118 protein-coding genes, 1 pseudogene and 2 riboswitches (1 of these 121 cut by a window edge) are annotated in these 111,469 nt (G+C 55.7%); of the genes and pseudogenes, 69 read left to right on the top strand and 50 right to left on the bottom strand.

Annotated features, from left to right (window positions below; genetic code table 11):
- A protein-coding gene (locus tag V7Z75_RS06945) for an NAD(P)/FAD-dependent oxidoreductase (protein WP_334107904.1) crosses the window boundary here: on the top strand, positions 1-887 show its 3' portion. It extends 373 nt beyond the left edge of the window; the window shows 887 of its 1,260 coding nt (coding positions 374-1,260); its start codon lies beyond the left edge, outside the window; it ends in the stop codon at positions 885-887.
- A 114-nt stretch (positions 888-1,001) separates the two neighbouring features.
- Here V7Z75_RS06945 and V7Z75_RS06940 read toward each other — a convergent pair whose 3' ends face one another.
- Complete coding sequence (locus V7Z75_RS06940) at positions 1,002-1,976, bottom strand: DMT family transporter (RefSeq protein WP_334107903.1); 975 nt, start codon at positions 1,974-1,976, stop codon at positions 1,002-1,004.
- The gene (locus tag V7Z75_RS06935) at positions 1,973-2,863 is read right to left on the bottom strand and encodes a LysR family transcriptional regulator (RefSeq protein WP_334107902.1); all 891 of its coding nucleotides are present in this window, start codon (positions 2,861-2,863) and stop codon (positions 1,973-1,975) included. Before V7Z75_RS06935 ends, V7Z75_RS06940 begins: the two co-directional genes overlap by 4 nt.
- A gap of 139 nt (positions 2,864-3,002) precedes the next feature.
- On the opposite strand from V7Z75_RS06935, the gene V7Z75_RS06930 reads away from it, so the two are divergent.
- A complete protein-coding gene (locus V7Z75_RS06930; protein WP_334107901.1) occupies positions 3,003-3,869 on the top strand; it encodes a pirin family protein in 867 nt (288 codons plus the stop codon).
- A 77-nt stretch (positions 3,870-3,946) separates the two neighbouring features.
- A pseudogene (locus V7Z75_RS06925) lies at positions 3,947-4,051 on the top strand (hydrolase); the annotation flags it as partial.
- 111 nt (positions 4,052-4,162) lie between these two features.
- Here the strand turns inward: V7Z75_RS06925 and V7Z75_RS06920 are convergent.
- The 4 genes from V7Z75_RS06920 to rpiA form a co-directional block, all read right to left on the bottom strand.
- Complete coding sequence (locus V7Z75_RS06920; protein WP_334107900.1) at positions 4,163-4,483, bottom strand: hypothetical protein; 321 nt, start codon at positions 4,481-4,483, stop codon at positions 4,163-4,165.
- Positions 4,484-4,614: 131 nt separating this feature from the next.
- The gene (ppx, locus tag V7Z75_RS06915; RefSeq protein WP_334107899.1) at positions 4,615-6,114 is read right to left on the bottom strand and encodes an exopolyphosphatase; all 1,500 of its coding nucleotides are present in this window, start codon (positions 6,112-6,114) and stop codon (positions 4,615-4,617) included.
- 49 nt (positions 6,115-6,163) lie between these two features.
- Positions 6,164-6,871 carry a phosphate signaling complex protein PhoU gene (gene phoU / locus V7Z75_RS06910; protein ID WP_334107898.1) on the bottom strand — a complete coding sequence of 236 codons (708 nt, stop codon included), beginning with the start codon at positions 6,869-6,871 and terminating at the stop codon, positions 6,164-6,166.
- Positions 6,872-6,990: 119 nt separating this feature from the next.
- On the bottom strand, positions 6,991-7,650 hold the full coding sequence (rpiA, locus tag V7Z75_RS06905; RefSeq protein ID WP_334107897.1) for a ribose-5-phosphate isomerase RpiA: 660 nt from the start codon (positions 7,648-7,650) through the stop codon (positions 6,991-6,993).
- Between the two features lie 165 nt (positions 7,651-7,815).
- On the opposite strand from rpiA, the gene ilvA reads away from it, so the two are divergent.
- Entirely contained in the window at positions 7,816-9,327 is a 1,512-nt protein-coding gene (ilvA, locus tag V7Z75_RS06900; protein WP_334107896.1) for a threonine ammonia-lyase, biosynthetic, read from the top strand.
- Between the two features lie 52 nt (positions 9,328-9,379).
- On the opposite strand, the gene V7Z75_RS06895 is transcribed toward ilvA, so the two are convergent.
- Together V7Z75_RS06895 and V7Z75_RS06890 are read right to left on the bottom strand one after the other, a co-directional pair.
- Positions 9,380-9,829, bottom strand: coding sequence for a transcriptional repressor (locus V7Z75_RS06895; protein ID WP_442919892.1), 450 nt, complete (start codon positions 9,827-9,829; stop codon positions 9,380-9,382).
- Between the two features lie 70 nt (positions 9,830-9,899).
- Positions 9,900-10,358: an EVE domain-containing protein gene (locus V7Z75_RS06890; RefSeq protein WP_334107894.1), complete on the bottom strand. Its 459-nt coding sequence runs from the start codon at positions 10,356-10,358 to the stop codon at positions 9,900-9,902.
- 66 nt (positions 10,359-10,424) lie between these two features.
- Here V7Z75_RS06890 and V7Z75_RS06885 point away from each other — a divergent pair, with 66 nt between their 5' ends.
- Positions 10,425-10,784, top strand: a complete 360-nt coding sequence (locus tag V7Z75_RS06885; protein WP_334107893.1) for a DUF2237 family protein — start codon at positions 10,425-10,427, stop codon at positions 10,782-10,784.
- A 249-nt stretch (positions 10,785-11,033) separates the two neighbouring features.
- Here V7Z75_RS06885 and V7Z75_RS06880 read toward each other — a convergent pair whose 3' ends face one another.
- Positions 11,034-11,342 (bottom strand): cell division protein ZapA, encoded by a 309-nt coding sequence (locus V7Z75_RS06880; RefSeq protein ID WP_334107892.1) that lies wholly within the window; start codon positions 11,340-11,342, stop codon positions 11,034-11,036.
- Positions 11,339-11,539 carry a hypothetical protein gene (locus tag V7Z75_RS06875; protein WP_334107891.1) on the bottom strand — a complete coding sequence of 67 codons (201 nt, stop codon included), beginning with the start codon at positions 11,537-11,539 and terminating at the stop codon, positions 11,339-11,341. The genes V7Z75_RS06880 and V7Z75_RS06875 overlap by 4 nt, the downstream gene beginning before the upstream one ends.
- Positions 11,540-11,692: 153 nt before the next feature.
- Between V7Z75_RS06875 and cobO the strand changes: the two genes are divergently transcribed.
- The 6 genes from cobO to V7Z75_RS06845 all read left to right on the top strand — a co-directional run bounded on the left by cobO (position 11,693) and on the right by V7Z75_RS06845 (position 17,038).
- On the top strand, positions 11,693-12,307 hold the full coding sequence (gene cobO, locus V7Z75_RS06870; protein ID WP_334107890.1) for a cob(I)yrinic acid a,c-diamide adenosyltransferase: 615 nt from the start codon (positions 11,693-11,695) through the stop codon (positions 12,305-12,307).
- A 95-nt stretch (positions 12,308-12,402) separates the two neighbouring features.
- A riboswitch (cobalamin riboswitch) is annotated at positions 12,403-12,637 on the top strand.
- Positions 12,638-12,887: 250 nt separating this feature from the next.
- A complete protein-coding gene (locus V7Z75_RS06865) occupies positions 12,888-14,621 on the top strand; it encodes a TonB-dependent receptor domain-containing protein (protein ID WP_334107889.1) in 1,734 nt (577 codons plus the stop codon).
- A 139-nt stretch (positions 14,622-14,760) separates the two neighbouring features.
- The gene (locus V7Z75_RS06860; protein WP_334107888.1) at positions 14,761-15,339 is read left to right on the top strand and encodes a hypothetical protein; all 579 of its coding nucleotides are present in this window, start codon (positions 14,761-14,763) and stop codon (positions 15,337-15,339) included.
- Between the two features lie 10 nt (positions 15,340-15,349).
- Positions 15,350-16,165, top strand: a complete 816-nt coding sequence (locus tag V7Z75_RS06855) for a cobalamin-binding protein (RefSeq protein WP_334107887.1) — start codon at positions 15,350-15,352, stop codon at positions 16,163-16,165.
- 2 nt (positions 16,166-16,167) lie between these two features.
- Positions 16,168-16,704 (top strand): bifunctional adenosylcobinamide kinase/adenosylcobinamide-phosphate guanylyltransferase, encoded by a 537-nt coding sequence (cobU, locus tag V7Z75_RS06850; RefSeq protein WP_334107886.1) that lies wholly within the window; start codon positions 16,168-16,170, stop codon positions 16,702-16,704.
- Positions 16,705-16,708: 4 nt separating this feature from the next.
- Entirely contained in the window at positions 16,709-17,038 is a 330-nt protein-coding gene (locus V7Z75_RS06845) for an antibiotic biosynthesis monooxygenase (RefSeq protein WP_334107885.1), read from the top strand.
- Position 17,039: 1 nt separating this feature from the next.
- On the opposite strand, the gene V7Z75_RS06840 is transcribed toward V7Z75_RS06845, so the two are convergent.
- A complete protein-coding gene (locus V7Z75_RS06840) occupies positions 17,040-17,672 on the bottom strand; it encodes a DUF4202 domain-containing protein (RefSeq protein ID WP_334107884.1) in 633 nt (210 codons plus the stop codon).
- Between the two features lie 123 nt (positions 17,673-17,795).
- Here V7Z75_RS06840 and V7Z75_RS06835 point away from each other — a divergent pair, with 123 nt between their 5' ends.
- The gene (locus tag V7Z75_RS06835) at positions 17,796-18,008 is read left to right on the top strand and encodes an RNA-binding S4 domain-containing protein (RefSeq protein WP_334107883.1); all 213 of its coding nucleotides are present in this window, start codon (positions 17,796-17,798) and stop codon (positions 18,006-18,008) included.
- Between the two features lie 72 nt (positions 18,009-18,080).
- Here the strand turns inward: V7Z75_RS06835 and V7Z75_RS06830 are convergent, their stop codons facing one another.
- Positions 18,081-18,971, bottom strand: coding sequence for a dienelactone hydrolase family protein (locus V7Z75_RS06830; RefSeq protein WP_334107882.1), 891 nt, complete (start codon positions 18,969-18,971; stop codon positions 18,081-18,083).
- 32 nt (positions 18,972-19,003) lie between these two features.
- Positions 19,004-19,612: a hypothetical protein gene (locus V7Z75_RS06825; protein WP_334107881.1), complete on the bottom strand. Its 609-nt coding sequence runs from the start codon at positions 19,610-19,612 to the stop codon at positions 19,004-19,006.
- Positions 19,613-19,904: 292 nt separating this feature from the next.
- On the opposite strand from V7Z75_RS06825, the gene V7Z75_RS06820 reads away from it, so the two are divergent.
- Entirely contained in the window at positions 19,905-20,441 is a 537-nt protein-coding gene (locus V7Z75_RS06820; protein ID WP_334107880.1) for a YaeQ family protein, read from the top strand.
- Between the two features lie 50 nt (positions 20,442-20,491).
- Here V7Z75_RS06820 and V7Z75_RS06815 read toward each other — a convergent pair whose 3' ends face one another.
- Positions 20,492-20,953 carry a group II truncated hemoglobin gene (locus tag V7Z75_RS06815; protein ID WP_334107879.1) on the bottom strand — a complete coding sequence of 154 codons (462 nt, stop codon included), beginning with the start codon at positions 20,951-20,953 and terminating at the stop codon, positions 20,492-20,494.
- On the opposite strand from V7Z75_RS06815, the gene V7Z75_RS06810 reads away from it, so the two are divergent.
- Positions 20,952-21,164: a hypothetical protein gene (locus V7Z75_RS06810; protein WP_334107878.1), complete on the top strand. Its 213-nt coding sequence runs from the start codon at positions 20,952-20,954 to the stop codon at positions 21,162-21,164. The genes V7Z75_RS06815 and V7Z75_RS06810 overlap by 2 nt on opposite strands.
- A 93-nt stretch (positions 21,165-21,257) precedes the next feature.
- Here the strand turns inward: V7Z75_RS06810 and V7Z75_RS06805 are convergent, their stop codons facing one another.
- Positions 21,258-21,749 carry an aminoacyl-tRNA deacylase gene (locus V7Z75_RS06805; protein WP_334107877.1) on the bottom strand — a complete coding sequence of 164 codons (492 nt, stop codon included), beginning with the start codon at positions 21,747-21,749 and terminating at the stop codon, positions 21,258-21,260.
- Positions 21,750-21,964: 215 nt separating this feature from the next.
- On the opposite strand from V7Z75_RS06805, the gene V7Z75_RS06800 reads away from it, so the two are divergent.
- From V7Z75_RS06800 to rlmF, 4 genes are read left to right on the top strand one after another with little or no spacing between them, the layout of a single operon-like run.
- Entirely contained in the window at positions 21,965-22,879 is a 915-nt protein-coding gene (locus tag V7Z75_RS06800; RefSeq protein WP_334107876.1) for an alpha/beta hydrolase, read from the top strand.
- 22 nt (positions 22,880-22,901) lie between these two features.
- The gene (locus tag V7Z75_RS06795) at positions 22,902-23,519 is read left to right on the top strand and encodes an SAM-dependent methyltransferase (RefSeq protein ID WP_334107875.1); all 618 of its coding nucleotides are present in this window, start codon (positions 22,902-22,904) and stop codon (positions 23,517-23,519) included.
- The gene (locus V7Z75_RS06790; RefSeq protein ID WP_334107874.1) at positions 23,513-23,803 is read left to right on the top strand and encodes a putative quinol monooxygenase; all 291 of its coding nucleotides are present in this window, start codon (positions 23,513-23,515) and stop codon (positions 23,801-23,803) included. Before V7Z75_RS06795 ends, V7Z75_RS06790 begins: the two co-directional genes overlap by 7 nt.
- Positions 23,804-23,822: 19 nt before the next feature.
- Positions 23,823-24,836, top strand: a complete 1,014-nt coding sequence (gene rlmF / locus V7Z75_RS06785; protein WP_334108077.1) for a 23S rRNA (adenine(1618)-N(6))-methyltransferase RlmF — start codon at positions 23,823-23,825, stop codon at positions 24,834-24,836.
- Positions 24,837-24,969: 133 nt separating this feature from the next.
- Here rlmF and V7Z75_RS06780 read toward each other — a convergent pair whose 3' ends face one another.
- The 4 genes from V7Z75_RS06780 to V7Z75_RS06765 are packed head-to-tail and all read right to left on the bottom strand — an operon-like array spanning position 24,970 to position 31,444.
- A complete protein-coding gene (locus V7Z75_RS06780) occupies positions 24,970-26,094 on the bottom strand; it encodes an ABC transporter permease (protein WP_334107873.1) in 1,125 nt (374 codons plus the stop codon).
- 39 nt (positions 26,095-26,133) lie between these two features.
- Positions 26,134-28,899, bottom strand: a complete 2,766-nt coding sequence (gene rbbA / locus V7Z75_RS06775; protein ID WP_442919891.1) for a ribosome-associated ATPase/putative transporter RbbA — start codon at positions 28,897-28,899, stop codon at positions 26,134-26,136.
- Entirely contained in the window at positions 28,896-29,966 is a 1,071-nt protein-coding gene (locus V7Z75_RS06770) for an HlyD family secretion protein (protein WP_334107872.1), read from the bottom strand. The genes rbbA and V7Z75_RS06770 overlap by 4 nt, the downstream gene beginning before the upstream one ends.
- A 14-nt stretch (positions 29,967-29,980) precedes the next feature.
- Entirely contained in the window at positions 29,981-31,444 is a 1,464-nt protein-coding gene (locus V7Z75_RS06765; protein WP_334107871.1) for an efflux transporter outer membrane subunit, read from the bottom strand.
- A 186-nt stretch (positions 31,445-31,630) separates the two neighbouring features.
- On the opposite strand from V7Z75_RS06765, the gene V7Z75_RS06760 reads away from it, so the two are divergent.
- The 9 genes from V7Z75_RS06760 (at position 31,631) to V7Z75_RS06720 (ending at position 39,179) form a co-directional block, all read left to right on the top strand.
- Positions 31,631-32,290 carry a CerR family C-terminal domain-containing protein gene (locus V7Z75_RS06760; protein ID WP_334107870.1) on the top strand — a complete coding sequence of 220 codons (660 nt, stop codon included), beginning with the start codon at positions 31,631-31,633 and terminating at the stop codon, positions 32,288-32,290.
- A gap of 10 nt (positions 32,291-32,300) precedes the next feature.
- Positions 32,301-33,305 carry an Lnb N-terminal periplasmic domain-containing protein gene (locus tag V7Z75_RS06755; protein WP_334107869.1) on the top strand — a complete coding sequence of 335 codons (1,005 nt, stop codon included), beginning with the start codon at positions 32,301-32,303 and terminating at the stop codon, positions 33,303-33,305.
- Positions 33,306-33,434: 129 nt separating this feature from the next.
- The gene (gene xth, locus V7Z75_RS06750; protein ID WP_334107868.1) at positions 33,435-34,199 is read left to right on the top strand and encodes an exodeoxyribonuclease III; all 765 of its coding nucleotides are present in this window, start codon (positions 33,435-33,437) and stop codon (positions 34,197-34,199) included.
- 111 nt (positions 34,200-34,310) lie between these two features.
- A complete protein-coding gene (locus V7Z75_RS06745; protein ID WP_334107867.1) occupies positions 34,311-35,042 on the top strand; it encodes a PEP-CTERM sorting domain-containing protein in 732 nt (243 codons plus the stop codon).
- A gap of 77 nt (positions 35,043-35,119) precedes the next feature.
- A complete protein-coding gene (locus V7Z75_RS06740) occupies positions 35,120-35,707 on the top strand; it encodes a nitroreductase family protein (protein ID WP_334107866.1) in 588 nt (195 codons plus the stop codon).
- A 75-nt stretch (positions 35,708-35,782) separates the two neighbouring features.
- Positions 35,783-36,244: a hypothetical protein gene (locus V7Z75_RS06735; RefSeq protein WP_334107865.1), complete on the top strand. Its 462-nt coding sequence runs from the start codon at positions 35,783-35,785 to the stop codon at positions 36,242-36,244.
- Between the two features lie 48 nt (positions 36,245-36,292).
- Positions 36,293-37,642: an anti-phage deoxyguanosine triphosphatase gene (locus V7Z75_RS06730; protein ID WP_334107864.1), complete on the top strand. Its 1,350-nt coding sequence runs from the start codon at positions 36,293-36,295 to the stop codon at positions 37,640-37,642.
- Between the two features lie 102 nt (positions 37,643-37,744).
- Positions 37,745-38,434, top strand: a complete 690-nt coding sequence (aqpZ, locus tag V7Z75_RS06725; protein WP_334107863.1) for an aquaporin Z — start codon at positions 37,745-37,747, stop codon at positions 38,432-38,434.
- A gap of 190 nt (positions 38,435-38,624) precedes the next feature.
- Entirely contained in the window at positions 38,625-39,179 is a 555-nt protein-coding gene (locus V7Z75_RS06720; RefSeq protein ID WP_334107862.1) for an FxDxF family PEP-CTERM protein, read from the top strand.
- A 100-nt stretch (positions 39,180-39,279) separates the two neighbouring features.
- Here the strand turns inward: V7Z75_RS06720 and V7Z75_RS06715 are convergent, their stop codons facing one another.
- The 7 genes from V7Z75_RS06715 to def all read right to left on the bottom strand — a co-directional run bounded on the left by V7Z75_RS06715 (position 39,280) and on the right by def (position 46,930).
- Positions 39,280-40,551 carry a sigma-54-dependent transcriptional regulator gene (locus V7Z75_RS06715; RefSeq protein ID WP_334107861.1) on the bottom strand — a complete coding sequence of 424 codons (1,272 nt, stop codon included), beginning with the start codon at positions 40,549-40,551 and terminating at the stop codon, positions 39,280-39,282.
- Complete coding sequence (locus V7Z75_RS06710; RefSeq protein ID WP_334107860.1) at positions 40,548-42,674, bottom strand: sensor histidine kinase; 2,127 nt, start codon at positions 42,672-42,674, stop codon at positions 40,548-40,550. Before V7Z75_RS06710 ends, V7Z75_RS06715 begins: the two co-directional genes overlap by 4 nt.
- 5 nt (positions 42,675-42,679) lie before the next feature.
- The gene (locus V7Z75_RS06705) at positions 42,680-43,267 is read right to left on the bottom strand and encodes a DUF4390 domain-containing protein (protein ID WP_334107859.1); all 588 of its coding nucleotides are present in this window, start codon (positions 43,265-43,267) and stop codon (positions 42,680-42,682) included.
- Positions 43,230-44,507 carry a 16S rRNA (cytosine(967)-C(5))-methyltransferase RsmB gene (gene rsmB, locus V7Z75_RS06700; RefSeq protein ID WP_334107858.1) on the bottom strand — a complete coding sequence of 426 codons (1,278 nt, stop codon included), beginning with the start codon at positions 44,505-44,507 and terminating at the stop codon, positions 43,230-43,232. Before rsmB ends, V7Z75_RS06705 begins: the two co-directional genes overlap by 38 nt.
- A 3-nt stretch (positions 44,508-44,510) precedes the next feature.
- On the bottom strand, positions 44,511-45,350 hold the full coding sequence (htpX, locus tag V7Z75_RS06695) for a zinc metalloprotease HtpX (protein ID WP_334107857.1): 840 nt from the start codon (positions 45,348-45,350) through the stop codon (positions 44,511-44,513).
- A gap of 134 nt (positions 45,351-45,484) precedes the next feature.
- On the bottom strand, positions 45,485-46,411 hold the full coding sequence (fmt, locus tag V7Z75_RS06690; protein WP_334107856.1) for a methionyl-tRNA formyltransferase: 927 nt from the start codon (positions 46,409-46,411) through the stop codon (positions 45,485-45,487).
- A 15-nt stretch (positions 46,412-46,426) separates the two neighbouring features.
- Positions 46,427-46,930 carry a peptide deformylase gene (gene def / locus V7Z75_RS06685; RefSeq protein ID WP_334107855.1) on the bottom strand — a complete coding sequence of 168 codons (504 nt, stop codon included), beginning with the start codon at positions 46,928-46,930 and terminating at the stop codon, positions 46,427-46,429.
- Between the two features lie 90 nt (positions 46,931-47,020).
- Between def and V7Z75_RS06680 the strand changes: the two genes are divergently transcribed.
- From V7Z75_RS06680 to V7Z75_RS06670, 3 genes are all read left to right on the top strand, one after another.
- Positions 47,021-48,079: a LysM peptidoglycan-binding domain-containing protein gene (locus V7Z75_RS06680; RefSeq protein ID WP_442919890.1), complete on the top strand. Its 1,059-nt coding sequence runs from the start codon at positions 47,021-47,023 to the stop codon at positions 48,077-48,079.
- Positions 48,076-49,173 (top strand): DNA-processing protein DprA, encoded by a 1,098-nt coding sequence (gene dprA, locus V7Z75_RS06675; protein ID WP_334108075.1) that lies wholly within the window; start codon positions 48,076-48,078, stop codon positions 49,171-49,173. The genes V7Z75_RS06680 and dprA overlap by 4 nt, the downstream gene beginning before the upstream one ends.
- Positions 49,174-49,241: 68 nt before the next feature.
- A complete protein-coding gene (locus V7Z75_RS06670; protein ID WP_334107853.1) occupies positions 49,242-49,694 on the top strand; it encodes a DUF494 family protein in 453 nt (150 codons plus the stop codon).
- Positions 49,695-49,742: 48 nt separating this feature from the next.
- Here V7Z75_RS06670 and metF read toward each other — a convergent pair whose 3' ends face one another.
- From metF to metK, 5 genes are all read right to left on the bottom strand, one after another.
- Positions 49,743-50,585 (bottom strand): methylenetetrahydrofolate reductase [NAD(P)H], encoded by an 843-nt coding sequence (gene metF, locus V7Z75_RS06665; RefSeq protein WP_334107852.1) that lies wholly within the window; start codon positions 50,583-50,585, stop codon positions 49,743-49,745.
- A gap of 28 nt (positions 50,586-50,613) precedes the next feature.
- Complete coding sequence (locus tag V7Z75_RS06660; protein ID WP_334107851.1) at positions 50,614-50,961, bottom strand: phage holin family protein; 348 nt, start codon at positions 50,959-50,961, stop codon at positions 50,614-50,616.
- Positions 50,962-51,006: 45 nt separating this feature from the next.
- Positions 51,007-52,407 carry an adenosylhomocysteinase gene (ahcY, locus tag V7Z75_RS06655; protein WP_334107850.1) on the bottom strand — a complete coding sequence of 467 codons (1,401 nt, stop codon included), beginning with the start codon at positions 52,405-52,407 and terminating at the stop codon, positions 51,007-51,009.
- 128 nt (positions 52,408-52,535) lie between these two features.
- Positions 52,536-52,618: riboswitch (S-adenosyl-L-homocysteine riboswitch) on the bottom strand.
- A 43-nt stretch (positions 52,619-52,661) separates the two neighbouring features.
- The gene (locus V7Z75_RS06650; protein ID WP_334107849.1) at positions 52,662-53,873 is read right to left on the bottom strand and encodes an HD-GYP domain-containing protein; all 1,212 of its coding nucleotides are present in this window, start codon (positions 53,871-53,873) and stop codon (positions 52,662-52,664) included.
- 58 nt (positions 53,874-53,931) lie between these two features.
- A complete protein-coding gene (gene metK / locus V7Z75_RS06645; RefSeq protein ID WP_334107848.1) occupies positions 53,932-55,095 on the bottom strand; it encodes a methionine adenosyltransferase in 1,164 nt (387 codons plus the stop codon).
- A 20-nt stretch (positions 55,096-55,115) separates the two neighbouring features.
- Here metK and V7Z75_RS06640 point away from each other — a divergent pair, with 20 nt between their 5' ends.
- From V7Z75_RS06640 to xerC, 4 genes are all read left to right on the top strand, one after another.
- Positions 55,116-56,027: a lysophospholipid acyltransferase family protein gene (locus tag V7Z75_RS06640; RefSeq protein ID WP_334107847.1), complete on the top strand. Its 912-nt coding sequence runs from the start codon at positions 55,116-55,118 to the stop codon at positions 56,025-56,027.
- 77 nt (positions 56,028-56,104) lie between these two features.
- The gene (gene dapF, locus V7Z75_RS06635; protein WP_334107846.1) at positions 56,105-56,935 is read left to right on the top strand and encodes a diaminopimelate epimerase; all 831 of its coding nucleotides are present in this window, start codon (positions 56,105-56,107) and stop codon (positions 56,933-56,935) included.
- 30 nt (positions 56,936-56,965) lie between these two features.
- A complete protein-coding gene (locus tag V7Z75_RS06630; protein ID WP_334107845.1) occupies positions 56,966-57,655 on the top strand; it encodes a DUF484 family protein in 690 nt (229 codons plus the stop codon).
- A 3-nt stretch (positions 57,656-57,658) separates the two neighbouring features.
- On the top strand, positions 57,659-58,537 hold the full coding sequence (gene xerC / locus V7Z75_RS06625) for a tyrosine recombinase XerC (protein ID WP_334107844.1): 879 nt from the start codon (positions 57,659-57,661) through the stop codon (positions 58,535-58,537).
- 47 nt (positions 58,538-58,584) lie between these two features.
- Here the strand turns inward: xerC and moaC are convergent, their stop codons facing one another.
- Positions 58,585-59,070: a cyclic pyranopterin monophosphate synthase MoaC gene (gene moaC, locus V7Z75_RS06620; RefSeq protein WP_334107843.1), complete on the bottom strand. Its 486-nt coding sequence runs from the start codon at positions 59,068-59,070 to the stop codon at positions 58,585-58,587.
- Between the two features lie 99 nt (positions 59,071-59,169).
- Between moaC and V7Z75_RS06615 the strand changes: the two genes are divergently transcribed.
- The 3 genes from V7Z75_RS06615 to soxZ are packed head-to-tail and all read left to right on the top strand — an operon-like array spanning position 59,170 to position 61,363.
- Positions 59,170-60,597 carry a beta-barrel assembly-enhancing protease gene (locus V7Z75_RS06615; protein WP_334107842.1) on the top strand — a complete coding sequence of 476 codons (1,428 nt, stop codon included), beginning with the start codon at positions 59,170-59,172 and terminating at the stop codon, positions 60,595-60,597.
- Complete coding sequence (locus V7Z75_RS06610) at positions 60,594-61,040, top strand: thiosulfate oxidation carrier protein SoxY (RefSeq protein ID WP_334107841.1); 447 nt, start codon at positions 60,594-60,596, stop codon at positions 61,038-61,040. Before V7Z75_RS06615 ends, V7Z75_RS06610 begins: the two co-directional genes overlap by 4 nt.
- Positions 61,037-61,363 carry a thiosulfate oxidation carrier complex protein SoxZ gene (soxZ, locus tag V7Z75_RS06605; RefSeq protein ID WP_334107840.1) on the top strand — a complete coding sequence of 109 codons (327 nt, stop codon included), beginning with the start codon at positions 61,037-61,039 and terminating at the stop codon, positions 61,361-61,363. Before V7Z75_RS06610 ends, soxZ begins: the two co-directional genes overlap by 4 nt.
- Positions 61,364-61,365: 2 nt before the next feature.
- Here the strand turns inward: soxZ and V7Z75_RS06600 are convergent, their stop codons facing one another.
- From V7Z75_RS06600 to V7Z75_RS06590, 3 genes are all read right to left on the bottom strand, one after another.
- The gene (locus V7Z75_RS06600; RefSeq protein WP_334107839.1) at positions 61,366-62,439 is read right to left on the bottom strand and encodes an NAD(P)-dependent alcohol dehydrogenase; all 1,074 of its coding nucleotides are present in this window, start codon (positions 62,437-62,439) and stop codon (positions 61,366-61,368) included.
- Between the two features lie 74 nt (positions 62,440-62,513).
- Complete coding sequence (locus V7Z75_RS06595) at positions 62,514-63,491, bottom strand: hypothetical protein (RefSeq protein ID WP_334107838.1); 978 nt, start codon at positions 63,489-63,491, stop codon at positions 62,514-62,516.
- A gap of 21 nt (positions 63,492-63,512) precedes the next feature.
- Entirely contained in the window at positions 63,513-64,136 is a 624-nt protein-coding gene (locus tag V7Z75_RS06590; RefSeq protein ID WP_334107837.1) for an HdaA/DnaA family protein, read from the bottom strand.
- Positions 64,137-64,259: 123 nt separating this feature from the next.
- Here V7Z75_RS06590 and purM point away from each other — a divergent pair, with 123 nt between their 5' ends.
- The 6 genes from purM (at position 64,260) to azu (ending at position 70,427) form a co-directional block, all read left to right on the top strand.
- A complete protein-coding gene (purM, locus tag V7Z75_RS06585; RefSeq protein WP_334107836.1) occupies positions 64,260-65,300 on the top strand; it encodes a phosphoribosylformylglycinamidine cyclo-ligase in 1,041 nt (346 codons plus the stop codon).
- Positions 65,301-65,412: 112 nt separating this feature from the next.
- The gene (locus tag V7Z75_RS06580) at positions 65,413-66,102 is read left to right on the top strand and encodes a DUF3108 domain-containing protein (RefSeq protein ID WP_334107835.1); all 690 of its coding nucleotides are present in this window, start codon (positions 65,413-65,415) and stop codon (positions 66,100-66,102) included.
- Complete coding sequence (locus tag V7Z75_RS06575; RefSeq protein ID WP_334107834.1) at positions 66,092-67,198, top strand: DUF3108 domain-containing protein; 1,107 nt, start codon at positions 66,092-66,094, stop codon at positions 67,196-67,198. The genes V7Z75_RS06580 and V7Z75_RS06575 overlap by 11 nt, the downstream gene beginning before the upstream one ends.
- 4 nt (positions 67,199-67,202) lie before the next feature.
- The gene (locus tag V7Z75_RS06570) at positions 67,203-68,456 is read left to right on the top strand and encodes an RsmB/NOP family class I SAM-dependent RNA methyltransferase (protein ID WP_334107833.1); all 1,254 of its coding nucleotides are present in this window, start codon (positions 67,203-67,205) and stop codon (positions 68,454-68,456) included.
- Between the two features lie 9 nt (positions 68,457-68,465).
- Positions 68,466-69,725, top strand: a complete 1,260-nt coding sequence (locus tag V7Z75_RS06565) for a dicarboxylate/amino acid:cation symporter (protein ID WP_334107832.1) — start codon at positions 68,466-68,468, stop codon at positions 69,723-69,725.
- A 252-nt stretch (positions 69,726-69,977) separates the two neighbouring features.
- Positions 69,978-70,427 (top strand): azurin, encoded by a 450-nt coding sequence (gene azu, locus V7Z75_RS06560; protein ID WP_334107831.1) that lies wholly within the window; start codon positions 69,978-69,980, stop codon positions 70,425-70,427.
- 160 nt (positions 70,428-70,587) lie between these two features.
- Here the strand turns inward: azu and V7Z75_RS06555 are convergent, their stop codons facing one another.
- From V7Z75_RS06555 to V7Z75_RS06525, 7 genes are all read right to left on the bottom strand, one after another.
- A complete protein-coding gene (locus V7Z75_RS06555) occupies positions 70,588-71,985 on the bottom strand; it encodes a putative porin (RefSeq protein ID WP_334107830.1) in 1,398 nt (465 codons plus the stop codon).
- 158 nt (positions 71,986-72,143) lie between these two features.
- Positions 72,144-75,224 (bottom strand): efflux RND transporter permease subunit, encoded by a 3,081-nt coding sequence (locus V7Z75_RS06550; RefSeq protein WP_334107829.1) that lies wholly within the window; start codon positions 75,222-75,224, stop codon positions 72,144-72,146.
- Positions 75,221-76,321, bottom strand: a complete 1,101-nt coding sequence (locus V7Z75_RS06545; RefSeq protein WP_334107828.1) for an efflux RND transporter periplasmic adaptor subunit — start codon at positions 76,319-76,321, stop codon at positions 75,221-75,223. Before V7Z75_RS06545 ends, V7Z75_RS06550 begins: the two co-directional genes overlap by 4 nt.
- Before the next feature lie 85 nt (positions 76,322-76,406).
- Entirely contained in the window at positions 76,407-76,991 is a 585-nt protein-coding gene (gene ampD / locus V7Z75_RS06540; RefSeq protein ID WP_334108074.1) for a 1,6-anhydro-N-acetylmuramyl-L-alanine amidase AmpD, read from the bottom strand.
- 7 nt (positions 76,992-76,998) lie between these two features.
- Entirely contained in the window at positions 76,999-78,363 is a 1,365-nt protein-coding gene (locus V7Z75_RS06535; RefSeq protein ID WP_334107827.1) for a sigma-54-dependent transcriptional regulator, read from the bottom strand.
- Entirely contained in the window at positions 78,360-79,952 is a 1,593-nt protein-coding gene (locus tag V7Z75_RS06530) for a sensor histidine kinase (RefSeq protein ID WP_334107826.1), read from the bottom strand. Before V7Z75_RS06530 ends, V7Z75_RS06535 begins: the two co-directional genes overlap by 4 nt.
- Positions 79,949-80,281, bottom strand: a complete 333-nt coding sequence (locus tag V7Z75_RS06525; protein ID WP_334108073.1) for a PP0621 family protein — start codon at positions 80,279-80,281, stop codon at positions 79,949-79,951. Before V7Z75_RS06525 ends, V7Z75_RS06530 begins: the two co-directional genes overlap by 4 nt.
- Positions 80,282-80,312: 31 nt before the next feature.
- Between V7Z75_RS06525 and V7Z75_RS06520 the strand changes: the two genes are divergently transcribed.
- The 3 genes from V7Z75_RS06520 to V7Z75_RS06510 are packed head-to-tail and all read left to right on the top strand — an operon-like array spanning position 80,313 to position 81,696.
- Positions 80,313-80,903, top strand: a complete 591-nt coding sequence (locus tag V7Z75_RS06520; RefSeq protein ID WP_334107825.1) for an RNA polymerase sigma factor — start codon at positions 80,313-80,315, stop codon at positions 80,901-80,903.
- Positions 80,900-81,274 carry a DUF3619 family protein gene (locus tag V7Z75_RS06515; protein ID WP_334107824.1) on the top strand — a complete coding sequence of 125 codons (375 nt, stop codon included), beginning with the start codon at positions 80,900-80,902 and terminating at the stop codon, positions 81,272-81,274. The genes V7Z75_RS06520 and V7Z75_RS06515 overlap by 4 nt, the downstream gene beginning before the upstream one ends.
- Positions 81,256-81,696, top strand: coding sequence for a DUF3106 domain-containing protein (locus V7Z75_RS06510; protein ID WP_334107823.1), 441 nt, complete (start codon positions 81,256-81,258; stop codon positions 81,694-81,696). Before V7Z75_RS06515 ends, V7Z75_RS06510 begins: the two co-directional genes overlap by 19 nt.
- Positions 81,697-81,750: 54 nt before the next feature.
- On the opposite strand, the gene lptG is transcribed toward V7Z75_RS06510, so the two are convergent.
- Positions 81,751-82,821 carry an LPS export ABC transporter permease LptG gene (lptG, locus tag V7Z75_RS06505; protein WP_334107822.1) on the bottom strand — a complete coding sequence of 357 codons (1,071 nt, stop codon included), beginning with the start codon at positions 82,819-82,821 and terminating at the stop codon, positions 81,751-81,753.
- Between the two features lie 6 nt (positions 82,822-82,827).
- Positions 82,828-83,913 carry an LPS export ABC transporter permease LptF gene (gene lptF, locus V7Z75_RS06500; RefSeq protein ID WP_334107821.1) on the bottom strand — a complete coding sequence of 362 codons (1,086 nt, stop codon included), beginning with the start codon at positions 83,911-83,913 and terminating at the stop codon, positions 82,828-82,830.
- Between the two features lie 93 nt (positions 83,914-84,006).
- Here lptF and V7Z75_RS06495 point away from each other — a divergent pair, with 93 nt between their 5' ends.
- Genes V7Z75_RS06495 through V7Z75_RS06485 form a run of 3 tightly spaced genes read left to right on the top strand, consistent with a single transcriptional unit; the run spans position 84,007 to position 86,499 of the window.
- On the top strand, positions 84,007-85,497 hold the full coding sequence (locus V7Z75_RS06495; RefSeq protein WP_334107820.1) for a leucyl aminopeptidase: 1,491 nt from the start codon (positions 84,007-84,009) through the stop codon (positions 85,495-85,497).
- A gap of 6 nt (positions 85,498-85,503) precedes the next feature.
- Positions 85,504-85,932: a DNA polymerase III subunit chi gene (locus tag V7Z75_RS06490; RefSeq protein ID WP_334107819.1), complete on the top strand. Its 429-nt coding sequence runs from the start codon at positions 85,504-85,506 to the stop codon at positions 85,930-85,932.
- Between the two features lie 15 nt (positions 85,933-85,947).
- Entirely contained in the window at positions 85,948-86,499 is a 552-nt protein-coding gene (locus V7Z75_RS06485) for a hypothetical protein (protein ID WP_334107818.1), read from the top strand.
- On the opposite strand, the gene gcvH is transcribed toward V7Z75_RS06485, so the two are convergent.
- On the bottom strand, positions 86,496-86,867 hold the full coding sequence (gene gcvH / locus V7Z75_RS06480) for a glycine cleavage system protein GcvH (protein WP_334107817.1): 372 nt from the start codon (positions 86,865-86,867) through the stop codon (positions 86,496-86,498). The genes V7Z75_RS06485 and gcvH overlap by 4 nt on opposite strands.
- A gap of 179 nt (positions 86,868-87,046) precedes the next feature.
- Here gcvH and pbpG point away from each other — a divergent pair, with 179 nt between their 5' ends.
- Entirely contained in the window at positions 87,047-88,072 is a 1,026-nt protein-coding gene (gene pbpG / locus V7Z75_RS06475) for a D-alanyl-D-alanine endopeptidase (protein ID WP_334107816.1), read from the top strand.
- 69 nt (positions 88,073-88,141) lie between these two features.
- Here the strand turns inward: pbpG and topA are convergent, their stop codons facing one another.
- The 3 genes from topA to V7Z75_RS06460 form a co-directional block, all read right to left on the bottom strand.
- The gene (gene topA, locus V7Z75_RS06470; protein ID WP_334107815.1) at positions 88,142-90,688 is read right to left on the bottom strand and encodes a type I DNA topoisomerase; all 2,547 of its coding nucleotides are present in this window, start codon (positions 90,686-90,688) and stop codon (positions 88,142-88,144) included.
- A gap of 119 nt (positions 90,689-90,807) precedes the next feature.
- Positions 90,808-91,719, bottom strand: a complete 912-nt coding sequence (gene ttcA, locus V7Z75_RS06465) for a tRNA 2-thiocytidine(32) synthetase TtcA (RefSeq protein WP_334107814.1) — start codon at positions 91,717-91,719, stop codon at positions 90,808-90,810.
- Between the two features lie 16 nt (positions 91,720-91,735).
- Complete coding sequence (locus V7Z75_RS06460) at positions 91,736-92,488, bottom strand: pteridine reductase (protein WP_334107813.1); 753 nt, start codon at positions 92,486-92,488, stop codon at positions 91,736-91,738.
- A gap of 57 nt (positions 92,489-92,545) precedes the next feature.
- On the opposite strand from V7Z75_RS06460, the gene V7Z75_RS06455 reads away from it, so the two are divergent.
- Together V7Z75_RS06455 and trmB are read left to right on the top strand one after the other, a co-directional pair.
- Positions 92,546-93,706: a class I SAM-dependent methyltransferase gene (locus V7Z75_RS06455; protein WP_334107812.1), complete on the top strand. Its 1,161-nt coding sequence runs from the start codon at positions 92,546-92,548 to the stop codon at positions 93,704-93,706.
- 28 nt (positions 93,707-93,734) lie between these two features.
- On the top strand, positions 93,735-94,451 hold the full coding sequence (gene trmB / locus V7Z75_RS06450; RefSeq protein ID WP_334107811.1) for a tRNA (guanosine(46)-N7)-methyltransferase TrmB: 717 nt from the start codon (positions 93,735-93,737) through the stop codon (positions 94,449-94,451).
- On the opposite strand, the gene yihA is transcribed toward trmB, so the two are convergent.
- Positions 94,410-95,033, bottom strand: coding sequence for a ribosome biogenesis GTP-binding protein YihA/YsxC (gene yihA, locus V7Z75_RS06445; protein ID WP_334107810.1), 624 nt, complete (start codon positions 95,031-95,033; stop codon positions 94,410-94,412). The two genes, trmB and yihA, sit on opposite strands and share 42 nt — an antisense overlap.
- A 335-nt stretch (positions 95,034-95,368) precedes the next feature.
- Here yihA and V7Z75_RS06440 point away from each other — a divergent pair, with 335 nt between their 5' ends.
- Positions 95,369-97,309, top strand: coding sequence for a cytochrome c biogenesis protein ResB (locus V7Z75_RS06440; protein ID WP_334107809.1), 1,941 nt, complete (start codon positions 95,369-95,371; stop codon positions 97,307-97,309).
- Between the two features lie 12 nt (positions 97,310-97,321).
- On the top strand, positions 97,322-98,470 hold the full coding sequence (gene ccsB, locus V7Z75_RS06435; RefSeq protein ID WP_334107808.1) for a c-type cytochrome biogenesis protein CcsB: 1,149 nt from the start codon (positions 97,322-97,324) through the stop codon (positions 98,468-98,470).
- Between the two features lie 116 nt (positions 98,471-98,586).
- Here the strand turns inward: ccsB and V7Z75_RS06430 are convergent, their stop codons facing one another.
- Positions 98,587-100,305, bottom strand: a complete 1,719-nt coding sequence (locus V7Z75_RS06430; RefSeq protein ID WP_334107807.1) for a sensor histidine kinase — start codon at positions 100,303-100,305, stop codon at positions 98,587-98,589.
- A 235-nt stretch (positions 100,306-100,540) separates the two neighbouring features.
- Between V7Z75_RS06430 and V7Z75_RS06425 the strand changes: the two genes are divergently transcribed.
- The 15 genes from V7Z75_RS06425 to V7Z75_RS06355 all read left to right on the top strand — a co-directional run.
- On the top strand, positions 100,541-101,203 hold the full coding sequence (locus tag V7Z75_RS06425; RefSeq protein ID WP_334107806.1) for a prepilin-type N-terminal cleavage/methylation domain-containing protein: 663 nt from the start codon (positions 100,541-100,543) through the stop codon (positions 101,201-101,203).
- Between the two features lie 112 nt (positions 101,204-101,315).
- A complete protein-coding gene (locus tag V7Z75_RS06420) occupies positions 101,316-102,122 on the top strand; it encodes an ABC transporter ATP-binding protein (protein WP_334107805.1) in 807 nt (268 codons plus the stop codon).
- Complete coding sequence (gene mlaE / locus V7Z75_RS06415) at positions 102,115-102,906, top strand: lipid asymmetry maintenance ABC transporter permease subunit MlaE (protein ID WP_334107804.1); 792 nt, start codon at positions 102,115-102,117, stop codon at positions 102,904-102,906. The genes V7Z75_RS06420 and mlaE overlap by 8 nt, the downstream gene beginning before the upstream one ends.
- Before the next feature lie 21 nt (positions 102,907-102,927).
- Positions 102,928-103,407: an outer membrane lipid asymmetry maintenance protein MlaD gene (gene mlaD / locus V7Z75_RS06410; protein WP_334107803.1), complete on the top strand. Its 480-nt coding sequence runs from the start codon at positions 102,928-102,930 to the stop codon at positions 103,405-103,407.
- Between the two features lie 11 nt (positions 103,408-103,418).
- Positions 103,419-104,018: an MlaC/ttg2D family ABC transporter substrate-binding protein gene (locus V7Z75_RS06405; protein WP_442919899.1), complete on the top strand. Its 600-nt coding sequence runs from the start codon at positions 103,419-103,421 to the stop codon at positions 104,016-104,018.
- A 15-nt stretch (positions 104,019-104,033) separates the two neighbouring features.
- Entirely contained in the window at positions 104,034-104,330 is a 297-nt protein-coding gene (locus tag V7Z75_RS06400; protein ID WP_334107801.1) for an STAS domain-containing protein, read from the top strand.
- A gap of 32 nt (positions 104,331-104,362) precedes the next feature.
- Positions 104,363-105,256, top strand: coding sequence for an ABC transporter ATP-binding protein (locus V7Z75_RS06395; RefSeq protein ID WP_334107800.1), 894 nt, complete (start codon positions 104,363-104,365; stop codon positions 105,254-105,256).
- Positions 105,256-106,026 carry an ABC transporter permease gene (locus V7Z75_RS06390; RefSeq protein ID WP_334107799.1) on the top strand — a complete coding sequence of 257 codons (771 nt, stop codon included), beginning with the start codon at positions 105,256-105,258 and terminating at the stop codon, positions 106,024-106,026. The genes V7Z75_RS06395 and V7Z75_RS06390 overlap by 1 nt, the downstream gene beginning before the upstream one ends.
- 3 nt (positions 106,027-106,029) lie before the next feature.
- The gene (locus V7Z75_RS06385) at positions 106,030-106,281 is read left to right on the top strand and encodes a BolA family protein (RefSeq protein ID WP_334107798.1); all 252 of its coding nucleotides are present in this window, start codon (positions 106,030-106,032) and stop codon (positions 106,279-106,281) included.
- Positions 106,282-106,312: 31 nt separating this feature from the next.
- Entirely contained in the window at positions 106,313-106,630 is a 318-nt protein-coding gene (gene grxD / locus V7Z75_RS06380; protein ID WP_334107797.1) for a Grx4 family monothiol glutaredoxin, read from the top strand.
- 3 nt (positions 106,631-106,633) lie between these two features.
- A complete protein-coding gene (gene murA / locus V7Z75_RS06375) occupies positions 106,634-107,887 on the top strand; it encodes a UDP-N-acetylglucosamine 1-carboxyvinyltransferase (protein WP_334107796.1) in 1,254 nt (417 codons plus the stop codon).
- Positions 107,888-107,922: 35 nt separating this feature from the next.
- Positions 107,923-108,567: an ATP phosphoribosyltransferase gene (gene hisG, locus V7Z75_RS06370; protein WP_334107795.1), complete on the top strand. Its 645-nt coding sequence runs from the start codon at positions 107,923-107,925 to the stop codon at positions 108,565-108,567.
- A gap of 12 nt (positions 108,568-108,579) precedes the next feature.
- Positions 108,580-109,878 (top strand): histidinol dehydrogenase, encoded by a 1,299-nt coding sequence (hisD, locus tag V7Z75_RS06365; RefSeq protein WP_334107794.1) that lies wholly within the window; start codon positions 108,580-108,582, stop codon positions 109,876-109,878.
- A gap of 2 nt (positions 109,879-109,880) precedes the next feature.
- Positions 109,881-110,945 carry a histidinol-phosphate transaminase gene (gene hisC / locus V7Z75_RS06360; protein ID WP_334107793.1) on the top strand — a complete coding sequence of 355 codons (1,065 nt, stop codon included), beginning with the start codon at positions 109,881-109,883 and terminating at the stop codon, positions 110,943-110,945.
- 160 nt (positions 110,946-111,105) lie between these two features.
- On the top strand, positions 111,106-111,469 hold a 364-nt coding region (locus tag V7Z75_RS06355), incomplete at its 3' end, for an orotidine 5'-phosphate decarboxylase / HUMPS family protein (RefSeq protein WP_334108072.1).

Below are 111,469 nucleotides of genomic sequence, written 5' to 3'. Positions count from 1 at the left end.
ACTATGACAAGCTGGTGCTGGCGCCTGGCGTGAGTTTTGACTATAGCCACCTGAACGCCATGGCCGGAGTGGATTTGCAGCAGCATTATGTGCATGCCATGAAGGCGGGCGCGCAGACGGAAACCCTCAGGCGGCAGCTGCTGGATATGCCGGATGGCGGCGTGTTTGCCATGACGGTGCCCGCCCTGCCGTACCGTTGTCCGCCCGGGCCATATGAACGCGCATGCCAGGTGGCGTATTACTTCAAGCAGCATAAGCCACGTTCTAAGGTGCTGATACTGGACGCCAACCCGGCCATCACTTCCAAGCGTGGCCTGTTCGAGCGGGCGTGGGCCGACCTGTATTCCGGCATGATCGAATACCAGCCGCTCAGTGAGCTGCGGCAGCTTGACCCGGCCAAGCGTATGTTGGAAACCACATTTGATCGTCACAGATTCGATGTACTCAACCTGATTCCACCCCAGACGGCGGGCCGTATCGCGCTGGATAATGGATTGGCCAACGATGGTGGGCGCTGGTGCGACGTGGATTACCGCAGCTATGAATCCACACGGGCGCGGCATATCCACATTCTCGGCGATGCGCTGGATTCCGCCTTGCCCAAATCCGCACATATCGCCACCTCGGAAGCCAAGGTGTGTGCCAGCGCTCTCATTGATATTCTCGCCGGGCAGGCTCCCGACCCTGCCCCAGTCTTTGCCAATACTTGTTATAGCTATGTCAGTGCTGATGAGGCCATGCATGTCGCCAATGTCTACCGCTATGATGACAAAAGCGGCGAAATGAAACCCGCAGCCGGCGGCGGGGTGTCGAAGCAGCGCTCGGCCAGCGAGGCGAGTGAGGCGAGATCATGGGCAGCCAATATCTGGTATGACGTGCTGGGATAATTAAGAAGTTAACAATATTCACCAGACGTCGTTACTCTGTGCCGTACTCATTGTACTGTCTACGGCATTGCATCTGGTCAGAAGAATGTTGTTGGCCGCTCTAAGCCGTTTTGTTCAGCGTGCTGGGTGGTTGGACAGGAACAAGCCTCCCAGAATTGCCGCAATACCGACTGCATGAAACAAATGCAGGCTTTCTCCCAGCAACATCACCGATAACAGGCTGCCAAATACCGGCATGAGGTGAATGAACAATCCCGCACGTGCCGCACCGGCATAGGCCACGCCTAGTGTATAAAGTGTGTAAGCAATCACTGATGGAAAAATCCCCACATAGGCCAGCGCCAGCCAGACATCCCGATTCCATTGCGGCGTGAGGCCATGCATCGCTTCCCACAAGTACAGCGGAAACAGCAGCACAAGGGCGATAATGATCTGTAAGCCCATCAATCCCAGGCGATTAATGCTGGCAGGAATATCGCGCAGCCAGAGCGTATAAAACGCCCAGCACACCATGGCCAGGAAAATGATCAGGTCGCCAATGGAAAATTCCAGCCTGAGCAGGCGCGCCCATTCGCCATGCAGAATAATGGTGAGCACGCCGCACAGCGACAAAGCCAGACCGATAACCTGCCAAAGCTGCAGTCGCAAGCGATAGAACAAGCTGCCAAACAGCAGGATCAGGATGGGAATGCAGGAATTGAGCAAGGTGCCGTTGGTAGCGGTGGTGAAGTGCAAGCCGCTATAGACCAGAGTATTGAAGGCAGCGACGCCGATCAGGGAAACTGCCAGCAAGCGCCAGCGATACTGCCAGTATAGCAAGCAGTCGCGCCGCATTGCCGGATAGGCAAAAGGCAGGATGCAGAGCAAGGCGATCACCCAGCGGCCAAAGGACAGGGTGAATGGCGGAATCTCGCTGTGAATTGCCCTGCCAACGACAAAATTGCCTGCCCAGAATAGCGGCGGCAATATCAGGATCAGATATAGCAGGAATGGAGACGGCTTCGATGACTGGTTGGGTGGTGTTTGCATGCGGCTAGTATAAGTGAGTTGCAGATCGTGCAGCGCTGGGTTTTCATGGGAAGGGTTCAAGAAACAAACCAGGGTTTTAGCGCATGTTGCGCAACCTCGATGAAGGCCCGTAATTTGGGTGGCATGAAGCGCTGGCGTGGATAGACCAAGTGTATTGGGTCGGCCTGCGCTGTCCATTCCGGTAATACGCGTTTCAGTTCACCAACCACCATGCCCGCTTTGCAGATATAGGTGGGTAACAAGGCCACGCCCTGCCCGTTCAGCGCCATCTGACGCACCAAGTTGATGCTGTTCGCGATAGTGGCGCTGTGCAGAGGAATAGTCATGCGGCTGTTACCGCGCTGCAATGTCCAGACATCACGACCCATGGGGCTGAATTGCAGGCAGCGATGCTGGTGCAGGTCTTGTGGCTCATTCAGTGCCGGGGCTTTTGCCAGATAGTCTGGGCTGGAGAAAGTAGCCCAGCAGGCCATCCCCGATGGCCTGGCAATCAGGCTGGAATCATCCAGCTTACCGGTGCGGATAGCTACATCAATGCCTTCGGCAATCAGGTCTATATAGCGCTCGGTCAATATCAACTCCAGCTCTACGTCCGGATATTGGCTGTGCATGGCTTGCACCAGCTCTGCCAGCATGCTGTCTCCCAGATCGGCGGGCGCAGTGACTCTGAGCCTGCCTTGTGGCTGTTGTTTAGCGGCATTCAGGGTGGCTTCGGCTTCCAGCAGGTAGTTGAGCCCGGTCGAAGCCAGCTCGAAATATAGCGTTCCTGCTTCTGTCAGATTCAGGCGGCGTGTTGTTCTTTGCAGCAAGGTCACACCCAGCCGCCGTTCCAGCCGCGCCACGCGGGTGCTCACTGTGGAAGTCGGAATCTGCAGTTGCCTGGCGGCAGCGCTGAAACCGCCAGCCTGCACCACCCGGACAAAAACAGCGACTTCATTGATATCCATGATTGTTCAATAAAATGAAAAATGATTTCACATTTAACCATCTGGTGCTGTGAAAGTCTTGTCTCTATGATGGAACCATCAAAAGCGGAGTTATCAGAAAGTAGATCCAGCAATATCGCAAGCACAAAAGGAGCACAGTATGAAAAAACTTGCATTCATCAAGCGCAGCAATGGACGCCATTGGGTAGGCGATGGGTTCCCCGTGCAGAACGTTTTTTCCTATCGCGATATTCACGAGGAAATGTCACCGTTCCTGCTTATGGATTACGCGGGGCCGGCGCAGTTCGAGCCAACGGAAAAACGCCGTGGCGTCGGGCAGCATCCGCACCGCGGGTTTGAAACCGTGACCATCGTCTACGATGGACAAGTTTCGCATCATGATTCCACCGATGCTGGCGGCACCATTGGGCCGGGCGATGTGCAGTGGATGACGGCAGGCTCCGGCATCGTGCATGAGGAATATCACGGTGATGACTTTGCCAGGGCTGGAGGTGTCTTTGAGATGGTGCAACTTTGGGTAAACCTGCCTGCGCGGCACAAAATGACGCGGCCGGGCTATCAGGGTATTACCCGTGAGCAGATTCCTGAAGCCGCGCTGCCGGATGGCGCAGGCGTGGTGCGCATCATCGCAGGAGAGTATCAAGGTGTGCGCGGGCCAGCCCGAACTTTTAGCCCCATGAATGTATGGGATGTGCGGCTTGGTGCTGGTAGTACGGCAAGGTTCACCCTGCCCGCAGGCCATACCACTGCCGTGTTTGTATTGCATGGTGCTGTCAGCCTGGGGGATACGCATACCGTACGTGCTGCCGAACTGGCTGTAATGCAGCGGGAAGGAGATGAACTGGTGCTGGCGGCGCAGCAGGATACCGTCCTGCTTTTGCTGAACGGGGAACCGCTGCATGAACCTGTGGTGGGCCATGGCCCTTTTGTCATGAATAGCTGGGAAGAAATCGACCAGGCGATTGATGACTATAACAATGGCCGGTTTGTCTCAGCCAGAGTGTAGAGCCCGCCCATGAAAACATCATGAGCGGTCATTTGTAGATGCAGTGGATGTAACCAATTAACCCAAAGGAGAAACCGATGACCAAACCTTATATACGTCTTGACCATGATAATGCTGCGGTATTGCTGGTAGATCACCAGGTTGAATTACTGTCGCTGGTGCGGGATATTGAACCAGACAAGTTAATGAAGATTTTCTCAAGGCAGTTAAGGATACCGGCAAGAAGCAATTGATATTGGTATCCTGCATTACGATATAGGAATGGTATCAGTTTTGAGTCGAAAGGCAGCCTGTCAGGCTGCCTTTTCCTTGAGAGGCAATATCTTGCCGTTGGTATATGACTGATACAGGGCAATCGCGGCTTCACGCAGCTGTTCGGCATCCGCGGCCAACGCTGGATGTTCGAAAGATTCCCCATTGATTTTGTAGATAGGGCGCATTTCGAGGTTATTGAGAGATGATAGCGATTCAAACTTCAGATGACCTACTTCGGTACCGTCCAGGTAGAAATTCACTAGAAAAATCTGCTCGACCGAGATGTTCAGCACAACGCCACTATCCAGAGTGATGCGCTGGTCGCGTTTATTGATGGCGTGGAGTTCCACTATGGGCATATTGTGTTCTTTCACTAGGACTGGAGGGATAGCTGAGAATTCAGTATTACCCAAAGCCAATCATCAGTACAGATGCAGACCAGGGAAATAAAGAAGGATCAGTTGGGAAGCAACAGCCTGGCTAAGCACACTCAAGTGCTCAGGCTGAGGCTAAGGCCGATTTCCTTCCAATAGGCGATTTCGTTGACCAATTCTGCTTCTGTCAGCGGATTGTCCTTGAGCCAGTCAGCCGTGATATTGAGTTGGTAGCCGGATTTGAGGATAAATAGCTCCAATTCCGGATGATGGTCAGGCTGGCGGTTGCGATGGAATAGCACCGCAAGCCGCAGGATCAGGATCAGCAGCAAACGGTCAGTCTGACCGTTCAGGCTGAATTCCAGCTTGCTCAGCGAACGCCGATGCGCTTTGACCAACAGGCCCAGGGTTTCCTGCTCCATATTGGAGAAGCCTGGCATGTCGGCATTTTCGACAATATAGGCAGAGTGCTTGTGATAGCCGGAATGCGCAATCGACACGCCGATTTCGTGCAGTCGCGCTGCCCAGGTCAGGTATTGCGCGGCAGTTTCTTCATCTATGTGTTGTAAACGGGAGCTGCATTGTGACAACAGGCGTAATGCCAGTTCCTGCACGCGTTCTGCCTGGTCGGGTTCCACATGGTAGCGGCGCATGAAGCTGGAAACGGTGGTTTCGCGAATATCCTGGTCATGCAAACGCCCGAGCAATTCGTACAGCACTCCTTCGCGCAGGGCGCTGCTGGCAGTGGTCATGCGTTTGATATCCAATGCATCAAACGCCGCCATCATGACTGCCAGGCCGCCCGGTAATACCGCTGCGCGATCTGTACTCACACCGGGCAAATCGATTTTCTTGATATTGCCTGCCTGCAATAGTTGTTCCTGGATAAATGCCAGACCCTCACGCGTGATTTCGCCATCGCTTAACCCGCTGAGCCGGATAATTTCTCCTAGGGCCTTGGCAGTGCCTGATGAGCCGACTGCCTCGTTCCAACCCTCGGCGATAAAATATTTACGCATGCCTTGCAATTCTGCGGCAGCGGCAATCTGCGCACGTTTCATGGCAGCCTCGGAGATCTTGCCGTCCGGGAAATAGCGCATGCTGTAGCTGACGCAGCCCATATATAGGCTTTCCATGGCAGTCGGTTCCAGGTGCTGGCCGATAATGAATTCGGTGGAGCCGCCGCCGATATCAATTACCAGCCGCTTATGGTCAGCCGGTGGAAGACTGTGGCTGACGCCGACGAAAATCATGCGGGCCTCTTCGCGCCCGGCAATGATTTCTATGGGAAATCCCAGAGCTGCCTGGGCTTCCTGCAACAGGTTAGGCGCGTTGCGGGCTACGCGGAAGGTATTGGTGGCAACAGCGCGCACCGCTTGCGGCGGCAAGCCGCGCAATCGTTCGCCAAAGCGTTTCAGGCAGTCGATGGCACGTTGTTGCGCATCAGCGCTCAGGTTATTTTTTTCGTCCAGCCCGGCGCCCAGGCGCACGGCCTCGCGCAGGGAATCATGGAAAATGAGATGTCCGTCTGCCACTCTGGCGAGTTGCAGACGGAAACTGTTGGAACCCAGGTCGACCGCGGCGATTTCCGGGAAATCCGAAGGTTTGATAGGCAAGATTGACCTTTTTCTGAAACATGGAGTGCGGCAATCATCCCAAGGGCGATCAAGGTTCTTGCGCTTCGCGCTCCATTTCCTGCACCGTGGTATGACGAACGTCCTTACCTTTTACCATGTAGATGACGTATTCGGCAATATTCTTGGCGTGGTCGCCGATACGCTCGATGGCCTTGGCTATGAACAGTACTTCCAGCGACATGGAAATGGTGCGCGGGTCTTCCAGCATGAAAGTGATCAATTGGCGCATGGTCGCGCGGAACAATTCATCCACTTGCTCATCCTGGCGCGCCACGTCTACTGTCTTGGTGACATCCAGACGCGCAAATGCATCCAGGGAGGTGCGCAGCATTTCACGTACGTTGGCCACCATGTTCTTGATTTCGTTGAAGCGTGGCGTATATAAACGGCCAGATTCGGAAACTTTCTGCGCGACGCGGGCGATCTTGGTGGCTTCATCGCCGATACGTTCCAGGTCGGTAATGGTCTTGACCACCATCATGATCATGCGCAAATCGCCGGCAGCGGGCTGGCGGCGCACGATGATATGGCTGCAGTCTTCGTCGATCTGGACTTCCAGCGCGTTGACCTTGTGATCGTTGGCAATCACCTTGTCCGCCAGGGTGAGGTTGACGGTAATAAGTGCTTCCAGCGCATTGACGATCTGTTGCTCTACCAAACCGCCCATTTCCAGCACTTTGGCACGGACTGATTCCAGTTCGGCATCATACTGCTTGGAGGTATGTTCTAATTGCATAACGTGATCCCTTCCGTGAATAAACTTGGCCGGGTTTTGCATACCCGGCCAAAGTGATTGAGTCAACGTTGTAGTCTAATTGCCGATTATGACAATTTCATGTTGAACTGAAGCGCTGTTTATTTCGCTGTCATGGTCTTGACGCCGTCAGCGGTCGCCAGCAGCAAGACATTGGCTGGACGGGCCGCAAACAGGCCATTGGTAACTACGCCGACGATGGCGTTAATCTTGGCTTCCATCGCTACAGGATCGGTGATGGTCAAGCCATGCACATCCAAGATAACGTTGCCGTTATCGGTGGTGAAGTCGCGCAGCTTGGGCTGACCGCCCAGCTTGACCAGTTCGCGCGCCACATAGGCCTGTGCCATGGGGATGACTTCCACGGGCAGCGGGAATTTACCTATCACGGATACCAGCTTGCTCTGGTCGCAGATACAGATGAAATCCTTGGCGCAGGCCGCCACGATCTTTTCACGGGTCAAAGCGCCGCCGCCGCCCTTGAGCATGTGCATGTGCTCGGTGATTTCATCCGCGCCGTCGACATAGATATCCATGCCGTCCACGTCATTGAGGTCAAATACCTTGATGCCATGTCCGCGCAGGCGCTGGGCAGTGGCTTCGGAGCTGGCAACCGTGCCTTCGATGCGATCCTTGACCTTGGCCAGCTCATCAATGAAAAAATTGGCGGTGGAGCCAGTGCCCACCCCAATGATGCCGCCCTTTACATATTCCACGGCTGCCTTGGCAACCTGTTGCTTTAATTCGTCTTGTGTAGCCATTATTAAAACCTTTATTTACTGGTGACCTGATCGGGGTAGAAGCCGCATGAAGCAACCCAGCATTTTGCAGACCCCATGTTTTCTTTATAATTCAGATTCTTTCGAATCAAGCCCCTTAATCATACACTGCCGTATCTCATAGTGCAGCCTTGGACAGCGTCCCTCATGAAAATCGACTATCTGCAGAAAATCAAATCCGCCCATGTTTATGACGTGGCGAGCAAAACCCCGCTGGACCTCCTGTCCAATATTTCCCGCCGCATCCAGAATCAGGTATTGCTCAAGCGCGAGGATATGCAGCCGGTGTTTTCATTCAAGCTGCGCGGCGCTTACAACAAGATGGCGCAGCTTTCAACGGAAGCGCTGTCACATGGTGTGATTACGGCTTCTGCGGGCAACCATGCGCAAGGGGTGGCGCTGGCTGCCAAGAACGCAGGCTGCCGCGCGGTGATCGTCATGCCAGTCACCACGCCTGACATCAAAGTGGATGCGGTGCGCAACCGCGGCGGCGAGGTAGTGCTGGCCGGAGAGTCCTATACCGATTCCTACAACCATGCATTGCAATTGATGGAAGAGCAGCAGTTGACGTTCGTGCATCCGTTTGACGACCCTGACGTGATCGCAGGGCAAGGCACCGTGGCGGTAGAAATCCTGCAGGATAACCCGGGCCCGATCGAGGCTATTTTCTGCCCTGTCGGCGGCGGCGGGCTGATCGCTGGCGTAGCTGCTTATGTCAAGGCGGTAAGGCCTGAAATCAAGGTGATCGGTGTTGAGGTGAACGATGCCAACGCCATGACGGTCTCCTTGCAGAAAGGCGAACGTATTACTCTTGACCAGGTGGGCTTGTTTGCCGATGGCAAGGCGGTCAAGCTGGTGGGGGAGGAAACTTTCCGCCTGTGCCAACAATATGTCGATGAAATGATTTTGGTGGACAATGATGCCATCTGCGCCGCGATCAAGGATGTGTTCGAGGATACCCGTGCGATCCTGGAGCCGACCGGCGCGCTGGCGCTGGCTGGGCTTAAGGCTTATGCGCAGCAGCATGGTTTGCAGGACAAAACCCTGGTTGCCATTGCTTCCGGGGCTAACATGAGTTTCGATCGCCTGCGTTTCGTGGTAGAGCGTGCCGAGATCGGTGAAAAGCGCGAAGCGGTGTTGGCAGTCACTATCCCCGAAACGCCTGGTTCATTCAAGAAATTCTGTCGCTTGATCGGCAATCGCAACATCACCGAGTTCAATTACCGCTATGCCGATGCGCAATCTGCCCATATCTATGTCGGTATCGCCATTCACGACCCCAGCGAATCCAGCAAGCTGGTCGCGCAATTGCAGGAGCATGGCTTGCCCGCGCTGGACCTGAGCGACAACGAAGTGGCGAAGCTGCACCTGCGCCATCTGGTGGGTGGACATGCGCCGCAGGCGGAGCATGAACAGGTCTATCGCTTCGAGTTTCCCGAACGGCCAGGCGCATTGATGAATTTCCTTGATAACATGCGACAGGACTGGAATATCAGCCTGTTTCATTACCGCAACCATGGCGCGGATTATGGACGAGTGCTGGCGGGTATGCAGGTGCCGCCAAGAGAGGAAAAGGAATTTGCTGAATTCCTGCAGAACCTGGGGTATCCGTATTGGGCAGAAAACGATAATCCTGCCTACAAGTTATTTTTGGGATAGAAACCAAAAAGCCCGCTGAAAGCGGGCTTTTTTATTGGCCAAACGGGAGGGATTACCTCTTGTCGACAAGCGGAGTGCCGTAGGCGGTGATGTCGTAATCGGTCAGCTCATAACCCAGTTCACGCACAATTACCTTGAGGCGCTCCTCGATGCCTAGATCATAGAATTCCCGTACTTCGCCGGTGCTGGTGCTGACCAAGTGGCCATGGTGTTCTTCGCCATCGTTCAGCTCATACACGGCTTTGTTGTTGCCCAATTGGCTTTTCTTCAGCAAACCGGTCTGCTCGAATTGTGCCAGCACACGGTAAACCGTTGCCAGGCCGAATTCAGAATGCTCGGTGATCAAGATACGGTATACATCTTCAGCAGCCAAGTGACGCTGTTCGCTGTTGCGGAAGATATCCAGCACCTTAAGCCGCGGTAAGGTGATTTTCAGGCCACTGTTTCTCAAATCCTGATGCGGATCTGCTATTCCGTCATCTCTTTTTGTAACCACTATCATCTCTCCTTGTAATTGAAACCTGACGCTGCGATAGCATATCATGCATCGCGCTGCTGTCGCGGAATGAACGTCAGGCAAGCAGTTTTATAATAAATTCCCAATCCTTGGGATCCACCGGCGTGATTGAGAGCCGGTTACCACGCTGCAGGATACGCAGATTCTGCAATTCAGGAATTTCACGCATCTGTTTCAGGCTCAATAACCGGGTCTTGCGCACCAGCTTGATATCCACATTGAACCAGCGCGGAGTCTCGGGCGTGGCCTTGGGGTCATAATACTTGTGTCCTTCGATGAATTGCAGGCGGTCAGGATAAGCCAGCTTGCACACCTCGGCGATACCGACGATACCAGGTTCCGCGCAGTTGGAATGATAAAACAGGATTCCATCGCCAAGCTGCATCTGGTCACGCATGAAGTTGCGCGCCTGGTAATTGCGCACGCCATACCAATCCACTGATTGGTCGGGGAATGATGCCAGGTCATCAATCGATACATCCGAAGGCTCTGATTTCATCAGCCAGTAACGCATGAAATTCTCAAATCAACACAGATTCCGTATCATAACCCGAGTCAATTGAATTTCAGAATCCACAGCATGGCCCGCAACGTCCTTGGTACCACATTACAACCTTGCAGCATGGACCCCGTTACCGGCTTCACCCGCAGCGGCAGCTGCGTCACCGGCCCGGAAGACATCGGCAGTCATACGGTTTGCGCAATGATGACAGAAGAGTTTCTGGCCTTCGCGTTTTCCAAAGGCAACGACCTCAGTACCCCAAGGCCTGAATATGGTTTTCCTGGACTGGAGGCAGGTGACCGCTGGTGTTTATGCGCTTCGCGTTGGTATGAGGCAGCTGAGGCTGGTTATGCCCCGCCGGTGATCCTTGAGGCAACCCATGAGCGGGCGCTGGAAGTAGTCAGCCTTGCTGACCTGGAATATCACGCCCTGAGATAGGGCTTGGAAGGAGTTCCCCGCAAATGTCATCCGGACCGGCATCCTGAACCTGTACGGTTCAAGTGGTAGCGACCTAAAGCTGCGTCAGGTACACCCGCATCGGAGCGCGCACATAGCTGCTTAACAGACCGAAACCTAAGCCAAATTTATGGTTCAAGGAATCTATGGCCCGGACAACACCGCAGGGAACAAGGGGAAGAAGCCGGAGTCATCCAGCTTCTTGTAACTTATGGCAGAGGCAATGCCTAATTAAAACAGTTGGTTTTGTTCCTCGCCAACCACGGCATCAATCTGTTCCTGCATGGAAGTGATTCTACGCTTGAAATCACCAATGTCAAAACCGCCGATGTTGGCGGTCAGCAATTCATGGGCAATATTGAGCGCCGCCATGATGGCAATCTTCTCGGCGCCCACCACCTTGCCGGTATCGCGGATTTCACGCATCTTCTTGTCGAGATAATCGACGGAGCGTAACAATGCTTCCCGCTCCTCGTCGGAACAGGCAATTGTCAGCTCGCGCCCCATGATGCTGACATCGACGCCACGCACATTGCTCATACACTATCCTCCGGCAGGCGTTCGATCAGGGTTTGCAGCTTGCGGCTGGCAAGCTCGATATTGTCCTGCAATTGTTTATTGTCATCCTGGGAGCGTGTAAGCTCTTGACGGAGTTCAAGATTTTCGGCTCGCAGCATTTGGCATAATGAAATGAGCTGCGCGAGCTTTTCTTCCAACGTGATCAAATCAGCATTCATGGCGCCACTATAATTGCAAAATCAATCCATGGTCAACTGCGCATAAGAATTTATGACGTGATTACAACACCTTATATCAAAAACCTGTTTTGCCATGTTAAGGTGCGCAACCTTGGAAATTTATCTATACAACCCTCACCCTAGACTAAGTCCATGACAGAACAGAACCCTTCGGACCGCAACCAGCGCCACGCCGAAAGAATGACGCGTCAGAAAGCCATTATCGATGCCAAGATTGCGGCTGCGCAGATCGAGCGTGGTTTGCTTCTGGTCAACACCGGTAACGGCAAGGGAAAGTCCACTGCAGCTTTCGGACTACTCGCCCGCGCGCTTGGGCATGGCATGAAGGCCGTGGTGGTGCAGTTCGTCAAAGGACGGTCGGATACTGGAGAAGAAGCCTTTTTCCGTCAACAGCCTAATGTGGCCTGGCATGTGATGGGTGAAGGCTTCACCTGGGAAACCCAGAACCGTGATCGCGACATTGCCGCTGCCAAGCAAGGCTGGCGCGAGGTCCAGGCAGCTCTACGGGATGCCAGTGTGGGCGTGGTCATTCTCGATGAGCTCAATATCGTCCTCAAATATCATTATCTGGATCTGCAGGAAGTGCTTGCCGACATTGCAGCGCGTCCTGCGATGCAGCATGTAGTGGTTACCGGACGCGGCGCACTGCCTGAGCTGATTGCCCAGGCTGATACCGTGAGCGAAATGACATTGGTCAAGCACGCGTTCAATAGTGGAGTGCAGGCCATGCCTGGTGTGGAATGGTAGGGCCGTCTTAGTCAGAATTTTCCTGCTGGTGAATGGCTGCTGATGAGGCAGCCCGCCTCTATCGCTCACGTTCATTCCTGGGCCAATTCAAGTATAATGCGCGCCAGTTGTCAGGTGCCTGACCATCTGCTGCAAGGCGGGTGCAAGGGTGAAACTGGGAAGCAGGTGCGTTTTTTGATGCAAAACAATGCCTGCGCTGCCCCCGCAACGGTAAGCGAGTCATGTCTGCCACGATGCCACTGTGACAAAACACAAGTCATGGGAAGGCGGGAGACATCTGAGTGATCTTAACTCGCAAGCCCGGAGACCGGCCTGATACAAACATTGGAAAACCGCGGGGTGACGGTCTGTAATTCCTGGCAATTCCATTGCCCGGCATCATTGCCATTTTTCTTTGGTTTTCCTGAATTTTGTCCTGCATGCGGGGCCGCATGCACTTCAAGGAAGCCACATGAAAAAACTTACTATTGCGAGCCTGGTCAGTCTCGCTTTTCCCGCTGTTGTCTGGGCGGAGCCTGTCGTGACGCTGGATGAGGATGTCGTCGTCACTGCCAGCCGAATTCCGCAAGAACGCAAAGCCGTGATCGGCGATGTCAGCGTCATCGAAACCGCCGATATTGCGCGCGCGGGTCAGAGCACGTTGCTGGAATTGCTGCAAACCCAGCCTGGCATTGAAATTTCCCATAATGGTGGCGCTGGCAAGAGTGGCTTCTTATTTATGCGTGGCACCAATTCCAACCATGTCATTGTGTTAGTCGATGGTATACGTATCAATTCCGGGACAGATGGCACAACCGCTTTAGAGAATATTCCTGCTGCCCAAATTGAGCGTGTTGAAATCCTGCGCGGCCCGGCTTCCAGCCTATACGGTCAAGATGCCATTGGCGGTGTAATCCAGATTTTCACTAAACAGGGCAAAGGTGCGCCGCGCTTCTATGCTTCTGCTGGTTATGGTTCCTATAACACCAAAACTGCAGATGCTGGTTTCAGTGGTCGCGTAGGCGATACTAGCTTTGCACTGAATGTTTCTAGCTATGATACTGATGGTTTTTCCGCACTGAGAACCCATAGCTCTTGGCGTAAAGATCATGACGGCTATCGTAACCTTGCTGTGAATGGTTCACTGAGCTATCAGATTGTTTCTGGCCACAGTGTGGGTATCCAGTTTTTTTCCAGCGAAGGCCATAACCGCTATGACAACCTATTCAGCTCGGTACCTTTTTCCAATCACAATATGACAAGACAACTTGGCTATTCCATTTTCAGTCGCAACCAGTTTACCGAGAGCTGGCATTCGACCATCCGCATAGGTGAGGGCCGTAACGATGCTACAGACTATGATGCGGATTATGGCAAAACCTACTTTGATACCAAGCAACGTCAGATCTCTTGGCAGAATGATATTACTTTGCCTATGGGCACTCTGACCTTGTTATATGACAGGCTGGAACAGCGACTGGATTCCACCACTCAATATGACAAAACCAGCCGCGATAATGATGGTTATGCCGCGATTTACTCGCTGAGCCAAGGCGCGCATTCCGCACAACTCAGTTATCGCGTTGATCATAACTCGCAATACGGTACTAACGATACCGGCAATATTGGGTATGGCTACCAGATCAGCGATGCATGGCAAGTGACTGCCAATTATGGCAGTGCTTTCCGCGCTCCATCCTTCAACCAGCTATACTGGCCTGCGCATCCCATTTTTGGAAGAAGCAGCAATCCCAATCTTGAGCCAGAAAAGTCGGATAGTGTGGAAGCCAGTGTGCGTTACAACGACAAACAGACCAGTTTTTCTGCCACGGTTTATGAAAACAGGGTACGTAATCTGATTGTCTATGACTCAGCTATATTTGCCTCCAACAATATTGATCGCGCCAAAATTCAAGGCCTGACATTAGCGGGTAGTCATCAGTGGAATGCCTGGACATTACGCGGTAATGTAGATATTCAATCTCCACGTAATGATGAAAACGATAAGTTGTTGCAATTGCGCGCCAACCGTCATGGCAGCCTGAACCTGTCTTATCAGTTGGACAAACTGCGCATAGGCGGTGAAGTGGTGAGTTCTTCCGCAAGATATAACGATGTGGCGAATACTGTTCGACTGGGGGGATACACCTTATTCAATATGGTGGCCGAGTATCAGGTCAACCCTGAATGGAGACTGCTAGCACGAGCTAACAACATCTTCGATAAGAATTATGCATTAGCCAAGATTGTTGATACGATGAATAACATTGCTGAATACTACAATACCCCCGGCTCCAACGTATTCTTCAGCGTCAGTTACACGCCTCAACCATAAGCCGTTACCGGCATTTGCCCGGAAAGAGCTTGAATAGTAAACAGTCTGGCCGGCTTTTTGCCGGCGGGCTGTTTTCTTATTCTGGGCAGGCGTGCGGTGTTATCATCTTGGCTTTATATCTACATATTTTATTTTCGATATGAATATCCAATCCAATCGACATTTCCTGTTGCAACAGGGCGGCATTGCCATGCTGCTGTTTTTCTTCATGCTGCTCACGCGTGGCGGCCATGCAATGACCAGTGTGGCTTTGCCGGATGCCAGCCTGGCGGTATTTCTGCTGGGTGGCATGTTGTTGTGGCGTGCTGGTTGGTTTGTGCTGTTCTTCATCATTGCCGCCATTATTGATTTCGGCGCTGCCGCGCTGGATCCCTATCAGGGTTTTTGCCTCACGGATGGCTATTGGGGCCTGATTCTGGCCTATGGCGCGATGTGGCTGGGCGGACGCTGGCTGAGCAAGCAGCCGGATGCTTTTTCTCTCGTGCGCTATGTGCCGGTTACGCTGGTAACCACTGTGATGGCGTTCGTGATTTCCACCCAGACCTATTACCTGTTCTCGGGCCGGTTCCCCAATAATGGGCTGCACGAGACTATACAGCATGGCTGGAATTACCTACCGGTCTACCTGGGCTATTCCATGATGTATTTCGCCATCGTTTGGGCTGGCGTGCATCTGTTCCGCTACATCCGCGCGCACCGCGCCAAGGCAAACGCCTGAAATATCGGTAATGAAAGGCCCGCAACGCATTGCCTGCCTGACGGCGGAAACCACGGAAGTGCTGTACCTGCTGGGAGAGCAATCCCGTATTGTCGGCATTTCCGGCTTTACTACCCGTCCGGCAATCGCCCGCAAGGAAAAGCCCCGGATATCGGCATTCAGCACGGCCAATATCGACAAGATTCTTGCATTGCGGCCCGACCTGGTGCTGGCGTTTTCTGATCTGCAGACCAATATCGTTGCCGAGCTGGTGCGGATTGGGGTGGAAGTGCATGTGTTCAATCAGCGTTCGGTGCAAGGCGTTCTGGACATGATTGCCACGCTGGGCGCATTGACGCATGCCAATGACCGTGCGGCTGCCTTGATCGAAAGCCTGCAACAGACCATGCGCCAGGTGGCAGACACTGCCAGCTACCTGCCTCGAGCGCCCAGGGTCTATTTCGAAGAATGGAATGAACCGTTGATCAGCGGTGTTCAGTGGGTGGGCGAGCTGATAGAAATTGCTGGCGGGACGGATTGCTTTGCCGAACTGTCAGCCTTCAAGTCCGCCAAGGACCGCATTATTGCCGATCCTGCCATAGTCATCCAGAAGCAGCCAGATATCATTATTGGTTCCTGGTGCGGCAAGAAATTCCAGCCGGAGCAGGTGCTGGCGAGGCCGGGCTGGGATGCTATCCCTGCTGTGCAAGCCGGGCAGATATATGAAATCAATGCCGATGATATCCTGCAGCCCGGCCCTTCTCTCATACAGCATGGCTTGAAGCAGTTGCAAACCATCATCCAGCGCTGGGGCGTGCAGCAGGCGCACAGCAAGCACTGGAGTTGAACATGAACGCACATGACCACCACCTGATTCTTGGCGGCGCACGCTCGGGCAAGAGTGCCTACGCGGAAAAACTTGCCAGCGAAAGTGGGCTGGAAGTCATTTATATCGCCACCGCGCAGGTATATGACAGCGAATTCGGCAAACGTGTCAGTCATCACCAACAACGCCGTCCGGTGCACTGGCAGACCGTGGAAGTGCCGCACAAGCTGGCGGAAACACTCCAAGCGCAAGCTGCGCCTGGGCGCTGCTTGTTAGTGGACTGCCTGACCTTGTGGCTGGCGCAATGCATCTGCCCGGAGTGCGCACCGCCGGAAGGCGTGGATTGGCAGGCAGAGCGCAGCGCCTTGCTGGAAGCATTGCCTGGCCTGCCGGGAAAAATACTGTTTGTCAGCAATGAAGTCGGCATGGGCATCGTGCCGCTGGGGGAAATCAACCGCCAGTTCCAGGATGAAGCCGGGCGGCTCAACCAGGCGGTGGCTTCACTCTGCAATAAGGTCAGCTTTATTGCGGCTGGCTTGCCGTTGGCCTTGAAAGAATAAGGGGATGTTTTCTGCCACCTTTATTTTTGAGAAAAAGCAACTTGATGAGCGTTTTCATTGGCTGGATGAGGAAATAGCTATTTTTGCGCGACAAACTACCGGCTATGCCGGGGAAGAGGCTTGGGAAAATCCACAGAATGGGCGTATCTGTACCGTGTATTACTGGACGGAAATGACCGGCCTGCATGAACTCATGCAACACCCTAAGCATCTTGAAGCCAAAGCCGCGCAGGGTGCGTGGCTAAATGGCTACCAAGTGGTCATTTCCCAAGTGGTGCGTGCCTACAATGACAACACGCTGGAGCATCCGCTCAAAGACTGGAAAGTCGACTGATTCAACCGGCGGTGGGTATCCATCCGCCTTCTGTCATGACTTCCTGAATCAATGGCACCAAAGCTTGCGGTAGCTTTATCTGCGTCAATAAGGCTTGATGCCCGGCTGGTGAAACCTTGCGCAAGGTCTTGTGCAGAATATCTTTCCATTTGGCTACATCGTATTCAGGATGCTGGCCGACAAATTCTTCCAGATAGTGCTCGACAAACACCATTACGATCACATCTTCCAATAGCTGCATCTCGGCATTTGCCAGCGGCGCATCCTTGCTGACCAGCGCCGCTACGCTGTCCATGGTTTCAGTGTCGTATCCGGCCTGCTGCATGATCTCGCGCGCCACTTGGGCGTGATATTCCTTGAGCTTGCGCCGCCATTGATGATAGCCGGGCTTGGTCATCGGGTAAGCTTCGCGCGGCAGGGTCCAGCGCTCGATATGCTGGCAGCGTGCTGCCAGTTGCACAGCCTCGGATGCCTGTGGCGCATAGCGTTGCAGCATCTCCGACATGCGTTGCGCATAAGCCAGCTCTTTGGGAACAGCAATGCCATTGACGAGCGACTGGTTGGGATCCCTGGCGTTACGCGCGTCAAATGCGGCAATTGCCTGGGAAAAACGAGGCTCTGTTTGTGGAAGCATCTGCATATCGCACCTGAACAAATGAATGTGACAACATTTTACGCGAAAGCACCCTTGCCCTCATTTCTTGCCCCGATAAAACATGGTCTAATCGCGGGCATTCAATCATCACAGAGATAAACCATGGAATTTACGTTACGCGGTGACTATATCGAGCTTTGCAACCTGCTCAAACTTGTGGGTATCGCTGATTCGGGCGGCCGGGGCAAGGCCATGGTGGCGGAAGGACTGGTGCAGGTGGATGGCCAGCCGGAAACGCGCAAGACTGCCAAAATTCGTGCCGGGCAGATGGTGGAATGCATGGGGCAGACTATTACGGTGCAGGGACAAGAGTAGCAACTCTAATAGTGTGTGCTCATGCGTAACCCCCCCCACGCCTGGCATGCAACGCCCAAACAACGCGGATGATCAAGGCCGCAAATACTGGTTGAAGAAGGCCATGGTGCGTTGCCAGGCGAGCGTTGCTGCGGCTTCGTCGTAACGCGGCGTTGTATCGTTGTTGAAGGCATGCTGCACGCCGGGATAGATATAGGCCTGGTAATTCACCCCCGCAGCCTTGAGCGCTTGCTCATAGGCAGGCCAGCCTGATGTGATGCGCTCATCCAGTTCTGCCAGATGCACCAGCAAGGGTGCCTTGATCTTTGCTGCAGCCTCGGCGTTTGGGTGCGCGCCATAGAATGCCACGGCAGCATCCAGTTCGGGTAGCCTGGTTGCCAGGAAATTGGCGATACCGCCGCCATAGCAGAAACCGACCACGCCTAACTTGCCGTTGCCCTCGTGCAATTGTTTGAGCGCTATTGCAGCGGCAACAAAATCCTCACGCGTTTTTTCCTGGTCAAGCTTGGCAAACAATGCCCGCGCTGCATCCTCATCGCCCGGGTATCCGCCCAAGGGAGCCAGTGCATCTGGCGCAAAGGCGATAAAGCCATCCAGCGCAATGCGCCGGGCAATATCCTGGATATGCGGATTCAAACCACGGTTTTCATGCACCACCATCACTATTGGCAGGCGGCCCGTGGCATTGGCAGGTTTGACCAGATAACCTTTCACTGTCCCGTTTCCTTGTGGGAAAGGAAACTCAAGCCACGCTGCCTGCAGGCGTTTATCGTCAGGCGATACCTGTTCCGCCAATGCAAATTGCGGGGACAAGGCGGCGAGTAGCCCTTCCGCAGTCAACCCCGCCACGGCAAACTTTGCCACCCGGCTCAGAAAATCCCGGCGACTGATTTCTCCATGGGTATATTCGTCATAGGCCTGCATTACTTCGGAATCAAAATCTTGAATCGTCTTGCGTTGCATTGTTTTCTCCTGATGTCTGGGGTGGCAAAGGATTATTCGCGCCTGGCGGCAATATTCCTGCAATCTCCCGCAACCAATGGCGTATTGCCGGAACCTGGCCGGAGCATCACGCCGCTGCTGACGCCATTGGACGCCACGCAAGCCTGGAAACCCACGCGGGTGCTTCGCGGTGCTGCTGTATTGACCAACGCCTCGCGCTGCTCGTCCGATAAAGCTAACGGGCCGTGCTCGGACAGAAATTGATCATAAGAAGGGTAAACGCCATGAATTGCATGGAAATTTTTCAGCTTATCAAGCAGTTCTTGCGCAATACGGTCTGTATTGACTGGGCCATGTTGCTGCAAGGCTAACGCTTCAATCGCCTCTTCCTGTTTCTGCTGCTCTACCTTGCCTTTTGATACATAACTGGCGCTGACCAGGAATAGTGCCAGCAAAATGGTGTAGACCAGGTTGATGCCGATGGCGAGGATAGCGAATAAGTTCCTCTGCCCAACGGTGCGCGATTTGAGAAGCGCAAATATCCCCACCAGCACACCGAGCAAAGGCACACAAAATACAGACAGCAGCAAGGCAATGATGCCGGGTTTCTTGCCTGGGTCATTACCTTGGTTAGTGTCTAACGTTTTTTCTGTGGATGCCATGATTACCATGCCCAATCATTGAATCAAAGTGAGATTAAACCACGGCAGGCAGGCAATGTGTCTCGCTTCCATGTATTCAGGAGATGGGAAGCACAAGAATGTATCCTGCGACTCCTGTCAGTTGGTATGAGGTGAACCAATGAATACCAATCCCGTCAGGCAGCTTTGCATCTCGATGAGGGTGTTGCACCCACTTGCCCAGGCATTGCCAGTCTTACTTCAAGTTAGTATGGTGGTTCGCTACAAACATGCGTTAAGCTCTGCAACTTGATTGATTTTCCCAGGGTATTCCATGGCGCTCAAATCCACCGTATTCAAGACCAGCCTGCAGATTGCAGATATGGAGCGACATTATTATCAAGATCATGCGCTGACGTTGGCGCGGCATCCTTCGGAAACCGATGAGCGCATGATGGTGCGCTTGCTCGCATTTGCCTTGCATGCGCATGAGATGCTGGCGTTCGGGCAGGGCATGACGGATGACGATGAGGCCGACCTCTGGCGCAAGGACTTTACCGGCAAGATCGAGCAATGGATAGACGTGGGTTTGCCGGATGAAAGGCTGATCCGCAAGGCCAGCGGGCGCGCGGATGAGGTGATTGTCTATGCGTATGGCGGACGCACGGCGGAGATGTGGTTTGAGCAGAACAGCAGTGGGTTGGCGCGGCTGAGGAATGTGCGCATATTCAACCTGCCGCAAGAACAGACCAAGGCGCTGGCTGAACTGGCGCAGCGCACGATGGCGCTGCAATGCACCATTCAGGACGGTCAGCTTTGGATCAGCGATGGCGAGCGCAGCATGGAAGTGGCATGTGAGCAGTGGAAATAAACCAGCCGCGTGATGTTTTCATGCCCCATCCAGCGTTTGCTGGAGCTGTCTTAATCCTTGTTTTTCAACTGGAAGGCAACGCGCGTGAAGTGGGTCATCAGATCGTCTTTCACGTCTGCTGGCAAACCCACACGATCAATGGCGGTTAGCATGCACTCCAGCCATGAATCGCGGGCGGCTGCGTCGATTTCCACATGAACATGCATTTGGCGGACGTTGGAGTGCTTGTATTTTTCGATATAAAGCTGAGGGCCGCCAAAAAAACCGGACAGGAAGTTGAATTGCTCGATACGGGAATGCGCAACGCCATGGCCTTTGAGGTGCAGGATATGCAAATTGCGCCCCAGTGGCTCGAATTCAATGATGTCGTAAAACGTCTCGATCAGCTTGCGCAACCCTTCTTCGCCACCGACCCGGTTGTAAAGCGTCTCTGGTTTCTGTGTTGGAAGGCTGGAATGCTTAGCCACATGGCTGCCGACTGAATGTTCAACTTTGGTACTGGCGGAGTTCATGAGTATCTCCCAAGGCTGGTTAAGATGCATGCTGGATGCAAGATTAAAGCGAATTTTTCTTGTATGTCAACAAAAATTATCTGTATGCATCATTGGCTCAGGTTCGGGTATGGCGGTGACGTTGCAATGGATATTGTCGATGCTTGCAGATGATGTAAATCCGGGACCCCTTGATACTCATTTTATCTGTGAGCGTCAAACGGATGGCTAACAGCATACTCAGCCTGATTCCCGTCTGGACTGCGCCATTGCCCGGTGGGATAAGCAATAGGAGTTGTCAGCGGTATCATCAACCGCTTTTGAATTACGCCTTGGAAAAATTTCCCTGCTCTGCATCGCCCAGCACCCGCAGCAGGTCAGTGCCTTTCAGCGCCAGAGCATAGCCCAGCACGCCGCTGCCGATCACCACGGTTTCAAAATCTTTCACGCTATTGTCCACCAGTACCTTGAGCTCTGCGGGCAATGCAATTGGCGGTACGGCGCCGACGATATAGCCTGTCGCTTCGGGCACTTCGTCATATTCCGCCATGCGCAGTTTGCGTTCATTGAGGTGGTTGCGCAGGATCGCCCAGTCCGCCCGTCCGCCGCCTGCGACGGCAAGCATGATGAATTGCTCGGAGCCAGTGCGAAACAATACGCTGCGCACTACCGATTTCGGATCCAGTCCCTGGCTCTGCAATAGCTCTTCCAGGTTGCGGATCGGTTTCTTGTCTTCGCTCAACGGGATTTCAATCACGGTGAACGGGATGGACTGGGAGTTCAGGAGGTCGGTAACGGGAGAGACGAGTGCAGTCATGATGATCCTTGATCTTGAGTTTGATGGTAGGAATTTACTCTATTTTTGCGGATTGTTGGTTCCATGCGCTCTAGTTAGCTATGGCGAATGAGGTATGATGGAATGTGTTGCGGCATTGTTGATGGCAGATGTATATCCTCGCCCAATTCCAAAATAGTCCTGTCATGCGCGTTTATGTAGGTTCTTTTTTTATCGCTATTTGCCTGATGTTATCCATGCAAAGCCGCGTATATGCGGCTTTGGAGGAATCCGTCGTGCGATTGCAAACCGCCAACGGCGTTCTCGATGGAACATTGCTGGTGCCCGAAGCAAAGCGAGGCATGCCGGTGGTCCTCCTGGTAGCAGGGTCTGGCCCAACAGATAGGAACGGCAACCAGCCCGGCCTGCATCACAACGCCTTGTTGCAGTTGTCCGATGCGTTGGCGCAGTATGGGATTGCGAGTTTGCGCTACGATAAGCGCGGCGTGGGCCAGAGCATGAGCGCCGCGCCGAGGGAAGAGGATTTGCGTTTTGAGCAATATGCTGCCGACGTGCGGGACTGGGTGAAATGGCTTGCGCGGGACAAGCGCTTTGGCAAGGTCACCGTGATCGGCCACAGCGAGGGGTCGCTGCTCGGCATGCTGGCTGCGCGGCAGGCCAAGGTGGCGAACTTTGTTTCGATTGCCGGGCCGGGCCGGCCCGCTGACCAATTGCTGCAGATGCAATTGGCTACCCAGCCTGCCGAGATACAGTCCATGGCATTGCCGGTGATCGAGAGGCTGAAGCAGGGCAAGACGGTAGACCCGGTGTACCCTGCCTTGCAGGCATTGTTCCGGCCCAGCGTGCAGCCGTACCTGATTTCGTGGTTCAAGTACGATCCGGCTAAAGAAATTGCCAAATTAAAGATGCCAATATTGGTGGTGCAGGGCACAGCGGATATTCAGGTGGATGCAGAGGATGCATGGTTATTGGGGGCGGCGAATCAAAGGGCGACAGTGATTTCGATTGATGGCATGAACCATATTTTCAAGAGATCGGTAGCGGATCGTGCGCAGAACTGGAATACCTATACCCAGCCGGAGCTGCCTGTCATGCCAGAGCTGCTTGCGGTGCTGGCGCGGTTCATCCGCCAGGACGGCAAACTGGATTAGCAATAGCGCTGGAGCAATTACCATGTGGGACGAACGATACGGCACCGAGGATTATGCTTACGGCAAGGCCGCGAATACTTTTCTTGCGGAGCATTTCCGCGCCATTCCCCAGGGCCGGGTGCTGAGCATTGCCGAGGGTGAAGGACGCAATGCGGTATTCCTGGCTAGGTATGGATACGCCGTGACCGCGGTGGACAGTTCCGCCGTCGGGCTGGAAAAGGCCGGGAAGCTTGCCAGGGAGAATGGCGTCGAGATTGAATGCATCCATGCCGACCTCGCCAGTTTCGATTTCGGCGAGCAGCAATGGGACGGCATCGTCTCGATTTTCTGTCCCATGCCGTCGGCCTTGAAGGCCGTTGTCTTTCCCAAGATCGTCAAGGGGCTAAAGCCCGGCGGGGTATTCCTGCTGGAGGCCTACACGCCTGGGCAGTTGGAATACGGCACCGGCGGCGGCAAGGATGCGGACGCAATGATGACCCAAGCCATACTGAGCCGCGAATTGCATGGATTCGTTTTCCAGTGGCTGCAGGAAGTGGAGCGCGAGGTGGTGGAAGGCGCTTACCATACCGGGCTGGCCTCGGTGGTGCAGGCGATAGCCGCCAAACCAAACAAAGTGGGAAGGAACGAGTTGCCATGTTGAAAGTGATCGCGCAGGATTTTATCAAGCCGGAATATATTGACCTGGTAGCGCCGCTTTATGCGGAGCTGGTCGAGAAGACACGGCAGGAACCGTTATGCATTGCGTACGACCTGTTCACCGACCAGAAAGACCCTGGGCATTTCATCTTTGTCGAGGAGTGGCCTGACCAGGCGGCGTTGGACATTCATTGCCAGACCGAGCATTTCCGGCGGCTGGTGCCGGCCATCAACCAGTACCGGCGGCAGGAAGGGATATTCCTGCTCATGGATGCGTTCGCAAGATAGCGCGTTCATTAACCAGCCCATGATCAAGCGTTCCGTCCCGGACGAGAAATCCGGCCTGCATCCGCGCAACCGGCACCGCCAGCGCTACGATTTTGCGTTGCTGGTCGAAGCCCATCCAGCCCTGGCCGCGTTTGTCAGGCTCAATCAATATCAGGATGCCAGCATCGACTTTGCTGATGCGCAGGCGGTCAAGACCTTGAACCAGGCCTTGCTCAAGCATTACTACGGCATTGCGGAATGGGACATCCCACCGCAATTTCTCTGTCCGCCGATTCCCGGCCGCGCGGATTATGTGCATTGCCTGGCAGACCTGCTGGCCGCAGGCAATGACGGGAACATGCCATACGGCGGCAACGTCAGGGTGCTGGATATCGGCACAGGCGCCAACCTGGTGTATCCCATCGTCGGTCAGAGAGAATATGGCTGGCATTTCGTCGGTACCGACATCAATACCGAGGCGCTGGAGAATGCGCAAGTGATCGTGGCAGCCAATCCTGGCCTTGCCGATGCGGTCGAATTGCGCTTGCAGCGCAACGCAGGGGCGGTGTTCTCAGGGGTGGTGCAAGAAAATGAGCGTTTCGACCTGACCATGTGCAACCCGCCGTTCCATGCATCGCAGGCGGCGGCCATGGCGGGGACGCAGCGCAAGTGGCATAACCTGGAGCGCAGCCGCGGCAAGCCTGCGGGCAAAGGCATGCAACCTGCCAGACCAAGCCGTAAGTCAAGCGATCAGCCAGGCAACCGACTCAATTTTGGCGGGCAGGCCGCCGAGCTGTATTGCGAAGGCGGCGAAGAGGCGTTCATCAGCCGTATGGTCAAGGAAAGCGCGGCGGTGGGCGTGCAATGCCTCTGGTTTACTACGCTGGTATCCAAGGCCGCGACGTTGCCGGCGGTATACCGCAGCCTGAGGGCGGCGGGTGCGTACAAGGTGAAGACAATCGACATGGCACAGGGGCAGAAGAAAAGCCGTTTCGTCGCCTGGACGTTTCACGACAAAGCCGGCCAGCGCGCATGGAGCCGCGAGCGTTGGTAGACGGTATCACCATAATCTACTAGAACGGCTAACAAAACTCAGCGAAGCGCTCCTGGCTAGGCGCTCTGCCGCAGGCAGTACAATGAGTACGACAAGGCAGGGCAACAACGCCAGGAGAGTTTTGTTAGTCGTTCTAAGCCATGCGTCTGATCGTATTGCGGAAACGCGTCAGCGAGACGATGAACAGCACGGTGCCGATCAGCAACAGTGCCAGGAAAGAACCCCAGACCACATCCAGCCCGGCGCCGCGGAACAAGATCGCCTGTCCCAGTTCCACGAAGTGGGTGGTCGGTGCCAGCAGCATGATGTTCTGCACGAATTCCGGCATGCTTTCGCGCGGCGTGAGACCGCCGGACAGCATTTGCAACGGCAGCAGGGTCAGGATCAACAGCATGCCGAACTGCGGCATGTTGCGCGCCAGCGTCGCCATGAAGATGCCCATGGAGGTGGTGGCGAACAAATGCAGGGTGGCGCCCAGCAGGAACAGGCCGATCGAGCCCTGGATGGGCACCTTCAGCAAGCCTTCGACGACGAACAGCAGGGAGCAGGTCGAGGCCACCAGCACTACCAAGGCCATCGACCAGACTTTGGCCAGCATGATCTCGGTCGGCGTGACCGGCATCACCAATAAGTGTTCGATGGTGCCATGCTCGCGCTCGCGGATCAGCGCCGCGCCGGTAAGGATGATGGAGAGCATGGTGATGTTGTTGATGATTTCGTTCATGGCGCCAAACCATGATTGGATCAGGCTGGGGTTGAAGCGCATGCGCAACGCCAGCTCGATGGGGAGCTCGGTGACACTGCGATAGCGCTGTACGAATTCGTTGACCTCGGTGAGCACGATTTCCTGGATGTAGCGGTTGCCGGAAAACGCTTGCGACATGCGGGTGGCGTCGACGTTGAGCTGCAGCGCGGGCGATTTGCCGGCCAGCACGTCGCGCTGGAAATCGGGCGGGATATGCAGGGCGAACGTGTAGTCGCCGGCATCCATGCCCGGGTCGATCTGGCTTTGCGTGATCAGCGGCGGTGTGGAAAAGTGCGGCGGGTAGAACGCGGAGATGATGCGCGCGGACAAGGGCGAGGCATCCTCGTCGACGATGGCGATCGGGGCCTTGTGCAGGGTTTCCGGCACTGCGGTGGCCGAGCTGTAGATCATGAGCGTGAAGGTGTAGCCGATCAGCACCAGCATGATCGGGTCGCGGATCAGGCTCCAGAGCTCCTTGACCCCTAGCCGGTAGATGTTGGCTAAATGGCGCATGGGGCAATGCTCTCGAATGGAATCAGGCGGCGCTTCATGTCATTTATCCTGTTTCTTCAGCAGGAGGATGGTCGTCACCAGGACCACGGGAATGGCGACCAACAGCGGCCAGAACGAGGCGTGCAGGTCGGAGAAATCCAGCGCCTTGCTGAACACACCGCGCGTGATGATCAGCATGTAGGTGGTCGGATAGATCTCGCCGACGATGCGGCCCGCGCCTTCCAGCGACGAGACCGGGTTGAGCATGCCGGCGAACTGCACCGCCGGGACGATGGAGGCGATCATGGTGAAAAACAGCGCGGCAATCTGGCTGCGGGTGAAGGTGGAAGCGAGCAGGCCGATGCCGGTGGCCACGATGCAATAGAGGAAGGCCGCCAGCACCAGCGTGGCGAAGCTGCCCTTGACCGGCACGTCGAACACGGTCACGGCGAGCAATACCATCAGCAGGAAATTCAGCATGGCGAGCGCGACATAGGGCAATTGCTTGCCGAGCAGGAATTCGGTGCGGGTCACCGGCGTCACATAGAGGTTGATGATGGAGCCCAGCTCCTTCTCGCGCACCACGGAGAGGGCGGACAGCATCGCGGGCAGCATGAGCAGCAGCAGCGGGATCACCGCGGGAACCATCGCGGGCAGGCTGCGCACGTCGGGATTGTAGCGGTAGCGCGTCTCTATGGTGGCCGCGCTCGCGACCGTGACGCCCAGGCGCTCCTGCGCCTGTTGCTGCAGCCATTGCTGGTGCATGCCTTGCACATAGCCCTGCACCGTCTCGGCGCGCTGCGGCATGGCGCCGTTCACCCAGGCGCCGATTTCGGCCCGGCTGCCGCGCTGCACGTCGCGGGCGAATCCCGGCGGTATCTCGATGGCGAGGGAAAGTTCGCCGCTGCGCATGCGCTGGTCCAGCTCCTGGTAGTCCCGGATCGGCGGCTTTTCAATAAAGTAGCGCGAGCCGGACAGGTTGAGCGCATAGTTCTGGCTCAGCGTGGTCTGGTCGCGGTCCAGCACGGCATAGGTCAGGTCCTCGACGTCCATGCTGATGCCGAAGCCCATGACGAACATGAGCAGCATCGAGCCCGCCAGGGCGAGGCCGCCGCGTACCGGGTCGCGCTGCAGCTCCAGCATTTCGCGCCAGAGGTAGCTGAACATGCGGTTGAGGCTGAAAAACCGGCGCGGGGCCTGGTGGTTGCCTTGCGCGATATCCGGCGTTGAATGATTGGTTTGCCGGGCGGGGTCGGTACTGGCGTCAGTGCCGCCGCCGGCTTCCACCAGGTAGTCGATGAAGGCCTGCTCCAGCGTATCGGCGTTGCGCTGCGCGACGATGTTGGCAGGCGTGTCGCTGACCAGCACCTTGCCTGCATGCATCAGCGACATGCGGTCGCAGCGCTCGGCCTCGTTCATGAAATGGGTGGAGATGAAGATGGTGACCCGGTCGCGGCGCGACAGCTCGATCAACAGGCGCCAGAAATTGTCGCGGGCGACCGGGTCGACGCCGGAGGTCGGCTCGTCGAGGATCAGCAGCTCGGGCTTGTGTACCATGGCGACGGCCAGCGAAAGGCGCTGGCGAATGCCGAGCGGCAGGCCGTCCGGCAGGCTGTCGAGCGCTTCTTCCAGGTCGAAGCGCTGCACCATTTCATCCACGCGGGCGGGAATGTCCGCTTCCGGCACGTGGAACAGGCGGGCATGCAGCACCAGGTTCTGCCGCACGGTCAGCTCGGTATAGAGCGAAAACGCCTGCGACATGTAGCCGACGCGGCGGCGGGTATCGATATCCCTGGGATCGATTTCGTGCCCGAACAGCCAGGCCTGCCCTTCGCTGGCGGGCAGCAGGCCGGTGAGCATTTTCATGGTGGTGGACTTGCCGCAGCCGTTAGAGCCTAGAAAGCCGAAAATCTCGCCGCGGCGGATGCGGAAGCTGACATGGTCGACGGCGACGAAATCACCGAAACGCATGGTGAGGTCCTTGGCCTCGATGGCGATGTCCGTGTCGCTGCCGTCGCCCTCGGGCAACGGCGGAATCGTGACTTCCTCGTGGCCCTGCTTCTTTTCTTCCGGCAGCAGCGCGATGAACGCGGTTTCGAGGGAGCTGGAGCCCGTGCGTTCAAGCAGTTCCTGCGGCGTGCCCGTCGCCAACACCTGGCCGTCATCCATCGCCACCAGCCAGTCGAAGCGCTGCGCCTCGTCCATGTAGGCGGTGGCGACGATGACGCTCATGCTGTTTCTTTCCTGGCGGATGCGTTCTATCAGATCCCAGAACTGGGCGCGGGCGAGCGGGTCGACGCCGGTGGTGGGCTCGTCGAGGATCAGCAGGTCGGGGTCGTGGATCAATGCGCAGCACAGGCCCAGCTTCTGTTTCATGCCGCCGGAAAGCTTGCCCGCCGGGCGGTCGAGGAACTTCTGCAGGCCGGTGCTGCGCGTGAGGTCGTCGATGCGCCGCCTGCGCTCCTGCGCGTCATGGCCGAACAGGCGGCCGAAGAACTGCAGGTTTTCCTCCACCGACAATGTCGGGTAGAGGTTCTTGCCCAGGCCTTGCGGCATGTAGGCGATGCGCGGGCAGACGTCGTCTCGGTGCTGCTTGCTGGACATATCGCCGCCCAGCGCCTCCACCTTGCCCGCCTGCACCGCCCTTGCGCCCGCCACCAGCGACAGCAGGCTGGACTTGCCGACGCCGTCCGGGCCTATCATGCCCACCATGCAGCCGGCCGGAATATCGAGGCTGATGCCGTCCAGCGCCGTGATCTTGCAGTAATGCAGGCTGACGTCCTGCAAGCGGACCACAGGCGCCGTCTGCTGCCGGGTGTCGCTCACTCTGGTACTTTCACCGCCAGTTCAGCCGGCCATTCTGCCTGGTTGTCCACCTTGACCCAGGCCACGCCGGGCAGGCCGGTCTTGACCAGTTTCAGGTGTTTCTGCAACAGCTCGCGGTCTATCTGCGCCTTGACGCGGAACATCAGTTTCTGCCGCTCGCTCTCGGTTTCCACCGTCTTGGGCGTGAATTGCGCGGTGCTGGCGACAAAGGAAATCGTGGCAGGGATGACGTACTGCGGCGCGGCATCGAGGATGATGCGCGCCTCTGCGCCCATCGCCAGCTTGCCTGCGGCGGCTTCTGGCAGGAAGAAGGTCATGTAGACGTCCGAGAGGTCGACCAGGTTGAGCACCTTGCCTCCGCCGGCAAGCACTTCGCCCGGCTGCGCCACGCGATACTGCACGCGGCCGGCGCGGGGCGAGGTGAGCTGGCTGTCGGTAATGTCGGCCTCGATGCGGGCGATGGTGGCTTCCGCCGCCGCCACGGTCGAGCTGGCGCCTATCACCTGTGCCTTGGCCGCATCGATGGCGGCCTGCGATGCGGCGACTTGCGCCTTGGCGGCCTCGACGGCGGCCTGTGCGCTGCGCACCCTGGCGCGGTCGTCATCCAGTTCCTGGATGGAGGAAGCGCCTTCGGCCGAGAGCGTCTCGGAACGCGCCAGGCGGCGCTGGGCGGCGTCTAGCTCGCTCTCGCGCTGTGTCACCAGCGCTTGCGTGGCGCGCTTGTCGCTTTCGCGCAAGGCGACCTGCGCCTGAGCGGCCACCACGCTGTTGAGCGCCTGCTGGTGCTGTGCACGCGCTTCATCGCGCTGCGCATCCAGCACTTGCACCTGCATGTTGGCAAGCGGTTGCCCCTTCTCGACGAAATCGCCCTCGTTGACCAGAATTTCGTCGACGCGGCCTGCCAGCTTGGTGGCGACATCGATTTCTATGGCTTCTATCCGTCCGTTGCCGCTGGCGAGGCCTTCGGTGTTGCTGTTGCCGTTCATGGCCTGCCAGGCATAAAAGCCGCCGGCGGCCAATGCGGCAATGATCACGAGCGGGGCGAATTTCTTGATTGTTGGGTTCATATGGCGTGATCCGTTCAATTGGCGGGCTGCCGGCTGATGGGAGTGATGGGCGAGGATGCGGCAATGGATTGCGATCCGCCGCCCAGCGCAGTATACAGGCTGACCTGGCTGGAGAAGAGTGCGCGCTGCATTTGCACCAGTTGCTGTTCAACGTCCAGCAGGCTGCGCTCGGCGTCCAGCACTTCGAAATACGAGGTGGCGCCATGGTCGTAGCGCAGCTTGGCGAGGCGGGCGCGTTCCGCCTGGGCATCCAGCATCTCCTGCTGGCTGACCAGTTGCTGCCGTATGCCGTGCTGGGCGGCCAGGGCGTCCGCCACCTCGCGGAATGCGGCCTGGATGGTTTGCTCGTAGCTGGTCACGGCCAGGTCGCGCCTGACCTCGGCGAACTCGAGGTTGGAGCGGTTGCGCCAGCCGTCGAAAATCGGCAGTGAAACGCTGGGGGCGAAGCTCCAGGCATGGCTGCCTGCGTCGAACAGTCCATTCAACTCGCGGCTGGCGGTGCCGAGCGAGGTGGTCAGCGTGACGCGCGGGAAGAACGCCGCGCGCGCCGCGCCTATATTGGCGTTGGCCGATTTGAGAAGGTGTTCCGCGGCAATGATGTCCGGGCGTTGCGTCAGTACTTCGGAAGCCAGTCCCGGCTTGAGCTGGTGCAGCATCTTCGTCTCGGAGAAGGCATGGCCGGCCGGAGCGAGCTCGACGGGCTTGCCCACCAGCAAGGTGAGCGCGTTGAGCTCGGTGGCGCGGGATTGCTGTAATTGGTAGAGCAGCGTCTGCGCCTGGGCGAGCAGCGCCTGTACTTGCTTCAGGTCGAGCTTGGAGGTGGAGCCGACATCGAACCTGCGCTGGAAAATCCGTACCGATTCCTGGCGGCTTTCTATGGTTTTCTCGGCAATCAGGATGCGCTGGTCCAGCTCGCGCAGGTTGAGGTAGCTGTTCGCCACCTGCGCCACCAGTGAGATGGCGGAAGCGCGTTGCGAAGACTCGGCGGCGAGGAAGGTTTCGAGCGCGGCATCCCTGAGGCTGCGGATGCGTCCCCAGAAATCCAGCTCCCAGTTGCTGATGCCGAACCCCGCGCGGTATTCGCTCAGGACCATGGGCCGCCCGATCAGGCTCATGTCCTCCGGCGTGCGCGAGCGGGCGAAGCTGCCCTGTGCGTTGAGGCCGGGGAATAAGTCAGCCCGTTGCACGCCATACAGTGCCCGCGCGCCTTCAACGCGCTGAATCGCGCTGCGCAGGTCGCGGTTGTTCGCCAGCGCATCGCCGATCAGGCCTTGCAAGGTGGCGTCGGCGAAATAGTCCTGCCAGGCCAGGCTGGCTACATCGGTGCCCGTGTCGGCGCCGGCCTGGGGGAAATGTTCCGCCACCGGCGCGGCCGGCCGTTCATAATCGGGCGCCATGGATTTGCAGCCCGCGAGCGCGAGGCATAAGGCGGCAATTGCGAGCTGCCAGTGCTGATGCCTGCTCCGTGGTTGCGGCAAAGAGGTGGGTGTTTTCATTGTTGTCGTATCTCGCTAGCCTGGGCAAGAAAGCTTTGCCTACCCTGATACAAGTAATTTCTAAACTCAACAATGGTTACTTTACTCTAGTTTCAATTACAATTGAAACTGTTTTTGCCAGGCTGCACCTTGGTTCAGTGCAGCGGCCAACCATTAATCGGGCACAACATGAATGCTTCTTCCCAATTAAGCCAACCGTTAGCGGGCCGTGAAATCCGCTCCGACGGACTTGCCACGCGCAAGCTGCTTTTGCAGTCCGCGGGCGAGATTTTCGCCGAGCGCGGCTACAGCGACACCACGAGCAAGGAAATCTGCGAGCGCGCCAATGCCACCGTGGGCTCGGTGAACTACCATTTCGGCAGCAAGGCGGGCCTGTATCATGAAATATTGACTGACGTGACGCAGTATATCCTGCGCATGGAAATGCTGGAGGCGATTGCGGCCAGCCAGCGCCCGGCCAGGGAGAAGCTGGAGCGGATACTGGACATGGTGCTGGTGGCGCAGGCCTCGCAGGATTGGCAGATACGGCTGTTCTTCCGCGAACTGACTTCGCCTTCGTCCGAGTTCATCGATTTCCTCAGGCTGGATACGTCTCCCAAGACCGGCATCGTCAAGCAGATATTGGGCGAGATCGTGGGAGCGCCGGCTGATTCCGCTGTGGTGGACCGTTGCCTGCTGAGCATGTTTTCCTTGTGCTCGTTCCCCTATATGACGGACCCGCGCGTGCTGGAACATTGCGTTGCCCCCGTTTCGTGCGCGGCGGCGCCATTGCACCAGCATATCAAGCGCTTCATCCTGGCCGGGCTGGATGCGATTGCGGCACGCTAGCTGATTTTCCATGAATTTTTCCATACGCCGCTGTTTGCACGTTTTCAACCGCCTCCTGCTAAGCGCAGCGTTTGTGCTGAGCGCCGGCTGGGGCGCGTTTGCCCTTTTTTACCAGTTTCCTTTACCGGTATTGAAAACGCTGGCGGTTGCCGGATGGCTGGGTGCCGCCGGATTGAGCGTGTTCGTGGGGCGGCGGCATGGCGTCCTGCGCGGCAGCCTGCTTTATATGGTGATGTTTGCCTTGCTGCTGGGCTGGTGGCTGAGCCTCAAGCCTTCCAATACGCGCGAGTGGGCCGAAGATGTCGCCGAGACCACGACCGCCGTCCGCCATGGCGACTTCGTCACGTTCAGCCACGTGCGCAATTTCGACTGGCGCAGCGAGACCGACTACACCCCGCGCTGGGAACAGCGCCAGTACGACCTCGGCCAGCTTCGCAGCGTGGATATGCTGCTTTCCTACTGGACCGGCCCGGCGATCGCCCACACCCTGGTGTCGTTCGGATTCACCGACGGCCGCCAACTGGTATTCTCGGTGGAAATCCGCAAGGAGCGTCATGAAGCCTTTTCCGAAATCGGCGGCTTCTTCAAGGAGTTCGAGACCAGCCTGATCGTGGCCGACGAGCGCGACATCGTGCGTGTGCGCACCAATATCCGCGGCGAGGACGTATACCTCTACCGCATCGACATGCCGCAGGATGCGATGCGCGAGCTCTTCCTGGCCTATGCCGACGAGGCGAACCAACTGGCGGCCAAGCCGCGTTTCTACCATACGGTGACCGCCAACTGCACCACGGTGGTCTATGAAATGGTGCGCAAGATCATCCCGGGATTGCCCATGGACTACCGCCTGCTGTTGTCCGGCTACCTGCCTGAATACCTGTACGGCATCGGCGGCCTGGATAAGCGCTTCTCCCTGGAGGCATTGCGCCAAAACGGAAGGATTACCGACAAGGCCAAAGCAGCAGGCCTGGACCCAGATTTCTCCCGCTTGATCCGCAGCAATATACCGGATTGATTTTGCTATCGCTGCTTTGTGCCTGCCGGTTTGATAATGCATGGCAGCAAGACAATGTCTTGGGTTGCGGGATAATTTGCCAGCAGTGATACACTCGGGGATTGACCAATTTCCCCGACACATTGCTTTATGAAACTCGCCACCTGGAACGTCAATTCCCTCAATGTCCGCCTGCCGCACGTGCTGGACTGGATCGCTACTGAAAAACCGGACGTGCTCTGCCTGCAGGAAACCAAGCAGGAGGACAGCAAGTTTCCCTATGACGCATTGAAGGAAGCAGGCTACAACGCCGTGCATAGCGGACAGAAAACCTATAATGGCGTGGCAATTCTCAGCCCGCATGCGATCGAGGATGTGATGTTCGGCATCCCCGGGTTGAATGATGAGCAGAAGCGGCTGTTGGCCGCCACGATCAATGGCATCAGGATAGTATGCGCTTACATCCCGAACGGGCAGAGCCTGGACTCGGACAAATACCAATACAAGCTGGGATGGCTGGAAGCGCTGACGGCCTATCTCAAAGCCGAACTCGCCGCCCACCCGAAACTGGCCTTGTTGGGCGACTACAACATCGCCCCGGAAGACCTCGACGTGCATGACCCGGCGGCATGGGTGGGCCAAGTACTGGTGAGCGAGCCTGAGCGCGCGGCGTTCCGCGCCATAGCAGCCTTGGGCCTGCATGACGGTTTCCGCTTGTTCGAGCAGGAGCCGGCCAGCTTCAGCTGGTGGGATTACCGCATGGCGGGTTTCCGCCGCAACCTCGGGCTGCGCATCGATCATATCCTGGTTAGTGATGCATTAAAAAGCGAATGCCTGCGTTGCTGGATAGACAAGGGACCACGCAAGCTGGAGCGCCCGTCCGACCATACGCCGGTGGTTCTGGAGTTGGCTTGAGGTAATCCACTGTATTTACTGGAATAGTCCAAAGAGACTAAAGCCAGGGTTTGAAATTGCTTGTAGACTTTGACTCAGTATTTCACTGGGTCAAATTTTTAAATATAAAAGATGTTTGAGTCTTTCCGGTTCTGGGTGGGTAGTTCTTTAAACCATATGACCGGAATTCATCAATATCTTCATGGAGGGGTATCAATGAAACTGATTACGTCATTGGCGTTTAGCGCAAGCTTGCTTTTGGCAGGCACTGCGCATGCTAATACTGTGTACTGGACAGATTGGACGTCAAACACGGCAAATACTGCCATTGGTGTCATTAACTCGGATGTTGGTCTGATTGATGTAACTACCAGCCATACGAGTAATTATAACTTTGTACAGACATCGGGCGGTACCAATTACTGGAGTCCCGCAACACCTTATATCAGTGCCGATATCAGTAATGCGCCAGGTACCTCTGACATCATCGCATTGAGTAGTGGTGGTACTGAAACCATCGTATTCTCATCAGCAGTGGTTGATCCATTGATTGCATTGGTAAGTTGGAATGGCAACAAGCTGGAATTTGGCGTGCCGATTGAGATCGTCAGTGTTGGAGGGGGCTACTGGGGTAATGGCAGCGCAGTATTGAATGGCGCTGGCACAGGCCTCACCGGTAGCGGCGAGCTTCATGGTGTAGTGCGTCTCAAGGGGACATACACCACTATTTCATTTACCCATACCTCGGAAAACTGGCACGGTTATACAGTAGGCATTACCACAGCAGTTCCCGAGCCAGAAAACTTTGCCTTGCTGCTTGCGGGGTTGCCATTGCTGATGGCAGCACGGCGTCGGAATAAATGAGTTGTCTGAATCCTGAAAGGCTAGAATAAAATGGGCAAGCCCTACTGGAACTACCCATTTTTGCTTTGAAGGACTATATGCACTCAAATATACCCGATGCCGCGGCATTGCAAACCATCCTCGCGCGCCGCTCCGCATGGCCATTAACCAAACCCGGGCCATCGCCAGATGAACTGGAAACGATACTTCAGGCTGCCGCTGTCGCGCCTGACCATGCATGCTTGCATCCATGGCATTTCAAGGTAGTCCAGGGTAATAACCGGCTGACGTTGTTACAGCAAGTTTTGCAGCATGCCGATGCGCAAACTGAGCAGGTGAAAGCCTTGCAGGGGAAATACACGCTCAAGCTCACCACCGCCCCTGTTGTCATCGTGTTGGCGGCACGCCTGACGCAGCATCCCAAGGCGCCTGGGTTTGAGCAGATGTTGTCTGCAGGCGCTGCAGTCATGAATATGCTGAATGCAGCGCATTTGCTGGGATATAGCGGGTTCTGGAGCAGCACGCCCGCGCCGCTAGATAATCTGTTGCACAAGGTGATGCAGTTTGAAGAGCAGGACAGAATGATTGGTTTGCTGAACCTGGGAAAACCTGCCAGCTCTGAGCGGAATTATGCCCCGCGTGTAAAGTGGCAAAGTTACGCGCAATTATGGCAAAAGGTTGAATGATTTTTTGCTGTCAAGCTTATGTGGCAAGCTTGGTTGGCATATTGTTGTAACGGAGGGGTGGCAGTTGGTGTCAACGTGCATGAAGGGCTGACCGTTGATAAAATAATGACAAGACAGGCTGGCAAGATGAGCGCAAATACAAGCGATAATGGAACAGGCCTGGGAACGTTGTTTGATCAACATCCCCAGACAGCGTTTGTCTATGTCAAGATACCCTTGAAGTTGCATGCCAGGTCAGATCCGTTTCATCAGCGTGAAAATGAACTGGCCCGTCTGTTGCAGGAGGCAAAGGCGGGAGAAGTGATTGGCTGGGGCCAGTCTTTGGGAGATTCTATGCAGGATGGTGCTCTGCCAGTAATATATCAACGCATCGACATCACCACTTCGGATATTGATTTTGCCCGCACCACCCTGCGTTCCGAACTGGAAACGCTGGGGGTGCCGACCGGTACGGAAATTCATTATTCACGCGCTGGAACAATGTTGATGGATGTGTATAGACGTCAGCATTGGCAGCTCGACCAACCCTCGTTCTGATTCTCTTCGGACACAAGTAGGCTGCTTGTATGCTTTCGTGGCAATATCATGGCCATGAACAATGATCAGACTGACACCATGCAAGCCTGGATAGACCGCAGGCGCTATGCGGACGGTTATGCCGGGGCCGCTTTCAATTCCAATTCCGTGGATAGCGAATACCAGCGCGACCGTGCCCGCATCATCCATTCATCGTCGTTCCGGCGTTTGCAATCCAAGACCCAGATTTTCAGCATAGGCGATAGCGACTTCTATCGCACCCGACTCACGCATTCGCTCGAAGTGGCGCAGATAGGCTCCGGTATTTGCGAGCAATTGCGCCAGCAATATGCCCAGAATCCCGAATATAGCGCCTGGATACCGTCGATGAGCCTGATTGAGGCTATTTGCCTGGGCCATGACCTGGGGCATCCGCCGTTCGGCCATGGCGGCGAAGTGGCGCTGAATGCCTATATGCATCTATATGGCGGATTCGAGGGCAACGGCCAAACCCTGCGCATCATCGGTCGCTTGGGCGAATATTCGCCGGAGCATGGCCTGGATTTGTCGCGGCGCACCATGCTGGGCCTGTTGAAATACCCGGTTTTGCACCGGGAAGTGGCGAGCTACGGCGAAGTGCCGCCAATGACATTGACCAACATCGATCATGCCAAGCCGCCCAAATGCATCCATGATGACGAGGCGGATATTCTGGACTGGATATTGGCACCACTGATCGCGGCAGATAAACAACGGTTCCGCCAATTCAAACCTGTGCCGGGCAGGCACGCCAGGTCAAGCTACCAAGGGTTCGATACTTCTATCATGGAGCTTGCCGATGACATTGCCTATGGCGTGCACGACCTGGAAGATGCGCTGGCGCTCGAGCTGGTGACCGAGCGGCAATGGAATACCCTGGTGATGGCGCAAGCAGCGGAATTGCCTGGTACGCCCTTGTGCCAGAATGCCGGTTTCTACAACAGCAAATTGTTCGCAGGCAATGACCGCGACCGCAAGCATGCCATCAGCAAGCTGGTGGGTTACTTTATCGGCAATATCGTCATCAGCGAGCAGCAGAAGTTCACTGCTCCGTTACTGCGTCTGCAAGCGGAGATGCGGCCGGAAGCACGCGCCTTGCTCGATATCCTCAAGAAGTTTGTGTTTGACGAAGTCATCCGCAGGCCGCAGATACAGGCGCTGGAATTCAAGGGGCAGCAGATGATCATGCGCCTGTTTTCTACGCTACTGGAGAACCCGGAGCGCTTGCTTCCCGCTGCGCAATTGGCGCAATGGCGCGGCAGCGCAGAGCCCAGGCGGGTGATTTGCGACTATATCGCCAGCATGACGGATATATATGCCACGCGGTTGTACAACCGTTTGTTCAACCCGGATATTGGTTCGGTATTCGACCGCTTATAGAAAAGGAGACTGCTGATGTGGCGGAAGCCGTGATCTCCTATACTGGCATCGGTATATTTTGACAATAAATATAGTGATAACTAGCGATCAAGGAGAATCAGGATGCGTCAATATAGTGCGGAATTCATAGGAACATTTTGGCTGGTGCTGGGCGGTTGTGGTAGCGCTGTCCTGGCGGCGGCATTTCCGGAGGTCGGAATCGGACTGCATGGCGTGGCGCTGGCATTCGGCCTGACTGTGCTCACCATGGCATTTGCCATTGGGTATATTTCCGGCTGCCATTTGAACCCTGCGGTATCGGTCGGTTTATGGGCGGGTGGCCGTTTCTCCGGCAGCCAGCTCGTACCCTATATTGTGGCGCAGGTGCTGGGTGCGATTGCCGCGGGCGGCGTGCTATACCTGATTGCCACTGGCAAAGCCGGGTTCGATGTCACTGCCAGTTTTGCTTCCAACGGCTATGGAGAGCATTCTCCGGGTGGTTACAGCATGACGGCGGCATTGATTTCTGAAGTGGTGATGACGGCCTTCTTCCTGTTCATCATCATGGGCGCCACCGATCAGCGCGCGCCAGCAGGTTTCGCGCCGATTGCCATTGGCCTAACCCTGACCCTGATTCACCTGATCAGCATCCCGGTGACCAATACCTCCGTCAATCCGGCGCGCAGCACGGGGGTTGCAGTATATGCAGGCGGATGGGCGATAGACCAGCTTTGGCTGTTCTGGATCGCGCCTATCGTAGGCGGCGTGATCGGCGCGTTGGTATACCGCGCAGTCGCAGGCTCCAGGACCTGATCATCGACAGATCAAACTACGGGGTCGGCTTACGCTGATCCCATTAGTTCTAACGGGCTATTGCCCTTTTCTTGCAATTCATCGTATTCTGGATTCACAGATTCAAATACATCTTTGGATTCTAAAATTTTTGAAAAGCTCATATTTTCAAATCGACGTTAATTGTTAACTTCAACGCAGGGGGTATTAAATGCAAGCAAATATTAAGGCAATTCTGTTGGCAGTTTCACTGATCGGCGCGTCTGCTACTGCATTCGCAAATCCAGTTATTCAAGGTGGCGATCAAAGCCCATCTGCTGACATTGAAACTTACCATTTCGCCCATGAAGGTTTTGGTACCGATGGTGCTTTCACTCATTGGCTTCCTTTTGATGTTGAAGGTTATCGCAACCTGAGCGCTGATATCAGTGGCAACGCATCTGGTGGTAATACTTTCTCTTTGACAGGTTTCGACCTCTTCACTTCTAGGGATGAGTTGGGTAATGGTGTCGGCCTGATTACTAACGGTGAAGTTAATGGCTTGTTTGGTAAAATTGCCTTCGGTGGTCTGAATGCTGATGTTAGCGGTCCTGCAACGTACTGGCTCAGAATTTCTGGCAACTCCAACACCCTGGGCAACACTCTGGCTATCTACAGCGGTAACATCACCGCTGCTGTTCCAGAGCCAAGCACCTACGGCATGCTGGCACTGGGCCTGGGCCTAATCGGTTTCGCAGCACGCGGCCGCTCCAAGTTCTCCGCCTAATTTCTTAGGTTTGAACTAATAAAGAACCCGCTTCGGCGGGTTTTTTATTGCCTGTGATCGCACAGTTCGAGTAAAGGTGCGATGACCAGCGCCGGGTTAACTATTTTGGCTTAACCCCGAGCTGCTTGAGTTTACGGTAGAGGTGGGTGCGTTCCAGTTGCACATTTTCCGCCACCTTGCTCATGTTGCCGCCTGCCTTGGTAATGTGGTGTTCAAAATACATGCGCTCAAAATCGTCCCGGGCTTCCCGCAACGGTTGATCCAAGTCGATGACAGACGACGCGACAGCATTGTCTGCGCCATTTTCCTGGTACATCTGCGCGAATTGCCCGATGACCCGGTTGACGTCTGCCAGGGTGATCTTCTCTCCCAGCGAGGTCTGCACCAGGTTGCGGATCACACTGTCCAATTGGGCCAGATTGCCGGGCCAGTCGGCATTGCGCAAGGCGTTGAGCGCGGCAATATCAAACTCCCGGTAGGCGGCGTCGCTGGTTTCCACCATGAGCGTGACCATGGAACGGGCCAGGTCGGGAATATCCTCACGATGGTCTTCCAGGGCAGGCACGCTGATGGCTGTGACAGAAAGCGCCTGCAGCAGGTTGCTGTCGAATAAGCTATCTTCCACCAGCTGAGGCAGTGCGCGCGCGGTGCCGCAGACCACGCGCACGTTATATTTTTCTACCTTGCCCAGCATGAGCAGCAGGCCTTTCTGCTCGGTCTTGTTGAGATCGGCTACCTCGGGAAGGAAGATCAAGCCATCGCTGACCTGTTCCAGCACCTCCAGCGGGGCGGAGGCCAAGCGCTCGGTTTCGGTCAGTTCCAGCCAGGGTGAGTCCGGGTGGTGGAGAAAGCGGGCGCAGAGTTCCAGGCCGCTACCCTGGGCGCCGATCAGGAGCAGCGATGATTTCAGGTTGGCTACCTGCTCCAGGCGTTGGCGCAGTTCCGAGATCACGGGACTTTTGCCCAGGTTGAGCAAGTTCATATCGGAGCGCGGCAGTTGCTCGCCATGCTTGAGCGCGGCGCTGACCGTCTTGAGCAGTTTTTGCAGCGCGATGGGTTTTTCGAGAAAATCGAATGCACCAATACGGGTGGCTTCTACTGCTGTGTCGATGGTGCCATGCCCGGACATCATGACCACAGGCATGGTCAGCAAACCGTTGTTGCTCCACTCCTTGAGCAGGCTGATGCCATCGCAATCCGGCATCCAGATGTCCAGCAACACTAGATCGGGCCGAGCCTGCTGGCGCCAGGTACGGGCTTCTGCGGCATTTTCCGCCAGGCGCACCTGATACCCCTCGTCCTGCAAAATGTCCCTCAACAATTCGCGGATGCCGATCTCGTCATCCACGACTAGCACTTGCCTTGCTGTCATTGCTTGCGCTCCGCTATTGGTATGGTGATGATTACTGCCGCGCCGCCTGTTTCCAGGTTTTCCACCTTGATGCTGCCTTTATGCTCTTCAATGATTTTCCTGACGATGGCCAACCCGAGGCCGGTGCCGTGACGCTTGGTTGTCATGTACGGCTCGAATGCGTGGGACAGTATTTCCAGCGGGAACCCGCTACCATTGTCCATGACGCATAATCTGACACGCTCATCGGCCAAGTGGCAGGAGATGGTAATTTCGGGCTGCGGGGTTTTCTCCAGCGCATCCTGCGCGTTTTGCAGCAAATTGTGCAGCACCTGGCGCAACATGGTGGCATCTCCATGTACCTTGGGCAGTTCTGCAGGAATATCCAGGGTGATGCTGACATGGCCTGCTTCATATAAACCCAGCACATCCTGGATCAATTGCCTGAGGTCTACCGTATCGAGGCTGAGCGCAGGCAGGCGCGCGTATTCGCTGAATTCGTTGACCATGGTTTTCATGGCATTGACCTGGCTGACAATGGTGGCCGTGGCCCGGCTCAGCATCTCCGCATCTGGCGCATCCAGCTTGGCTGCCAGTTTGTGTTCAAGCCGCTCGGCGGAAAGCTGGATAGGCGTAAGCGGATTCTTGATCTCGTGGGCCAGCCTGCGGGCCACTTCTGCCCAGGCGGCATCGCGCTGGGCTTGCGCCATCTGTGTGATGTCATCGAACACCACGACAAAGCCGCCATCGGGCCCGTCGGGCAGGCGCGTGCCGCGCACGAGCAATACCTGTTTGCCATGGCTGGTGCTGATTTCCAGTTGTTCCTGCCATTCTGCGGCAGGGTCGGCCTTGAAATAGACCTGGATGCGGTTGACGAAGCTGGCCAGCGTTTCCTGCTGGTGGGCAAGTAGCTCCAATGGCTGGTTCAATGTGTCCGCATTGAGCTGGACGCCGAGAATATGGGAAGCAGCATAGTTGAAGGTGCGCAATTGCCCATGTTCGCCGAGCACCAATACTCCCGAGGACAGGTGGGCGAGAATGGTTTCGAGATAACCGTGAGCGGCTTCCAGGCGGATACGGTTGCGGTCAGCAGCCTGGGTGGCTTCGTTGAGCTGGTATGACATGCTGTTGAACGATTGCACCAGGATACCGAGTTCATCCTTGCCGTGGGCGGGCAATACCGTGCTGTAATCGCCGCGGGCAATGGCGCGTGTGCCTTCAGCCAAAATTCCCAGCGGGGCCGAGAGCCTGCGGCTGAGCAGGAAGGCAATGGCAATGGAAGAAAGCATGGCGAGCATCAATACCAGCGTCAGGGTCAGTGCAAATACTTCCTTGAGCGATTCACGGCTGAAGGATAGCTCCTGATAGTCTTCATAGACGCCCTGAACCGCTTCTGCTGTTTCCGAGAGGGATTTGGGGACAGGTTGCAGCAATTGCAGTACGCGGGTTTCGCCCGCCATATCATTCATCGTGACAGGAGCGAGCACGCGCAGGTATAAGCCTTTGCCCAGGATAGGCTCAATGATGCCGTAAATATGCTGGCGGCCTTGCCGTAGTTGCGGAACACTGGGCAGATCCGGCAGAAAGCTGGAAGGATCGCTGCTGGAGAAGGCCAGGATGCGGCCCTGCAAGGTCAGGAGCACGGCATCGCGCACGCCGCTTTTCTCGCGCAGGTCGTTGAGCGCGCTCAGGTGCAGGTTGCCCGGCTGGAATGCCAGCGACAACGCCATGGTCTCGGCTTTGTCCTCAAGGTCGGAAAGCATGATATCAAGCGCGCTCTGGCCCAGGCGCACGCCGCCTTCGAGCGCGGCCTCCACCTTGACGTTGAACCAGGATTCAATGGAGCGCATGAGAAAATTTACCGAGACGGCATAGACGATGACGCCGGGAATGATTGCCATCAGGGCGAAGCTGCCGAGCAGGCGCAGTGTTAGGCGGCTGCCCATGATGCTGTTGCGCATTTGGCGATACAGTCGCCAAAGCTGCAGACCGATCAATATGATGAGCGCAATTGCCAGCGCTACATTGAGGATCAGGAGCAGGTTATAGTAATTGCCTGCAGAAGCGCTGCGGGTGCTGGCGTGGGAAAGCAGATACAGCAGTACCGCTCCCAAAACTGCGCTGATCAGAACGATATACTTCATGGCGATTACTGTGAGATGACGGGTGTCCAGCGATAATATTCGGAGGCCATATTCCAGTCTTCCGAATTCAGGGTGTCCGCATGCAATGCCTTGGGCAGCTTGGATTGATCCAGGCGCATGCGCAGCCTGGCCTGGTAATCCTTACCTTTTTTCAGCGAAATGCTCTCATCCAGCACCAGCCAATTTCTGATGCGGGCAATTTCATTCTTGGCTTCCTGGATACTGGAGAAGGCAAGCTGGTAGCCATCACGGTTAACCAGATATTGCCGTGATAGTGCGTGATAAGTGAGTGATATTTGGCTGGTCAGGCTGGCGATTTCATCATCGAACCAGAAGCGGCGCGGGGAAACCAACTGGAATTCCACGAGGAAATTCAGGGACAGGCCCTTATTGACGATTTCCTCCAGCGCAGGGCTCAACACCAGGTTAAAGTCGGCATTGAGCAGATAGGCGCCGTTCTCGGCGGCGATCAGTTCAGCAGAATCAATGGATACGCTGCTGGGATTGGCAAGGACGGAAGTGGTACTGCAAAAGAACAGCAATAAAAAGAACAGCCTAAGTTTTTTGCAGCAAAGCATAAAAGAAGCCGTCATGTTCTGTACCGGGAAGTAATTGTCCTTGGCTGGATTGTAGCAGGGTGTGTTTCAGGGATAGTAGCTGCGCATCCGGCTGGGAGTGCAGAAACTGCGTGATCTGCTGCTGATTTTCCTCATGGAAGACCGAGCATGTGACGTAAAGCAATTTACCACCCTTTACCAACAGTTGCCACAAGCCCTGCAGGATCATTTTCTGCTGTGTGGCAAATGTGGCGATGTCTGATTCGCGCCTCAGCCATTTGATATCGACATGCCGCCGCACGATTCCCGATGCGGTGCAGGGCACATCGGCCAGGATGCGATCATAGGGAACACCATCCCACCATGTATCAGGGGTGCTGGCGTCACCTTGCAGCAGCGTGGCGTGCAGGTTCAGGCGGTCCAGATTCTGCCGCACTCTTTGCAGCCGCTGGGCATCGTGGTCCATGGCTGTCATTTGCACATCCGCCAATTCCAGCACATGGCTGGTCTTGCCGCCTGGGGCGCAACAGGCATCCAGCACGCGCATGCCGTCTGCGGCCTCCAGCTCCAGCGCAGCTAGCTGGGCGCCCCAGTCTTGCACTGAAACCTGGCCTTGGGCGAAACCAGGGAGCTGGTGGACTGGCGCAGGGCGTTTCAGCATGACGGCCTGTTTATCCAGCACATGAGCCTCCAGCCCTGCCAGTTGCAACTGTTGCAGGTAGCTGCCTGCATCGCCATGACGGCGGTTGGTGCGTAATGTCATGGGAGGATGCTGGTTGCCTGCTTCCAGCATGGATTGCCAGTGTTGCGGATACTGTTGCTTGAGCTTGTTGATCCACCATTGCGGATAGGAATATTGTGCGACTTCGTTGTCAGCAAGCTGTTGTTCCAGTATGTCGCGCTGGCGCAGGAAGTTGCGCAGCACGGCATTCACCAGTCCCTTGGCCCAGCTTTTGCGGGTTTTTGCGGCGGCAAGCACTGCCTGGTTGACGATGGTATGTGCTGCGGCCTTGTCATAGCTAAGCTGATAGAGACTGACCAGCAACAGGTGATGGATGAAAGCATCGCTCAATGGCTTTTGCAGCAATTGCTGCAGCAAGGCTTCGAGGCGAGCGTAAAAGCGCAATGTGCCATAAGCTAGGTCCTGGCTGGCGGCGCGTTGCTGCGGAGTAATGTTGCGGTGGTGCTGGAACAATTCTTCCAGCACCACCGAAAGGTTGCGCCCGGCAAGCACTTGCCCGACTGCTTGCGCGGCAAGCTGCTGCGAGACTTGCATGGATCAGGCTGCCATTGCCATGAGGCGTTTGATGCGTTCCTCGGTTTGCGGGTGAGTGCTGAACAGGCCCTTGATGCCGTCCGTGGACAATGGGTTGATGATCATCATCTGCGCAGTTTCGGGGTGTTGCTCGGCAGTTTCCATTGGTATCTTGTGTGCGTAGTTATGGATTTTTTGCAAGGCGGCGGCAAGTGCGGTCGGATCTTTGCTGATTTCCGCGCCGGCACGGTCTGCTTCGAACTCGCGCGCACGTGAAATGGCCATTTGGATCAACATGGCCGCAATCGGCGCCACAATCATGATCAGCAGCGCAACTGCGGGATGCACACCGCGGTCGCGGTCGTGCGAGAACAGCATGCCGAATTGCGCAATAGAGGAGATGGCGCCAGCAATGGTGGCGGAAATGGTTGAAATCAATGTATCACGATGCTTGACGTGCGCTAGCTCGTGCGCCATAACGCCACGCAACTCGCGCTGAGTCAGGATGCGCATGATGCCGGTAGTAGCGGCAACGGCGGCATTCTCGGGGTTGCGCCCGGTGGCGAAGGCATTGGGTTGGTCTTCATTGATGATATAGACCTTGGGCATGGGCAGGTCGGCATTCTGCGCCAGCTCACGCACCATGTTGTAGAACTCGGGCGCGGTGGAAGCGTCGACCTCGCGGGCGTTGTACATCTTGAGTACGGCTTTGTCGGAGAACCAATAAGCATATACGTTCATGGCACCCGCCAGCAGCAGCGCGATCAGCATACCGCTCGCCCCACCCAGTGCTGCGCCGATGGTGCCGAACAGCACGACGATCCCCGCCATGAGGATGGATGTTTTTAACCAGTTACCTACCATTATTAATTTACTCCAGTCTTGAATTCATATTTGCAGCATTAGCTGTGACAGCTGCTTGTTCACCCTTTTAGATAGTCATGGAAGGGGAAAATTCAAGCGCTTATTCAGGTTTCTTGCGGGACTGGCTGAGAATGCTAACTGCTGAAACTTTCACCTGGCGCGAGCGGATTTCCAGCTAGAAAATCCCGTGCCTTCAGGCGCTTGCCGCTAGGCATCTGCAATTCATCAATCCTCAGCAGGCCATGACCACACCCAACGACGATGCCATTGTCCACGGCCACAATAGTGCCCGGTGCGGCGCTTCCAGGCAGTGCCTGCGCCATCCAGATGCGGCAGGTTTCACCCTTGAGCGCACTTTGGGCAATCGGGAACGGGTTGAAGGCACGCACTTGCCGGGATAGCTCTTCCGCGCTTTTGTGCCAGTCGATGGCCGCTTCTGATTTTTGCAGTTTTTCCGCGTAGGTGACGAGAGACTCATCTTGGGGCTCTGCCACCAACCGGCCTTCTTGGGCCAGTTTATCCATTGCCTGCAACATGAGCCCGGCGCCGATATTGGCAAGGGCGTCGTGCAGGGTCTGGGCGGTGTCGCTTTCCGTGATTGGTAGGGAGCCGCGTGAGATCATGGCGCCCGCATCCAGCGCTGGCACGACTTCCATGATGGTGACGCCGGTCTCTGTATCTCCGGCGAGCAGGGAGCGTTGAATAGGTGCTGCACCGCGCCAACGGGGCAGGAGCGAAGCATGAATATTGAAACAGCCATAACGTGGCATATCCAGCACGACTTTGGGAATGATGAGGCCATAGGCAGCTACGATGAGCGCATCGGCCTTCTCGGCGGCGATCCTGGCTTGGACTGCTTCATCCTTGAGCGTTTCCGGTTGCAATACCGCGATGCCATGCTCCAGCGCCAGGCTTTTGACCGGACTGGGCTTGAGCTTCATACCGCGTCCTGCAGGACGGTCAGGCTGGGTCAGCACCAGGCTGACTTCATGGGATGACTGGATGAGCGCTGCCAAGGCTGGCACGGCAAACTCCGGGGTTCCGGCGTAAATGATTTTCATGGAGTGATAGGGTAATCAAGCGCGTTCGCGCTGGCGTTTCTTGAGTTTATTTTTGATGCGGTTTTGCTTGAGGCCGGACAGGTACTCGACAAATACCTTGCCCAGGAGGTGATCCATTTCATGCTGAATGCAGACCGCAAGCAAGCCTTCAGCTTCCAGTGTGAATGCTTTGCCATGCTCGTCCAGGGCTTCCACGGTGATTTCCGCTGCTCGCGTGACGGTTTCGTAAACGCCGGGAACGGAGAGACAACCCTCTTCATAATCCTGGTTGCCGCATTTGGCGAGGATTCTGGGGTTGATGAATACCCTGAGTTCTGATTTGTCTTCGGACAGGTCCATGACAATGACCTGCTTGTGGACGTCTACCTGTGTAGCGGCCAAGCCAATGCCCGGCGCATCGTACATGGTTTCAGCCATGTCGCGCACCAACTGCCTGATGTCTTCATTGATTTCCTCAACCGGGGCTGCGATTTTGTGCAGGCGCGGATCAGGATAAGTCAGGATATTTAAAATCGCCATAAGTGCTTGCTTGTTGAATAGATTGAATGCAGAATCCAGTGCAAGTTACAGAATACTAAAAGAATCTCTGCGCCTGCCGTAATATACATTATGTATAAACACATTATAACGCTGCTTATGCTCTGTTGCCCCATTTTGCCTGCCACGGCCGATGAGGTAAAGCTGCAAGCCAACCATCCTGAACGCTATGTGGTCGTCAAGGGCGATACCCTGTGGGGGATTTCCGGGCGATTCCTCAAAGATCCCTGGCAATGGCCGCAGGTATGGAACATGAACCGCGACCAAATCAGGAATCCGCACCTGATCTATCCCGGCGATGTTGTAGTGCTGGACATAAGTAGTGGCTCTCCCCGGCTGCAATTGCTGCGTGAAACCATGGCGAATCCTGAAGTCAGCCTGTCGCCGGATATCCGTACCGAACAACTCCAGGCAGAAGCAATTCCTGCCATTGCGCCGAATGTCATTGCGCCTTTCCTGAGCCAGCCGCTGATTATCGAGAAAGATGATCTCAAGAATGCGCCCAGCATTATCGCGGGACCGGAAAACCGTGTGGTATTGAGTCCTGGCACGCGTGTCTATGTGGACAAAATTGCTGAGGGGGAAGGCACGCTCTGGAATATCTATCGTCCCGGCAAGACGTATATCGACCCTGAAACCAAGGCGGTGCTCGGCACAGAGGCGATCTATCTGGGCGACGCCCGAATCACCAAGTATGGCGAGCCTGCCAGCGGCGAGATCGTCAGCGCCAAGGAAGAGATTTTTGCAGACGACAAACTGGTAGCGGCTCCTGAGAGCTTGCAGACCAACTTTATCCCGCGAGCGCCGGAAAGCGCAATCAAGGGGCGCATCCTCTCGATTTATGGCGGAGTGGCCGAAGCGGGACGCAATACCATTATCGCGATCAGTCGCGGCGAGAATGATGGCCTGAAGCAAGGGCATGTGCTGGCGATCAATCGCAGCGGTCGAGTGATCAAAAACCCCAAGCATGACAAGAAGAACAAGCAATCAACAGAACCGGAAAACATTGTCTTGCCCAATGAACGGATTGGGCTGGCGATGGTGTTCCGCACTTTTGACAAAATTTCCTACGCCCTCATCATGCAGGGCACCGAGCCAGTGAATGTGCTGGATGTGGTGGAGACGCCATAAACAGCACCACCTATGAAGAGGCTGGGCTCTGGGTCAGCCTGAGTCTGGTGCCCGGCCTTGGCAATCAAGGCATATGCCAGTTATTGGCAGCTTTTGGCTCTCCCGAGAAAATCTATGGCGCCAGCCACCAACAGCTGCGGGATATTGTGCCAGCGGCTGTTGTGAGTGAGATTGCGAAAGGGCCTGACTTTGCGTTGCAGGGGATGGTTTCTGCCTGGCTGCAACAGCCGAACAACCATTTTGTCACCTTGGCGGATGCAAGTTATCCGCAATCCCTGCTTGATATTCCTAATCCACCACCTTTTTTGTATGCAAAAGGCAGGCTGGAGTTACTCAATGTGCCATCCATTGCCGTGGTGGGCAGTCGCAATGCCAGTCCGCAAGGCGAGAAAAATGCCGAGGAATTTTCGGCCGCCCTGAGTAGACAAGGCCTGTGCATAGTGAGCGGCATGGCGTTGGGAATAGATGGCGCGGCGCATAGAGGTGCGTTGCGGGCAAGCGGTGCGACGATTGCGGTGGTTGGCACCGGGATGGATGTTGTTTATCCGGCACGCCATCGCAACCTCGCGCACCAGATTGCCGAGCATGGATTGATCATTTCCGAATTTGCATTGGGGACGCCTTCCCGTGCGCAGAATTTTCCGCGCCGCAACCGTATCATCAGCGGCCTGAGCCAAGGGTGTTTGGTGGTGGAGGCCAGTCTGCAAAGCGGCTCGTTGATTACGGCACGCCTGGCAGTGGAGCAGGGGCGTGAGGTATTTGCAATTCCTGGCTCCATTCATTCTCCGCAGGCCAAGGGCTGCCATCAGCTCATCAAGCAGGGCGCCAAGCTGGTGGATGATATGCAGGATATTCTGGATGAGATGAAATGGTCTGCCAGAGCCATTCCTGCTGCGTTCATGGTGGATCAGCCTGGTGATGTGCAACAGGAGGAACCGTTGCTGGAGGTCATCGGTTACGACCCGGTCAGCATGGATATATTGGCGGCAAGAAGCGGCTTGACGATGGAACGCCTTTCCGCCATGCTGTTGATGCTGGAATTGGAAGGTAAGGTTTCTACTCTACCGGGCGGACGTTTCCAGCGCATCGCCTGATTCTGTGGGCTGTCTAATGGATAGCAATCGCGCACGGGATTGCCCGGATAATTTTGATTGGGGAATATATGTTCGAAGTCTTGGTGTATATGTTTGAAAATTACTTTGAGTCAGATACCCATCCCGACCAAGAAACAATTTCCAAGGAGTTGTTTGCTGCTGGATTCAACCAGGAAGATATCAAGGGCGCGTTTGATTGGTACCACACCCTGGAATCAATGTCCGAAGACGGGGAGCCGCAGTTTGATGCAGCAGGGTTCCGTGTTTATAGCGCGGCTGAAATCAAAAAGATAGGCAGCGATGGCTTGAGTTTCATGTTGTTCCTCGAACAGGCCAAGGTATTGACTCCAGCCCAGCGCGAGCTGGTGATAGACCGCGCGATGGCGCTGTTACAGCCTGAAATCGATATGGATGAATTACGCTGGATCGTATTGATGGTGTTGTGGAACCATGACAAGGCCAGCGAGTATCTGTTTGTCGAGGATGCCATGTTCAGCGACAATCAGCCGACATTGCACTGAGTCTCAATATATTGCCCGGAGGCGATCCGGCCTCCGGCGCATATTGTTCTATTTTTTCCGGGCACCCAGATGTTCAAGAATAGTGGAGATGGTGCCTGCCTGGTTCAGGGTATAAAAATGCAGACCAGGCGCTCCGCCCGCCAGCAGTTGTTCACATAAGTCCTCAACTACATCCATACCGAAAGCGCGTAGGGAAGCGAGATCGTCGCCGTAGTCCTGCAACCTCAAGCGCAGCCAACGCGGAATTTCCGCGCCGCAGACGCTGGAAAATCGTGCCAGCTGTGTGAAGTTGTAGATAGGCATGATACCGGGAATGATGGGGATGCTGATATCCAGCTTGTCGCATTGGTCCACAAAACGGAAATAGGCATCCGCATTGTAGAAATACTGTGTGATGGCCGCATCAGCGCCTGCATCTACCTTGCACTTGAAGTGCCGGATATCAGCGCTTGGCGAAGAGGATTCAGGGTGGAACTCAGGATAGGCTGCCACTTCGATCTGAAACCATTCGCCAGTCTCGGTGCGGATGAACTCCACCAGCTCGCTGGCGTAGCGGAAATCACCGTTACTCACTTCGCCGGAGGGAATGTCGCCGCGCAATGCCACCAACCGCTTGATGCCTTGCGACTGGTATTGCGCCAGCAGGGCGCGGATTTCTGCTTTGTCGGCGGAAATGCAGGAGAGGTGCGGTGCGCCTTCGTAACCGGCTTGCTGGATATCAATGACGGTTTCGAAGGTGCGGTCGCGCGTGGAGCCGCCTGCGCCGAAGGTGACAGAGAAAAACTTCGGCGCAAAGGCTGCCAGCTGGTCGCGGGCGATACGCAGTTTATCCATGCCATCCGCAGTCTTGGGCGGGAAAAATTCAAAGCTAATCACGGGAGCTGCGTTCATTTAAAGCCTATTACAAGAAAGTGTTGTCTTAATCTTTGGTGCCCAATATCAGGGCGATCAACGCCCAGGAGATCAGGCTGTAGAGTACGGCGCCGATAATGCCGGACAGCAGGGACTCTACCGCGAACCCATTGAGGATGTGGCCCACGAAGAAGAACAGCAAGCCATTGATGACGAGCAGGAACAGCCCCAGCGTGAGGACAGTGACCGGCAAGGTCAGAATGACCAGCACAGGCCGGACCAGCATATTGACCAGGCCAATAACCGCCGCTGCGATCAGGGCGCTGCCAAAGCCTGCCACATGGATGGAAGGCATGAGGTAGGCCACTGCCAGCAGGGCCAATGCATTCAACAACCAGACGATCAATAGTTTCATTTTGCCATTCTCCTTGCGTGCACCCGGCAAGTGCCGGGCATGGGTTTAGTAGCGGTAGTGATCTGGCTTGAACGGGCCGTGCTTGTTGACGCCGATATAAGCGGCCTGTTCATCAGAAAGTGTGGTCAGTTGCGCATTGAGCTTTTTCAGTTGCAGCAGGGCGACCTTTTCATCCAGGTGTTTTGGCAGGGTGTAAACGCCGACTGGATAATTGCCAGTATTGGTGAATAGCTCGATTTGCGCAATGGTCTGGTTGGCGAAGGACGAGCTCATGACATAGCTGGGGTGGCCAGTGCCACAGCCCAGATTCACCAGACGGCCCTTGGCCAGCAGGATGATGCGCTTGCCATCCGGGAAAATCACGTGATCCACTTGTGGCTTGATTTCTTCCCACTGGTATTGCTCAATCGCGGCAACCTCGATTTCGTTGTCGAAGTGGCCGATGTTGCAGACGATGGCCTGGTCTTTCATCCGCTTCATATGTTCATGGGTGATCACATGATAGTTGCCAGTGGCGGTAACGAAAATGTCGCCATGTTCGGCGGCATAGTCCATGGTCACTACGCGATAGCCTTCCATTGCAGCCTGCAGCGCGCAGATCGGGTCGATCTCTGTTACCCACACCTGTGCAGACAGCGCGCGCAGTGCCTGCGCTGAACCCTTGCCCACATCGCCATAACCTGCCACCACGGCAATCTTGCCAGCCACCATCACGTCGGTGGCGCGCTTGATGCCGTCGACCAAGGATTCGCGACAGCCGTACAGGTTGTCGAACTTGGACTTGGTGACGGAGTCGTTGACGTTGATTGCCGGGAATGCCAGCTTGCCTTCCTTGTGCATCTGGTAGAGGCGGTGCACACCGGTAGTGGTTTCCTCGGTCACGCCGATGATTTTGGACAGGCGGGTGGAGTACCACTTCGGATCCTGGGCGAGCTTGGCCTTGATTGCCTGGAACAGGCTGGTCTCTTCCTCGCTGGCAGGATGGTTGAGGATAGTGGCGTCGGATTCGGCGCGCGTGCCCAGATGTAACAGCAGGGTGGCATCGCCGCCGTCATCCAGAATCATGTTACTGTAGCCGCCATCGGCCCATTCAAAAATACGGTGGGTATAGTCCCAATACTCATCCAGGGTCTCGCCCTTGACGGCAAATACCGGGATGTCTTGCGCCGCAATTGCTGCTGCTGCGTGATCCTGAGTGGAAAAGATGTTGCAGGAAGCCCAGCGCACTTCCGCGCCAAGGTCACGCAGCGTTTCGATCAGCACGGCGGTCTGGATGGTCATGTGCAGGGAGCCGGTGATGCGAGCGCCGCGCAGCGGCTTGGTGGCGGTGTATTCTTCACGGATCGCCATGAGGCCGGGCATTTCTGTCTCGGCAATCTTGATTTCCTTACGGCCCCATTCGGCCAGGTTGATGTCGGCAATGACATAGTCTTGGGCGTTCGCCATAGTAATTCATCCTTTAAAGCATTGAACTGCGCGGACATGCGCGTCCGCGGGAAAAATATGACCAGCAATGAAGGGGCGAGATTGTAGAGTTCGCGACGTTTCACCATCTTCATGACCAGCATGAGTCAATCTGGTGAACGTCGTTTACGCAGCGATGGCTGCGGTACCGAGCCTGGGGAGAATTTCCGTCCTTGCAACGTTCCTCGGTAGAAGCGGCATTATAGTGGTTTTGGCATATTGATGACATCCCTGTATCAAGGATAGTCGATGCCGTTGGTCCAGAGCTGGTTGATATCCGGGAAATGCCAATCTTCCGGGTGTTCGATCGCGGTAATCTTGTCTTGGCAGCCGGGATGGGAAAGGTTGATGATTTCCGGTTTTATATGGGTATTGGATTTTGTTGAAAAGAATGCCTTGACCTTGGGCTTGAGCAGCGCAGCGGGGTTCTTGTCCACCACGACCGCGAGGCGGCCGGATTCCAACCTGACCAATGAGCCGACCGGGTAAATGCCCAGGCTTTTGACAAAAGCCTGGAAGATGCGACTATCCAGGTGGTCGTTGGTCCAGTCGGCCATGCTGCGCAAGGCGTCGGCAGGGTGCCAGCCCTTGTTGTAGGAACGCTCGGAAGTGATAGCGTCATAGACATCGCAAATCGCGCCCATGCGGGCGTAGATGCTGATCTGGTCGCCTGCCAGTTGGTGCGGATAACCGTTGCCGGCAATCTTTTCGTGATGATGCAGGCAGACATCCAGCACCATGGGGTGAAGGTCCTTCACGCGGGAAAGCATGGCGTGGCCAGCTTGCGGATGGTTCTTGACCAGCATGAATTCATCATCGTTGAGCTTGCCGGGCTTGTTGATGATGGACATCGGGATATCCATTTTGCCGATATCATGCAGCAAGCCGGCCAAGCCGCAGAGACGGACGGTTTCCTCATCCATTTCCAGCTGCATCGCCAATGCGATCATGAGCCCGCAGACGGCAACCGAATGCATATAGGTGTAGTCGTCATGGTTCTTCAGGCGCGCGAGGCTGATGAGCGCACCAGGGTTGCGGCTGACGGACGAGGAGATGTCTACCACCAATGACATGGCCTGTTCGCTATCCACCGCCTTGCCCAGTCGTGCCTCCTGAAACATGTTCTTGACGTCGCGGGTTGCACGGGCACAGGTGCGGGCCGCTTGTTCCAGCTCTTCAGCAATATCCGTTACCTGTTGCTTTGGAGCGGCGGATGGCGTGGTGACGGAAGGCGTGGCAATTTTTTCCGTTTCAGTTGCAGCAACATCATCCCCTTTGCTGGTATCAATGATGACATGGGAGATGCTGCTGCTGACAAGCTTGTCTATATCCGCCTGTTGCGAGACAAGAAATGCGCTGCGCCAGAATGGATGGTTGATCCATGACGCGTCAAGCTTGTGCAGATACATGCCAATGCGGAGCTGGCTAACGGGGATCTTTTTCAGCATGTTCAGTCAGTAATAGGCATTGCATCTGCAGGTGTATCAAGCTATGTCAGCCATTGGTTCAGAGTCCGGCAGCGGCGCGTAGCGCGGCTGCCTTGTCTGTGGCTTCCCAGGTGAACTCAGGCTCGTCACGGCCAAAATGGCCGTAGGCTGCAGTCTTGGAATATATTGGACGCAGCAGGTCCAGCATCTGCACGATACCCTTGGGACGCAGGTCGAAATGATCCAGCACCAATTGCGTCAGTACCTCATTGGGCACCTTGCCCGTGCCATAGGTTTCCACCATGACGCTGGTAGGTTGGGCGACCCCGATGGCATAGGAAACCTGCACCAGGCAGCGCGAGGCCAGTCCGGCGGCGACGATGTTCTTGGCGACATATCGTCCGGCATAGGCAGCGGAGCGGTCCACCTTGGAAGGATCTTTGCCCGAGAATGCACCGCCGCCATGTGGGGCCGCGCCGCCATAGGTATCGACGATGATCTTGCGCCCGGTCAGGCCGCAATCGCCTTGCGGGCCGCCAATGACGAAACGTCCGGTCGGGTTGACTAGGAATTTGATCTCACCTTTGATCAGCTCGGCAGGCAAGGTAGGCTTGATGATTTCCTCGATGACAGCCTCGCGTACCTGTTCCAGCGTGAGATCTGGCGCATGCTGGGTGGATAACAGCACGGTGTCGATCTTGTGCGGCTTGCCATTTACATATTGAATCGTGACTTGGCTTTTTGCATCTGGGCGCAGCCATGACAGACGGCCATCCTTGCGTAGTTGCGATTGACGCTCCATCAGACGGTGCGAGAGCCAGATCGGTAATGGCATCAATTGCGGAGTTTCATCGCAGGCGTAACCGAACATGATGCCTTGGTCGCCAGCACCCTGGTCGAGCGGGTCGTCATTGGCATTGTCCACGCCCTGGGCAATATCCGGTGACTGTTTGTCATAGGCGACCAGCACCGAGCAACTCTTATAATCGATACCGTAATCGGCATTGTCATAGCCGATGCGCTTGACGGCGTCACGCGCGACCTTGATATAGTCGACATTGGCAGTGGTGGTGATTTCACCGGCCAGCACCACCAATCCCGTATTGGTCAAGGTTTCTGCCGCCACGCGCGCAGTGGGATCCTGCTCCAGGATGGCATCCAGAATGCTGTCCGAGATCTGATCGGCGACCTTGTCGGGATGACCTTCGGAAACGGATTCGGATGTAAACATATACTCGCTCATACACTCCTGCCAAATCAAAAATGCAAAAGGTTGTTAGAATAGCAAAATCATGGTGTTTCAAAAAGAAGTACATGCTTAAAGCATTATTACGCATCCTGGCCTTGTTGCCTTTGCCTCTGGTCAACGGCATAGGCTGGCTGACGGGCTGGGGCCTTTATTTCTTCTCCAACAAAGTAGGGCGACGCACCCGCAAAAACCTGAATATTGCAGGTATCAGCCAATCGCCCGCTGGATACCGCAAGCTGGTGCGGCAGAGCATCATTGAAACAGGCAAGGGATTGATCGAGACTTTCGCCATCTGGTTCCGTCCGCAGGAGCGTGTGCTGCCTTGGGTGCGCGAGTGCCATGGCTGGGAGCATGTTGAGGCGGCAAGGGCGCAGGGGCAAGGCATTATTTTCCTGACTCCGCACCTGGGTTGTTACGAGATCACCGCGTTGTATTATGCCGCCCGCCATCCGATCACAGTCTTGTATCGTCCCGCGCGCCAGCAGTGGCTGGCGCCATTGACGGAAGAAGGGCGCAATCGCAGCCAGATCAAGCAGGTGCCAACCAATATGGGTGGGGTGCGCAGCTTGCTCAAGGCATTGAAGCAAAAGGAAGCGATTGGCATTCTGCCAGACCAGGTGCCTGAATTTGGTGAGGGCGCCTGGGCGGATTTTTTCGGTACACCAGCTTACACCATGACCTTGGTGGGCAAGCTCGCGCAAACGACTGGTGCCAGAGTATTGCTGGCGTTCGGTGAGCGCTTGCCTTGGGGGCGGGGGTATGTGATTCATGTCCATCCGCTGGAGTTGGAGCCAACTCCAGAAAATATCAATCAAGGTATCGAACAGTTGGTCAGGCAATGTCCGCAGCAATATCTGTGGAGTTATCGCCGGTACAAGAGGCCCAAGCCGCATGGCAAGGCGCGTGAGGACGTGAAGCCGCAATAGCGGATTTGACGAACACGGCGGTGCCCGGTTGGCTGGTCGCCACTATTAATGATGCAAGTAATTACTCAAGGTAGTAGATGAAACTCACTTTTACCAAGATGCAGGGCATAGGCAACGATTTTGTCGTGATCGACGGATATAGCCAGCCCGTCAGCCTGCATGAGAAAACGATACGCCGGTTGGCCGATCGCCATTTCGGGATCGGCTTCGACCAGCTGCTGCTGGTCGAACGGCCAACTGTCGAGGGCGCGGATTTCCGCTACCGCATCTTCAATGCCGATGGCGGCGAGGTGGAGCAATGCGGCAACGGCGCGCGCTGTTTTGTGCGTTTCGTCCATGACAAGGCGCTTACCAGCAAGCGCGAAATCCGCGTGGAAACGGCACGTGGCATTATCTTTCCCCATCTGGAAGGCAATGGGTTGGTGACGGTGAACATGGGTGAACCTCGCTTCGCGCCCGCAGAAGTGCCGTTCATTGCGGAAAGCGATGCAGTGACGCATACCATGGAAGTTGGCGGCCAGGCGCTGGAAATTTCCGTGGTGTCCATGGGCAACCCGCATGCCGTTACCGTGGTCGATGATGTAGAGAAATTTCCTGTGGAAAAGCTGGGACCGTTAATCGAGCGTCACGAGCGTTTTCCTCGGCGCGTCAATGCCGGATTCATGCAGATTACAGACGGTCACCACATCAGGCTGCGGGTGTTTGAGCGTGGCAGCGGCGAAACCTTGGCGTGCGGCACAGGCGCTTGCGCGGCAGTGGTGAGCGGCATCAGGCGTGGTTTGCTGCAATCGCCAGTCAAGGTTACGGCCCGCGGCGGCGAATTGACGATTGCATGGCAAGGGGATGGGCAGCCGGTGTGGATGACCGGGCCCGCCGAAACAGTATTTGAAGGCAGCATTGATATTTAACCGCCTTAAAGGCGATTGCAAGGAAACAGCATGGAACCACAAGACCAGATCAACGAACAGGCGGCGACGGAACAACAGGTAACGAGCTATTTGCATGCTAACCCGCAGTTCTTCGAGCATCACCCAAATTTGCTCGCCGAACTTTACCTGCCCAGTCCGCATGGGCAGGGCACGATTTCCTTGGCGGAGCGCCAGCAGCTTGCGCAGCGCGACCGCATCCGCGTGCTGGATGCCAAACTGGCGCAACTGGTAAAGTATGGTGAGGAAAACGACGCCATCAGCGAAAAGGTGCACAGACTCAGCCTTGGCCTGCTTGCTACCGAGCGTATTGATATCATGCTGAGTTTGCTGGAGCACAGCATGCGTGAGGATTTCGGGGTACCGTATCTTGGTCTGAGATTGTGGGCGTCACCGCGCAATCCTGAACATGCCAATCTGCCTGCATTCATCAACTCGGACCAGGAGTTTCAACGCTGGGTGCAGGGTCTGGCAACACCGTATTGTGGCAACAGGCCAGGCATGCCGCTGCATGGCTGGTTTGGCGTGGAATCGAATCCAGCCTCCTTCGCCGTGATGGCTTTGAAGGGGGAACAGGTGTTTGGCGTGCTGGCCTTGGCGAGTGATGACGAGAAACGCTTCTTCCCCGATATGGGCACGCTTTATCTCAAGCGCATCGGCGAACTGGTCAGCGCCGCGCTGCTGCGGCATATTGCCGTGTAAAACATGAACCACGTGCAGCGCTATCTGGAGCATCTGCAATTTGAGCGGGGCTTGAGCCCGCTCACGGTGCAACAGTATCGGCGCGACCTGGATTTGCTGTGCGAACTCAAGGACGATCTTGAGCTGGCTGCATTGCAGTCATCCCATATCCGCCGTTTCATCGCCACGCTACATGGCCGAGGGCTGAGCGGCAAGAGCATTGCCCGGCATCTTTCAGGCTGGCGTGGATTCTTTGATTATCTGGTCAAATACCAGGGCGCGGCAGCCAACCCTTGCCATGGCGTGCGCGCGCCCAAGTCGCCCAGGCCGTTGCCCAAGGCGCTGGCCATCGACCAGGCTGTGCAATTGGTGGATATGCAGGCTGAGGATATGCTCTCGATCCGCGACAAGGCCATGCTCGAATTGTTTTATTCCTCCGGTTTGCGGCTCTCCGAGGTGACCCGACTCAATATCGGGGATATGAACCTGCGTGAGGGAACGATAGAAGTGCTGGGCAAGGGTAATAAGACACGTATCGTGCCCATCGGCAGCCAGGCGATCCAGGCCATGCAGGATTGGCTGGCAGTGCGCCAACCAGCAGCGCCGGAGCATGCCCAAGCCGTGTTCCTCAATCGCAACGGACAGCGCATCAGCGGGCGTGCCATCCAATACCGGCTCAAGCAATGGGCGCTCAAGCGCGGCATCAACAGCAATGTGCATCCGCACATGCTGCGCCATAGTTTTGCCAGCCATGTCCTGCAATCCAGCGGCGACCTGCGCGCGGTGCAGGAAATGCTGGGACATGCCAATATCAGCACCACCCAGGTCTATACTCACCTGGATTTCCAGCACCTCGCCAAGGTGTATGACGCTGCACATCCTCGCGCACGCAAGAAAGATTAAGAACAACTACAAAACCCCTTCTGGTTTTGCTAGCTGCCTTGGGTGAGTCAGATGTTATTGCTGGCCTGCCAATGTCCTGATTTCCCACCTAGCTTCTCCAGCAGGCGGATATCGCTGATCACCATGCCCCTGTCCATGGCTTTACACATGTCGTAAATCGTCAGCAACGCCACGCTGACGGCAGTGAGCGCTTCCATCTCCACGCCGGTGCGGCCTACGGTTTCAGCAGTGATCTGGCAATGCACCGTCAGTGTTGTGCGGTCTATCTGAAATTCCACGCCTACCTTGGTCAAGGGAATGGGATGGCAGAGCGGGATAAGCTCAGCGGTACGTTTCGAGCCCTGGATGGCGGCGATGCGCGCGATGCCGAGCACGTCTCCTTTCTTTGCGTCGCCAGCCTCTATGGCAGCCAAGGTATCTGCCTGCATGCGAATGCTGCCACTGGCGATGGCGATGCGTTTGGTTTCTGCCTTGTCTCCGACATTAACCATGTGGGCCTGGCCGCTGGCGTCAAAATGGGTGAGTTTGCTCATGCGAATTCCTGTCATATCGCCGGGTTTTCCCGTGCTGGTGCGGGCTGCTGATAAACAGTGCTAGTGAACTTGGCACTATGGGTTGCTATCATAGCAACGATGAAAGCGCTTTATCCAATCATATTCCTTGCCGTCTTTGCGCCAATTGCGCTCGCAGACGGCTTGCCAGAACTGGGGGATTATTCCGCCACTGTGATGTCAGCGCTGGACGAACAGCGGATTGCCGACGAGATCATGAAGGATGTCTACGCCAGCAGCCAGGTAGTGGAGGACCCGGAAATCAATGATTATATCGACGATCTGGGACACCGGTTGGCAGTCGCGGGGCCGGATAAATATCAGCGCTTCAACTTCTTCGTGGTCAAGGATAACAGCATCAACGCGTTTGCCATGCCGGGCGGTGTGATTGGCGTGCATACCGGCTTGCTGCTGGCAGCGAAGAATGAATCCGAGGTTGCAGGCGTGCTGGGCCATGAAATTGGCCACGTGGTGCAGCGTCATCTCGCGCGCATGCTGGCCAAGCAGAAGAATGATTCCGTCATCAGCATGGCGACCATGGCACTGGCCTTATTGGCCGCGCGCAGCAATCCGCAATTGACCTCGGGCGCCCTGGTGGCGTCAGGTGCCAGCGCCATCCAGAAACAGATCGACTATACCCGCGAACATGAGCGCGAGGCAGACCGCGTCGGTTTGCAGATCATGACCGATGCGGGATTTGATACCCGCGCTATGCCAGCCTTCTTTGAAACCCTGCAAAAAGGCACGCGCTTCTCGGAAGGCAGCGCGCCTGCTTTCCTGCGCACCCACCCATTGACGGTGGAGCGGATTGCCGATGTGCGCAACCGCGTCGAGCAGCAGGCCAGCTTCCGCGCCGCGCAGGAAAGCCCGGATTTTTATTTCATCAAGGCCAAGCTGCTTGCCGATATCGGCACCGCGGATAGCGCCATCAACACTTTCCGCATCAATCTGCAGGAAAAACGTTATGCCAGTGAATCTGCCGAGCATTACGGCATGGCATTGGCGATGCTGCGCAAGAATGACCTGGCAGGTGCACGGGAGGAGGTGGCATGGCTGCGCAAGAATGCCATCGCGAATGCGCTGATAGAAACTCTGGCGACCAGGGTGGCCGTGGCAGGCCAACCATTTGAGGCAGCCGGGCAACTGTATCTGCAGGCTCTGGGCGAATATCCTGAGCATCGTGCCTTGATCTATGACTATGCCAACCATTTGCTGGGTTCGCGCCAACTGGACAAGCTGCTGCAACTGATTGCGGACAAGCTGGACCGGTTTCCTGACGATCCCTACTTCTATGAACTGAGGGCGCGTGCCTACAGCATGCAGGGAAAATCCCTGCTTATGCACCAGGCGCAGGGCGAGGCTTATGCGCGGCGCTACAACTTGCGTGGCGCGGTGGAGCAGATGGATTTGGCGGCCAGGGCGACGGATGGGGATTTCTATGAAAAATCCATCGTGGAGGCGCGCCTCAGCCAGTTGCGGCAGCGGCTCGACGACAAGAGGACACGATGAAAAGCAACAGTAAAATCACGCGCCGCTCGCTGTTGCAGCTGCTGGCCGTGGGGTTATGCATGCCGTGGAAGGTAATGGCGGCAATTGGTGAGCGGACAAGTCAAAAACCAGCGCAGCCTGATATTGCAGACATTGAAGCAGATGGCTGCATAGTGTGTGATGGCTTTGAGATCAAGATTGTGACTTCTGCGGCAGAGAACGACAGTGTGCGGATTGAAGTCTTGAGCCGGTTGGCTGGCACCGAGGCGATTGCCTTGTTTGCCAGTCAGAATCCCGTGCCGCTATTGGCTAATTTCACTTTCAGCCATGGCGCGCAGCCTTGTGTGATGACGCGTATCCGGCTCGCGCAAAGCCAGAAAGTTGAAGTAGTGGTGAAGGCAGATGGGAAATATTACAAGGCATACCATCATGTGATGATTGGGCAGATGGGAGAACGGACGTGAGGCAGGTATTCGCTGACATGGAAATGCAGGCCAGCCTAAGGAATGGCATCGCTGAGATTACGTTGACCATGAATCACCCCATGGAAACCGGGCACAGGCTGGATGCTGCGGGAAATCCGGTGGCGGCGCATTTCATCCAGCTGGTGCAGGTCAGCCATAATGGTTTTGAGGTGCTGGAAGCGCAATGGGGAACCGGGATTGCCAGCGATCCGCAGCTGGTGTTTTACCTGGCAGATGCGCAAGCGGGAGATGTGGTAAGTGTACAGTGGCATGACAACAAGGGAACCAGCGGTCGTCATGCCATCCTTTTGGCTAGCGCCTGAACTCAGGGCGTAATGGCGACCTTCATGACGCCGTCGCGCTGGTTGGCGAACAGGTCGTAGGCATCCTCGATCTCACTAAGCTTGAAGCGATGCGTCACCAGCTTGCTCAGGTCGGCGCGACCCGAGCCTACGGCGTCCATCAAGCGGCGCATGCGCTCCTTGCCACCTGGGCACAGGGTTGAGACAACCGTGAAATCTCCCAGTCCTGCACCAAAGGCAGTGAGCGGCAATGTCAGGTCGGTGGAATACACGCCCAGGCTGGACAGGGTGCCGCCCGGACGTAATACGCGCAGGCAGGATTCGAACGTCTGCTGGGTGCCCAGCGCCTCAATCGCAACATCCACGCCGCGTCCGTCAGTCAGCTTGAGGATTTCCTGCACCGGGTCGTGGGTCTTGAAGTTGACGACATGGTCGGCTCCCAGCGCGCGTGCGATGCTGAGCCGTTCAGGGATGGCGTCTACGCCGATGATCTTGGTTGCGCCCATTAGCTTGGCGCCTGCCACGGCGGAAAGGCCGATCGGCCCCAGCGCAAACACCACGATCGTATCCCCGATCTTGATATTGCCGCGTTCCGCGCCAGAGAAGCCGGTGGACATGATGTCGGGACACATCAACACCTGCTCGTCGCTCAGGTGGTCGGGAATGACGCTCAGGTTAGCCATGGCATCCGGAACACGCAGGTATTCTGCCTGGCTACCGTCAATGGTATTGCCGAATTTCCAACCGCCCGCCACCTTGAAGCCATGCGGCGTGTCGGGGCCATCCTGCGCGCCTATGCCGCACAGGCAGGCGTTGGAGTGTCCGCTGGGTGTGATTGCTCCGGCGATGACGCGCTGTCCGATCTTGAATCCATGTACTTCGGAACCCAGTTTTTCAATGATGCCGACTGGCTCGTGGCCTACAGTCAGGCCGGAGGCGACCGGATACTCGCCCTTGAGGATATGCACATCGGTGCCGCAGATGGTGGTGGTCGTGATGCGGATCAATGCATCTAGTGGACCGATTTCGGGGATGGGCTTGTCGCGTAGTTCTATTTTGCCGGGGGAGACGAAAACAGCAGCTTTCATGGTTGCCATGCAAATACTCCTTTTCTGATAAGGGTTATCCTTCATGGTAGCAAATTTCCCACAGCTTGCCTGCCTTGTTTCGGTTACAGGCGCATCAAGTGGGTCAGCAGATTCTTCTGATTAGTGAAAGTGATGTCGTACATACTGCTGAGACCTTGCGCATACTCGTCCGGCAGGTCGACAACGCAGAGCAGGAGCTGGGATTTTTGCAGGCCCAGGCTTTTCTTCAGCAGGCGGTATTTCTCGATGTATTGCTTGTAATCCCCCGCCTTGCATTCGATGCAGACTGGCGTTTGACCATCCAGTAGCAGGAATACGTCCAGTTCATACACATCGGCGTTGGGCAGCGTGATCTTGGCATTCCGTGCGCAGGAAAACGGCAGGTTGCGCTGGCTGGTGAATTCCAGCGCCTGCATCAGTGCATACCATTCCAGCCAGATGCCGTTGAAGAACTGACGGATGACCGGGGAGGGCTGCAGGATCAGGCGCAGGCTTTTTTCCGATTTTTGCTGCACCAACCTGCTCAGGAAGGAATAATCGTGCAACTGCTTGCAGAAACGGGTGATGCGGGCGACTTCATCGGCCTTGCGGTCCGCCAGCTTGATGGTGGTGCCGTTATAGTTTTCCTTGTAGGCATGGCAGATTTGCCCGAGCAGCGGGCGTAACGTTGTGTAATCATCGGCAATGGTGTTGGCGATTTCATCGAAAAAGCCTGTGGTGTCCACTGCCTTGGGATTGATCTCGATGGCGATTTTCTTGCGCTCGAACCAGGTCAGGATAGGCTGGGCCTGGACGGGACTTGACAGCATGTCGGTATTGGAAAAATCCTGGGGCGTGGCTGTTTCCAATGGTTTTGCAGTAGATCCTTCTTCTTGATCGGTTTGCAAGCGCTTGAGCGATTGATGCAAGACAAAATATTTTTCCAGCAACTTGCTGACGAAAAATGCCGTATCCCACACCTTGTTCTGGTGCTGGCATTTGGGGCAGGGTCTATCCTGTCCGATTAATTTTGCATCGAGTTCCTCGATGAAGTTGCAGCGGCTGCAACGGAAAATGGCCATGATGAATCTCTCCCCGGTGTGTTATCGGCTGGCTGCGTTTTGCAGCAACTGCCTCAATAACGGCAGGGTGACGGCTCTTTTTGAGGTGAGCGACCACTCATCCAGTGCGTCAATCGTGGCAATGAGGCTGGGCATGTCGCGGCGCAGGTGGCGTAGGCAATAATCCAGGACTTCATCGGGCAGTTTCATGCCGCGCGCAGTGGCGTGGTTCTTCAACGCCTGGGTTTTTTCCTCGTCGCTTAGCGGATGCAATTGGTAGCTTAGTCCCCAGGCCAGCCGGGTGGCGAGATCGTCGCGCAAGCCCATCTGGCTTGGCGCCGCATTGCCGCTGACGACCAGCATGCCGCCGGATTCGCGCAACTGGTTGTACAGGTCGAACAAGGCGATTTGCTCGTCATCGGCAAGCAGATGCACGTCATCCACGCCGATCATATTGAGGCCGAGACTTTGGGCAAGGGTGTTGCAGGCTTCGATCAGGTGGGTTTTGCCGCAGCCGCTTTCGCCCCAGAGGTAGATGAAACGCGCATCATCGTTCTCAAGCAGAGTGCGTTTCAGCTGGAACAGGGTTTCGGCATTGCGGCCGACCACGAAGTTGTCCAGGCTGGGCGCGGCGGGTGGTTGGATATCAAGGAGTAGTTGTTTCAATATGGTTCACTTGCAAGCTATGTGATGGTGCTGCCGGGGCCTTTATTATCGTTTGCGGGCTATTATCAGGTAAAATTACGCCCTAGTTATCTAAATTTATCTTGTGGAAAGCGAGAACTCAACTTGAATTCTGAAAAAACCTCGATTAGCTATCGCGATGCCGGTGTGGATATTGAGGCCGGGGACGCCCTGGTTGAGAGAATCAAGCCATTCGCAAAACGTACCATGCGTCCCGAAGTGCTCGGCGGCATCGGCGGCTTCGGCTCACTGTTCGAAGTGCCGAAAAAATTCAAGAACCCGGTGCTGGTGTCCGGCACGGACGGCGTGGGCACCAAGCTCAAGCTGGCTTTCCAGCTCAACAAGCACGATACCGTCGGCATCGACCTAGTCGCCATGAGCGTCAATGACATCCTGGTGCAGGGCGCGGAGCCCTTGTTCTTTCTGGATTATTTCGCCTGCGGCAAGCTCAATGTGGATGTTGCGGCGCAGGTGGTGCAGGGCATTGCCAATGGTTGCGAACAGTCCGGCTGCGCACTGGTGGGCGGTGAAACTGCAGAAATGCCGGGTATGTATCCTGACGGCGAATACGACCTGGCAGGCTTCGTCGTCGGCGCTGCCGACAAGGATGCGCTGATTGACGGATCCACCATCGCTGCGGGCGACGTGGTACTTGGCCTTGCTTCCAATGGTGCGCACTCCAACGGCTATTCGCTGATCCGCAAGCTGATCGACATGTCTGGTGTGGATATGGACAGCGATTTCTACGGCCGTTCTTTCCGTGATGTGGTCATGGCGCCGACCCGCATTTATGTGAAGCCCATTCTCAAGCTGCTGCAAAGTATCAAGATCAAGGGCATGGCGCATATCACCGGCGGCGGCATTACCGAAAACGTGCCGCGCGTGTTGCCGGAAGGCCTGACTGCCGAGGTGCGCCAAGGCAGTTGGGCAATGCCGCCGTTGTTCTCCTGGCTGCAGGAGCAGGGCAATGTGACCGACCAGGAAATGTACCGTACATTCAACTGCGGCATCGGCATGGTGTTGATCGTCGCGGAACAGGATGCCGATGCCGCGCAGGCCTTGCTGTCAGCGGAAGGCGAGCAGGTGTGGCCGATCGGACATATCCGCGCACAGGGTGCTGGCGAGGCGCCCACCGTGGTCGTGTAACGAAACTAACGCAGCATTCTGTTGCCAACACGTGGTTGGCTGGCGCTTGAACAAAGTGCCGATTCAGGGCGGTGCAATGCATCGCCCTTCATGTTCCAGGAGGCCCCATCCCATGTTACGCATTCGTATCCTGAGCTTGTTGCTGCTGTGTATCAGCGGCGTGGCATTTGCTGCTCCCAAGCAGGTGCAGCTGACTTATGAAGCCACGCGCAATGGGCAACCGTTTGCCACAGTTAGCGAAATCTATCGGCAGGAAGGTAACCGCTACCGTATTGAAAGTGTGACCAAAGGAATAGGCGTGTATGCCTTGTTCGGTGAGCGCAGGCTGACCAGCGAGGGAGAGGTGACGGCGCAAGGTCTAAAACCAGCACATTTTGAACTGCACCAAGGCGACAATGAGAAACGTTCCCTGTACACCGATTTTGATTGGGCTAAGAATCAGCTCAAGATGAAGATCAAAGGCAAGCTGAATACCGTGCCTCTCGAAGCTGGAGCGCAGGATATCAGCAGCTTTATCTACCAGTTCATGTTCGCGCCGCCATCCGGCAACGAGGTCAAGTTGCCCGTGACGACAGGCAAGAAGCTGCGCACCTACCACTACCATATTGACGCCAAGGATGAATTGCTGGAGGTTGGGGCAGGCAAGTTCAAGGTGATGCACTTAAGCGAAGCAGTGCAGGATGAGGATGGCAAGGAATTATGGCTGGCGGTGGATAAGCATTACCTGCCCGTGAAGCTCATGATGGTGGATGACAAGGGCAGCAAGATAGAACAGGTGCTCACGGGCATCAATGTGGAGTGATGTTTTCAGCAAAACCTTACTGAAGCGCCTGCCTATTGGGCTGGCGCTGGCGATCCTGCTTTCATTGCTGGTGCATCTGGTTATTCTCGGTAGCGAGTATTGGCACCTTCCCAGGCTTGATACCGCTCAATCCGAAGTGCAGCAGATCACATTGCAAGCGGTGCCAGTGGCAGAGTTGCCGCCAGTGCCCAAACCCAGGAAGCAGGCTGAGAGAAAACCTGGGCCGCCTGTCGCTGAAGTGGTGAAGCCGGTGCTTCCTGTAGAGCAAGTAGCTCCAGTTACACCGGAACCGGCAATAGAAGAACCAGAAATTGGGCCGGAAGCGCAGACGACAGATGTGGATGAAGCAAACGCTGTACAGCAGGAGTCAGTACCTGAGCGATTGCCAGAATCAGAAGAAGCGATAGCGGAAGGGGTCGAGGATGAGGCAGTTGGGTATGAAGTGCCTGCCTTTACTTTTATCGATACCGAGTTTATGGTGCTGCGCGGCGAAAATGGCAACAAGGTTGGCGTTACCAAGGTCAGTTATCGTGCGCAGGAAAGCGGACGCTATATCTTGACCAGCACGACGGAGGCAAAAGGGCTGGCCGCGCTGGTCGTCTCCGGGAAATTACTGCAGCAGAGCGAGGGTGCGATCACCAGTCAGGGCCTGCGGCCGGAGCTGTACTCCTACCAATATGGCAAGGGGGAGAGTAAGAAGCAGCAATCGCATTTTGACTGGAAGCAGCGCAAAGTGTCGCTGGAAACGGCAAAAAGCGTGAAAACGGTGGAATTGCCCGCAGGCACGCAGGATTTGCTGAGCTTCATGTACCAGTTCATTTTTGTGCCGCCGCTGGAGCAGATGACGCTGCATATCAGCAACGGCAAGAAGCTGGGCGAATACAACTACGGGTTCGAGGGCGAGGAAACGCTGGATACCGAGTTCGGCGCGGTGCGAGCCTGGCATATTGCCCGAACGGCAGAGGACAACGAGAAAACAGAATTGTGGCTGGCGGTAGATTACCATTACCTGCCGGTTAAAATGCGCAAGACAGAAGAGGATGGCAGCGTGATCGAACAGCTTGCCACCCGGATATCGACCGATTTATTGAAGTGAGTGTATGAACCAAACTATTTTGAGACTTGCCGCTATCGCGCTGGCGGATGTATTGGGTAACCCTGGGCCGGCGGATGCCAAGCTAGGCAAGTTTTTTCGCGACCACCGCGAACTGGGCAACAAGGAACGCGCCTGGATTGCCGAGGCTGTCTATGGCGTGCTGCGCCGCCGCTCGTTCCTTGCTTACCTCGCAGGCAATGAAGACCCGCGCCGCCTGCTGGTGGCGTGGCTGGTGCGCGTGCAGGGCAACAGTCTGCGCGAGCTGGATGAACTGCTGAACCAGCAGCAGAAGGAATGGGCGCAGGAAATCAAGGCCAAGTCGACGGAAGGTTTGAGTCTTGCAGTTCAGGCCGATTTGCCCGAATGGCTATGGCAGCGGCTGGAAGCACAATATGGCGCGGAAGAGGCCTTGGCGATTGCGCGCAGCATGCACAAGCCGGCCAGCCTGGATTTGCGCGTCAACCTGGTGAAGAGTAATCGCGAGGAAGTATTGGCGCGCTTCCTTAGTGAGAAGGCCGCCGCGGAAGTCACGCCTTATTCCCCGACTGGCATCCGCCTGCCGCAGCGCATGTCCATCAACCGCCATCCATTCTTCACCGACGGCAAGATCGAAGTGCAGGACGAAGGCAGCCAGCTGTTAGCCTTGCTGGTCGCACCCAGGCGTGGGGAAATGATTGCGGATTTCTGCGCGGGCGCGGGCGGCAAATCCCTGGCGCTGGGTGCGCTGATGCGCAATACCGGCAGGCTGTATGCGTTCGATATCTCGGAAAAGCGACTGCACAACCTTGGCCAGCGCCTCAAGCGCTCCGGCCTTTCCAACCTGCACAGCCAGGTCATCAGCAGCGAGAGCGATCCCAAGCTCAAGCGCCTCAACGGCAAGTTCAACCGCGTGCTGGTGGATGCGCCATGCAGCGGGTTGGGCACATTGCGCCGTAATCCCGACCTCAAGTGGAAACAGACGCCGGAAGATATTGCTGAGCTTGTAGCGAAACAGACCGCGATCCTGAATCGTGCGGCCAAGCTGGTGAAGGCTGGCGGTCGGCTAATCTATGCGACATGCAGTCTGCTTGCAGCAGAAAACGAGCAGGTAGCGGAAGCTTTTCTCGCTGCACATCCGCAGTTCAAGTTGGTGAATGCGGCAGAAATCCTCGCGCAGCAGCAAGTGGCGCTGGACACTGGCGCTTACCTGAAATTATTGCCGCATCAACATGAAACAGACGGTTTTTTTGCTGCTGTGTTTGAGCTTGCCGCTGCCTAGAAACCCTACATGAAGCTGCCCAGCCTCAATACCCAGATCGTCACAGCAGCGATACTAGGGATTGTGCTGGGCCTTTGGCTGGGCAGGCTGACACCAGGCTCAACGGCGCAGGAAGCCGCGCTGTATGCCAGCACCATGGTGGGAGGCGTGTTCATCGGTCTGCTCAAGATGGTGCTGATTCCTCTGGTATTCACTTCCATCGTTGTCGGCGTCGCCAATCTGCAGGCACACCGGCAGATACACAAGGTGTGGATGACCACGCTGGCGTTCTTCGGCATCTCCATGGCGCTGGCCGTGTTGCTGGCGCTGGTGGCGACCAATGTCTTCAAGCCGGGCGCAGGCATGCATCTGGGGATGTTTGCCGATGCCATGCAAAATTTCCACAGCGAACAACTGACTGTTAGTGAATTCTTCAGCAAGTTTCTACTAGGATTATTCCAGAACCCATTTGCCGCTCTGGCGCAGGGGAATGTCCTCGCCGTGGTGATTTTCGCGTTTATTGTCGGCATTGCGCTGGTGGTGGGCGGGGAGCGCTATCGCAATATTCTCAATCTCATGCAGGAAGCATTTGACCTGATCATGATGATTGTCGGCTGGATCATGCGCTTGGCCCCGCTGGGCATCATGGCATTGCTCGCCAGGCTGGTGGCGACGCAGGATACCGGCCTATTTGCCAGCATGGGGGAGTTCATGCTGCTGGTCGTGGGCATCACGCTGGTGCACGGGGTCATTGTGCTGCCGGGCATGCTCTATATGGTGACCAGGGTCACGCCATGGCAATTCTGCAAGGGCGCGCGCGAGGCGTTGGTGACTGCATTCGCCACCAGTTCCAGCTCCGCCACCATGCCGGTGACGATACGCTGCACCGAACAGCACCTGAAAGTCAGGCGGGAGATTGCCGGGTTTGTCATTCCACTGGGCGCGACTGTCAATATGGATGGCACGGCCCTGTATGAAGCCTCCGCCGCGCTGTTCATCGCCAACCTGGTCGGCATAGAGTTGAACCTGGTGCAACAGCTCATCGTATTCTTCATGGCCATGCTGGCTTCTCTTGGTGCGCCGGGTATTCCCAGCGCGGGCATGGTGACCATGGTCATGGTGCTGCAATCAGTGGGTTTGCCTGCAGAAGCCATCGCAATTCTTCTGCCCATAGACCGCTTGCTGGACACCATACGCACCTCTGTGAATGTCGAAGGTGACATGGTGGGCAGCCTGATTGTCCAGGAAATTGTCTCTTCTTCCGATACCAACCCTGTTATAGGTAGATGATTTTGTATAGAATTAGCCGCCATGTCATCCTTTCAGGTGCTGATACGTTAAATGATCAGTGTCATTGGATACTGGAGAAATTGGCAAATTTAATTGATAATATTTCTCAATTGGTATTTGCAGGTTAACAATATGTCTTGGTGCAGCAACGCTCGGACATATAGTGCAAGAAGCTGTAATTTGTTTGGTAGTAGTAAAAGAGTAGTTCTATAACACAAGGCATATAGCCTATTTTAGATGAGGGTAGTTATTATGAAATCCAGCAAAATCGTCGCTTTGTTGTTCGCTTCACTGTTCTCCGGCTCTGTACTGGCAGCTAACTGCTCCGTGGATGTCGATGCTAACGATGCCATGCAGTTCAGCACCAAGAATATTGATGTAGACAAGAGCTGTAAGGACTTTACCGTTAACCTGAAGCATACTGGCTCTTTGCCAAAGAATGTCATGGGCCATAACCTGGTAATCACCAAGACTGCTGACTTCAAAGCTGTGATGAACGATGGTACCGCTGCTGGCGAAGCCGGTGATTTCGTCAAGGCTGGTGATGCGCGCGTGATTGCCCACACCAAGCTGATCGGCGGCGGTGAGAAGGACAGCGTCAAGTTTGACGCCAGCAAGCTGACTGCAGGTGAGAAGTACACATTCTTCTGTTCTTTCCCTGGTCACGCCACCATGATGCGCGGTACTGTAACGGTTAAGTAATCAGTACTAGGAGAATGAAAAGGCAGCTTTCAGGCTGCCTTTTTTGTTGCCTATTGCAGCCAAAGCTTTGTGAGAAATGGATAAAAAAAGCCCCGCCAGGATGACGGGGCAAATGCGGAAAGTTGTCCGCTGCTTTTGACAGCGGGTTTTCAGGACAGGATTAGAACTTGTACGTAATATCCATTTGGTACAGGTTGTAGTTGTCGAGGTTCAGCTCAATATCTCCTCCAGAACCAGCAGCAGCTAACTTGTTATTCTTGCGAGTAGCATGGCCGGCAGCCAGGTTCAAGACGACGTTATCACGTAGCAGGTATTCTGCCTTGAGTACTACGCCTTTCATATTCACGCGGGAATCCATGAAGTCGGAATCGACAGCATTGGGGTCAAGCGCGTAGATGCCGACATCCTGGTACCAGAGCTTGGCAGACCAATCACCCTTTTGCGCTTTCTTGCTCTGGCGTTGGTCCAGGCCTACACCCAGCAGCCATGCCTTGTCGTCGTTACCGGCAGCGCGGATGGCGGCGCTGTTGGCGCCTGCAGCTGCAACGGCTGCCTTGAAGCGGTCATCGCCATCCAGGTTGTAAGCATAATCACCGAAGGCAGTCAGCTTCATGTTATTGGCAAGTTTGAATGCGATTTCTGCCGGAATCTCAATAGTGCGGATATCGTTGGTTGCAGTCAGGCCAGTACCCACAGCGATACCCTTGCCGCTTACATTACCCAAGCCAGGCACGAATGTGGAAGCACCGTCGGCATGATCATTGGTGAACTTGGTAAAAGTCAGCGCGGCTTTGGCGGAAACGGTGTCTGTAATATCAAATTTGGCACCACCCTGGAAAGCCAGGATGTTGTTTGTCGCTCTATCATCTGTTGTATTGGTGAAGTCCTTGCGATCACCGCGATATTGAGATTGCGCAAAGTTACCGAACAGCTCTACATTCTTGCCATATTTGTAATTGACCTTTTCAACCAGGCCTTCAAACGTCAGGTCGCCGTCCCATACCATTGAAGTGGTGTACAGCGGATTGGCAACGCGGCCGGCTTCGATCTTCAGCCAGTCTGTTACGTTCCAGCCCAGCATGGCGCGTTTGACGTAAACATTTTCCTTGCTGTTGGAACCATTGGCACCGTTGCCGAATGTTGCATTGTCGGAGCGGCCACCTGAGCCCATGGACAGCGCGATGTCGGAATAGAAATCGCCAGCAGTAGTTTTTACACCAAGAATGAGCTTGTAGCGTCCACGCTCACGATCTTCGGAGAAATTGGCTTTGTCTTCGCCATCTCGATATTCATAGCGGGCGCGGATGTCACCGTAGAAAGTGGCATTGTCGATTGCATCGGAAATCGTGATTTTGCCGCCGGACTTGGTGGCCTTTTCCAGTGCCTTGTCCTGGCTGGATTTTTCACTCTCGCGACCCTTGGTCAGAAGTTTACCTTCTTCTTCAGTCAACACTCCCTTGGCAACCAGCGTATTGACGATATCAATTGTGGAGTCTGCCATGGCAGACATGCTGGTAGCCATCAATGCTGCCACAGGTAACATACGGAACAGTTTCATGCTTTCCTCTTTGTAATCTGAATTTGTTGTATTTCAACGAGGAGGCATTATTGTTTCAAAATATGACAGTAATCTGATTTAAATATGACAGATATGTGACTTATCCGGGAAGCGAGGCTTATTCGTCAGGTAGTCCTTTGGAGATGGGAAAATATTAGTCAATGCGGGTTGCTGCGGCGCTGGATGGCATGCATGAGCAATGAATACGCTGCAGGGACGACGACTAGCGTGAGCAACGTTGATGAGATCATGCCGCCGATAACAGCGATCGACAGCGGTCCGTTGGTCTCGGCGCCTGCTCCTAGGCCGAAGGCGGCTGGCAGCAGGGCGAGAATGATGGTGAGCGATGTCATGAGCACCGGGCGCAGGCGGATAGGACAAGCTTCGCGCAGAGCCTGGTTGATGGGTTTGCCTTCTTCATGTAACTGGTTGGTGAGGTCGATGAGCAGGATGGAGTTTTTCGCCACCAGGCCGATCAGCAGTACCAGGCCGATCATGGAGAAGATATTGAGCGAGTTGCCGGTTACCCAGAGCGCGAATACGCCGCCGATAATGGCAAGAGGCTGTGCCAGCATGATGATGAATGGCTGCAGGAAGGAATTGAACTGGCTGGCGAGCACCATATAAAGCAGCACCAGCGCCAGGCCGAAGGCGAAGAGCATGTTATTGACGGTCTTCTGCAATTCTTCCGCTTGCCCGGCCAGGTTGAACTGATAACCGGGCGGCAGGGTTTCCGCCGCCATCTGGCGCACTACCTCGACAGCTTCGCCCAGCGGCATGACAGGGTTGGAATAGAGACTGGCGGCATATTGCAGGTCAAAGCGCCCGATGACGGCAGCGCCCAGCGTTTGCTTGAAGCTGGCAACGCTGTCCAGCCGCACCAGCTCTCCAGTATCGCTGCGCAGGAAAATCTTTTTCAGGTCATCCTGGTTTTTTAATGAGCCTTCCTTGGCTTTGAGCCGGATGTCATAACGCTGGCCGTCACCGGGTTCGTCATTGAAATCGGCAATATCGATGCCACCGGCGAACAGGTTGAGCGCGGTGGCGATATCGGTGACCGAAAGCCCAAGGCTCGCTGCGCGCACCCGGTCGACTTGCAGCGTGAGCTGGGGCAGATCCAGATCCAGGTCGAGATCGACCCGGCCTATGCCCGATATTTCCCCGAGCTTGCGCTGCATGGTTTTGCCGAGCTGGCTGACTTGTTGCAGGTTGGGACCGGTGATATTGAATTGCAGTTTTTCCGAGCGTTGGCCGCCAACGATGGCGATGGGCACAGGGAAGGCGCGCACGCCGGGAATCTGGTCCAGTTCAGCGCGGATGGCGCGGATCAGCTCTTGTTGGCTCATGCTGCGCTCGCGCCTGTCCTTGAGGCGGATGCTGACTGTGCCCTTGTTGACCTGCCCCTGCGCGCCCACGCCTATGGTGCTGAAATAACTAGCGATCTGCGCGTCGTAGCGTTGCAGCACTGCTTCCATTTTTTCCAGGCGGCTGTTTGTGTATTCAATGCTGGAGCCCAAGGGGGTCCGGAAAGAAATCAGGAAACGGCCTTCGTCAGAATCTGGGATAAATTCCTTCTGCACCTTGCCAAAGAAAAAGCTGCTGCCCGCGACCACAAGGACGGTCAACAACATGACTTTCCAGCGATGGTTCAGCGTCCAGACGAGGATATAACTATAGATGCGATCCATGCTGTGGAATATACGGTCGAGCCAGCGGTAGAAGCGCCCCTCGGATTCGTGCGCCTTGAGGTAGCGCGAGCACAGCATGGGCGTGAGGGTCAGGGATACCAGTAGCGAGACCAGCACACCGAAGGTGACTACCACAGCGAAGGACTTGAAGAACTTGCCGATGATGCCGTCCATGAAAATGACTGGTGCGAAGATGCATACCAGCGAGAAGGTGGCGGCAATCACGGCAAACGCGACCTCGCGGCTGCCCACAATGGCAGCTGCGCGCGCTGCGGCGCTGGCATCGGTATTGTTGGCATTGCGTTGCATGCCGAGGTGGCGGTAAATATTTTCCAGCACGACGATGGCGTCGTCCACCACCACGCCGATCAGCAGCAGCAAGGCCAGCAGGGTCATGGTGTTGAAGGTGAAGCCGGAGAAATACATGACCGCAACCGAGCCGAGCAGGGAAACGGGAATGGCGGTAGCAATGATCAATGTGGAGCGGATGGAACGCAGGAACAGCCAGACGATCAGCGCGGCCAGCAATGTACCTTCAACCAGGTGTTCCTGCAACGCGCCGACGATCTCGTTGATGAACAGCGCGTCATTGGTGGAAATGTCGATCGTCATGCCTGGCGGCAGGTTGGGACGGATTTCCGTATCCAGCTTGCGTAATACTTCTTCGATGATGGCGACGGTATTGGCGTTGGAAACCTTGACGATACCCAAGCCCACCGCAGGTTTGCTCATATAGCGCCCAAGCTGCCGGTAGTCCGCGATGCCATCCTCGAGTTCCGCCACCTCCTTGAGCTTGATCGCAGCCCCGTCGCGGTAGGTCACGATCATGTCGGCCATGTCACGCAGGTTGTGGAACTCCATGTCCAGCTTCATGAGATATTCGGAGGAGTTGCCGACGAGGAATCCGCCCGGCAGCTGGATGTGCTCGCGCTTGAACGCGTCGATCAGGTCGGTGGCTGTGATGCCGTAGGCCGCCATGCGCTCGGGCAGCACGTTGACGCGGATGGTGCGGTCGCGGCGACCACCCAGGCGCACTTCGCCGATACCGTTGATGGTTTCGAGCTTCTTCTTGAGAACGTTGAAACCATACAGGTTGATCTGCTGGATAGTGCGGTCGCCGCGCAGGGCCAGCCACATGATGGGCTGTGCATTGGTTTCCACCTTCTGCACCTGCGGCGGGTCGGCATCATCAGGCAGGCGGCGCAATACCTGGTTGACCTTGGCCTGCACCTCGTTATAGGCCACGTCGATGTTCTTTTCCAGATTGAAGGTGATGGTGATTACCGAGACTCCGGGCGATGAGGACGACTGGATATGCTCAATGCCGGGCGTGGTGTTGACCGAGGATTCGATGATGCTGGTGATGCTGGCATCGACGATATCCGGGTTGGCGCCGGTCAGCGTGGTGGTGATCGAAATGATCGGGAATTCGATATACGGCAGGCGATCGACACCGATGCGCTGGTAGCTGATGATGCCCAGCAAGACCAGCAGGCCGGATACCATCCAGGCCAGCACATGCCGCTTGATGGATATTTCAGGCAAGGTCATGGCTGGGCCTGTTGGGATTGACCCGATGGAGATTGCACCTGCACGCGGGCCTGATCGGTGAGGAAAGCGGCACCATCTACAGCAATGGTTTCTCCTGCCTCAAGGCCTTCCAGGATTTGGATGCGTCCATCCTGATACATGCCGGTTTTCACGAGGTGTTGCTGGGCGGTATCATCCTTGATGACGTAGACCACTTCGCCAGCCGGGCGCAACACGATGCTTTGTTCAGGCACCACCAGCGCTGCCGGGTATTCACCGAGAATGATATCGCCGGTGACGCTGGCGCCGGCTTGCCATCCCGGCTGATCGACCACATCGACCAGCACGTCGATGGCGCGGTTGTTGCTGCCGATGACGGGCTTGAATTCGCGCAGGATGCCTTCAGCCTCCTGATCGGAAGTTGGTGTCTTCAGCCTGACCTTGAGTCCGGGCTTGAGTTTGGTGCCCAGGTGCTCCGGGAAGGGCAGGTGAGCGCGCAGGCGTTTGTTGCTGATGATTTGCAGGATGGGATCACCTACCTTGACATAGTCGCCGGGAGATACAATCTGCTTTTCCACCTTGCCATCAATCGGGGCCAGTAGGCGGGCTTTACCGGCGTTGTGGCTGATGCTGGCCAGGCGCGAGCGGGCGCCTTCAAGCTGGCGTTTCAGTGCGATTCTCTGGGTTTCCAGGTCATCCAGCGCATTTTGTGAGATAAAATTTTTCTCGACCAATTTCTGGTTGCGTTCCACAGTGCGCTGCTGGTTGACCAGCAGGGCTTCCAGGCGGGCAATTTCACTCTCCGCCTCACGTTGCTGCAGAGTGTAGTCCTGCGGGTCGAGCAGAGCGATGACCTCGCCTGCTTTGACTACCTGTCCTGGCCGTGCCAGTATTTTCAGCACACGGGCCGGGACTTCAGCAGCAACGGTGGGGTCCATAATCCCTTCCAGAGTGCCAATGGATTGCTCGCGGATCTCCAGCCGTGCCGTTTCTACGGTGGTGACACTGACCAGCGGCAGGGAGGCTGGCCTGGCGGATTCTTCCTTTTTGCCGCAAGCCACACTCAACAGGGATAAAGTGACTAGTAACGTAAAGATGCCTGAACGATAGACGGACATTTATTCTGGTTTTCCTGATTCAATATCATCCACCTGGCAGTGAGTATTCTGTATTTTCAAGATGCCTCTTGCTGGTGGAAGGGGTTCAAGAGTGTATACCGGATTCGCCGGTTTTCTGTAGTGCGACTTTCAGGGCAGCCAGTTTTTCCCAATCGAAATAAGGGCCGGGGTCGGTTTTTCGTCCAGGCGCAATGTCGGAATGGCCGACGATGTCACGCACTGGATAATGCGCGACCAGGGCGGCAAGCAGTATGTGTAGCGTATGGTATTGCGCCTCGGTAAAGATATCAGTATCGCAGCCTTCCAGTTCAATGCCGATGGAAAAATCATTGCAGCGTTCGCGGCCTTGCCAGCACGAAATACCAGCATGCCAGGCGCGGGCGACGCATGGGACGAATTGTTGCAAATGCCCATCCCGCCGGATGACGAAATGCGCGGAAACTCTTAATTGGCAGATATCCGCGTAATAAGGATGTTCGTCAGGATCGAGAAGGTTGGTGAATAGTTCACTGATGCCAGGGCCGCCATATTCGCCCGGCGGCAAGCTGATATTGTGGATGACGACCAGGCAGATATCAGTATCGTCAGGACGTTCATCAGCGTTGGGGGAGGCGATGTATTCCGCAGGTGTAGCCAGTCCGTGCCGGTCGATGGTCAGGCTTGGTTGCATGGGGCGGTCAGTCATTGTCTTTGCTCAAGCCAAGCTTGCTGAGCCGGTAGCGGAAGGTACGGAAGCTGACCCCGAGCAACTTGGCGGCGGCTGTCTTGTTGTTCTGTGTTTTTTCCAGGGCGTTAAGGATAGCCTGTTTTTCCAGATGTTCCAGATAATCAGGCAGCGGCATGTTTTCATCTTCCAGTGAATGGGGCATGGATTCTGTGCTGACAGCGGCATCCTGGTCCAGTAGCAGGTCGTCGGCAGTGATGGTGTGGCCGTCACAAAGAGCGAGCGCGCGTTCCAGCACATTTTCCAGCTCACGCACGTTGCCTGGAAATGTGTGTCTGGCCAGCATCTGGCTGGCTTCTGCCGAGAGGGTGGGAATGGGGCGGCCTTCTTCCCGGCACTGCATGGCCAGCAGCGTATCGACGAACAGAGGGATGTCCTCACGCATGTCGCGCAGGGCCGGCAGTTTGAGTTCAATGACGTTGAGGCGGTAATAAAGATCCTGGCGAAATTCCCCACGCTCCATGAGGACGGCGAGATTCTTGTGCGTGGCGCTGATGATGCGGACATCGACGCTTTCCTCCTGTGTGCCGCCCACCATGCGCACTTTCTTTTCCTGGATGGCGCGCAGCAGCTTGACCTGCATGCTCAGCGGCAGGTCGGCTACCTCGTCCAGAAATAATGTGCCGCCTTTCGCCGCATGGAACATGCCTTCCTTGTCGTGTGTGGCCCCGGTAAAGGCGCCTTTCTTGTGGCCGAAGAACTCGCTTTCCATAAGATTTTCGGGAATGGCGCCGCAGTTGACGGCGATAAAAGGGCCGTCGCGGCGAGAGCCGTGATGGTGGATCAGTCGCGCCGCCAGTTCTTTGCCGCTGCCGGATTCGCCGCTGATATAGACAGGCGCCTGACTGCGCGCCAGTTTTTCTATCATGCTGCGCACCTGCTTGATAGCGCCGCTGTTGCCTATCATTTGCAAAGTGTCCTGGGCGCTGACTGCCTGCTGCTCTGCAGTGGAGAGTTTGAGCGCGGATTGCACCAGCGGGCGCAATTGCTTGAGTGAGATGGGCTTCGTGAGATAGTCGAAAGCCCCGGCCTTGAGCGCGGAGACGGCATTTTCCGCGCTGCCATAAGCTGTGATCACGGCGACGGGCAGGCCGGGATGATGCTGGGCAATATGTTTGACTAGGTCCAATCCGCTGCCGTCAGGCAGGCGCATGTCGGTGAGGCAGAGGCCATATTGGCCGTTTTCCAGCAGATGCAGGGCTTCGGTAAGGTTGCTTGCGCTATTTGCCTGGATGTCCATGCGTTCCAAGGTCAATACCAGGAGTTCGCGGATATCGGTTTCGTCATCGACAACCAGACAGGTGGGAGAAACGCTCATGCGGATTCAGTTTTCTCAATATGGATAACAAACGAGCAACCATGCTCGACGGCAATATGCTCCAGAGTGGCGCCGTTAGCTTCGCATAGTTCGCGGGCTATATAAAGGCCGAGGCCGGTGCCGGTGCTTTCAGTAGTGAAGAAAGGCTCAAACAGGTGTGATCGCGCGCTTTCGGCAATGCCCTTGCCATCGTCGCGCACTTCGATCAGCCATTGTCGCGCCTCGCTACGCAATGACAGGATGAGGCTGCCGTCATGTTGCTGGCTGTGGCGCCAGCCGTTGCGGCAGAGGTTCCATAGGACCTGGTGCAGGTGACGGTGGTCGAACAGAATGACAGGTTCCAGCACGTCTGTGTCGAGCACAAAACCCTGGGGGGGGATTTTCTCCACTTGGTGAAAGTGGTCGTGGAATTCGCGCAGGAAATCTGTCAGGCGGATTTCCTGTTGACGGGTACGGTCGCGGCGGTTGAGTTCCAGCACTTCCTTGATCATCTGTTCCATGCGCTGCACATTGTCGCTAATGATTTGCAGCATGCGCTGATTGGCGGGAGCCATGCACTCATCCTCCTGCATGAGTTGTGTCGCATGGCTGATGGCGCTCAACGGATTGCGAATTTCATGGGCGATATTGGCGGTAAGGCGGCCAAGCGCGGCAAGCTTGAGTTGCTGCGCCTGGGTTTGCACCTGGCTCCAGTCTTGAATGAAGATTACTGTGCCTTGGGCGTAGCTTTCTCCTACCGGCATGAGTTTGAGGCGCAAATCGCGCTTACTCAAACTGAGCTTGATCAGGCCTTGCGGTTTGTCATCGCCATGCTGTTGCAGTAGCAGATTGGCCAATTTGGGCGCATATTCCTTTAGAGGCTGGTTATTGCGGACCTGTCCCTCTACCTCCAGCAACAGGTCTGCTTGCCGGTTGCGGTGGCGCAGATTGAGAGCCTGATCCACGACAATAACGCCATCGTCCATTTCCTGTGTGATCAACTGGTTGACCTGGGCGAGATTCTCCAGGTCGATGCCGCGTTGCGAAGCCAGTTGCGCATGCTGCGAGGCGCGTTTGCTGAAGCTGTGCGCCAGCCATGCGGTAGCAAAGCAACTGACACTGAGCATGACGGCATGGGAGTAATCACCGAAATCCTCATTCCAGATCAGCATCTGGTAGCTTTGTTCCAGCAACAAGCCGATGCTGGCGATGGCGGCATAGAACAGCGCGAGCCGCCCCTGGCTGATCAGGCTGGCCGCGGCGATGGTGACGATGAGTAATAGCCCAAGGCCGCTTTTGATGCCGCCGCTGGCATACATGAGCAGAATGATGAAGCTGATATCCAGCAATGTCAGCAAGGTGAGCTGGATGCTGAAAGCGGGTTTGCGCCACAGGTTCAGGCAAAGTGCGAGGCAGCCGAAACTAAGGTAGGCCAAGGAAAAACTGAGATACAGGGTGGCATCATAGTTGAGCCAGATGCGCGTGTCCTGGAGCAGCGCGTATGAAGCGATAAATATGCCTGCAAGCAGGATGCGGTAACTGCCGAACAGGACGAGCGGGCGCCAGAAATTGGGCGCTCCGGTATCGACCTGGATTTGTTGCCTGATCATCGCTGGTGCTGCTGGCGGTGCGCTTCAGAACAATAATGCAGTGAACCTTCCTTGATGCTCTCGTTTTTCGGCAGATGAATGTGGCAGTGGGCGCATTGCACCATGTCTTCCGATACGCTGGGCGGAGGTGGCGGTTGATCAACTGTGTTGCGGTAACGTTTGAGCATGAAGTAGATCAACGAAAAGAGAATGGCCAGTGATAGTAGTTTAATCATGATGCTCAAATAAGCAGATGGAGGATGGGCCTGATTGTAGCTAAAAGCGCCCGAGGTAACAAAATCAAACCTGATATACTCGAAAAATAGCGAAGTGTCAGCAGGATAGGGCACTAAAAGCAATCAGGCACATCCAATTACTTCAATGGCGAGCACACAGGAACTTTCAGATTTTTTAGCGCGGGTTGAGCGTCGGGCATTCAAGCAAACGGCCTATGCCGTGCGCGATGACCATGCCGCGATGGATATTGTCCAAGATGCCATGCTCAAGCTCGCGGAAAAATACGCAAGCCGACCTGTGGAAGAATATCCCATGCTGTTCCAGCGCATTCTGCAAAATACCATGAAGGATTACTGGCGGCGGCAGAAAGTGCGAGACCTGTGGACGACCTTGCTTTCTTCCTTGGGCGTGAATCCGCATGACGATGAGGAGCATGATCCGCTTGAAACCATGCCATCAGGACGCGATGGCGACGATCCACGGCAGCAATACGAACAACAGGAAACACTTTTGATTATCGAGAATGCGATAAAAAGCCTCCCGACCCGTCAACGAGAAGCATTCATCCTGCGTTATTGGGAAGAAATGGATGTTGCTGAAACGGCGGCAGCCATGGGATGCTCGGAAGGCAGCGTCAAAACGCATTGTTCTCGAGCTGTTCATGCATTGATGGTGTCACTTGAAAAATATGGGTTGACTAGAGAAGTACTCGACAAGGTCGGGAGCAAGCGATGAATCAGGAACAACGATTTGTACAGGCAATTGTCCATCAACTGGACGAAACGACAGAGAAACTGACGCCGGAGATAAAGAGTAACCTTGCTGATGCGCGACAGCAGGCTGTTATGCGTATGGCTGCGCAGGCGTATGGACATCAATCGCTGGGGAATGGGCTGGTGGCGTTTTGCAGCAGCTATTTCTTTCAGCATCAACGCATCTTGTCACTAACAGCCCTGACCGTGGCTGTTTTGTTGGCTTTTATTGTCACCCAGCAATTGACGGGGCATGGCCATGCAGAGCATGGTGATGCCTTTTTGCTGGCTTCTGAACTTCCCCCCGAGGCATATCTTGATCAAGGTTTTTATTCATGGTTAAAACAGCAATAGCAGCCAGCCTGTTATTGCTTGTTACAGCTACGGCAGCAGCGGCTGAAAAGGAATCGACGGAGCCTGGTTGGGCGCAATTGACGGAAAGCCAGCGTAAGGTATTGGCGCCGCTGGCGCAGGAGTGGGATATCCTGCGTCCATGGCAGCGTGAGAAGATGCTGGATATCGCCCGGGATTATTCCAAGATGACGTCTGAGCAACAGCAACGCGTGCAGAAGCGCCTGTCGCACTGGAGCCGCATGACGCCCTATGAGCGTGAAAATGCACGCAAGAAATACCAGACCTACCAGAGCATGACGCCTGAACAGAAAGCAGATATGCGCAAAAAGTGGGAAGAATATCAGCGCTTGCCTGAGGCCAAACGGGAAACGCTGCGGCGCCAAAATCCAGAAATGGATACTGACCTCGAATATCTGGATTAACTATCCACGCTATGGATTTTCTTGGATATGGCTGAGTCCCAGCCATATCCAAGTTTATTTATGTTCTACCCGGTACAGCATAAAGATGCCTGCCGCCATGAACAGCAATGTCGGCACCACAGCGCTGAACAACGGCGACCAGTCGTTGAGTAACCCCAGGTGTACAAACACCCGGTTCAGCACCTGATAGACAATCCCCAGCATGATGCCGGCAAAAATCTTGGTGCTTGCCGTGCTGGAGCGCTGTTGCAGGAAACCAAAAGGCAATGCCAGGATAACCATGACCAGGCAAGCCAGCGGATAGATCATCTTGGACCAGAGCGCGATCTGGTGGCGCGAGGTATTCTGTTTATTGCTCGCCAGGTGGTTGATGTAGAAGTAGAGGTTCCAGGCTGACATTTTCTCCGGCACTACCAGCAATACATTTAATAATTCCGGACGGATCAACGATTGCCAGGTGGCAACCTGGAAAGTATTGGTGCGGATTTTCTGGTCTTCAAAATGGGTCTGCGTCACCTGGTGCAGGTTCCAGTTCTGGCCGTCAAAATTCCCTTTTTCCGCATTGCTGATCGTACGCAGGCGGAACTCGTTGTCGAATTCATAAATATTGATATTCATGAGCGATGCATCTGGCAGAACGCTACGCACATTGACGAAACTGTTGCCATCCTTGACCCAGAGCCCGGAGCGGAAATCCTGCGCGATGACGGAGTCGGTGGCCTGGATGCGCAAGCGTTGCGCTGATTTCTCGCTGAGCGGCGTAATGAATTCACCTATCACGAAAGTGATGATGGCGAACAGCAGCCCGACTCGCAGCAGCGAAAAGGCGATTTTACGAATGGAAATGCCGCTGACGCGCAGGATAATGAGCTCGGAATAACGCGAGAACTGACCCAGCGCGTACATGGTGCCGACCAGAACTGCAACCGGGACGACTTCGTATACATGGCCAGGCGCGCTGAGCAGGACAAATAGCAACACCTTGCCTAGACTGTAATTGCCTTTGCCCAGGCTTTCGAGTTCCTGGATCAGGTCGAAGAAGGAAAACATGCCCAGCAGCGCCAGCATGATCAGCATGATGCTGGAAATGATTTCTTGGGCCAGATAGCGATTGATGAGTTTCATGACGGGCTACCTACGCCATAAACGCGGCAGGAATGGCAATTGGAACAAACGGCGGTAGAACATCCAGAAGGTCAATAGCAGGAAGAAGGCATGTACGGGCCACAAACCGATGATCGGGGAAATCTTGCCCTGGGTCAGCCACGCCTGCATGATGCTGAGCAGGTTGTTGTAGACGATATAGATCAATAATGCCAGCATCAGGTTGGCAGAGCGGCCTGAGCGCGGATCGACGAAACTCAGTGGAATTGCCAGCAGGATCAGCACGAATGCCGAGATCGGGATAGCCATGCGCCATTGCAGCTCTGCATTGCTGTCCAGGCTGTGCTCGTTGAGCAGCTCCATGCTGCTCCTGGAATGGGTGTTGGGGGGGTGCTGCTGTACTTCGGCAGGCTGGATGCGGATGGCATAACGCTCGAATTCAGTAATCGAGTATTCCGCAGTGTTGGGTGTGCCTTCATAGCGGCGGCCATTCTGCATGACCAGGAAATTGTCATTGTTTTCGGCAGTTTCGCGATGGCCGCGCGCGGCCACGATGATGCCCAGCTTCTGGTGCTGGATGGATTGCACGAAGATATTCTTGACGATGTTGCCGAGTTCGTCGAAGCTTTCCACGAAGAACACGCGGTCAGCCTGGCGCGATTCCTTGAATACGCCAGGGCTAATGGAAGAGAGCTCGTCGCGGCTTTTCAACTGGTCGCGGAATTCGGCGCCCTTGTTGGTGGCCCAAGGCGTGACAAATAGGCTCAGGAAGGCAATGACGATGATGATGGGCATGCCGAAGGTCAGCACAGGGCGGATCCAGTTGGACAAGCCTTGCCCGGCGCTGAACCAGACCACCATCTCGCTGTCCCGGTGCCAGCGCGACAAGGTCAGCAGTACCGCAAGGAACAATGTGAGCGATAGCATCATGGGCAGGAATTTCAGCATGCTGAAACCCAGCAATACATTGATGGCATCGCTTGCCAGGCTGCCCTTGGCTGCAATGCCGATGTAATATGCTACCCGCTGGGCAATGACGATGCCGAACAGTATCAGAAAGCCGCCAATAGCAGTCGTGACCAGCTCTTGTAATAATGAGCGTTTGAAGAGCATGTTAAAGAAACAGGCGGTCCAGATTCCGTAATTGAGGTTGATTTACCGCAAAAACGCGGGATAATTCAGAAGGTTTTACTTAAGGATCAAGGAATGGAATTTAGCATAAAAAACGGCAATCCGGAAAAACAGCGTAAAGATTGCGTGGTAGTCGGTGTATTCGAAGCACGCAAGCTTTCCGAGGCGGCGGTGGCGCTGGACCGGGCATCTGACGGTTATCTCGCCAACATCCTGCGCGCGGGCGATATGGATGGAAAACCGGGTTCTACCCTGCTGTTGCATTCTGTTCCCGGCATTGCCGCTGCCCGCGTGCTGCTGGTCGGGCTGGGCAAAGAGCGCGAGCTCAACGAGCCCCACTATCGCAAGGCTTTACGCGCATCCATCAAGGCGCTGGGCAATCTTCAGGCTGCCGAAGCGGCAACCTTCCTGGCGGAAGTGCCTGTGAAGAAGCGCGATGTCAGCTGGCGCGTGGCTCAGCTGGTGGAAATCGCCGAGGATAGCACTTATTGCTTCGATCGCTTCAAGAGCAAGCCAGCCGATAGCAAAAAAGGCGTGGCCAAGCTGCAGGTGCATGTCGCGCATAAGGATGAAGTGACTGCGGGAGAAGCTGGGCTCAAGCAGGGCAAGGCGCTGGCTTCCGGTGTCAGCCTCGCCAAGGACCTCGGCAACCTGGCCCCGAATTACTGCACGCCGACTTACCTGGCTGAGCAGGCCAAGTCGCTGGTCCAGAGCCATGGGCTACAGGTGGAAGTGTTGGAACAGGCCGACATTGAGAAACTGGGCATGGGTTCCTTCCTCGGCGTTACCAAGGGCAGCGTACAGCCGCCCAAGCTGATCGTATTGCAGCACAAGAAAGGCAAGAAGAACCAGAAGCCCGTGGTGCTGGTGGGCAAGGGCATCACCTTCGATACCGGAGGCATCTCGCTCAAGCCGGGCGCGGACATGGACGAAATGAAGTACGACATGTGCGGTGCGGCCAGCGTGCTTGGTACGTTCAAGACCATTGCTGAGCTGGGTCTGCCATTGAATGTCGTGGGCATCATTCCGACTTGTGAGAACATGCCTGACGGTAACGCGACGCGTCCTGGCGATGTGCTGACCAGCATGTCCGGCCAGACCATCGAAGTGTTGAATACTGATGCCGAAGGCCGCCTAATTCTGTGTGATGCATTGACCTATGCAGAGCGCTTCGAACCACAAGCCGTAGTGGACGTGGCGACCTTGACCGGCGCCTGCGTGATTGCGTTAGGCCATCATGCCAGCGGCTTGTTCAGCAACAAGGATAGCCTGGCGGAAGAATTGCTGCAGGCCGGTAACGAGGCGCAGGACCGCGCCTGGCATTTGCCGCTCTGGGATGATTACCAGGGACAGTTGGACAGTAACTTTGCCGATATGGCGAATATTGGCGGCCGGGCCGGGGGAAGTATCACTGCGGCTTGCTTCCTCTCCCGTTTCACCAAGAAATATGATTGGGCCCACCTGGATATTGCTGGCACGGCTTGGAAATCAGGCAAGGAAAAAGGGGCAACTGGACGCCCGGTACCGCTGCTGACCGAGTTTCTCCGGCAACGTGCAGGGCAGTAAGGCGCCATGACGCGGGTAGATTTCTTCTTCAATGTATCAGACAAGGTTTTTCACGTGGCTGACCTCAGCAGCCGTGCCGTGCAACGCGGGCGACGGCTGATGATACTGACTTCTACCCAGCAGTCTGCGGAGCAATTGGGCGATTTCCTCTGGAGCAATCCGCCCACGGGATTTTTGCCGCATTGCCATGCCACGCATCCGCGTGCGGCGGAAACACCGGTGATTATCGACTGGCGCCATGACCAGTTGCCGCATGACGATATCCTCATCAACCTGGATAACCAGCATCCTCCTTTTTTCAGCCGGTTCCGGCGTCTGATCGAAGTGGTCGGGTTGGAAGAGGCAGACCGCGCTGCGGCTCGCGAACGGTATCGTTTCTATCGGGACCGTGGCTATGAAATCAAGACCTTTGATGCCAATGGCGCTGCTTTGTGATGAAAGGAAATCTCCATGAGTGATCAGACTCAAGATGAACTGGCACTGGTGCTGCGCCGCATCAGTTCACTGAGCCGTCCTTTACAGCCTGAGCCTTTAGCGGATGGTATTCCGGTGTTGACCGACATATATCAAGGGCGTGATGCCTTCAGCGCGGTAGAGATCGAGCAATTGCTTGCCGCCTACTATGACAGTAAGGCCGGAGACAGTACTACTAGGGAGCAGTCGCCGCAGATCGAGCCGGATTCAACATTTACCGAGAGCGGACAGCTTCAGCAGGCTGCAGGTATCAAGTTTTTGCCTATAGACGATGGTCAGCCGGCGGCTGATGCAGAGCGTCAACATGCGTCATGGCATGCGGAATCGGAGCAACACCAACCTATGCCGGAACACCAGGAATTGGCCGAGGCGCTGATTGTGGATATGCAACCCCTGATTGCGCAAGCGATTCATGATGCCATGGTCCGGGAAATGGAAGCATTAACTCCCCGGCTCAGCGCCAATGTGGAACAGGCGCTGGCCGAGCGCTTGCAGGAGCGCGTCGCGCAAGCCCTGAAAGGCCATTAACCCAGCAGCGCTTTATATTCGCTGGCGCTCAGCAGGCCTGTGGGTTCAGCGTCGGGCTGGAATGAGAAAATCCAGGCGGCATAAGGGTCGTCATTGATGTTTTCCGGTGTGCTTTGCAGGGCTTCATTGATGGCGAGTACGGTGCCATTGAGCGGGGCATGCAGATCCGAGCCGGTCTTGACCGATTCCACCAGTCCGCAAGGCTGGCCTGCAGATAACACGCTGCCCGGTTTGGGCGCCTCCACGTAAACGATGTCACCCAGTAAATCCTGTGCATAGTCGGTAATGCCTGCCAGCCACTGTCCGTTTTCATCCTGGCGTACCCAAAGATGTTCAGCGGTATATTGCAGATGCGCGGGGATATTCATGAAAAGCTCGAAAAAATAATATGGGGTTATTGTCGCATAAACTATCCGGCTACGCGCAAGGCGGCAGGAGGGTTGAGAGGCAGTGTTGAGAAAAACGATAAACTTTCGATGCTATGTGAATGACAGATCAATATTTTTTATATAATATTGCCTGACCATTGGACGGGGATGGCGCAATCATGACACGAAAAATCACATTACTACTGGCCATGCTGACATTGTGCATGCCGCCAGTATTGAGCTATGCCGCGGAAAAGAAACCGCAGAAAACCGTGGTCAGCAAGACCAAGGCCAAAACTACCAAGAAAGTCGCGGCGCAAAAGAAAACCAAGGCTGCAGCAAGCAAGAAAAATGTCGCCAGCGGTCGCATTATCAGCACGATCCGCTCCAATAGCGCGGTGGCTGCTACAGCGCCGGCAAGCGTGTTCAAGGATGAGGGCGGGCATTTGCAACTGGCATCCAGCAAGGCCATGATCGTCAATCAGAATTCTGGCGAGGTGCTCTATGCCAAGGGAATGGATCAAGCGGCACCGATCGCTTCCCTGACCAAGCTCATGACAGCGATGGTGGTGCTGGATGCGCGGCTGGATATGGATGAGCAGATTCAGGTGACGCGTGAGGATATCGACACCCTCAAGGGAACCGGTTCGCGCATGCCGATCGGTGCGAGCTTGACGCGCGCGGAAATGCTGCAATTGGCATTGATGGCGTCCGAGAATCGGGCGGCATCTGCCTTGGGGCGGAATTATCCAGGTGGCATGAATGCATTTGTGGCAGCCATGAACACCAAGGCGCTGCAGCTAGGCATGCTGCATTCCCGTTTTGCCGACCCTACCGGCCTCAACAGTGCCAATACCTCCACCGCGGAAGACCTGGTGAAGATGGTGCGCGCAGCTTACCAATATCCCGATATCCGCCAGGTATCGACCAGCACCTCCTATTCCGTGCCAGTCAATGGTGCGCGCGCGCCATTGCATTATGTGAACAGCAATGTGCTGGTGCGCAACAGCGATTGGACGATCGGGTTGTCCAAGACCGGCTATATCAATGAAGCAGGACGTTGCCTGGTGATGCAGGCCGAAGTCGGCGGACAGCCGTTGATCATTGTGCTGCTGGATTCCTTCAGCAAAAATGCGCGGGTGGGTGATGCGCAGAAAATCCGCAGATGGATAGAAAGCAGCAACAGTTACCGCCACGAGGGCTAGTTGAGAATTTCTCCAGCAATAAAAAAGCGGCTTGAAGCCGCTTTTTTATTGCCATTCACATGGTGAGTGCTATTCAGCTTCGTCGTTAGCAACTTTTTTCTTGCGGGAAGTCGTTGCTTTTGCGCTGCTTGTTTTCTTTGTGGTTGTCGCGGCCTTGCTCGCCCTGGTAGTTTTCTTGGCAGGTGCGTCCTTGGCTGCCTTGGCGGCAAGCAGTTCCAGCGCCTGTTCCATGGTCAGGCTTTCCGGCTCCTGGCTCTTGGGCAAGGTGGCGCGCAGCTTGCCGTGCTGCACATAGGGACCGTAACGTCCGGAGTAGATGGCGATATTGCCGGTGCCGTCCGGGTGCGAGCCCAGTTCCTTGATCGGAGCCGCTCCGGCGTTAGCTTGTGCCAATAGCTCAACCGCGCGCGCCATGTCGATGTCGAACACGCTCTCACTCTTGGGAATGGACTTGAATTTGCCATCGTGATTGACGTAAGGGCCGAAGCGCCCGATATTGGCGACAACCTTTTTGCCGGTTTCCGGGTGCTGCCCCAAGTCGCGTGGCAATGCGATCAGCTTCAGTGCCGTGTCCATATCCATGCTGGCAGCGGAGATTTCCTTGGGGATGCTGACGCGCTTGGGCTTTTTCTTGCTGTCCGCCTCTGGCAGGCCGATCTGCAGATAGGGGCCGTAAGGGCCGTTCAGCAGCAGGATATCCTTGCCGCTCTCAGGCTCCTGGCCGATTACCGTAGGTTCGTTGCTATTAGTGCTGGCGCTCGGATTGCGGATGTAATCACATTCGGGATAGCCGGAACAGCCAATGAACTTGCCGAAGCGGCCCAGGCGCGACTGCAATGGCTTGCCGCATTTTGGGCAGGGCTCGTCCAGCGCTTCCACGCCAGGACGTTCCACGTTGCTTTTCTCGTGAATCTGGTTGTTGAAGCCCTGCCAGAATTCGTTAAGCACGGGAATCCATTCGCGCTCGCCCTCGGCAATGTCGTCGAGCTCGTTTTCCAGGTTGGCGGTGAAGCCGTAATCGACATAACGCGTGAAATGCTCGGTGAGGAATTTGTTCACCACGCGTCCCACGTCGGTGGGCATGAAGCGCTTCTTGTCCAGCAGGACATATTCGCGGTCCTGCAAGGTGGAAATGATGCTGGCATAGGTGGAGGGGCGGCCGATGCCGAACTCTTCCAGGGCCTTGACCAGGCTGGCTTCCGAATAGCGCGGTGGCGGCTCGGTGAAGTGCTGATCGCCGAAGATTTTCTGTACAGCCAGCACTTCGCCGGTTTCCAGGTGTGGCAGCTTGCTTTCGCCTTCCTCTTCCTCGTCGTCCACGCCTTCCATGTAGACGGCGATAAAGCCTGGGAACACCAGGGTCTGGCCGGTGGCACGGAACAGGTTCGCCTCGCTGCCTACAGATAAATCAATGCTGACTGCATCGAACTTGGCTTGGGTCATCTGGCAGGCCAGCGCGCGCTTCCAGATCATTTCATACAGCTTGAACTGCTCGTCGCTGAGGAAAGTACGCATGCTTGCCGGAGTGCGCGTGATGTCGGTGGGACGGATGGCTTCGTGTGCCTCCTGTGCGTTCTTGGCCTTGGTCTTGTACATGATCGGCGACCTGGGCAGGTAGTCGGCGGCGAAGTTCTGCTTGATATAGTCGCGAATCTGCATCACGGCTTCGGCTGCAAGGCTGAAACTGTCGGTACGCATATAGGTAATCAGGCCAGCGGTGCCGCTGCCGATATCGATACCTTCATAAAGCTGCTGCGCGACGCGCATGGTGCGGCTGGTGGTGAAGCCCAGCTTGCGCACGGCTTCCTGTTGCAGGGTGGAAGTAGTGAATGGCGCTGCCGGGCTGCGGTTGCGCTGCTTTTTTTCCACGCGGGTGACAGTGGTCTTGCCCGCGCTGGCGGCCAGCAGGCGCCCGACGATCTCCTGCTGCTGTTCCTGGTTGGTGACGGTGAATTGCTCTACCTTCTTGCCGTCAAGTTGCACCAGTTTGGCATCGAACACATGCTGGTGCTTGGCGGATTCCAGGTGGATGGTCCAGTATTCCTGGCTTGTGAACGCCTCGATTTCCAGTTCGCGCTCGACGATCAGGCGCAAGGCAGGGCTTTGCACGCGCCCGGCGGAAAGGCCGCGGCGGATTTTCTTCCACAATAGCGGGGAAAGATTGAAGCCGACGAGGTAGTCCAGCGCGCGGCGCGCCTGTTGCGCGTTGACCAGCGGCATGGAGATGTCGCGCGGTTCATCGATCGCATGCTGTACCGCGGATTTGGTGATTTCATGGAACACCACGCGTTTCAGCAGCTTATCCTTGAGCAGCCGCTTGCTCTTGAGGATTTCGGCGATGTGCCAGGAAATGGCTTCCCCTTCGCGGTCCGGGTCGGTGGCGAGGTAGATGGCGTCTGCCGTCTTGACCGCTTTGGCAATCGCATCTACGTGGCGCGCGTTGCGGTCGATCACTTCGTACTTCATGGCGAAGTCGGCCTCGGGGTCCACCGCACCTGTTTTAGGAACCAGGTCGCGCACATGCCCGTAGGAGGCCAGGACCTCGAAATCCTTGCCCAGATATTTCTTCAGGGTTTTGGCCTTGGAAGGTGATTCAACGATCAGCAGTTTTGACATGGACACACGATTTGTGGGATGCAGAGCGGCAGATAATAAGAGTAAATTGCCTGCCGCACAAGAAAGCGCTGTAAATTTAGGCGCTTGCCGCCAACCTTTTCCTGGGAGGGTGCTTGGCGTCAGGCGATATTGCGCTTGAACTCAATGCGCGAGCCTTCGCTGGAAACCAGGCTCAAGGCTGGATTGTTTTCCTTGTCGATATCGCCAAACAAGGGGTCTTCATCTTCCAGTCTGGTCTGCGACATGTTCTTGAAGTCATAGAGGTCAGTATCGCCCAGGTGCGAAGGCTCCACATTGCAGATGGCGCGGAAGATGTTGTTGACCCGGCCGGGTTGCTCATGCTCCCAGGCTTGCAGCATATCCTTGACCTTCTGGCGTTGCAGGTTTTCCTGCGAACCGCAAAGATTGCAGGGGATGATGGGGAAATTCATGCCGCGCGCGTAGCTGGCAATGTCCTTCTCGGCGCAGTAAGCCAGCGGGCGGATCACGTGGAATTCGCCCTTGTTGGTCGCCAGCTTGGGTGGCATGGCTTTCATCTTGGCGCCGAAAAATATATTGAGGAACAGTGTTTCCACGATATCGTCGCGATGGTGGCCCAAGGCAATTTTATTGGCACCCAACTCCTGCGCCGTGCGGTAAATGATGCCGCGGCGCAGGCGCGAGCAGAGCGAGCAGGTGGTCTTGCCCTCGGGAATCTTTTCCTTGACGATGGAATAGGTGTCGGCCTCGACGATGCGGTGCTCGATACCCAGTTGCTTCAGGTAGGCGGGCAGGATGTGCTCGGGAAAGCCCGGTTGCTTCTGGTCCAGGTTCATGGCGATTAGCTTGAAATCCACTGGTGCGCGCTCCTGCAATGCCAGCAGCAGCATGAGCATGGTGTAGGAATCCTTTCCACCGCTCATGCAGACCAGCACGGTGTCACCGTCCTCTATCATGTTGTAGTCGCCTATGGCCTTGCCGGTGGCGCTGATCAGGCTGTTGCGCAGCTTGAGGAAGCTGTTGGAGGCGTCGTCGGGATAATGTTTGATCATGGTGCGGAATAGGGTTTCAAAGGTTGAGTGAGCGGCCGCCGTCGACAGCGAGCACATGCCCAGTGATGAAGGGCGCGTCCTGCAACAGGAAGCGTACGGCCTTGGCGACGTCGTCCCCCTCGCCGATGCGCTTGAGCAAGGTTTGCGAAATCACGCGCTGGCGGTATACCTCGTCGAATTGCGGATTGTCCTCGGGCCAGAGCACGGGGCCGGGTGCCACGGCATTGACGCGTACGGCAGGCGCCAATTCGTGCGCGAGGGATTTGGTCAGGGTTACAAGCCCGGCCTTGGCCACGCTGTAGACGATATAGCCCTTCTTCGGGCGCTCCACATGCATGTCGGTGATATTGATGATGGTGCCGCGGGTTTTTCTGAGCGCAGGTGCCGCCGCCTGGGCCAGGAACAAAGGCGCTTTCAGGTTGGAGCCCATCAGGTCTTCCCACTGGGATTCGCTTATGGTGCCCAGCTCGCTGGGATAATAGCTGGAGGCGTTGTTGATCAAGGCATCCAGGCGGCCAAAATGCTGCACGGTTTCCTTGATCAGTTGTGGCAGTATGCCCAGGTTGAGCAAGTCGCCCTGGATAATGGCGACCGAATCCGGGCGTTGCAGATTGAGCTCGGCTTGCAGGGCGCGCGCTTCATCGGCGGAACTGCGGTAATGGATCATCAGGTTGATGCCATCCGCATGCAGCAAACGGCAGATGGCCGCGCCAACCCGTTTGGCACCGCCGGTGATCAGAACGACCTTGTTTTGCTGTGGGGTATCCACAAATGTTCCTGATGGCTTCAGAATAGTAAAAATAACTCATCATTATAATCTAAATACATGAATATCCCTGATTTACCCAAGCCCGATGCTGTTGCGCTGGATCATAGCGCTCGCCTGCAAACCTTGATTGCCTGCCACATTGCCGCTGCAGGCGGCTGGATCAGTTTTGCCCGCTATATGGAGCTGGCTTTGTATGCGCCGGGGCTAGGGTATTACAGTGCGGGTGCTGTGAAATTCGGTACGGAGGGGGATTTTGTCACGGCGCCGGAAATGACGCCTTTGTTCGGCCAGACCTTGGCGCGGCAGGCCATGGACGTCCTGCAGCAAACCGGCGGCAGCATCCTGGAGCTGGGAGCCGGGCGGGGCCGCCTGGCTGCTGCGATGCTGGAGGAAATGCAGCGCGCAGGGACGTTGCCGGAGCAATACCTGATTCTTGAGGTCAGCGCAGACCTCAAGTCGGTGCAACAGGCTTATTTGCAGTCTGTATTACCCGCAGACCTGTATGCAAAGCTGGTTTGGCTGGATGCCTTGCCCGATGGCTTCACCGGCGTGATGGTGGCCAACGAGGTGCTGGATGCCGTGCCTGTGCACCTTGTAAGGCGGCAGAACGGCGTATGGCAGAAAATGGGCGTGGAATTGGACGCACAAGGGGCGTTGAAGATGCAGCCCAGGCCGTTGACTGACACTGCACTGCTGCAAGCGGCGGAATCATTACACGTGCCTGAAGGTTACCAGAGCGAAATCAACCCGCAGGCGCAGGCGTTAGTGGCCAGCCTCTCGGCAAGCCTGCAAAAAGGCGTGTTGTTGTTCATTGATTATGGTTTTCCCCGTGCTGAGTATTATCACCCTCAGCGCAGCCAGGGAACATTGATGTGCCATTACCGGCATCATGCACACGGTGATGTGTTTTTGTATCCTGGTTTGCAGGATTTGACCGCACATGTGGATTTTTCCGCCGTGGCGGAGGCCGGAATTGCCCAGGGCTTGCAATTGCTGGGCTATTGCGGACAAGCGCAGTTCCTCATCAATTGCGGTATTACCGACCTCATGCTGCGCGTTCCCGTCCATGATCTGCAGCGCTATGCGCCGCTGGCAAGCCAGGCGCAGAAGCTGCTCTCACCCGCAGAAATGGGGGAATTGTTCAAGGTGATCGCGCTGGGCAAGGGTGTGCGGCCGTTGGCGGGCTTTATTCACGGCGACCGTTCGCATACCCTATAATCGCGGTTTTTTCATTGATCGAGCCAATATGAGCCAGGAAGCGCCAGAGCAGGAAAACATCAGCAAGGAAGAGCTCGCCAAGCGGCCTATTCGCAGTTTTGTACTGCGCCAAGGACGGTTGACGCATGGTCAGCAGCGGGCGCTGGATGAGCTGATGCCGGTGTTCGGTGTGCCGTATGCGCCTGCTCTCCTGAATTTGGATGCCGTATTCGGACGCGCGGACAGCCTCAAGATTCTCGAAATAGGCTTTGGCATGGGCGATAGCACCGCCAAGATTGCCCAGGCCCAGCCCGAACGGGATTTTCTGGGTGTGGAAGTGCATGCACCCGGTGTGGGTAGCCTGCTCAAACAGATTGGCGAACTGGAGCTCAAGAACCTGCGCATCATCCAGCACGATGCTGTTGAAGTATTGAAACACATGATTGCCGATGCCAGTCTCGATGGCGTGCATATCTTCTTCCCCGACCCTTGGCATAAGAAGCGCCATCACAAGCGTCGCCTGATTCAGGCGGAGTTTGTCAGGCTGCTATGCAGTAAATTGAAAGCGGGCGCTTACATTCATGTGGCGACAGACTGGCAGGAGTATGCGGAATGGGTGCTGGAAGTCTTGCAGCAGCAACCATTGCTGGAAAATACAGCACAGGATTATGCGCCCAAGCCGGACTATCGGCCTCTGACCAAATTCGAGAACCGCGGCATCAAGCTAGGCCACGGTGTCTGGGACCTCATCTTCCGGCGCAAATAACCAGCGGCCTATTGCTGCCTCTGCTTCTTCCACGCCTTGTTTTTTCAGGCTGGAAAATAACTGCACGCTGCAATTGCCCCAGTTGGCTTCCAGCTCTTTCCTGACCTGCTGCAGGGTCTGGTTGGCGGCCTGGCGCGATAGTTTGTCTGATTTGGTCAGCAGAACATGGATAGGCTTGCCGCTAGGGCTGTACCAATCCAGCATTTGCCTGTCCAGTGGCGTCAAAGGGTGGCGGCAGTCCATCACCAGAACCAGCCCGCCGATGCAGGGACGCTGGCTTAAATAGGTTGCCAATGTCAATTGCCAGTGTTTGCGCATTGCTTCCGGCACTTTGGCGTAGCCGTAGCCAGGCAGATCCACGAGAAAACGGTCGTTGCCCAGGCTGAAGAAATTGATGAGTTGGGTGCGCCCAGGCTGTTTGCTCACGAAGGCCAGCCGGTTGTGGTTTGCCAGTGTGTTGAGAGCGCTGGATTTCCCGGCGTTCGAACGCCCGGCGAAGGCGACTTCAATCCCTGATGGCGGTGGCAGCTCGCTGAGCTTGTGGGCCGAAATGTGGAAAGTGGCGTTTTGAAACAATGGCATGAGCAAATCGACCCTGGTGGGAAAAGGGAAAAATATTAGCACGAAGCCGGGTTTTTTATATAAAATGCGCCCCTGATTGCAGTATTGGTATCAGCGAACGTGGAATTTGCCCGGTGTTGCGCTGGCGATGATGGCAGGCATGTGATTTTGTATGACCTGACAACCGGAACCCTGGTTCAAGCGTTAAGGGTGGCAATGGCCGCCCTTAAGTTTTTTACATGGATGGGCTTGCAACCAGCCATAGGTAAGATAGCCTCACCGCAAATTTTTTGAATGGCCTCGTTTTGAAATCCGTCCCGACTACCAGTCAAAAACTATATGAACTGCTAAGCTCCATGCGCTTTGCGGTCAGCGTGCTTGTTGTACTGGGCATTGCTTCCATCATTGGCACCGTGCTCAAGCAGAATGAGCCTTATACGAATTACATCGTGCAATTCGGCCAGTTCTGGTTCGAGTTCTTCGAGTTTCTTGGCCTGTACGATGTATACCACAGTGGTTGGTTCCTGCTCATTCTAGTGTTCCTGGTGCTTTCCACCTCGCTCTGCATCTACCGCAATACCCCGCTCATGCTGCGCGAGCTGCGTGCATTCCGCGAGAACGCCAAGGAAGTTTCGCTACGCAGCTTCAGTCATAAATACGAATACCATACCCCTTACTCCACCGAGGAAACGGCATCCACACTGGTGAAGTTCCTGACAGCGCATGGTTTCCGCTACAAGACGGTAGAGCAGGAAGATGGTGGTAACCTGTTTGCTGCCAAGGCAGGCAGTTACCAGCGATTGGGCTATATCTTCACGCATGCCGCCATTGTCATCATCTGCATCGGCGGGCTGATGGATGGCAATCTGGTATTCAAGGCGCAGGAGCTGTTGGGTACCAAAAAGATCGAAACCCGCGACATTCCTGAACGGCAGGTACCGGCGGAAAGCCGCATGTCTCCCACTAACTTGTCGTTCCGCGCGAACATGACCCTGCCGGAAGGCGCTGGAGCCAATGCAGCTTTCGTCCGGGTGCGTGATGGTTATCTGGTGCAGGATCTGCCGTTCAGTATCGTCTTGAAGGCATTCCGTATCGAGCATTACGACACCGGCCAGCCAAAATCCTTCGAGAGCGATGTCATGATCATCGATCCTGAGCGTGAAGATCCGGTTACGGCCACTATCAAGGTAAACCATCCCTTGATTTACAAGGGGATTGCCATTTATCAATCGGATTTTGCTGATGGCGGATCCCGGCTGGATTTCAAGGTATGGAACCTGTTGGGCGGCCATGCGGACAATATCCCGTTCACTGGTACTGTTTTCAACAAATATGACGTGAGTGGCGGCAACCACCCCTTGAGTGTGGAGTTATCCGATTTCCGTCTGTTCAATATCCTCAACCTTTCCACGGATGGCAAAGGCAAGCCGCGCAATGTGGGGCCGAATGTCACTTTCAAGGTGCGCAATGCCGAGGGGCAGGCGCGGGAATATGTGAATTACATGAATCCGCTGATGCTGAATGGCCGCCCGTATTTCCTCTCCGGCATGCGCTCCATGCAGCAGGATACCTATCGCTACCTGAAGATTCCTGCAGATGAGAATGGCGAGATTGAGGGCTTCATGAACTTCCGGGCCGCCATGCTTGACCAATCGTTATACCCTGAGATCGTGAGCCGGGTGTCGCGCTTGGCATTAAACAGTAGTCATGGCGACATTAGTGCAGAAACCCGTGAGAAATTTGACGCAAGCGTGCTGCAATTGCTGCGGGCGTTCGGTCAGGGCGGATTTGGCAAGGTGGCCGAGATGATCGATGCCGCCGTGCCGGAAGGACAGCGCGAAGGCGCGGCGCAGGCATACGTCAAGGTGGTCACGACAGCGGCTTTCAGCGCTTATGCCATCAGCCGTGAGCGCGCTGATTTACCGCCAGTACTGAACAGTGAGGAGCTGGGGGCATTTGTCGAAGATAGTTTGCATGCCATTAGCGATAGCTTTTACTACGGTTCACCGTTGTATTTGCAATTGGCAGGGTTTGATCATCGCCAATCCAGCGGATTGCAGCTGACAAGATCACCTGGAAAGGTGCTGGTATATTCAGGTTCGGTGCTGCTGGTGCTGGGAATTTTCGCCATGATCTATATTCGCGAGCGCCGTATCTGGCTATTGGTGAAACCGGAAAGTCATCGCGTGCTGTTTGCCATGGCATCCAATCGCAAGAACCGCGATTTCGATATTGAGTTCGATAAATTGCGCGACAAGCTCGCGCGCTTGCTGGAAAATCAGCAAGAGTCACCTTGACAGGAGTTGATCATGAATACTGCTGCCTATATGGATGATGTGCCGCAACCATTGTTCCGGCGCTTGGGTTGGCTGGACTGGGGCTATGCGCTGCTTCTGTTGCTCGGGGCCATGTTTGCGTTCCATCGCTACGCCGACTTCATGGATGCCTATGAAATCGGATTCCTGTTCGGTTCGGTGGCGCTGTTCAGTTGGCTGGGTTGGTTCTGGAAACCAATGCGATGGTTGATGCTCGCGGTTGCCGTTCTCAGCCTGGGCGCTATCCAGCTCTATAACGGCAGCCAGGAAAGTGTCGAGCAGGTATTCCTGCTGAAATACCTGTTTGCCAGCCAGTCCGCCATCATGTGGATGAACGTACTGTTCGTGCTGGCCATGCTGGCTTATTGGCTGGGATTGTTCGCTCGTTCCGATTTTGCGGCCCGCGTAGGCTCGACACTGGTGTGGTCTGCTGTCGCCATGGGTTTCATTGGCCTCATGGTGCGCTGGTATGAGTCATACCTGATTTCTCATGATGTCGGACATATCCCCATCAGTAACCTGTATGAAGTTTTTATCCTGTTCTGCCTGATTACGGCATTGGTCTATCTTTATTACGAAGGCCGTTATGCCACGCGGCAGTTGGGCGGTTTTGTGTTGATTGTCATCAACGCTGCTGTCGGCTTCATCCTCTGGTACACCTTCGACCGCCAGGCTTATGAAATCCAGCCGCTGGTGCCCGCCTTGCAGTCTTACTGGATGAAAATCCATGTACCCGCCAATTTCGTCGGCTATGGCACATTCGCGCTGGCCGCCATGGTGGCGGTTGCCTATCTGTTGGTGGACAAAGGTATGTTGGTGTCACGTCTGCCAAGACTCGAAGTACTGGACGATCTCATGTACAAGTCGATCTCGGTGGGGTTTGCCTTTTTCACCATTGCCACCATCCTGGGCGCGATGTGGGCAGCGGAAGCCTGGGGCGGCTATTGGTCATGGGATCCCAAGGAAACTTGGGCGCTGATCGTCTGGCTCAACTATGCCGCCTGGCTGCACCTGCGGCTGGTCAAGGGGCTGCGCGGTCCTATCCTCGCATGGTGGGCGCTGGTCGGCCTGCTGGTGACGACTTTTGCCTTCCTTGGCGTCAACATGTTCCTGTCCGGGCTGCATTCCTACGGTGAGTTGTAAGAGCACATGCTAGGTCTTTAGGAGCTTAAGATATCAAAAAGCCGCGCCTGTTGCAGGTGCGGCTTTTTTGTGCCCGGGACTTGGGAGAAGGGCGATGATTGGCTATTTCTGATTAGCTATTTTCCAGCCGGCTTCATGCCCAGCCTGAATCGCACCGCGCCCGGCTTGTTTGTGCGCAGGGCGAGCTGATAACCGGCCTGCTGCGCCTGCCGCCCTGCCTGGTATAAGCCGATGCCCAGCCCGCCTTCGGAGCGGATGCGTTTGCGGAACAGGCTGGCGGCAACCTCTTCCGGCATTGGGCTGCCGCTGTCCGTGATCTCCACGTATATATCGTTCTCGGCAAGCAGGTGCGCCTGAATGCTGATCTTGGGCTCATGCTGCGATTTCGCTAGCGCGTTCTGCAACAGGTTATCCACCACGCTATCCCACACCTCGCTGTCGATATTGGGTTCAGCAGAGATGGCGATGTTTTCTGAAAAACTGATCCTGGTGCCGGCGTAGCGCTGTTGCAGGTTGTCCCACCACTCCAGCAGGGGCAGCATGCGCGTGCTTTCGTTGCGGGGCGCGCCCAGCTTGTCCAGGGTGAGCGCCAACCGCTGGTTGAGCAGCGGTAATTGCTTGCGGATCAAGGCCACTAGGCGTTCGTTATCCGCTTCCCCTGCCTGTTCCGCGGCGCTGCACAAGGCGTTCATGGATTGCACGATATTCTTCATATCGTGCGTGAGGCGCGCGCCGGTTTCGTAGATGGCCTGCATATAGGCATTTTGCAGCAATGCCTCTTCACGGCGCTTGGCTTCGTGGAACTCGCCCAATATCTGCGTCAGCAGCTTGAGGTGGATGATGAGCGCAGGCGTGAGCGGCCAGCGGCTGTAAAGGGTCAGGTAAAAGTCATGGAACTCCAGGTCGGCATGGTGCGGCGCAGGAGTGCCGAATTCGCCTTGGTCGCTCTCGGTTTCCCATTTGCCGCCTGTTACCCAGGGCAGGGTTTCCATCTCGCTGATGGCGGCATGCATGAACTCCTTTGCGCTGGTTTCGCTCTCGGCAAGCTCGGCGATATTCCGGATCCAGCGCTCGAACGGCAGGCCAATGCTCAACAGGTAGCGGGAAAGCAACTGGCCGATGCCGCTGAAGCCCGCGCGCGGGTTCCACAGCCAGCTCGCCAATACCAGCGCGGCAGCCAGGCCGAACACCACCCACACCACCACCTCGGCATACTCGGCCTCCTGGGTGCGGGAAATCGTGACAATGCTGAGGATGAGTGTGATCGAGAGCAGGAACAGCAGCAGGGTATAGAAAAAATCCAGTACCGGGGCATGCTGGTGCGACTCCTGTTTGACTCGCAGGAAAAGAATGGACAGCGGCAGGATGGGCAGCAGGTACAGCATCAGGAACTCGGCTACCTGCAAGGCGGTGAAGGCATGAAGCAGGTTGGGTATCACCCAGAGCAGCAGCACTGCCAGTAGATAAGTGGCGGCCAATAGGTAGCTCAGGCGCGAGGTATGGGCCGTTGCGGAAAAGATGCGCCCGCCCAGCAAGCCGAACAACGCGGAAAGCCAGATCGCCAGCAGCCACCAGCTTACAAAAACAGATAGCAATATGCCGCCTGCTGTGAATAGCAGGATGGCTTGCAGCGAGAGCTTTTCCTTGGTCTGCCAGATCGGCTGCCAGATCAGGAACAGGCCGTAATGGCAGAGCAGCAGGCTTTTCTGCAAAAGGTCGTCAAACCCCCACAGCAATACACCGTGAAAGCTCAGCAGCATCAGCCCCAGCATCCATTGCTGCAAGGTCGATGCGCTTGGGCGGTAAGCGTGGATGCGGCTGCTCAGGCTGGCCATGGAAAATGTAATCTCAATGAGAAGTGTTGTAATTTTGACACTGTAGGCGAAATCTCAACACTTTGATTGAAAGGAGGATGGAGCGAAGCATAGCAAAAATATGCCGCAAATGCTTGCTGCTGTTGGCTTGGCCGCGAACGATGCCGCTTTTTGTGTTGGCATGAGAGTTGCATATCTCATACCAACCTCATCAGGCAGGTGTCGGCTGATGGACACCTCGCGCAAGGATAACATAATGAAAAAAGCATCTGGCTTTACGTTGATCGAACTGGCGATAGTCCTCGTGATTATCGGCTTGCTGCTGGGCGGCGTGCTCAAGGGGCAGGAGCTGATCAATAGCGCCAAGGCGAAGAATATCGCTAATGACTTCAAAAATACGCAGATACTGCTTTATGGGTATCAGGATAAATATAGAGCATTGCCGGGAGATGATGGTTCTGTTGCTATGCATGTAACAGGAGGAACTCCTGCCGCAGCAGCTAGTCGAGGTAATGGGCGAATTGATGGGCATTGGAACTCTGTTGCACCGGCTGATGAGTCTTACTTGTTCTGGCAGCATGTCAGATTGGCTGGTTTGGCTACAGGCTCGACCCAGGTGGGAACAGATGCTTATATTCCAAGAAATGCTGATGGTGGGCGTATTGGAGTGCAAAGTTTGAGTGGTTTCAATACGATTCAAGACGCAGCAAATCCTATGGTAGGTACCTTTGTTGTTTGTTCTGAAGGGATTACTGGGCGATTGGCAAAACAGATTGATGTATTGTTGGATGATGGTTTGACAGATAATGGAACGGTGCGAGTGGCTACGACTCCTGCTGCTGTTGGTGCGGCTGGCAATTCTCTAGCGAATGCGGATGTTACTGATGGTGGAACTTTTACTGTTTGTATGTCTTTCTAAGATGTAATTAATTTAAGTAAAAGCCCGCATCAGCGGGCTTTTACTTTTCCAGCGTTATGAAGTAAAGCGCTTTTGCATTAAAATAGCCGGTCTATCAAAAAAGTAGCGATACATGAGCGACAACATCGTCGAAATCGACAACTTATCTTTCGGTTACAAGACGCGCCTGCTGCACAAGGGTATCAATATGAAGTTCCCGCGTGGCAAGGTGGTGGCCATCATGGGCGGCAGCGGTAGCGGCAAGACGACATTGCTGCGGTTGATCGGCGGACAGTTGAAGCCGACGGCTGGCGAGGTGCGTGTCGCGGGCGAGGTGGTGCACAAGCAGAACCGCAAGGGTTTGCAGAAACTGCGCCGCAAGATGGGCATGTTGTTCCAGCAGGGCGCGTTGTTTACTGATCTTTCCGTGTATGAGAACGTGGCATTCCCCATTCGCGAGCATACCAAACTGCCTGAGCCCATGATTCGCGACCTGGTGATGATGAAGCTGAACGCGGTTGGCCTGCGCGGCGCGCGTGATCTCCAGGCGACGGAGCTTTCCGGCGGCATGGCGCGGCGTGTAGCCTTGGCGCGTGCTGCGGCGCTCGACCCTTCCATCATCATGTATGACGAACCGTTTGCCGGATTGGACCCGATCTCGATGGCGGTAACCTGCAACCTGATCCGCAGGCTTAATGATGCTCTGGGGGCGACTTCTATCGTCGTGACGCATGATGTGCAGGAAGTGTTTGCCTTTGCCGATTATGTGTATTTCGTAGCGGACGGCGTAGTGGCGGCTGAAGGCACGCCGGAAGACCTGCGCAAATCCGAGATGCCGTTTGTCCATCAGTTCGTGCATGGGGAGATGGATGGCCCTGTGCCATTCCACTATGCCGCGCCTGACTACAGGCAGGATATCCTGGGGAGCGTGAATGTTTAGTGCCGTAACGAACGTGGTGCGCGGCATTGGCCATCGCGTGATTGACCGTATCTGGCGCTTCGGCTCCAGCATCCGTTTTTTCTTTTATGTGCTGGTCTATTCCGGCGAGAGCTTCCGTAGGCTGCACCTGACCATACGCGAGATTTATTTCACCGGCGTGTTGTCGCTGATCATTATCCTGGTTTCGGCATTCTTCGTCGGCATGGTGCTGGCATTGCAGGGTTACAACACCTTGCAGCGTTACGGTTCTTCCGAGGCGATTGGCGTGTTGGTGGCCTTGTCTCTGGTGCGCGAACTGGGGCCGGTGGTGACGGCATTGCTGTTCGCGGGACGCGCGGGCACGGCGATTACCGCCGAGATTGGCCTGATGAAAGCGACCGAGCAGCTTTCCGCAATGGAGATGATGGCGGTGAGTCCTGTCGCGCGCGTAGTGGCGCCGCGTTTCTGGGCAGGCGTGTTCTCCATGCCGTTGCTGGCTGCGTTGTTCTCAATGGTGGGCGTGCTGGGCGGCTATCTGGTGGCCGTGCCGCTGATCGGGGTGGATTCCGGGGCTTTCTGGTCGCAGATGCAGGCCAGCGTGGATTTCCGCGAGGATATTGTGAATGGGGTGATCAAGAGCGTGGTATTTGGTATTGCCTGCACCATGATCGCGCTGTTTGAAGGGTTTGACGCGCCTCCGACGGCTGAAGGCGTGAGCCGGGCGACGACCCGGACAGTGGTGAATTCCTCGCTGGCGGTATTGGGGCTGGATTTTGTAATGACTTCGTTCATGCTTGTTGCATAAAAGCAACATACTGGAGAAAAGATGGAACGTACAACGATTGATCTATGGGTAGGTGTTTTTGTCGCTGCTGGCGCAGCAGCGCTGTTTGGCCTCGCCTTGAAGGTGGGTAACTACAACAGCGCCACGCTTGGCGAAACCTATAGCGTTACGGGCGCTTTCGAGAATATTGGCAGCCTCAAGCCGCGCGCGCCGGTAAAGAGCGCCGGGGTGGTGGTGGGCCGCGTAGACAATATCCGCTTCGACCCTGAGAGCTATGAAGCACTGGTGACAGTCAAGGTGGATAAACGCTATCCTTTCCCCAAGGATACGTTTGCCAATATCTATACCGCTGGTTTGCTGGGCGAGCAATATATCGGTCTGGAAGCAGGCGGCGACGATAAAATGCTGCAGGACGGTGACAAGTTCACCAAGACGCAGGACGCTGTCGTACTGGAGAAGATGATCAGCCAGTTCCTCTACAGCAAGGCATCTGAAAGTAACGATACGAAAGAGGCAGAGTAAGCATGCAGAAAATGATGAAGTGGATGGCGGCCATGGCATTTGTTGGTTTTACCAACATGGCGGCCGCAGAGGTTGCGCCTGATGCGCTGGTGAAAAAGACGGCGGAAGATGTACTGGCTGTGGTCAAGCAGGACAAGGAAATCCAGGCGGGCAACCAGTCAAAGATTTTTGCGCTGGCGGAAGAGAAAATCCTGCCGAACTTCAATTTTGACCGCGTATCGCGTTTGGTGCTGGGCAAGGCTTGGAGCAAAGCGACGCCTGACCAGAAAAAGGCGTTCCAGGACGAGTTCCGCAGCCTATTGTTGCGTACCTATGCGACTGCACTGTCCAAATATAGCAACCAGACTATTGAGTACAAGCCTTTCCGCGCTCAGCCAGGCGATACCGACGTTAAGGTGAAAACCCAGATTCTGCAACCGGGCGGCCAACCGGTGGCTGTCGATTACAGCCTAGAAAAGAATGGCGAGGGCTGGAAGGTATATGACATTACCATCGAGGGCGTGAGCCTGGTGACCAACTACCGTGGCCAGTTCAGCAACGAGATTCGCCAGGCCGGCCTGGACAGCCTGATCGAGAAACTGGCTGCCAAGAACCGCGAATCCAGCAAATAAGCAGCGGGTATCCACTTGGCACAAATCCAACAACAGGGAAACCGCTGGCTGGTGAATGGCGACATCACCATCAATCAGGTTGAAGCGCTACTGGCTGAGAGCAAGGCGTTACGGATGCCTGAAGCGCTGGAAATCGACCTGGCACAGGTTGCCGAGGTTGATACGTTCGCGCTCAGTCTGATCTTTGAGTGGCTGCGCCAGGCGATTGCCGCCAAGGCCAGTATCAACGTCGTCAACGTACCTACCAACCTGGCCAGTCTGGCAACGCTGTACGGCGTGCTGGACCTGATTCCACAACCTGACAACCATTAAGCTGCGGGGCCTCAGGCCCTCGGTTTCCATTCATGATTCCAGCGATCAATATCCAGCAGGTTTATAAGCGTTTCGGCAATTTTCATGCGCTGAAAGGCATAGACTTGACCATTGAACAGGGTGAATTCTTTGCCTTGCTTGGCCCAAATGGCGCGGGGAAATCCACGCTGATCAACCTGTTGGCGGGACTTGCACGGCCTACCAGCGGGCGGCTGCAGGTGATGGGTTTTGATGTCAACGCCCAATATGCCGAGGCGCGCCAGGTGCTGGGTGTGGTGCCGCAGGAGTTGGTATTCGATCCGTTCTTCAATGTGCGCGAAATGCTGCGCTTCCAGGCTGGCTACTTTGGCCGGGGACGCAGCAACGATGCCTGGGTGGACGAGATCATTGAATCGCTCGGCTTGGCGGATAAGGCGCATGCCAATATGCGCAGCCTGTCGGGAGGCATGAAGCGCCGCGCTTTGATCGGCCAGGCATTGGCGCACAAGCCGCCTGTGATTGTGCTGGATGAGCCGACTGCAGGTGTGGATGTCGAACTGCGCCAGACGATGTGGGAGTTCATTCGCCGGCTGAATTACGAAGGGCATACCATCATCCTCACCACGCATTATCTGGAAGAAGCGGAAACGCTATGCAGCCGCATCGCCATGATGAAGCAAGGCCAGATCGTGGCGTTGGACAGCACGCGCAATCTTCTGAACCGAGTACCGGGCAAACGCCTGCGGCTGAAGCTCAATGGCGAACTGCCCAATGCGTTGCAATCCTTGGTGCGCGAGCGGGAGGATCGTGAGTACATACTCTCCCTTTCCGATGTGACCCAGCTTGAATCCATACTGGCTGACCTGCGGCTGGCTGGTGTGGCGGTTGAGGATATACAGTTGATTGAAGCTGATCTGGAAGATGTTTTTGTGGAGCTTGTAAGCTGATGCCGGATTCGAACCTGCGTGGTCCGTGGACTCTGTTCAAGAAGGAGTTGCTGCGCTTCTGGCGCGTGAGCTTCCAGACGGTGGCAGCGCCGGTGATGACGGCTTTACTCTATCTGCTGATATTCTCCCATGTGCTTGAGGGGCGCGTGGAAGTGTATCCGGGTGTGGGTTATACCGCGTTCCTGATTCCCGGCCTGATCATGATGTCGCTGTTGCAGAACGCCTTTGCCAATAGTTCATCCAGCCTGATCCAGTCCAAGGTGATGGGCAACCTGATCTTCATTCTGCTGACGCCGATTTCCTATCTGGGTTTTTACCTGGCGTTCCTGGCCGCGTCGATCATCCGCGGGCTGGTGGTTGGTCTGGGCATTTTCCTGGTAGCCCTGATCTTTATTGACCTGCCGGTGAAGCATCCAGGCTGGATATTGATATTCGCCTTGCTTGGCAGCGGCCTGCTGGGCACGTTCGGCATCATCGCGGGCGTCTGGGCGGAGAAATTCGACCAGATGGCAGCCTTCCAGAATTTTGTCATCATGCCCTTGTCATTCTTGTCGGGCGTGTTTTACTCGATACACTCGCTGCCTCCGTTCTGGCAGCAAGTATCGCACCTCAACCCGTTTTTCTACATGATAGATGGCTTCCGCTACGGATTCTTTGGCGTGGGCGATATTTCGCCTTATATCAGCTTGTCCGTTGTTGCCGGATGTTTTTTTGTCCTATCATTACTGACTTTACAAATGCTGAAATCCGGCTACAAATTGCGAGGCTGAAACGTGCTAAGTGCAGAAACATTGAAAAGCTACATTACTCAAGGCCTGGCCTGTGAGCATGTGCAGGTGCTGGGAGATGATGGCCAGCATTTCGAGGCAGTCATCGTCAGTCCGCTGTTCGCGGGCAAGAATATGGTGCAGCAGCATCAGCTGGTGTACCAGGCATTGGGAGACCGCATGCGTGAGGAAATTCATGCCTTGTCCATGCGTACCTTTACACCAGAGGCCTGGTCCAGGCTGAATGCTGCGCGTTGAGATTAACCAATTGAATTGAAGGAATGAAACTATGGATGCACAGGAAATAATCAAGGCCCAGGTGACCAATAACCCCGTGGTGCTGTATATGAAGGGCAGCCCGAAATTCCCGCAATGCGGTTTTTCCGGTTTGGCGGTGCAAATCCTGCAAGCTTGCGGTATGAAGGATTTTGTGGCGATCGACGTGTTGGCCGAGCCAGCCATCCGCGAAGGTATCAAGGCCTATGCCAACTGGCCTACCATCCCGCAACTCTATATCAAGGGCGAGTTCGTCGGCGGCTCCGACATCATGCGCGATCTTTACCAGCAAGGTGAATTGCAAAAAATGTTGCAGGAAGCCCAGGCATAATACGTGGACAAACTGGTTATCCAGGGCGGTGTCCCTTTACATGGTGAAATACTGATATCTGGTGCGAAGAATGCGGCGTTGCCCATTCTGTGCGCCAGCTTGTTGACTGAAGGGCCGTTGACATTAGGTAACGTGCCGCAACTGCACGATATTGCCACCATGGGCAAATTGCTGGCGCACATGGGTGTGAAGATCGAGGCTCAGGGCGAGCACCAGCTCAGCTTGGATGCGAGCCATATCCACACTTGCGAAGCGCCTTATGAAATGGTGAAAACCATGCGTGCCTCGATCCTGGTGCTGGGGCCGTTGCTGGCCCGTTTCGGCCATGCGCGGGTTTCGTTGCCGGGCGGCTGCGCCATCGGTTCGCGGCCGGTGGACCTGCACATCAAGGGCTTGCAGGCGATGGGCGCCGATATCCGTATTGAGCATGGTTATATCGAGGCAAAGGCAGATAAACTCAAGGGTGCGCGTATTTTCATGGATATCGTGACGGTGACCGGCACGGAAAATCTCATGATGGCTGCTGCGCTGGCAGACGGCACAACGGTGTTGGAAAACGCCGCCAAGGAACCTGAAGTGGTGGACCTGGCGGAATGCCTGATCAAGATGGGCGCCAGGATAGAAGGTGTTGGTACAGATGTGATTACTGTCACTGGTGTGCCAGAGTTGCGGTCTGCGCAGCATGATGTGGTATGCGACCGCATTGAGGCAGGCACTTATATGGTGGCTGCTGCCATGACTGGTGGCAAGGTCAAATTGCGCAATGTGCGTGCCGACCTGCTCGATGTCGTGATCGATAAGCTGCGTGAAAGTGGCGCTGAGATTGATGATGACGATGACAGTATCACCGTCAGCAGCGCGGGCGCGCTGAAATCCGTGAGTATTCGTACTGCGCCGCATCCTGCGTTCCCCACTGACATGCAGGCCCAGTTCATGGCGTTGAATACTGTGGCAAACGCCGTGGCGACGGTGACTGAGACCATTTTCGAGAATCGCTTCATGCATGTGCAGGAAATGCGGCGCCTGGGTGCCAATATCGAAGTGGAAGGCAATACTGCCATTGTGCGCGGCTGCGAATTCCTCGAGGGCGCCACTGTGATGGCAACCGACCTGCGTGCTTCTGCCGGATTGGTCCTGGCAGCTTTGGTGGCACGCGGCGAGACGGTGATCGAGCGGATTTACCATCTTGACCGCGGCTATGAGCGGCTGGAAGAAAAGCTGGGCCAGCTTGGCGCGAACGTCCGACGGATAAAATAAAGCCGCAGCGGATCAAATAAACAAGAAAGACAGCAATGATTACTATCGCCCTGTCCAAGGGTCGCATTTTTGAAGAGACTACGCCGCTGCTTGCAGCCGCTGGGATTACGGCGCTGGAAGACCCTGAAGCTTCGCGCAAGCTGATCCTGTCGACCAACCGTCCCGATGTGCGCCTGATCATCGTGCGTGCCACCGATGTGCCGACTTATGTGCAATACGGGGCGGCTGACCTGGGCATTGCGGGTAAGGATGTGTTGGATGAGCATGGTGGTGAAGGACTTTACCAGCCGCTGGACTTGCAAATTGCCCGCTGCCGTATGATGGTGGCGGTGCGTGAGGATTTCGATTATTTCGGCTCCATCCGCCGAGGTGCCCGTCTCAAGGTGGTGACCAAGTATGTCAAGGCTGCGCGCGAGCATTTCGCTGCCAAGGGTATGCATGTGGACCTGATCAAGCTTTATGGCTCCATGGAGCTCGGCCCGCTGGTCGGGCTGGCAGATGCGATCGTCGACCTGGTCAGCACAGGCGGCACGCTGCGTGCGAACAATCTCAAGGCGGTAGAAGAAATTACCGACATCAGCTCACGGCTGGTAGTGAACCAGGCATCGCTCAAACTCAAACGTGACCGCTTGCAACCCATTATGGATGCCTTTGCCAAGGCCGTCGCGGCCAATCAATAACAGGTTGAAATCATGAATATCAAACGTTTTTCTACAAGTGACGCGAGCTTTGACCGGGACCTGAAGGCCCTGCTCGCATTCGAAACCGCGCAGGACGACAAGATCGACAATGTGGTGGCGGATATTCTGCGTGATGTCAAAGCCCGTGGCGATGCCGCCGTGCTGGAATACACCAACCGCTTTGACCGGATGAGTGTCGGCGCAATGGCACAGCTGGAAATCAGCAAGGTGGAATTACAGCATGCCCTGGACAGCCTGCCTGCCGATCAGCGCGAAGCTTTGCAGCAGGCGGCGGACCGCGTGCGAGCCTACCACGAGAAACAGCTGATGTCTTCCTGGACCTATACTGAGGACGACGGCACTCTGTTGGGTCAGCAAGTGACGGCACTGGACCGTGTTGGTCTCTATGTGCCGGGAGGCAAGGCTGCTTATCCATCTTCTGTGTTGATGAACGCAATCCCGGCCAAGGTGGCTGGCGTACAGGAACTCATCATGGTGGTGCCTACCCCTGATGGTGAAAAGAACCAATTAGTGCTAGCTGCTGCTGCTGTGTGCGGTGTGGATCGGGTCTTCTGTATTGGTGGCGCGCAGGCAGTGGGTGCATTGGCGTATGGCACTGAAACCGTGCCGCAGGTGGACAAGATCGTCGGGCCAGGCAATGCCTATGTGGCCGCAGCCAAGCGTCGTGTGTTTGGCGTGGTCGGCATCGACATGGTGGCCGGGCCTTCCGAGATTCTTGTCATCTGTGATGGCAAGACCAACCCGGATTGGGTAGCAATGGACTTGTTCTCCCAGGCCGAGCACGACGAGCTGGCTCAAGCTATCCTGCTGTCGCCGGATGCTGTATTTCTGGATGCGGTGCAGGCCAGCATCGAGCGCCTGGTTGAGGAAATGCCGCGCAAGGAGATTATTAGTACTTCATTACAAAACCGTGGCGCGCTGATCAAGGTGAATGACCTCGATCAGGCTGCCGAGATTGCCAACTATATTGCGCCCGAGCACCTGGAGTTGTCCGTGGAAGACCCGCTGGCCTACAGCAAGAAAATCCGTCACGCCGGTGCGATCTTCATGGGCCGCGATACCTGCGAGGCATTGGGTGATTATTGTGCTGGCCCTAACCACGTATTGCCGACATCGCGCACTGCGCGCTTCTCCTCACCTCTGGGCGTATACGATTTCCAAAAGCGTTCCAGCTTGATCATGGTGTCGAGCGAGGGCGCGCAGAGGTTGGGCCGTATCGCAGCCAAGCTGGCATATGGTGAAGGATTGCAGGCTCACGCGCGCTCTGCTGAATTCCGCTTGAAAGGCTGATTTTGAGCAAATTCTGGAGTGCTATCGTTCATGAGCTGACGCCCTATGTGCCTGGGGAACAGCCCAAAATCAACAACCTGGTCAAGCTCAATACCAACGAAAATCCTTATGGTCCCAGCCCCAGGGTATTGGCCGCGCTTGAGGCGGAAGTGGGTGACAGCCTGCGGCTCTATCCCGATCCGACCTCTGGCAGGGTGGTGCAGGCGGTCGCAAATTTTTATGATGTGCCGCCAACGCATGTGTTTGTCGGCAATGGTTCGGATGAAGTGCTGGCGCATGTGTTCCATGCGTTGCTCAAGCATGAGGCTCCCATCCTGTTTCCGGATATTACCTATAGTTTTTACCCGGTGTATTGCGGCTTGTATGAAGTCGAGTATAAGACGATAGCGTTGGGCGATGAATTCCAGATCAACGTACAGGATTATCTGCAGCCCAACGGCGGTATCATTTTCCCGAATCCAAACGCGCCTACCGGACGTGCTTTGCCGCTGGCTGATATAGAGCGACTGCTTCAGACCAATACCGAATCGGTAGTAGTGATCGATGAAGCGTATGTAGATTTTGGCGCGGAATCTGCCGTGGGTCTGGTGCAGCAATATCCTAATCTGCTGGTGACTCACACCTTATCCAAGGCACGCTCATTGGCCGGACTGCGCGTGGGTTATGCCATCGGTCAACCGCATCTGATAGAGGCGCTCGTGAGGGTCAAGGACAGCTTCAACTCCTATCCGCTGGATCGTTTTGCCATCAGCGGAGCAGTGGCTGCGATTGAAGATAAAGCCTATTTCGAGGAAACCTGCCGCAAGGTCGTCGCGACCAGGGAAAAGCTAGTGACTGAATTGCGCAACCTGGGTTTTGTGGTCTTGCCCTCGGCTGCCAACTTCATTTTTGCCCGTCATGCCGAGCGTGGCGGCGCTGACCTTGCCGCCATGCTGCGTGAGCGCAACATTGTAGTGCGTCATTTTGCCAAGCCTGCGCGCATCAGCGATTTCCTGCGGATTACCATCGGTACGGATGAACAATCGCAGTTGCTGGTTCAGGCAATGAAGGAAATTCTTCAGAACTGATGTACTTGGCGATATACGACATTGATTTTGCAATAAATTAGGGAATAGTGCGCCATTACTTCCCTTAATCTGTGGAAAAAATGTATCATAGCGCCGTCAGTACATCACAATTCTGTAATTAAAGCGGAGGAAGCATATCGTGGCTAAACCACTAGTTCAAATGGCATTGGATTCACTCGATTTCGATCAGACCGTAGCATTGGCTACGACTGTTGCACCACACGTTGATATTCTTGAAATCGGCACGCCCTGCATCAAGTACAACGGTATTAAACTGCTGGAAACCCTGCGCGCAAAATTCCCTAACAACAAGATTTTGGTTGACTTGAAGACCATGGATGCCGGCTTCTACGAAGCTGAGCCATTCTTCAAGGCTGGTGCGGATATCGTTACTGTACTGGGTACTGCCGATATCGGTACTATCAAGGGTGTGATCGATGTTGCCAACAAATATGGCAAAAAGGCGCAGATCGACCTGATCAATGTGGTGGACAAGGCTGCCCGCACCAAGGAAGTGGCCAAGC

Origin of the sequence: Methylobacillus sp., assembly GCF_036844465.1 — a bacterium.
Lineage (GTDB): Bacteria > Pseudomonadota > Gammaproteobacteria > Burkholderiales > Methylophilaceae > Methylobacillus.
Note: the sequence above shows the minus strand (reverse complement) of the source record. Positions and strands in the feature narration are given on the sequence as shown.

Coding starts and splice junctions, on each gene's coding strand:
- V7Z75_RS06650 (WP_334107849.1), bottom strand. CDS start 53,873: ATGCTGAAAAAGATCCCCGTTAGCCAGCTCCGCATTGGCATGTATCTG.
- V7Z75_RS06600 (WP_334107839.1), bottom strand. CDS start 62,439: ATGGCAACCATGAAAGCTGCTGTTTTCGTCTCCCCCGGCAAAATAGAA.
- V7Z75_RS06545 (WP_334107828.1), bottom strand. CDS start 76,321: ATGTCCGTCTATCGTTCAGGCATCTTTACGTTACTAGTCACTTTATCC.
- gcvH (WP_334107817.1), bottom strand. CDS start 86,867: ATGAATATCCCCGCGCATCTGCAATATACCGCTGAACATCTTTGGGTA.
- V7Z75_RS06890 (WP_334107894.1), bottom strand. CDS start 10,358: ATGCGTTACTGGCTGATGAAATCAGAGCCTTCGGATGTATCGATTGAT.
- V7Z75_RS06800 (WP_334107876.1), top strand. CDS start 21,965: ATGCAAAGCCGCGTATATGCGGCTTTGGAGGAATCCGTCGTGCGATTG.
- rpiA (WP_334107897.1), bottom strand. CDS start 7,650: ATGGCTACACAAGACGAATTAAAGCAACAGGTTGCCAAGGCAGCCGTG.
- V7Z75_RS06660 (WP_334107851.1), bottom strand. CDS start 50,961: ATGAAACTATTGATCGTCTGGTTGTTGAATGCATTGGCCCTGCTGGCA.
- azu (WP_334107831.1), top strand. CDS start 69,978: ATGAAATCCAGCAAAATCGTCGCTTTGTTGTTCGCTTCACTGTTCTCC.
- ilvA (WP_334107896.1), top strand. CDS start 7,816: ATGAAAATCGACTATCTGCAGAAAATCAAATCCGCCCATGTTTATGAC.
- V7Z75_RS06485 (WP_334107818.1), top strand. CDS start 85,948: ATGAGTGATCAGACTCAAGATGAACTGGCACTGGTGCTGCGCCGCATC.
- V7Z75_RS06575 (WP_334107834.1), top strand. CDS start 66,092: ATGTGGAGTGATGTTTTCAGCAAAACCTTACTGAAGCGCCTGCCTATT.
- hisD (WP_334107794.1), top strand. CDS start 108,580: ATGAATATCAAACGTTTTTCTACAAGTGACGCGAGCTTTGACCGGGAC.
- V7Z75_RS06895 (WP_442919892.1), bottom strand. CDS start 9,829: ATGATAGTGGTTACAAAAAGAGATGACGGAATAGCAGATCCGCATCAG.
- V7Z75_RS06430 (WP_334107807.1), bottom strand. CDS start 100,305: ATGGCCAGCCTGAGCAGCCGCATCCACGCTTACCGCCCAAGCGCATCG.
- V7Z75_RS06930 (WP_334107901.1), top strand. CDS start 3,003: ATGAAAAAACTTGCATTCATCAAGCGCAGCAATGGACGCCATTGGGTA.
- V7Z75_RS06495 (WP_334107820.1), top strand. CDS start 84,007: ATGGAATTTAGCATAAAAAACGGCAATCCGGAAAAACAGCGTAAAGAT.
- V7Z75_RS06405 (WP_442919899.1), top strand. CDS start 103,419: ATGATGAAGTGGATGGCGGCCATGGCATTTGTTGGTTTTACCAACATG.
- V7Z75_RS06680 (WP_442919890.1), top strand. CDS start 47,021: ATGTATAAACACATTATAACGCTGCTTATGCTCTGTTGCCCCATTTTG.
- dapF (WP_334107846.1), top strand. CDS start 56,105: ATGAAACTCACTTTTACCAAGATGCAGGGCATAGGCAACGATTTTGTC.
- yihA (WP_334107810.1), bottom strand. CDS start 95,033: ATGCCATTGTTTCAAAACGCCACTTTCCACATTTCGGCCCACAAGCTC.
- V7Z75_RS06670 (WP_334107853.1), top strand. CDS start 49,242: ATGTTCGAAGTCTTGGTGTATATGTTTGAAAATTACTTTGAGTCAGAT.
- lptG (WP_334107822.1), bottom strand. CDS start 82,821: ATGAAACTCATCAATCGCTATCTGGCCCAAGAAATCATTTCCAGCATC.
- V7Z75_RS06885 (WP_334107893.1), top strand. CDS start 10,425: ATGGCCCGCAACGTCCTTGGTACCACATTACAACCTTGCAGCATGGAC.
- V7Z75_RS06760 (WP_334107870.1), top strand. CDS start 31,631: ATGAATGCTTCTTCCCAATTAAGCCAACCGTTAGCGGGCCGTGAAATC.
- V7Z75_RS06705 (WP_334107859.1), bottom strand. CDS start 43,267: ATGACGGCTTCTTTTATGCTTTGCTGCAAAAAACTTAGGCTGTTCTTT.
- V7Z75_RS06510 (WP_334107823.1), top strand. CDS start 81,256: ATGGTTAAAACAGCAATAGCAGCCAGCCTGTTATTGCTTGTTACAGCT.
- V7Z75_RS06820 (WP_334107880.1), top strand. CDS start 19,905: ATGGCGCTCAAATCCACCGTATTCAAGACCAGCCTGCAGATTGCAGAT.
- V7Z75_RS06440 (WP_334107809.1), top strand. CDS start 95,369: ATGCGCTTTGCGGTCAGCGTGCTTGTTGTACTGGGCATTGCTTCCATC.
- V7Z75_RS06395 (WP_334107800.1), top strand. CDS start 104,363: ATGATTCCAGCGATCAATATCCAGCAGGTTTATAAGCGTTTCGGCAAT.
- V7Z75_RS06520 (WP_334107825.1), top strand. CDS start 80,313: ATGGCGAGCACACAGGAACTTTCAGATTTTTTAGCGCGGGTTGAGCGT.
- V7Z75_RS06710 (WP_334107860.1), bottom strand. CDS start 42,674: ATGAAGTATATCGTTCTGATCAGCGCAGTTTTGGGAGCGGTACTGCTG.
- V7Z75_RS06875 (WP_334107891.1), bottom strand. CDS start 11,539: ATGAATGCTGATTTGATCACGTTGGAAGAAAAGCTCGCGCAGCTCATT.
- V7Z75_RS06835 (WP_334107883.1), top strand. CDS start 17,796: ATGGAATTTACGTTACGCGGTGACTATATCGAGCTTTGCAACCTGCTC.
- metF (WP_334107852.1), bottom strand. CDS start 50,585: ATGAACGCAGCTCCCGTGATTAGCTTTGAATTTTTCCCGCCCAAGACT.
- cobU (WP_334107886.1), top strand. CDS start 16,168: ATGAACGCACATGACCACCACCTGATTCTTGGCGGCGCACGCTCGGGC.
- rlmF (WP_334108077.1), top strand. CDS start 23,823: ATGATCAAGCGTTCCGTCCCGGACGAGAAATCCGGCCTGCATCCGCGC.
- V7Z75_RS06610 (WP_334107841.1), top strand. CDS start 60,594: ATGAAAAGCAACAGTAAAATCACGCGCCGCTCGCTGTTGCAGCTGCTG.
- V7Z75_RS06855 (WP_334107887.1), top strand. CDS start 15,350: ATGAAAGGCCCGCAACGCATTGCCTGCCTGACGGCGGAAACCACGGAA.
- V7Z75_RS06845 (WP_334107885.1), top strand. CDS start 16,709: ATGTTTTCTGCCACCTTTATTTTTGAGAAAAAGCAACTTGATGAGCGT.
- V7Z75_RS06730 (WP_334107864.1), top strand. CDS start 36,293: ATGGCCATGAACAATGATCAGACTGACACCATGCAAGCCTGGATAGAC.
- V7Z75_RS06420 (WP_334107805.1), top strand. CDS start 101,316: ATGAGCGACAACATCGTCGAAATCGACAACTTATCTTTCGGTTACAAG.
- lptF (WP_334107821.1), bottom strand. CDS start 83,913: ATGCTCTTCAAACGCTCATTATTACAAGAGCTGGTCACGACTGCTATT.
- V7Z75_RS06780 (WP_334107873.1), bottom strand. CDS start 26,094: ATGCGCCATTTAGCCAACATCTACCGGCTAGGGGTCAAGGAGCTCTGG.
- V7Z75_RS06630 (WP_334107845.1), top strand. CDS start 56,966: ATGGAACCACAAGACCAGATCAACGAACAGGCGGCGACGGAACAACAG.
- xerC (WP_334107844.1), top strand. CDS start 57,659: ATGAACCACGTGCAGCGCTATCTGGAGCATCTGCAATTTGAGCGGGGC.
- V7Z75_RS06535 (WP_334107827.1), bottom strand. CDS start 78,363: ATGAGCGTTTCTCCCACCTGTCTGGTTGTCGATGACGAAACCGATATC.
- V7Z75_RS06515 (WP_334107824.1), top strand. CDS start 80,900: ATGAATCAGGAACAACGATTTGTACAGGCAATTGTCCATCAACTGGAC.
- cobO (WP_334107890.1), top strand. CDS start 11,693: ATGACAGAACAGAACCCTTCGGACCGCAACCAGCGCCACGCCGAAAGA.
- moaC (WP_334107843.1), bottom strand. CDS start 59,070: ATGAGCAAACTCACCCATTTTGACGCCAGCGGCCAGGCCCACATGGTT.
- V7Z75_RS06790 (WP_334107874.1), top strand. CDS start 23,513: ATGTTGAAAGTGATCGCGCAGGATTTTATCAAGCCGGAATATATTGAC.
- V7Z75_RS06565 (WP_334107832.1), top strand. CDS start 68,466: ATGAAGCTGCCCAGCCTCAATACCCAGATCGTCACAGCAGCGATACTA.
- V7Z75_RS06805 (WP_334107877.1), bottom strand. CDS start 21,749: ATGACTGCACTCGTCTCTCCCGTTACCGACCTCCTGAACTCCCAGTCC.
- rsmB (WP_334107858.1), bottom strand. CDS start 44,507: ATGCAAGTCTCGCAGCAGCTTGCCGCGCAAGCAGTCGGGCAAGTGCTT.
- V7Z75_RS06935 (WP_334107902.1), bottom strand. CDS start 2,863: ATGGATATCAATGAAGTCGCTGTTTTTGTCCGGGTGGTGCAGGCTGGC.
- phoU (WP_334107898.1), bottom strand. CDS start 6,871: ATGCAATTAGAACATACCTCCAAGCAGTATGATGCCGAACTGGAATCA.
- V7Z75_RS06860 (WP_334107888.1), top strand. CDS start 14,761: ATGAATATCCAATCCAATCGACATTTCCTGTTGCAACAGGGCGGCATT.
- V7Z75_RS06795 (WP_334107875.1), top strand. CDS start 22,902: ATGTGGGACGAACGATACGGCACCGAGGATTATGCTTACGGCAAGGCC.
- mlaE (WP_334107804.1), top strand. CDS start 102,115: ATGTTTAGTGCCGTAACGAACGTGGTGCGCGGCATTGGCCATCGCGTG.
- def (WP_334107855.1), bottom strand. CDS start 46,930: ATGGCGATTTTAAATATCCTGACTTATCCTGATCCGCGCCTGCACAAA.
- ttcA (WP_334107814.1), bottom strand. CDS start 91,719: ATGATCAAACATTATCCCGACGACGCCTCCAACAGCTTCCTCAAGCTG.
- V7Z75_RS06830 (WP_334107882.1), bottom strand. CDS start 18,971: ATGCAACGCAAGACGATTCAAGATTTTGATTCCGAAGTAATGCAGGCC.
- V7Z75_RS06740 (WP_334107866.1), top strand. CDS start 35,120: ATGCACTCAAATATACCCGATGCCGCGGCATTGCAAACCATCCTCGCG.
- V7Z75_RS06530 (WP_334107826.1), bottom strand. CDS start 79,952: ATGATCAGGCAACAAATCCAGGTCGATACCGGAGCGCCCAATTTCTGG.
- V7Z75_RS06455 (WP_334107812.1), top strand. CDS start 92,546: ATGAATATCCCTGATTTACCCAAGCCCGATGCTGTTGCGCTGGATCAT.
- htpX (WP_334107857.1), bottom strand. CDS start 45,350: ATGGTAGGTAACTGGTTAAAAACATCCATCCTCATGGCGGGGATCGTC.
- ampD (WP_334108074.1), bottom strand. CDS start 76,991: ATGCAACCAAGCCTGACCATCGACCGGCACGGACTGGCTACACCTGCG.
- V7Z75_RS06640 (WP_334107847.1), top strand. CDS start 55,116: ATGCAAAAGGTTGTTAGAATAGCAAAATCATGGTGTTTCAAAAAGAAG.
- V7Z75_RS06550 (WP_334107829.1), bottom strand. CDS start 75,224: ATGACCTTGCCTGAAATATCCATCAAGCGGCATGTGCTGGCCTGGATG.
- trmB (WP_334107811.1), top strand. CDS start 93,735: ATGAGCCAGGAAGCGCCAGAGCAGGAAAACATCAGCAAGGAAGAGCTC.
- mlaD (WP_334107803.1), top strand. CDS start 102,928: ATGGAACGTACAACGATTGATCTATGGGTAGGTGTTTTTGTCGCTGCT.
- V7Z75_RS06580 (WP_334107835.1), top strand. CDS start 65,413: ATGTTACGCATTCGTATCCTGAGCTTGTTGCTGCTGTGTATCAGCGGC.
- hisG (WP_334107795.1), top strand. CDS start 107,923: ATGATTACTATCGCCCTGTCCAAGGGTCGCATTTTTGAAGAGACTACG.
- ahcY (WP_334107850.1), bottom strand. CDS start 52,407: ATGGCGAACGCCCAAGACTATGTCATTGCCGACATCAACCTGGCCGAA.
- topA (WP_334107815.1), bottom strand. CDS start 90,688: ATGTCAAAACTGCTGATCGTTGAATCACCTTCCAAGGCCAAAACCCTG.
- V7Z75_RS06570 (WP_334107833.1), top strand. CDS start 67,203: ATGAACCAAACTATTTTGAGACTTGCCGCTATCGCGCTGGCGGATGTA.
- V7Z75_RS06615 (WP_334107842.1), top strand. CDS start 59,170: ATGAAAGCGCTTTATCCAATCATATTCCTTGCCGTCTTTGCGCCAATT.
- V7Z75_RS06715 (WP_334107861.1), bottom strand. CDS start 40,551: ATGACAGCAAGGCAAGTGCTAGTCGTGGATGACGAGATCGGCATCCGC.
- V7Z75_RS06720 (WP_334107862.1), top strand. CDS start 38,625: ATGCAAGCAAATATTAAGGCAATTCTGTTGGCAGTTTCACTGATCGGC.
- V7Z75_RS06595 (WP_334107838.1), bottom strand. CDS start 63,491: ATGGCCATTTTCCGTTGCAGCCGCTGCAACTTCATCGAGGAACTCGAT.
- V7Z75_RS06770 (WP_334107872.1), bottom strand. CDS start 29,966: ATGAACCCAACAATCAAGAAATTCGCCCCGCTCGTGATCATTGCCGCA.
- V7Z75_RS06745 (WP_334107867.1), top strand. CDS start 34,311: ATGTTTGAGTCTTTCCGGTTCTGGGTGGGTAGTTCTTTAAACCATATG.
- V7Z75_RS06920 (WP_334107900.1), bottom strand. CDS start 4,483: ATGCCCATAGTGGAACTCCACGCCATCAATAAACGCGACCAGCGCATC.
- aqpZ (WP_334107863.1), top strand. CDS start 37,745: ATGCGTCAATATAGTGCGGAATTCATAGGAACATTTTGGCTGGTGCTG.
- grxD (WP_334107797.1), top strand. CDS start 106,313: ATGGATGCACAGGAAATAATCAAGGCCCAGGTGACCAATAACCCCGTG.
- V7Z75_RS06825 (WP_334107881.1), bottom strand. CDS start 19,612: ATGGCATCCACAGAAAAAACGTTAGACACTAACCAAGGTAATGACCCA.
- ccsB (WP_334107808.1), top strand. CDS start 97,322: ATGAATACTGCTGCCTATATGGATGATGTGCCGCAACCATTGTTCCGG.
- pbpG (WP_334107816.1), top strand. CDS start 87,047: ATGACACGAAAAATCACATTACTACTGGCCATGCTGACATTGTGCATG.
- V7Z75_RS06555 (WP_334107830.1), bottom strand. CDS start 71,985: ATGAAACTGTTCCGTATGTTACCTGTGGCAGCATTGATGGCTACCAGC.
- V7Z75_RS06755 (WP_334107869.1), top strand. CDS start 32,301: ATGAATTTTTCCATACGCCGCTGTTTGCACGTTTTCAACCGCCTCCTG.
- xth (WP_334107868.1), top strand. CDS start 33,435: ATGAAACTCGCCACCTGGAACGTCAATTCCCTCAATGTCCGCCTGCCG.
- metK (WP_334107848.1), bottom strand. CDS start 55,095: ATGAGCGAGTATATGTTTACATCCGAATCCGTTTCCGAAGGTCATCCC.
- V7Z75_RS06425 (WP_334107806.1), top strand. CDS start 100,541: ATGAAAAAAGCATCTGGCTTTACGTTGATCGAACTGGCGATAGTCCTC.
- V7Z75_RS06815 (WP_334107879.1), bottom strand. CDS start 20,953: ATGAACTCCGCCAGTACCAAAGTTGAACATTCAGTCGGCAGCCATGTG.
- V7Z75_RS06390 (WP_334107799.1), top strand. CDS start 105,256: ATGCCGGATTCGAACCTGCGTGGTCCGTGGACTCTGTTCAAGAAGGAG.
- fmt (WP_334107856.1), bottom strand. CDS start 46,411: ATGAAAATCATTTACGCCGGAACCCCGGAGTTTGCCGTGCCAGCCTTG.
- V7Z75_RS06810 (WP_334107878.1), top strand. CDS start 20,952: ATGAGTATCTCCCAAGGCTGGTTAAGATGCATGCTGGATGCAAGATTA.
- V7Z75_RS06840 (WP_334107884.1), bottom strand. CDS start 17,672: ATGCTTCCACAAACAGAGCCTCGTTTTTCCCAGGCAATTGCCGCATTT.
- V7Z75_RS06490 (WP_334107819.1), top strand. CDS start 85,504: ATGACGCGGGTAGATTTCTTCTTCAATGTATCAGACAAGGTTTTTCAC.
- V7Z75_RS06880 (WP_334107892.1), bottom strand. CDS start 11,342: ATGAGCAATGTGCGTGGCGTCGATGTCAGCATCATGGGGCGCGAGCTG.